This window comes from Maricaulis alexandrii, assembly GCF_005871165.1.
Taxonomy (GTDB): Bacteria; Pseudomonadota; Alphaproteobacteria; order Caulobacterales; family Maricaulaceae; genus Maricaulis; species Maricaulis alexandrii.
This window is the reverse complement of the sequence record NZ_SWKP01000006.1, coordinates 254,322-368,916: the sequence shown is the minus strand read 5'-3', so window position 1 is coordinate 368,916 and position 114,595 is coordinate 254,322. Positions and strand designations below refer to the sequence as shown.

The 114,595-nt window shown below is 64.0% G+C and carries 107 protein-coding genes, 1 other RNA gene and 1 pseudogene (2 of these 109 only partly in view); 66 read left to right on the top strand and 43 right to left on the bottom strand.

All coding sequences use genetic code 11. The features are described 5' to 3' along the window. The 3 genes from ettA to FCS99_RS08100 form a co-directional block, all read left to right on the top strand. A protein-coding gene (ettA, locus tag FCS99_RS08110; protein WP_138511576.1) for an energy-dependent translational throttle protein EttA crosses the window boundary here: on the top strand, positions 1–1,333 show its 3' portion. It extends 335 nt beyond the left edge of the window; only the last 1,333 of its 1,668 coding nucleotides appear in the window; its start codon lies beyond the left edge, outside the window; its stop codon occupies positions 1,331–1,333. Continuing rightward, positions 1,334–2,011: a helix-turn-helix transcriptional regulator gene (locus FCS99_RS08105; RefSeq protein WP_138511575.1), complete on the top strand. Its 678-nt coding sequence runs from the start codon at positions 1,334–1,336 to the stop codon at positions 2,009–2,011. It begins immediately after the preceding gene. A gap of 90 nt (positions 2,012–2,101) precedes the next feature. Beyond that, a complete protein-coding gene (locus tag FCS99_RS08100) occupies positions 2,102–2,851 on the top strand; it encodes a type II CAAX endopeptidase family protein (RefSeq protein ID WP_138511574.1) in 750 nt (249 codons plus the stop codon). Here the strand turns inward: FCS99_RS08100 and FCS99_RS08095 are convergent. Continuing rightward, entirely contained in the window at positions 2,848–4,179 is a 1,332-nt protein-coding gene (locus FCS99_RS08095) for a S41 family peptidase (protein ID WP_138511573.1), read from the bottom strand. The genes FCS99_RS08100 and FCS99_RS08095 overlap by 4 nt on opposite strands. A 113-nt stretch (positions 4,180–4,292) precedes the next feature. Here FCS99_RS08095 and FCS99_RS08090 point away from each other — a divergent pair, with 113 nt between their 5' ends. Continuing rightward, complete coding sequence (locus FCS99_RS08090; RefSeq protein WP_171036289.1) at positions 4,293–4,760, top strand: MarR family winged helix-turn-helix transcriptional regulator; 468 nt, start codon at positions 4,293–4,295, stop codon at positions 4,758–4,760. On the opposite strand, the gene FCS99_RS08085 is transcribed toward FCS99_RS08090, so the two are convergent. Beyond that, on the bottom strand, positions 4,757–5,248 hold the full coding sequence (locus FCS99_RS08085; RefSeq protein WP_138511571.1) for a GNAT family N-acetyltransferase: 492 nt from the start codon (positions 5,246–5,248) through the stop codon (positions 4,757–4,759). The two genes, FCS99_RS08090 and FCS99_RS08085, sit on opposite strands and share 4 nt — an antisense overlap. Positions 5,249–5,254: 6 nt before the next feature. After that, positions 5,255–6,523 (bottom strand): FAD-dependent oxidoreductase, encoded by a 1,269-nt coding sequence (locus FCS99_RS08080; protein ID WP_171036288.1) that lies wholly within the window; start codon positions 6,521–6,523, stop codon positions 5,255–5,257. A 98-nt stretch (positions 6,524–6,621) separates the two neighbouring features. Here FCS99_RS08080 and FCS99_RS08075 point away from each other — a divergent pair, with 98 nt between their 5' ends. From FCS99_RS08075 to FCS99_RS08055, 5 genes are all read left to right on the top strand, one after another. Next, positions 6,622–7,563 (top strand): ArsR/SmtB family transcription factor, encoded by a 942-nt coding sequence (locus FCS99_RS08075; protein WP_138511569.1) that lies wholly within the window; start codon positions 6,622–6,624, stop codon positions 7,561–7,563. A 64-nt stretch (positions 7,564–7,627) separates the two neighbouring features. Further along, positions 7,628–8,248 (top strand): hypothetical protein, encoded by a 621-nt coding sequence (locus tag FCS99_RS08070; protein WP_138511568.1) that lies wholly within the window; start codon positions 7,628–7,630, stop codon positions 8,246–8,248. Positions 8,249–8,363: 115 nt separating this feature from the next. Continuing rightward, on the top strand, positions 8,364–8,846 hold the full coding sequence (locus FCS99_RS08065; RefSeq protein ID WP_233352705.1) for an ATP-dependent zinc protease family protein: 483 nt from the start codon (positions 8,364–8,366) through the stop codon (positions 8,844–8,846). A 58-nt stretch (positions 8,847–8,904) separates the two neighbouring features. Then, positions 8,905–9,810, top strand: coding sequence for a 30S ribosomal protein S6--L-glutamate ligase (gene rimK, locus FCS99_RS08060; RefSeq protein ID WP_138511566.1), 906 nt, complete (start codon positions 8,905–8,907; stop codon positions 9,808–9,810). Continuing rightward, on the top strand, positions 9,807–10,847 hold the full coding sequence (locus FCS99_RS08055) for a succinylglutamate desuccinylase/aspartoacylase family protein (protein WP_138511565.1): 1,041 nt from the start codon (positions 9,807–9,809) through the stop codon (positions 10,845–10,847). The genes rimK and FCS99_RS08055 overlap by 4 nt, the downstream gene beginning before the upstream one ends. A gap of 51 nt (positions 10,848–10,898) precedes the next feature. Here the strand turns inward: FCS99_RS08055 and FCS99_RS08050 are convergent, their stop codons facing one another. Further along, positions 10,899–11,435, bottom strand: a complete 537-nt coding sequence (locus FCS99_RS08050) for a fasciclin domain-containing protein (RefSeq protein WP_138511564.1) — start codon at positions 11,433–11,435, stop codon at positions 10,899–10,901. Positions 11,436–11,590: 155 nt separating this feature from the next. Further along, entirely contained in the window at positions 11,591–15,169 is a 3,579-nt protein-coding gene (locus FCS99_RS08045) for a hydantoinase B/oxoprolinase family protein (RefSeq protein ID WP_407658278.1), read from the bottom strand. Positions 15,170–15,316: 147 nt separating this feature from the next. Here FCS99_RS08045 and FCS99_RS08040 point away from each other — a divergent pair, with 147 nt between their 5' ends. The 29 genes from FCS99_RS08040 (at position 15,317) to ligA (ending at position 46,475) form a co-directional block, all read left to right on the top strand. After that, positions 15,317–16,018 (top strand): molecular chaperone DjiA, encoded by a 702-nt coding sequence (locus tag FCS99_RS08040; RefSeq protein ID WP_138511562.1) that lies wholly within the window; start codon positions 15,317–15,319, stop codon positions 16,016–16,018. A gap of 218 nt (positions 16,019–16,236) precedes the next feature. Beyond that, on the top strand, positions 16,237–16,551 hold the full coding sequence (locus tag FCS99_RS08035) for a hypothetical protein (RefSeq protein ID WP_138511561.1): 315 nt from the start codon (positions 16,237–16,239) through the stop codon (positions 16,549–16,551). A gap of 93 nt (positions 16,552–16,644) precedes the next feature. Then, positions 16,645–17,889 (top strand): glucuronyl esterase domain-containing protein, encoded by a 1,245-nt coding sequence (locus FCS99_RS08030; RefSeq protein ID WP_138511560.1) that lies wholly within the window; start codon positions 16,645–16,647, stop codon positions 17,887–17,889. A 38-nt stretch (positions 17,890–17,927) separates the two neighbouring features. Further along, on the top strand, positions 17,928–18,842 hold the full coding sequence (locus tag FCS99_RS08025) for a DMT family transporter (RefSeq protein ID WP_138511559.1): 915 nt from the start codon (positions 17,928–17,930) through the stop codon (positions 18,840–18,842). Beyond that, the gene (locus FCS99_RS08020; protein WP_138511558.1) at positions 18,839–19,504 is read left to right on the top strand and encodes an N-acetylmuramoyl-L-alanine amidase; all 666 of its coding nucleotides are present in this window, start codon (positions 18,839–18,841) and stop codon (positions 19,502–19,504) included. The genes FCS99_RS08025 and FCS99_RS08020 overlap by 4 nt, the downstream gene beginning before the upstream one ends. Positions 19,505–19,560: 56 nt before the next feature. Beyond that, positions 19,561–19,941, top strand: an RNA gene (gene rnpB, locus FCS99_RS08015) — RNase P RNA component class A. A 323-nt stretch (positions 19,942–20,264) separates the two neighbouring features. Next, positions 20,265–20,726 carry a division/cell wall cluster transcriptional repressor MraZ gene (locus tag FCS99_RS08010; RefSeq protein ID WP_138511557.1) on the top strand — a complete coding sequence of 154 codons (462 nt, stop codon included), beginning with the start codon at positions 20,265–20,267 and terminating at the stop codon, positions 20,724–20,726. Beyond that, positions 20,723–21,727, top strand: a complete 1,005-nt coding sequence (rsmH, locus tag FCS99_RS08005; RefSeq protein WP_138511556.1) for a 16S rRNA (cytosine(1402)-N(4))-methyltransferase RsmH — start codon at positions 20,723–20,725, stop codon at positions 21,725–21,727. The genes FCS99_RS08010 and rsmH overlap by 4 nt, the downstream gene beginning before the upstream one ends. Beyond that, positions 21,724–22,116, top strand: a complete 393-nt coding sequence (gene ftsL, locus FCS99_RS08000) for a cell division protein FtsL (protein WP_138511555.1) — start codon at positions 21,724–21,726, stop codon at positions 22,114–22,116. The genes rsmH and ftsL overlap by 4 nt, the downstream gene beginning before the upstream one ends. Then, positions 22,116–23,873: a peptidoglycan D,D-transpeptidase FtsI family protein gene (locus FCS99_RS07995; RefSeq protein ID WP_138511554.1), complete on the top strand. Its 1,758-nt coding sequence runs from the start codon at positions 22,116–22,118 to the stop codon at positions 23,871–23,873. Before ftsL ends, FCS99_RS07995 begins: the two co-directional genes overlap by 1 nt. Next, positions 23,870–25,324, top strand: coding sequence for a UDP-N-acetylmuramoyl-L-alanyl-D-glutamate--2,6-diaminopimelate ligase (locus FCS99_RS07990; RefSeq protein WP_138511553.1), 1,455 nt, complete (start codon positions 23,870–23,872; stop codon positions 25,322–25,324). The genes FCS99_RS07995 and FCS99_RS07990 overlap by 4 nt, the downstream gene beginning before the upstream one ends. Further along, complete coding sequence (locus tag FCS99_RS07985; protein ID WP_138511552.1) at positions 25,317–26,729, top strand: UDP-N-acetylmuramoyl-tripeptide--D-alanyl-D-alanine ligase; 1,413 nt, start codon at positions 25,317–25,319, stop codon at positions 26,727–26,729. The genes FCS99_RS07990 and FCS99_RS07985 overlap by 8 nt, the downstream gene beginning before the upstream one ends. 7 nt (positions 26,730–26,736) lie before the next feature. Continuing rightward, a complete protein-coding gene (gene mraY / locus FCS99_RS07980; protein WP_138511551.1) occupies positions 26,737–27,840 on the top strand; it encodes a phospho-N-acetylmuramoyl-pentapeptide-transferase in 1,104 nt (367 codons plus the stop codon). 9 nt (positions 27,841–27,849) lie between these two features. Next, entirely contained in the window at positions 27,850–29,274 is a 1,425-nt protein-coding gene (murD, locus tag FCS99_RS07975) for a UDP-N-acetylmuramoyl-L-alanine--D-glutamate ligase (protein ID WP_138511550.1), read from the top strand. Next, the gene (gene ftsW, locus FCS99_RS07970) at positions 29,271–30,398 is read left to right on the top strand and encodes a putative lipid II flippase FtsW (protein WP_138511549.1); all 1,128 of its coding nucleotides are present in this window, start codon (positions 29,271–29,273) and stop codon (positions 30,396–30,398) included. Before murD ends, ftsW begins: the two co-directional genes overlap by 4 nt. Continuing rightward, positions 30,395–31,501, top strand: a complete 1,107-nt coding sequence (gene murG, locus FCS99_RS07965; protein ID WP_138511548.1) for an undecaprenyldiphospho-muramoylpentapeptide beta-N-acetylglucosaminyltransferase — start codon at positions 30,395–30,397, stop codon at positions 31,499–31,501. Before ftsW ends, murG begins: the two co-directional genes overlap by 4 nt. Beyond that, positions 31,498–32,904: a UDP-N-acetylmuramate--L-alanine ligase gene (gene murC / locus FCS99_RS07960; RefSeq protein ID WP_138511547.1), complete on the top strand. Its 1,407-nt coding sequence runs from the start codon at positions 31,498–31,500 to the stop codon at positions 32,902–32,904. The genes murG and murC overlap by 4 nt, the downstream gene beginning before the upstream one ends. Positions 32,905–32,915: 11 nt before the next feature. Then, positions 32,916–33,398, top strand: a complete 483-nt coding sequence (locus tag FCS99_RS07955; RefSeq protein ID WP_138511546.1) for a hypothetical protein — start codon at positions 32,916–32,918, stop codon at positions 33,396–33,398. Next, positions 33,395–34,318, top strand: coding sequence for a UDP-N-acetylmuramate dehydrogenase (murB, locus tag FCS99_RS07950; protein ID WP_138511545.1), 924 nt, complete (start codon positions 33,395–33,397; stop codon positions 34,316–34,318). The genes FCS99_RS07955 and murB overlap by 4 nt, the downstream gene beginning before the upstream one ends. A 4-nt stretch (positions 34,319–34,322) precedes the next feature. Continuing rightward, a complete protein-coding gene (locus tag FCS99_RS07945) occupies positions 34,323–34,916 on the top strand; it encodes a hypothetical protein (RefSeq protein WP_138511544.1) in 594 nt (197 codons plus the stop codon). Between the two features lie 29 nt (positions 34,917–34,945). After that, positions 34,946–35,266, top strand: coding sequence for a low molecular weight protein tyrosine phosphatase family protein (locus tag FCS99_RS07940; RefSeq protein ID WP_171036308.1), 321 nt, complete (start codon positions 34,946–34,948; stop codon positions 35,264–35,266). A gap of 4 nt (positions 35,267–35,270) precedes the next feature. Beyond that, positions 35,271–36,185 (top strand): D-alanine--D-alanine ligase, encoded by a 915-nt coding sequence (locus FCS99_RS07935; RefSeq protein WP_138511542.1) that lies wholly within the window; start codon positions 35,271–35,273, stop codon positions 36,183–36,185. A gap of 119 nt (positions 36,186–36,304) precedes the next feature. Beyond that, the gene (locus FCS99_RS07930) at positions 36,305–37,084 is read left to right on the top strand and encodes a cell division protein FtsQ/DivIB (protein WP_171036286.1); all 780 of its coding nucleotides are present in this window, start codon (positions 36,305–36,307) and stop codon (positions 37,082–37,084) included. Continuing rightward, positions 37,081–38,412 (top strand): cell division protein FtsA, encoded by a 1,332-nt coding sequence (gene ftsA / locus FCS99_RS07925; RefSeq protein ID WP_138511540.1) that lies wholly within the window; start codon positions 37,081–37,083, stop codon positions 38,410–38,412. Before FCS99_RS07930 ends, ftsA begins: the two co-directional genes overlap by 4 nt. 143 nt (positions 38,413–38,555) lie before the next feature. After that, the gene (gene ftsZ / locus FCS99_RS07920; RefSeq protein WP_138511539.1) at positions 38,556–40,190 is read left to right on the top strand and encodes a cell division protein FtsZ; all 1,635 of its coding nucleotides are present in this window, start codon (positions 38,556–38,558) and stop codon (positions 40,188–40,190) included. Between the two features lie 140 nt (positions 40,191–40,330). Then, entirely contained in the window at positions 40,331–41,287 is a 957-nt protein-coding gene (lpxC, locus tag FCS99_RS07915) for a UDP-3-O-acyl-N-acetylglucosamine deacetylase (RefSeq protein ID WP_325053215.1), read from the top strand. 114 nt (positions 41,288–41,401) lie between these two features. After that, the gene (locus FCS99_RS07910) at positions 41,402–42,238 is read left to right on the top strand and encodes an outer membrane protein assembly factor BamD (protein WP_138511537.1); all 837 of its coding nucleotides are present in this window, start codon (positions 41,402–41,404) and stop codon (positions 42,236–42,238) included. A gap of 24 nt (positions 42,239–42,262) precedes the next feature. Beyond that, positions 42,263–43,960, top strand: coding sequence for a DNA repair protein RecN (gene recN, locus FCS99_RS07905; protein ID WP_138511536.1), 1,698 nt, complete (start codon positions 42,263–42,265; stop codon positions 43,958–43,960). 409 nt (positions 43,961–44,369) lie between these two features. Further along, positions 44,370–46,475 carry an NAD-dependent DNA ligase LigA gene (ligA, locus tag FCS99_RS07900; RefSeq protein WP_138511535.1) on the top strand — a complete coding sequence of 702 codons (2,106 nt, stop codon included), beginning with the start codon at positions 44,370–44,372 and terminating at the stop codon, positions 46,473–46,475. A 68-nt stretch (positions 46,476–46,543) separates the two neighbouring features. On the opposite strand, the gene flgH is transcribed toward ligA, so the two are convergent. The 4 genes from flgH to FCS99_RS07880 are packed head-to-tail and all read right to left on the bottom strand — an operon-like array spanning position 46,544 to position 49,818. Beyond that, complete coding sequence (gene flgH, locus FCS99_RS07895) at positions 46,544–47,290, bottom strand: flagellar basal body L-ring protein FlgH (protein WP_138511534.1); 747 nt, start codon at positions 47,288–47,290, stop codon at positions 46,544–46,546. A gap of 16 nt (positions 47,291–47,306) precedes the next feature. After that, entirely contained in the window at positions 47,307–48,251 is a 945-nt protein-coding gene (flgA, locus tag FCS99_RS07890; RefSeq protein ID WP_138511533.1) for a flagellar basal body P-ring formation chaperone FlgA, read from the bottom strand. Between the two features lie 14 nt (positions 48,252–48,265). Beyond that, positions 48,266–49,051, bottom strand: a complete 786-nt coding sequence (gene flgG / locus FCS99_RS07885; protein WP_138511532.1) for a flagellar basal-body rod protein FlgG — start codon at positions 49,049–49,051, stop codon at positions 48,266–48,268. Positions 49,052–49,065: 14 nt separating this feature from the next. Beyond that, positions 49,066–49,818, bottom strand: a complete 753-nt coding sequence (locus FCS99_RS07880; RefSeq protein WP_138511531.1) for a flagellar hook-basal body complex protein — start codon at positions 49,816–49,818, stop codon at positions 49,066–49,068. 261 nt (positions 49,819–50,079) lie between these two features. Between FCS99_RS07880 and FCS99_RS07875 the strand changes: the two genes are divergently transcribed. The 6 genes from FCS99_RS07875 (at position 50,080) to FCS99_RS07850 (ending at position 56,754) form a co-directional block, all read left to right on the top strand. Further along, a complete protein-coding gene (locus FCS99_RS07875) occupies positions 50,080–50,646 on the top strand; it encodes a flagellar basal body-associated FliL family protein (protein WP_138511530.1) in 567 nt (188 codons plus the stop codon). 67 nt (positions 50,647–50,713) lie between these two features. After that, on the top strand, positions 50,714–51,799 hold the full coding sequence (fliM, locus tag FCS99_RS07870) for a flagellar motor switch protein FliM (protein ID WP_407658277.1): 1,086 nt from the start codon (positions 50,714–50,716) through the stop codon (positions 51,797–51,799). Beyond that, complete coding sequence (locus FCS99_RS07865; RefSeq protein ID WP_138511528.1) at positions 51,796–52,194, top strand: DUF6468 domain-containing protein; 399 nt, start codon at positions 51,796–51,798, stop codon at positions 52,192–52,194. The genes fliM and FCS99_RS07865 overlap by 4 nt, the downstream gene beginning before the upstream one ends. A gap of 4 nt (positions 52,195–52,198) precedes the next feature. Beyond that, the gene (locus FCS99_RS07860; RefSeq protein WP_138511527.1) at positions 52,199–52,942 is read left to right on the top strand and encodes a MotE family protein; all 744 of its coding nucleotides are present in this window, start codon (positions 52,199–52,201) and stop codon (positions 52,940–52,942) included. Continuing rightward, positions 52,926–56,321, top strand: coding sequence for a hypothetical protein (locus FCS99_RS07855; RefSeq protein WP_138511526.1), 3,396 nt, complete (start codon positions 52,926–52,928; stop codon positions 56,319–56,321). Before FCS99_RS07860 ends, FCS99_RS07855 begins: the two co-directional genes overlap by 17 nt. Positions 56,322–56,385: 64 nt before the next feature. Beyond that, positions 56,386–56,754 (top strand): SpoIIAA family protein, encoded by a 369-nt coding sequence (locus FCS99_RS07850; protein ID WP_138511525.1) that lies wholly within the window; start codon positions 56,386–56,388, stop codon positions 56,752–56,754. A gap of 2 nt (positions 56,755–56,756) precedes the next feature. On the opposite strand, the gene fliP is transcribed toward FCS99_RS07850, so the two are convergent. Further along, positions 56,757–57,521 carry a flagellar type III secretion system pore protein FliP gene (gene fliP / locus FCS99_RS07845; RefSeq protein WP_138511524.1) on the bottom strand — a complete coding sequence of 255 codons (765 nt, stop codon included), beginning with the start codon at positions 57,519–57,521 and terminating at the stop codon, positions 56,757–56,759. After that, the gene (locus FCS99_RS07840) at positions 57,518–57,838 is read right to left on the bottom strand and encodes a flagellar biosynthetic protein FliO (RefSeq protein ID WP_138511523.1); all 321 of its coding nucleotides are present in this window, start codon (positions 57,836–57,838) and stop codon (positions 57,518–57,520) included. Before FCS99_RS07840 ends, fliP begins: the two co-directional genes overlap by 4 nt. A 108-nt stretch (positions 57,839–57,946) precedes the next feature. On the opposite strand from FCS99_RS07840, the gene flgB reads away from it, so the two are divergent. Genes flgB through fliE form a run of 3 tightly spaced genes read left to right on the top strand, consistent with a single transcriptional unit; the run spans position 57,947 to position 59,162 of the window. Further along, complete coding sequence (gene flgB / locus FCS99_RS07835) at positions 57,947–58,387, top strand: flagellar basal body rod protein FlgB (protein ID WP_138511522.1); 441 nt, start codon at positions 57,947–57,949, stop codon at positions 58,385–58,387. A gap of 14 nt (positions 58,388–58,401) precedes the next feature. Further along, entirely contained in the window at positions 58,402–58,815 is a 414-nt protein-coding gene (flgC, locus tag FCS99_RS07830; protein WP_138511521.1) for a flagellar basal body rod protein FlgC, read from the top strand. Positions 58,816–58,853: 38 nt separating this feature from the next. Continuing rightward, positions 58,854–59,162, top strand: coding sequence for a flagellar hook-basal body complex protein FliE (fliE, locus tag FCS99_RS07825; RefSeq protein ID WP_138511520.1), 309 nt, complete (start codon positions 58,854–58,856; stop codon positions 59,160–59,162). Between the two features lie 69 nt (positions 59,163–59,231). Here the strand turns inward: fliE and FCS99_RS07820 are convergent, their stop codons facing one another. The 3 genes from FCS99_RS07820 to FCS99_RS07810 all read right to left on the bottom strand — a co-directional run bounded on the left by FCS99_RS07820 (position 59,232) and on the right by FCS99_RS07810 (position 65,071). Beyond that, a complete protein-coding gene (locus tag FCS99_RS07820) occupies positions 59,232–61,133 on the bottom strand; it encodes a DUF885 domain-containing protein (protein WP_138511519.1) in 1,902 nt (633 codons plus the stop codon). An 11-nt stretch (positions 61,134–61,144) separates the two neighbouring features. Next, on the bottom strand, positions 61,145–63,025 hold the full coding sequence (locus tag FCS99_RS07815) for a DUF885 domain-containing protein (protein WP_138511518.1): 1,881 nt from the start codon (positions 63,023–63,025) through the stop codon (positions 61,145–61,147). A 150-nt stretch (positions 63,026–63,175) separates the two neighbouring features. Next, positions 63,176–65,071, bottom strand: coding sequence for a DUF885 domain-containing protein (locus FCS99_RS07810; protein WP_138511517.1), 1,896 nt, complete (start codon positions 65,069–65,071; stop codon positions 63,176–63,178). A 115-nt stretch (positions 65,072–65,186) separates the two neighbouring features. On the opposite strand from FCS99_RS07810, the gene fliQ reads away from it, so the two are divergent. The 6 genes from fliQ to FCS99_RS07780 all read left to right on the top strand — a co-directional run bounded on the left by fliQ (position 65,187) and on the right by FCS99_RS07780 (position 74,419). Beyond that, the gene (gene fliQ / locus FCS99_RS07805) at positions 65,187–65,450 is read left to right on the top strand and encodes a flagellar biosynthesis protein FliQ (RefSeq protein WP_138511516.1); all 264 of its coding nucleotides are present in this window, start codon (positions 65,187–65,189) and stop codon (positions 65,448–65,450) included. Continuing rightward, complete coding sequence (gene fliR, locus FCS99_RS07800; protein ID WP_138511515.1) at positions 65,447–66,199, top strand: flagellar biosynthetic protein FliR; 753 nt, start codon at positions 65,447–65,449, stop codon at positions 66,197–66,199. The genes fliQ and fliR overlap by 4 nt, the downstream gene beginning before the upstream one ends. Before the next feature lie 10 nt (positions 66,200–66,209). Further along, positions 66,210–67,301, top strand: coding sequence for a flagellar biosynthesis protein FlhB (gene flhB / locus FCS99_RS07795; RefSeq protein ID WP_138511514.1), 1,092 nt, complete (start codon positions 66,210–66,212; stop codon positions 67,299–67,301). A 41-nt stretch (positions 67,302–67,342) separates the two neighbouring features. Beyond that, entirely contained in the window at positions 67,343–69,880 is a 2,538-nt protein-coding gene (locus FCS99_RS07790) for a hybrid sensor histidine kinase/response regulator (RefSeq protein ID WP_138511513.1), read from the top strand. Between the two features lie 112 nt (positions 69,881–69,992). Beyond that, entirely contained in the window at positions 69,993–71,009 is a 1,017-nt protein-coding gene (locus tag FCS99_RS07785) for a helix-turn-helix domain-containing protein (protein WP_138511512.1), read from the top strand. Positions 71,010–71,131: 122 nt separating this feature from the next. Beyond that, complete coding sequence (locus FCS99_RS07780; RefSeq protein ID WP_171036285.1) at positions 71,132–74,419, top strand: autotransporter domain-containing protein; 3,288 nt, start codon at positions 71,132–71,134, stop codon at positions 74,417–74,419. 63 nt (positions 74,420–74,482) lie between these two features. Here the strand turns inward: FCS99_RS07780 and mltF are convergent, their stop codons facing one another. After that, positions 74,483–75,853, bottom strand: a complete 1,371-nt coding sequence (gene mltF / locus FCS99_RS07775; protein ID WP_138511510.1) for a membrane-bound lytic murein transglycosylase MltF — start codon at positions 75,851–75,853, stop codon at positions 74,483–74,485. 187 nt (positions 75,854–76,040) lie between these two features. On the opposite strand from mltF, the gene recA reads away from it, so the two are divergent. The 3 genes from recA (at position 76,041) to FCS99_RS07760 (ending at position 80,410) form a co-directional block, all read left to right on the top strand. Further along, positions 76,041–77,120 (top strand): recombinase RecA, encoded by a 1,080-nt coding sequence (gene recA / locus FCS99_RS07770; RefSeq protein WP_138511509.1) that lies wholly within the window; start codon positions 76,041–76,043, stop codon positions 77,118–77,120. Positions 77,121–77,309: 189 nt separating this feature from the next. After that, a complete protein-coding gene (gene alaS, locus FCS99_RS07765; protein ID WP_138511508.1) occupies positions 77,310–79,964 on the top strand; it encodes an alanine--tRNA ligase in 2,655 nt (884 codons plus the stop codon). Then, positions 79,964–80,410 carry a nuclear transport factor 2 family protein gene (locus FCS99_RS07760; protein WP_138511507.1) on the top strand — a complete coding sequence of 149 codons (447 nt, stop codon included), beginning with the start codon at positions 79,964–79,966 and terminating at the stop codon, positions 80,408–80,410. The genes alaS and FCS99_RS07760 overlap by 1 nt, the downstream gene beginning before the upstream one ends. Here FCS99_RS07760 and FCS99_RS07755 read toward each other — a convergent pair whose 3' ends face one another. Together FCS99_RS07755 and FCS99_RS07750 are read right to left on the bottom strand one after the other, a co-directional pair. Continuing rightward, positions 80,411–80,821 carry a hypothetical protein gene (locus tag FCS99_RS07755; RefSeq protein WP_138511506.1) on the bottom strand — a complete coding sequence of 137 codons (411 nt, stop codon included), beginning with the start codon at positions 80,819–80,821 and terminating at the stop codon, positions 80,411–80,413. A 187-nt stretch (positions 80,822–81,008) separates the two neighbouring features. Further along, positions 81,009–82,232, bottom strand: a complete 1,224-nt coding sequence (locus FCS99_RS07750) for an NADP-dependent isocitrate dehydrogenase (protein WP_138511505.1) — start codon at positions 82,230–82,232, stop codon at positions 81,009–81,011. Between the two features lie 268 nt (positions 82,233–82,500). Here FCS99_RS07750 and FCS99_RS07745 point away from each other — a divergent pair, with 268 nt between their 5' ends. Continuing rightward, positions 82,501–83,241, top strand: a complete 741-nt coding sequence (locus FCS99_RS07745) for an RNA methyltransferase (RefSeq protein ID WP_138511504.1) — start codon at positions 82,501–82,503, stop codon at positions 83,239–83,241. 17 nt (positions 83,242–83,258) lie between these two features. On the opposite strand, the gene FCS99_RS07740 is transcribed toward FCS99_RS07745, so the two are convergent. Further along, on the bottom strand, positions 83,259–84,371 hold the full coding sequence (locus FCS99_RS07740; RefSeq protein WP_138511503.1) for a serine hydrolase domain-containing protein: 1,113 nt from the start codon (positions 84,369–84,371) through the stop codon (positions 83,259–83,261). 231 nt (positions 84,372–84,602) lie between these two features. Between FCS99_RS07740 and rpsD the strand changes: the two genes are divergently transcribed. Then, positions 84,603–85,220: a 30S ribosomal protein S4 gene (gene rpsD, locus FCS99_RS07735; protein WP_138511502.1), complete on the top strand. Its 618-nt coding sequence runs from the start codon at positions 84,603–84,605 to the stop codon at positions 85,218–85,220. Positions 85,221–85,466: 246 nt separating this feature from the next. Continuing rightward, complete coding sequence (locus FCS99_RS07730; RefSeq protein ID WP_138511501.1) at positions 85,467–85,988, top strand: hypothetical protein; 522 nt, start codon at positions 85,467–85,469, stop codon at positions 85,986–85,988. A 3-nt stretch (positions 85,989–85,991) separates the two neighbouring features. Here the strand turns inward: FCS99_RS07730 and FCS99_RS07725 are convergent, their stop codons facing one another. The 6 genes from FCS99_RS07725 to FCS99_RS07700 form a co-directional block, all read right to left on the bottom strand. Then, complete coding sequence (locus tag FCS99_RS07725) at positions 85,992–87,761, bottom strand: glycoside hydrolase family 15 protein (protein ID WP_138511500.1); 1,770 nt, start codon at positions 87,759–87,761, stop codon at positions 85,992–85,994. Next, positions 87,758–88,501 (bottom strand): trehalose-phosphatase, encoded by a 744-nt coding sequence (gene otsB, locus FCS99_RS07720; protein ID WP_233352702.1) that lies wholly within the window; start codon positions 88,499–88,501, stop codon positions 87,758–87,760. Before otsB ends, FCS99_RS07725 begins: the two co-directional genes overlap by 4 nt. A 24-nt stretch (positions 88,502–88,525) precedes the next feature. Then, positions 88,526–89,893 carry an alpha,alpha-trehalose-phosphate synthase (UDP-forming) gene (locus FCS99_RS07715; RefSeq protein ID WP_138511498.1) on the bottom strand — a complete coding sequence of 456 codons (1,368 nt, stop codon included), beginning with the start codon at positions 89,891–89,893 and terminating at the stop codon, positions 88,526–88,528. Between the two features lie 206 nt (positions 89,894–90,099). Further along, positions 90,100–90,426 carry a Grx4 family monothiol glutaredoxin gene (gene grxD, locus FCS99_RS07710; RefSeq protein WP_138511497.1) on the bottom strand — a complete coding sequence of 109 codons (327 nt, stop codon included), beginning with the start codon at positions 90,424–90,426 and terminating at the stop codon, positions 90,100–90,102. 73 nt (positions 90,427–90,499) lie between these two features. Further along, on the bottom strand, positions 90,500–91,309 hold the full coding sequence (locus tag FCS99_RS07705; RefSeq protein WP_171036284.1) for an aldo/keto reductase: 810 nt from the start codon (positions 91,307–91,309) through the stop codon (positions 90,500–90,502). Position 91,310: 1 nt separating this feature from the next. Next, positions 91,311–91,547, bottom strand: a complete 237-nt coding sequence (locus tag FCS99_RS07700; protein ID WP_138511495.1) for a BolA family protein — start codon at positions 91,545–91,547, stop codon at positions 91,311–91,313. A 122-nt stretch (positions 91,548–91,669) separates the two neighbouring features. Here FCS99_RS07700 and FCS99_RS07695 point away from each other — a divergent pair, with 122 nt between their 5' ends. The 4 genes from FCS99_RS07695 to FCS99_RS07680 all read left to right on the top strand — a co-directional run bounded on the left by FCS99_RS07695 (position 91,670) and on the right by FCS99_RS07680 (position 93,985). Further along, a complete protein-coding gene (locus FCS99_RS07695) occupies positions 91,670–92,188 on the top strand; it encodes a YHS domain-containing (seleno)protein (RefSeq protein WP_138511494.1) in 519 nt (172 codons plus the stop codon). Between the two features lie 81 nt (positions 92,189–92,269). Further along, on the top strand, positions 92,270–93,238 hold the full coding sequence (locus tag FCS99_RS07690; RefSeq protein WP_138511493.1) for a M20/M25/M40 family metallo-hydrolase: 969 nt from the start codon (positions 92,270–92,272) through the stop codon (positions 93,236–93,238). A 58-nt stretch (positions 93,239–93,296) separates the two neighbouring features. Next, complete coding sequence (locus FCS99_RS07685) at positions 93,297–93,767, top strand: hypothetical protein (protein ID WP_138511492.1); 471 nt, start codon at positions 93,297–93,299, stop codon at positions 93,765–93,767. Further along, positions 93,764–93,985: a helix-turn-helix transcriptional regulator gene (locus FCS99_RS07680; RefSeq protein ID WP_138511491.1), complete on the top strand. Its 222-nt coding sequence runs from the start codon at positions 93,764–93,766 to the stop codon at positions 93,983–93,985. The genes FCS99_RS07685 and FCS99_RS07680 overlap by 4 nt, the downstream gene beginning before the upstream one ends. Positions 93,986–94,007: 22 nt before the next feature. On the opposite strand, the gene FCS99_RS07675 is transcribed toward FCS99_RS07680, so the two are convergent. The 7 genes from FCS99_RS07675 to purC all read right to left on the bottom strand — a co-directional run bounded on the left by FCS99_RS07675 (position 94,008) and on the right by purC (position 101,623). Further along, positions 94,008–95,084 carry a hypothetical protein gene (locus FCS99_RS07675; protein ID WP_138511490.1) on the bottom strand — a complete coding sequence of 359 codons (1,077 nt, stop codon included), beginning with the start codon at positions 95,082–95,084 and terminating at the stop codon, positions 94,008–94,010. Continuing rightward, positions 95,081–96,805 carry a hypothetical protein gene (locus tag FCS99_RS07670; RefSeq protein ID WP_138511489.1) on the bottom strand — a complete coding sequence of 575 codons (1,725 nt, stop codon included), beginning with the start codon at positions 96,803–96,805 and terminating at the stop codon, positions 95,081–95,083. The genes FCS99_RS07675 and FCS99_RS07670 overlap by 4 nt, the downstream gene beginning before the upstream one ends. A 113-nt stretch (positions 96,806–96,918) precedes the next feature. After that, a complete protein-coding gene (gene purL / locus FCS99_RS07665; RefSeq protein ID WP_138511488.1) occupies positions 96,919–99,150 on the bottom strand; it encodes a phosphoribosylformylglycinamidine synthase subunit PurL in 2,232 nt (743 codons plus the stop codon). Between the two features lie 4 nt (positions 99,151–99,154). After that, complete coding sequence (locus FCS99_RS07660) at positions 99,155–99,778, bottom strand: hypothetical protein (protein ID WP_138511487.1); 624 nt, start codon at positions 99,776–99,778, stop codon at positions 99,155–99,157. Next, positions 99,779–100,441 carry a phosphoribosylformylglycinamidine synthase subunit PurQ gene (gene purQ, locus FCS99_RS07655; RefSeq protein ID WP_138511486.1) on the bottom strand — a complete coding sequence of 221 codons (663 nt, stop codon included), beginning with the start codon at positions 100,439–100,441 and terminating at the stop codon, positions 99,779–99,781. 17 nt (positions 100,442–100,458) lie between these two features. Then, a complete protein-coding gene (purS, locus tag FCS99_RS07650; RefSeq protein WP_138511485.1) occupies positions 100,459–100,698 on the bottom strand; it encodes a phosphoribosylformylglycinamidine synthase subunit PurS in 240 nt (79 codons plus the stop codon). Between the two features lie 163 nt (positions 100,699–100,861). After that, on the bottom strand, positions 100,862–101,623 hold the full coding sequence (purC, locus tag FCS99_RS07645) for a phosphoribosylaminoimidazolesuccinocarboxamide synthase (RefSeq protein WP_138511484.1): 762 nt from the start codon (positions 101,621–101,623) through the stop codon (positions 100,862–100,864). A 229-nt stretch (positions 101,624–101,852) separates the two neighbouring features. On the opposite strand from purC, the gene FCS99_RS07640 reads away from it, so the two are divergent. Next, a complete protein-coding gene (locus tag FCS99_RS07640) occupies positions 101,853–102,176 on the top strand; it encodes a DUF1476 domain-containing protein (protein ID WP_138511483.1) in 324 nt (107 codons plus the stop codon). A gap of 58 nt (positions 102,177–102,234) precedes the next feature. Here the strand turns inward: FCS99_RS07640 and FCS99_RS07635 are convergent, their stop codons facing one another. From FCS99_RS07635 to purB, 5 genes are all read right to left on the bottom strand, one after another. Next, positions 102,235–102,963, bottom strand: a complete 729-nt coding sequence (locus tag FCS99_RS07635; RefSeq protein WP_138511482.1) for a hypothetical protein — start codon at positions 102,961–102,963, stop codon at positions 102,235–102,237. Positions 102,964–103,064: 101 nt separating this feature from the next. Next, entirely contained in the window at positions 103,065–103,529 is a 465-nt protein-coding gene (locus FCS99_RS07630; RefSeq protein WP_138511481.1) for a thioredoxin family protein, read from the bottom strand. Between the two features lie 68 nt (positions 103,530–103,597). After that, the gene (locus FCS99_RS07625) at positions 103,598–104,062 is read right to left on the bottom strand and encodes a hypothetical protein (RefSeq protein ID WP_138511480.1); all 465 of its coding nucleotides are present in this window, start codon (positions 104,060–104,062) and stop codon (positions 103,598–103,600) included. After that, complete coding sequence (locus tag FCS99_RS07620; protein WP_138511479.1) at positions 104,059–104,616, bottom strand: pyridoxamine 5'-phosphate oxidase family protein; 558 nt, start codon at positions 104,614–104,616, stop codon at positions 104,059–104,061. Before FCS99_RS07620 ends, FCS99_RS07625 begins: the two co-directional genes overlap by 4 nt. 236 nt (positions 104,617–104,852) lie before the next feature. Next, positions 104,853–106,154, bottom strand: coding sequence for an adenylosuccinate lyase (gene purB, locus FCS99_RS07615; RefSeq protein ID WP_138511478.1), 1,302 nt, complete (start codon positions 106,152–106,154; stop codon positions 104,853–104,855). 285 nt (positions 106,155–106,439) lie between these two features. Here purB and FCS99_RS07610 point away from each other — a divergent pair. Then, positions 106,440–106,871: pseudogene (locus FCS99_RS07610) on the top strand (transposase); the annotation flags it as partial. Between the two features lie 88 nt (positions 106,872–106,959). Here FCS99_RS07610 and FCS99_RS07605 read toward each other — a convergent pair. From FCS99_RS07605 to sfsA, 7 genes are all read right to left on the bottom strand, one after another. Then, positions 106,960–108,183, bottom strand: coding sequence for a threonine synthase (locus FCS99_RS07605; protein ID WP_138511476.1), 1,224 nt, complete (start codon positions 108,181–108,183; stop codon positions 106,960–106,962). Next, positions 108,184–109,968 (bottom strand): amidohydrolase, encoded by a 1,785-nt coding sequence (locus tag FCS99_RS07600; protein ID WP_138511475.1) that lies wholly within the window; start codon positions 109,966–109,968, stop codon positions 108,184–108,186. A 9-nt stretch (positions 109,969–109,977) separates the two neighbouring features. Further along, a complete protein-coding gene (gene radC / locus FCS99_RS07595) occupies positions 109,978–110,658 on the bottom strand; it encodes a RadC family protein (protein WP_138511474.1) in 681 nt (226 codons plus the stop codon). Between the two features lie 3 nt (positions 110,659–110,661). Next, on the bottom strand, positions 110,662–111,501 hold the full coding sequence (gene map, locus FCS99_RS07590; RefSeq protein WP_267899614.1) for a type I methionyl aminopeptidase: 840 nt from the start codon (positions 111,499–111,501) through the stop codon (positions 110,662–110,664). A gap of 88 nt (positions 111,502–111,589) precedes the next feature. Further along, entirely contained in the window at positions 111,590–113,266 is a 1,677-nt protein-coding gene (locus FCS99_RS07585) for a M28 family metallopeptidase (RefSeq protein ID WP_233352701.1), read from the bottom strand. A 77-nt stretch (positions 113,267–113,343) separates the two neighbouring features. After that, positions 113,344–113,808 carry an acyl-CoA thioesterase gene (locus FCS99_RS07580; RefSeq protein WP_138511472.1) on the bottom strand — a complete coding sequence of 155 codons (465 nt, stop codon included), beginning with the start codon at positions 113,806–113,808 and terminating at the stop codon, positions 113,344–113,346. 4 nt (positions 113,809–113,812) lie between these two features. Continuing rightward, the gene (sfsA, locus tag FCS99_RS07575) at positions 113,813–114,514 is read right to left on the bottom strand and encodes a DNA/RNA nuclease SfsA (protein WP_138511471.1); all 702 of its coding nucleotides are present in this window, start codon (positions 114,512–114,514) and stop codon (positions 113,813–113,815) included. Between the two features lie 65 nt (positions 114,515–114,579). Between sfsA and FCS99_RS07570 the strand changes: the two genes are divergently transcribed. Further along, positions 114,580–114,595 carry the 5' portion of a competence/damage-inducible protein A gene (locus FCS99_RS07570; protein WP_138511470.1) on the top strand. The gene runs 767 nt beyond the window's last position, so 16 of the gene's 783 nt are visible here — the first part of the coding sequence; the start codon lies at positions 114,580–114,582; its stop codon lies beyond the right edge, outside the window.

Genomic DNA, 114,595 nt, shown 5'->3' with positions numbered 1-114,595 from the left:
GTTGGCGGAAGAATACACCGACGAGCTGATGGCCGAGATGACCGAGCTGCAGGAGCAGATCGACAATCAGGACGCGTGGGACATTGACAGCAAGATCGAGATGGCGATGACGGCCCTGCGCTGCCCGCCCTCCGATTGGGGTGTGACGGACCTGTCCGGTGGTGAGCGCCGCCGTGTGGCCCTGTGCCGCCTGCTTCTGTCCGAACCGCACATGCTGCTGCTCGACGAACCGACCAACCACCTGGACGCGGAAAGCGTGCACTGGCTGCAGACCTATCTGGAGAAGTTCGAAGGCGCCGTTCTGGTCGTGACCCACGACCGTTACTTCCTCGACAGCATCACCACCTGGACGCTCGAACTCGATCGCGGCCGGGGTGTGCCTTATGAGGGCGGTTATTCGGCCTGGCTGGAACAGAAAGCCAAGCGCATGGCCCAGGAAGACCGCGAAGCCTCGTCCAAGGACAAGGCGCTGGCCCGCGAGCTGGAATGGATCCGCTCCTCTCCGAAAGCCCGTCAGTCCAAGTCCAAGGCGCGTATCAAATCCTATGAGGAACTGCGTGAGAGCGCCGAGAAGCGTGAAATCAACCACGCCCAGATCAACATCCCGCCGGGCCCGCGCCTGGGCGGTGTTGTCGTGGAAGTGGAGAACCTCAAGAAGGGCTTCGAGGACAAGCTCCTCATTGATGGCCTTTCCTTCAAGCTCCCGCCGGGCGGTGTGGTCGGCGTGATCGGTCCGAACGGGGCGGGCAAGTCCACCCTGTTCAAGATGATCACCGGCCAGGACACGCCGGATGAGGGCACGATCCGCCTCGGCGAGACCGTGAAGCTCTCCTATGTCGACCAGTCGCGCGATGCGCTCGATCCGAACAAGACCGTCTGGGAGGAAATCTCCGGCGGTCATGACATGATCGATCTGGGCGGCAAGGAAGTCCCGAGCCGCGCCTATGTCGGCGCCTTCAACTTCAAGGGCGGCAACCAGCAGAAAAAGGTCGGTCTCCTGTCCGGTGGTGAGCGCAACCGCGTCCACCTGGCCAAGACGCTGCAGACCGGCGGCAACCTCCTCCTGCTCGACGAACCGACCAACGATCTGGACGTGGAAACGCTGGCGGCCCTGGAACAGGCCCTGGAAGTCTATCCGGGCTGCGCCGTGGTCATCTCGCACGACCGCTTCTTCCTCGACCGTCTGGCCACCCACATCCTCGCCTTTGAAGGCGACAGCCATGTGGAATGGTTCGAAGGCAATTTCCACGACTACATGGAAGACAAGAAGCGCCGCCTCGGCCCCGATGCCGACATGCCCAAGCGCATCAAGTTCCAGAAATTCGCGCGGTAGATGCTGACCGACGACGAGCGGCGAGAATTGAAGGCCTGGCAGTCCCGCCAGGCCTTCGCTGTTTTCCTGCTCGTTGTGTTTGTTTTTCCGGGCCTTTTTTACGGGCTTTGGTCGCTTCTGGTGGACCCGGCCGGTTTCTTCAGCTCCATGTGGATCGTCTTGGTGCCGGCCCTTGTTTTCTGGGCAGTTCTGCTCAGACAGTCACCGAAACGCTGGTGGCTGGCTCGGAAAGATATCCAGGAAGGGCTGGCCGATCAGTGCTCCGGTTCCATCGAGATCCGGGAGCGTCGTGGAATCGGGGTGTTCGCGCCCTCGCGGCAGGTCCTTCATGTTGCGAATCGCCAGTTTGAATTGCCGCCCTTCTGGTCGGAACAGATTACGCCGGGGCTGGGCTATCGTGTCCGCTTCGGCCGTCATAGTCAGGCCATCCTGTCAATTTCACGACGGCCAGCCACAAGAGAAGGCGTGCCGTCCGACGCTCCCTTGCTGACCTCGCGAGAAACGGCGTTGTTGCGCCTTTTGGCCCAGGGACTGACGGACAAGGATATTGCCCGCGAGCTCAATCTCTCGCCGACAACCGTCCGCACCTATAATTCCGAACTTTATCTGAAAATCGGTATTCAGCGCCGGACACAAGTGCGCGCACTGGCAGAAGCGTGGGGCTTGCTCGACGACTGACATGTGTCGACTGACACATTGCCAACATCTGTCGATGGCGCACCCGGTGCGCCCCGGCCAGCCTCTCCAGGTTCGCAACAGGAGAGGGCCATGTCCCGGACAACAGATTTTCAATCACCCTGGCGGTTCTGGCACGGGGCCGGTGTTCTGGCCGCAGCGATGACACTCTATACCGGTCTCAGCTGGGGGCATATGGAACTGGTCCGCCAGACCGTCGGCATGGAGGCCTATCTCGGCAATGGACCGCGTCTGCCAGTCCATGTCCTGCTCGCCGGGCAATGGATCAAGGCTGTGGCCCTGATCGGTGTGCTGGTCCTGCTGGCTCTTTGGCCGAAACGGCTAGGATGGGCGGCCGTCGGCCTGCGCCCGGTGGCCGGAATCTGGATCGCGCTCGCAATCTGTGTCGCGCTGGTTCTGTTTCTTTTTCGGTTGGGGCTGGCCCGCATGATCCGGTGGAGCTTGCCTGGCTGGGCTGACTTCATGCCGGACCCTTTTATCTTCGGGGCCGGGCAAACTGTCTGGATGGCCGGACTTTATCTGGTCACGACCCTTGTTGTGACACCGGTCGTCGAAGAGGTCTTTTTCAGGGGTTTCCTGTTCAAATGGATGAGCGGACACCGGCCCGTCTGGCTGGCCGCCGGCCTGTCCTCGGTCATGTTCGGGGTCATGCACATCCTCCCTCCGCAAGCGATATCGGCAGCCTTGATGGCGCTGGTCCTGTGCTGGCTGTACTGGCGGACCGGGTCGATCTGGCCCGCCATAGCGGCCCATATGACCAATAATGCCCTTGGTGTCGTGATCGGTGCCCTTGGTGTTTCCGGACTGTCTCCAGGCTCCTAGGGCTGGGTCCGGAGGATGTCGATCAACGCCTCGACCTGTTCCTCTCGTGTCCCGTTTAGCGGAATGTCCGGGATGATCGGCGCGTTGGAGATATCACCTGAAGCCCGGGTGAAGACATAGATCGGGGCGACGGCTTCCAGTCCGGTTTCAGCCAGAGGGTGAAGCTGGACCTGGCCGGTGGAATTGGCACGGCCTTCCGTACCGGGGCCCGCCACCGGCGCGATGCCGAAATCCTGGACCGTGGCGGCCAGCACAATGGACTGGGAATAGCTGCCAGCGCCCACCAGGAAGGCGAAACGCCCGTCGAACCGGTGCGGCCAGTCGGCCGGCGGTTCCACCCATTGCGCGAAGGGCATGGAGACGATTTGGCCGACTTCCGAGCCCGGGATCAGGGCCTGGTTCTCCGGCGTGATCCGCGCTGTGACCGCCGAGAGTGGGGTGTGGCGCTCGGTGGTGAGATAGTTGAGCAAATGGTCCGACAGCATGTGGGCGCCGCCGCCGTTTTCGCTGATATCGATGACCAGGATGTCCGTGCCGCGCGCGTCGATTTCGGCGAAGGCCTCATCGACGAACTCATAGAAATCCGGGGTCTGGTCCGGCATGAAGGAGTTCAGCGTCAGCACGGCGGCATTGTCCCGGAATTCCAGACTGGATGTGGCGGGGTCCACAGCCGCGACATCGCGGGACGGGTCGAGCCGGATCGTCTGCTGCGACCCGTCCGGACAGGTGACATCCAGCGTCCAGCTGTCAGCCCCGCCGGTGAGCGCCCACAGATACTGAGAGAAGCGGGTCTCCAGCAGGTGGCGGCGCAAGCCGTCACTATCACCGTGAATGCGGGACAGGGCATCGTCGAGAAGCGGGGCGACCGCCAGCCCGTTGATGGCCAGGATCCGGCTACCGGGATCAAACTGCGACGTGTCTGCCACGGTTTCGGCAATGACCAGCCCGTGCGGCGTCAGCTCGACCGGCAGGGTGAATTCGGCACCGCCCGTATCGAGATAGGCCTGATAGTCCGCACCCGGCAGGCGCAGGGTGATATGACCGTCCCCGAACATCGGGTTGAGGCGGGCCATCACCAGCCAGGCCTCGCGGCGCGTGTATCGTCCCTCAACCGTGTTGCGCAGGGCTTCGAACCGCGCCTGGACGGCATGGACATCCATGGAGAAGTCGGGATCGGGATGGGTGGCGAAGAGCCAGTTCTCCCATTCCTGCAGATCAGCCGCCACTTGGTCCGCGGACAGGCTGTCCGTTTGAGCGCTTTGGGCCTGGGTTGCCGGGGTCGCGGCGAGGAGGCCGAGGGCGAGAAGAGATGTGAGTGCTTTCATCATCGGACAAACCGTGTTTTGATTATATGTTACCAGTTACGTTACTGGTAACGGAATGTGCGAAGCAAGGCAAGGTGATGATGTCAGACCCCGCGGAACGATCCGGAAAAACAGACGTGGACACGCTCATTCATGGCGCGATGGCCCCGGGCTTTCTCGGCCTGCTCCTCGGGCAGATTGTCGATCGTCTTGTGGAAGAGGGCGGTCCGGCCGCTGAACGGGCCGGTATCCAGGCACCCTTGCGGGCTTTCTCCTTCATTTCCCTCCTGGCGCGCGCCGACCTGACCGTGACCGAGATCGCACCGCGGCTCGGGGTCACGCATGCCGGCGTCATCAAGACCGAAAAACTGCTGGAGAAGCTAGGCTATGTCGAACGCGGCCAGGATCCGGACGATGCCCGGCGCAAACCGCTGCGTTTGACGGCGGCCGGCCGGGAAGAGGCTGACCGGATCGCCGCCTATATGGAGCGGGCCAGTGCCGTGTACCGGGACTTGTTTGACGAGATCGGTGTTGATCTGTTTGCCGCAGCCCGGGCCTTTGAAGCCCGGCTGGATGAGCGCGGGTTCGACGCGCGGATGGGCTAGACCAGCGTCTTGAACATGACGTGGACATCGACCGGGCCATGCACCGGATGCAGGAAGGCGCCCGGCAGGGTGCCGGCAATCTCATAGCCCAGCTTTTGCCAGAGCCGGACGGCCCCGGTATTGGTCGAGACCACGAAATTGAACTGCATCGCGGTGAAGCCCCGCCGCCGGGCTTCGGCCTGGGAGTGCTCGCACAGGGCTTGCGCCACGCCCTGGCCCCGGGCCGAGGTCGCGGTGACATAGCCGCAATTGGCGACATGATCGCCACCACCCATCTGGTTGGCCTTCATCAGATAGGTGCCGACGGCCTGGCCCTTGTGCTCCGCGAGGAAACACCAGCGACCTTCACCCATCCAGAATTCGAGCGCTGCCTCACGCGTCATGTCACGCGGCAGGGCATAGGTCTCCCCCTGCCGGATCACGGGTTCGAGCAGGGTCCAGACCGTGTCGGCATCCGCGGATGTGGCCTGGCGGATGGAGAGCGTCATGTCCGCCTAGATCCGCGTCGCCGCGAAAGGCGTGGCGTCAATCGCCGGCGTCTCATCACTGATCAGCGAGGCCAGGACATCACCGGAGCCCATGGCCTGGGTCCAGCCAAGATGGCCATGACCCGTCACCAGCCAGAGCCCCCTGGCCCGGGTCTCGCCGATGAAGGGCCGCCCGTCCGCCGACATGGGCCGGAAGCCGCACCAGGCTTTTTGGTCGCCCGCCAGCAGGGGTTCGGCGATTTGCGGATAGAGCGAGCGCAGCAGATTGCGCAGATTGTCGACCCGGTCTTCGCGCAGGGTGCGATCCTCGCCGGTGAATTCCGCCGTGCCGGCAATGCGTAACCGATCGCCCATGGGAGTGGCGATGGTGTGCAGGGCCTCGTCCACGACAGGCAGGCCGGGACGTTCATTCAGCCCGGACATGTCCAAGGTCAGGGAATAGCCCTTCACCGGACGCACGGGCAGGTGCAGCCCGTGCGGTGCCAGGAGTTTCCAGCTTGCATGCCCGGTCGCCAGGACAATCGCCTCGACTTCGATCTCTTCCGTCTCCGTGCGCACGCCGACGATCCGTCCGGCCCGGTCTACCAGTTCCTGGACGCGTGTCTGCCATTCAAAGCGGACACCGGCCGCCTCGGCGGCCTCGGCCAGGGCCCTTGTGAAGGCGCGGGCATCGCCCGACTCGTCCAGCGGGTGAAAGACCGAGCCCTTGATCTGGTCGCGCACGGCCTCCAGCAGGGGTTCGCGGGCCAGGGTTTCCTCGACATCCAGGATTTCAGACGTCAGGCCCATGTCGGCCAGGGTCTTGTTGATCCCGTCCCGCACGGCAGGGGGCGGGGCGTCGCGGCAGATTTTCAGCGTGCCGCGCCTGAGACTGTCAAAGGACAGGTCCTCGGAATCCCGCACGGCCTGGGTGAGTTTCAGCGAGTGGTGCGAAAGCGCGAAATTGGCCCGGCAGGCCGCCTCGAAGCGGGGGCGGCGGGAATTCCACAGGAATCGCAGGCCCCACGGCGTCAGTCCGGGCAGGGCCTTCAGGCGCAGCTTCATGGGGGAGTGCGGGTCGGCCAGCGAGGACAGGAGCTGCCAGTGCACACCCGGCGCATTCCAGGGTTCCGGCTCGGACGGGGTCAGCGCGCCGGCATTGGCGAAACTGGTCTCCTCGGCCGGTCCGTCATGTGCGTCGAAAACCGTCACACGGTGGCCGCGCTGGCGCAGGGCCCAGGCGGATGCAATGCCGGCCAGGCCGGCGCCGATAATGAGGATATCCTTTGCGGGCAAGGCGGCCTCCGGCGGAACGAGATACACGGGTCAGTTTGAACTTCGTGACAATGCAGATAAAAGCAAGGGGTTAGTGCGCTTCACCCGACCTGGATGTCATGGATTCCCTCGTAGCTCAGCTCAAGGCGCTTGCCGAACCGACCCGCTTGCGCATTACCGCCTTGCTGTCGCGGGGCGAGCTGACGGTCTCCGAACTGGTCCAGATCCTGGGGCAGAGCCAGCCGCGTGTCTCGCGCCATCTTAAACTCCTGACCGAGGCGGGCCTCGCCGAGCGCCTGCCGGAAGGCGCCTATGTCTTCTACCGGCTGAGCGAGGCCGGGGGTGGGCGTCGTCTGGCGCAGATGGCCAATGATCTCCTGCCCGAGGAAGATCCGGTGATGACGCGGGATTTCTCGCGTCTGGAAGCCATCAAACAGACGCGTGCGGACGCGGCCCAGGCCTATTTCGAAAGCGTCGCCGAGGACTGGGACCGCATCCGGTCCTTTCACCTGGCCGATCATGAGGTCGAAGCGGCCATGCGCAAACTGGCCGGTGACGGCCCGTTCGGCCTGATGATCGATGTCGGGGTCGGGACGGGGCGTGTGCTGGAGGTTTTCTCCGACCGGGTTGATCGCGGCATCGGCGTCGATATCAACCACTCCATGCTCAACATGGCGCGCCTGAACCTGGAAAAGGCGGGCCTGCGCCATTGCTCCGTGCGCCATGCCGATGTCGGGGCCCTGCCGTTCGATACCTCGTCGGCGGATCTGGTGACCGTGCACCAGGTGCTCCACTATCTGGAGGATCCCGGTCTGGCGGTGGATGAGTGCGCCCGTGTGCTCAAACCCGGTGGCAATCTCCTGATCGTGGACTTCGCCCCGCACCAGCTGGAAACCCTGCGCGAGGATCACTACCACCGACGCCTCGGCTTCTCCGACGAGGAGATGCGCAGCTGGATTGAGGCGGCCGGCCTCAAGCTGGGCCAGCAGGTCGCCCTGCACCCGGAAGAGCCCGGTGGCCAGCTGACCATGAAAATCTGGGTCGCCGCCAAGCCTGCATAATTTCGCGCTTTGCGATCAGATTATTCGCACTAATCTGGCCCCGGGGTGTTTCATGGGGGCAAGTATGAAAGCCGTGTTGAATGTTGTGAGTGTCGCTGCGCTGGGGGCGCTGGGCGCGGGCATCTATGTCTTGCAGGGACAGGCAGACGGAAGTCCGTCGGCGGATGGGGTCCCGGAACCGGTGATCGAGGAAAGCGCCGATGTCGCGCTCGAGGATCCGGTGGCGGACAATCCGGCCGAGCCGGAGACCGCTGCGGATACGGTGGCACCACGCTATACGGTCGACGGCACGCTGCCGGGCTATTTCGTGGCAAATGAGGACGTGCGTTTCGGGGATTACGTCCTCACCTCCATCATGGTGGAGCCGGACTGGAACGGATTTGAGGAACGCGTCCTCCTGTCGATCGAGGATACCAGTGAGGTGGCCGGGTCCAACGAGTATGGCGACTATTACCAGGCCTATCCGCTGCGGGTGGATGACTGGTCGGTGACGCCGGAGGGGGTGTCCATCACGGCGCATCATGCCGAGCTGGGCGAATTCAGCCTGTCTGCGGTCTATGATCCGGCCGGTTATGCCGCCTGGACGTCCGGCGAGTCCGCGGTCGGAGAGCTCCTGATCGCCGACATCACGCTGGATGGCGTTACCCGGGACGGGGTCAGTCTGGCCTTCTGGGTCGGCGACTGACACACGGCCTCCGGACCGGTTTGCGGGTACAGCCAGCGGGATAAGTCTTGATTTTCCCGCTTGCTTTTGCGGAAATCCCGGTGAATGTGCGCGCCACAGACAGGCCGGGTATCCCGTGACGACACGCCGTAGCAAAATTGCCAAATCGGCCCGCCAGCCCGCGGGAGCGCCGTCCATCATTGTGGGCTGGCGCGAATGGGTCGGTCTGCCCGATCTCGGGGATTTTCGGGTCAAGGCCAAGATCGACACAGGGGCGCGGACCTCGGCCATCCATGCCTGGAAGATCAAGCCCTTCGAGAAGGAGGGCGCGCCCTGGGTCCGGTTCGAACTGCACCCGAACCAGGATGACAACACGACCCGGATTCCCTGCGAAATGCCGGTCCTGGAGAGTCGCGAGATCCGCAGTTCCAATGGTCAGGTCCAGACCCGCTATGTGGTCTCGACCCGCCTCGCGGTCGGGCCGCACGCCTGGCCGATCGAACTGACCCTGACACGCCGGGACGAGATGGGGTTCCGGATGCTGATCGGGCGGACAGCCTTGCGACCGGCCGCTCTTGTGGACCCGACGCGATCCTTTCTTTGCTCGGCACCCCTTTAGTTAACCCCCCATCATTGCTATCCAACAGCTCACACTAGCCGCACAGGCGGAGACCCATATGCAATTCATCATGCTGGCCCGTAACGCCAATCTCTACTCGCACAAGCGATTGGTGGAGGCAGCAGAGGCGCGCGGTCACGAGATCGATATTTACGATACGCTCAAGCTTTACATGGACATCACGTCCCACAAGCCGGAGCTGCGCTATCAGGGCCGGGCCGTACCGAAAGTGGATGCGGTCATTCCGCGGATTGGTGCGTCGATCACCAGCTATGGCATGGCCGTCGTGCGCCAGTTCGAGATGATGGGCGTGTGGGCGGCCAATGAAAGCGTCGCCATCGGCCGTTCGCGCGACAAGCTGCGCTCCCTGCAACTCCTGTCCCGCGCCGGGATCGGCCTGCCGGTGACGGCCTTCGCGCACGACACCTCGATGACGGATGACGTGCTCGACATTGTCGGCGGCGAGCCGGTGGTGATCAAATTGCTGGAAGGCACACAGGGCGTCGGCGTGGTGCTGGCGGAAACCCGCCGCTCGGCCAAGTCCGTGATCGAGGCTTTCCGCGGCGCGAAAGTCGATATCCTGGTCCAGGAATTCATCAAGGAAGCCGGCGGCGCCGACATCCGCACCATCGTGGTCGGCGGCAAGGTCGTGGCGGCCATGAAGCGCCAGGGTGCCCAAGGCGATTTCCGCTCCAACCTCCACCGTGGCGGGTCGGCCAGCAAGATCAAGCTGACGCCGGAAGAGCGCTCCACGGCGGTGCGTGCGGCCAAGGTGATGGGGCTGAATGTCGCCGGTGTCGACATGCTGCGCTCCAATCACGGCCCGGTCATCATGGAAGTGAATTCCTCGCCGGGCCTGGAAGGCATCGAGAATGCCACCGGTGTGGACGTCGCTGCACAGATAATCGATTTCATCGAGAAGAATGCCGTGCCCGGCAAGACGAAGACGCGCGGAAAGGGATGAGCCGCCGGGAGCCCTTCGAGATTGCCGGCCGCAAAATCGCGGCCGGGACGCGGGCCACTGTCGAGATTCCGGTCTCGGTGCTTTCCGATCACACGCCCATGTCCCTGTCGGCTCATGTCATCCATGGCCGGCGGCCGGGACCGACCGTCTTTGTGTCTGCCGCCATCCATGGTGACGAGATCATCGGCGTGGAGATCATCCGCCGCCTGATCCGGACACCGCAATTGCGCTCGATTGCCGGCACGCTGATCTGCATTCCGGTCGTCAACACATACGGCTTCATTTCCCATTCGCGCTATCTGCCGGACCGCCGCGATCTCAACCGCTCTTTCCCGGGGGCGGCCAGCGGCTCTCTGGCGGCGCGCCTGGCGAACATTTTCATGACGGAAATCGTGGAACGCTGCGACGCCGGGATCGACCTGCACTCGGCTGCCCAGAACCGCACCAATCTGCCCCAGATCCGGGTCGATACCGGTGTGCCCCAGGCGCTGGACCTGGCCCGCGAATTCGCCAGCCCGGTCATCGTTCATTCAACCCTGCGGGACGGGTCCCTGCGGGCTGCGGCCCAGTCGCGGGATATTCCCGTGCTGGTCTATGAGAGCGGTGAAGCGCTGCGCTTTGACGAAATGGCGCTGCGCATGGGCGTGAAGGGGATTTTGCGCGTCCTGCGCAAGCTCAACCTGGTCCGGGCGGACAAGGGGTTGAAATCCAAACTTGTCTCGGAGATGAGCAAGAAGAGCACCTGGCTGCGCGCGCCGATGGGCGGGGTGCTGCGCATGTACCGCTCGGTCGGTCAGCATGTCGAAGCCGGCGAGCTGATCGGCGTGCTCAGCGATCCGCTGGGCGAGGCCGATGTCGAAATCCCGTCACCGGTCGCCGGCCTGATCATCGGCCGGACCATGCTGCCCATCGTCAATGAGGGGGATGCCGTCTGCCATGTCGCGGAGATCATCCATCGTCACAATGACGAACCGCTGGCCCAGTTCGACGACATGCTGGGCAGTGATTCCTTCTTCGATGAAGACGAAATCATCTAGCGGCAGGGCCGACCCCGCCCCTTGATCCAAAGGGCAGGGCCGAAACCTCAGTCAGCCGGTGGGAATGATCACGCGGTCGACCACGTGAATGATTCCGTTCGATGTTTCGATATCGGCCTGGATCACCTCGGCATTGCCGACGAGGACGCCATCGGTGGCATCGATCAGCACATCCGTGCCTTCCACCGTCGTGACGGTCTGGATGGACCCGGCCAGCTGGTCGGAGGACACCGCACCCGGCACCACGTGATAGGTCAGAAGATCGACCAGTTCATGCCGGTTGGCGGGCTCCAGCAGGCGTTCCACTTCACCATCGGGAAGATTGGCGAAGGCCGAGTCGACGGGCGCGAACACAGTGAACGGGCCATCGCCCTTCAGCGTGTCCACCAGGCCGGCGGCCTGAACCGCAGCGACGAGCGTGTTGAACTGGCCGGCTGCGACCGCGGTGTCGACAATATCGGCCTGGGCCATGGCGTGACCGCCACCATGATGGTCGGCCTTGGTCTGCGCCGGTGCCGGATGGTCGCCGGCCAGGGCCGGGGCGGAAATCAGGGCGGCAGACAGGGCCGCCAGGGAAATGAGACGCATCGGGTACTCCCTTGTGCTTCATGGAGTGCCGGCGGCGGCCGCCGCCGGACATCAATCGGTGGTCTCATGCATGGACATAAGGGGTTACGGGTCACAGCCCGGCGTGGATCAAACCTGTCCGATGATTAATGTGGCACCAGGGAAACCGGCCGGGCTCAGCCGCCGAACCCGCCACCGCCGGGCGTCTCGATTTCCACACTGTCACCGGCCTCGACATCGATGCGGAACAGGCCGGGCAATTCCTCGACTTGGTCACTGCGCCAGACGCGTTGCTGGCCGGGCAGGGCATCGCCGCCGCCATTCAGGCCGAACGGGTTCTCATTCCGGCGCGATGACAAGAGGGCGACCTCCATCGGTTCCAGGAATTGCAGCCGTCGCACCGACCCGTCACCGCCGCGCCAGCGCCCCGTGCCGCCGGAGCCGGCCCGGATACGGTGGTGCAGGACCCGCACCGGATAGCGACGCTCCAGGACTTCCGGATCGGTCATGCGCGAATTGGTCATGTGGGTGTGGATGGCGCTCTCACCGGAGAAACCGTCCCCGTCTGCATCAATGCCGGCACCGGCGCCGCCACAGATCGTCTCGTAATACTGGTGGCGGTCATTGCCGAAGGTGAGATTGTTCATCGTGCCCTGGCAGGCGGCCAGGCGTCCGGTGGCACCGAACAGGGCATCCACGACCAGCTGGCTGGTCTCCACATTGCCGGCCACGACGGCGGCGGGCGGGCGCGGATTGAGCAGGCAGCCCTCCGGAATGATCAGCTTGATCGGTTTCAGGCAGCCTTCATTGAGCGGGATGGCATCGCCCACCAGGCAGCGGAAGACGTAGAGCACGGCGGCACGCGCCACCGAGGCGGGGGCGTTGAAATTGCTGTCGCGCTGGGGCGAGGTGCCTGTGAAGTCGATCACGGCCGACCGGTCCTCGCGATTGACGGAGATCGCCACACTGATCTGAGCTCCGTCATCCAGGCGGACCGTGTGATGGCCATCATTCAGCGCCTCGATGACGCGGCGGACGGCGCGCTCGGCATTGTCCTGGACGTGGCCCATATAGGCTTTCACCACATCCAGCCCGTTATCGCTGACCAGGCGGTGCAGCTCCTGGGCCCCGCGGGCGCAGGCGGCCAGCTGGGCCTTCATGTCGGCAATATTCTGGTCCGGCTTGCGGGCCGGGTGGGCGGAGGAGGCCAGCACCTCGCGCACGGTCTCTTCATCGAACGTGCCGCCGCTCATCACTTTCACATTGCGGAACTGCACGCCTTCCTCGTCGATCGTGCGCGAGAAGGGCGGCATGGAGCCCGGTGCGATGCCGCCGACATCGGCATGGTGTCCGCGGGCCGCGACATAGAAGAGCCGCTCGCCCGTATCGGGATCATGAACGGGGGTGACCAAGGTGATGTCCGGCAGGTGCGTGCCACCATCATAGGGCGCGTTGACGGCGACGGCGTCGCCCGGGCCCAGATCCGGATGCGCGTCGGCGGCGGCGCGAACGGAGGCCGACATGGAGCCCAGATGGACCGGCATGTGGGGGGCATTGGCGACCAGCCCGCCCTGCGCGTCAAAGACCGCGCAGGAGAAGTCGAGCCGTTCCTTGATGTTCACCGAATGGGCCGTCCGCTCCAGGGCGACGCCCATCTGTTCGGCCACGCTCATGAAGCGCTTGTTGAAGAGCTCCAGCCGGACCGGGTCGAGTTCGGTGTCCTGGCTGTCATCGCGGCGCGCGCCCGTGCGCTCCAGGCTCATCGTTCCGTCCGGCAGGCGCACAGCCTCCCAGCCGGCGTCCACGACGATGGTGGTATTGGGGTCCATGATCAGGGCCGGGCCGGCGATGCGGGCTTCCGGTCCAAACCCGTCCAGCCGGTAGACCGGGATGTCCTGCCAGTCGCCCTGGTCGAACAGGCTGACCTGTCCGGCCGGGTCAGGGGCGGGCTGGCCGGCATCCGGCATTTCGATGGTCCAGTCGCTGGAACCCGGCGGCTCGGCCTCGGCTTCCACGCTGACGGATTCGATCACGAGTTCGCCGGCCGGGATGAAGCCGAACAGCCGCTGATGCGCCTCGGCGAAGTCCTTTTCCATGGTCGCGCGATCCGCCTCGGCGACCGGAATCGACGTATCCGACCCGGCGACCTTGAGGCGCCACTCCCCGTGCACCCGGATCGTGTCCTGCGGCAAGCCCTGGGCGGTGAGGCCGGCTTGCGCTTCCGCACCCAGTTCCTGCGTCAGGGATCGGGCCCGGCTTTCCGCCGCGTCCAACGTCTCCTCGACCGCGCCCAGCCGGGTTTCGCGGATTTCGGCGAGACCGATCCCGAGCGCGGACAACAGACCGCCATAGGGGTGGATCAGGACCGTGCTCATTCCGAGGGCATCGGCGACACGGCAGGCATGTTGCGCGCCGGCACCGCCAAAGGCCGCCAGCGCATAGCGCGACGGGTTCACACCCTGGCCGATGGAAATCTGCTTGATCGCCTGGGCCATGCTCTCCACAGCGACGGCGAGGAAGCCTTCGGCGGCCTCTTCCGGTCCTGACAGGCCCATTTGCCCGGCCAGTTCACCCAGGGCGCGGCGTGAGGCCTCAACGTCCAGCGGTTGGTCGGAGCTTTCGCCAAAGACGTGGGGGAACCAGTCCGGCTGGATCCGGCCGAGCACGATATTGGCGTCCGTCACGGCGGCGGGACCGCCGCGGCCATAACCGGCCGGACCGGGCATGGCGCCGGCACTGTCCGGGCCGACCCGGGCGCGTTCGCCGTCAAAGGTCAGAATGGAGCCGCCACCCGCTGCAACCGTATGCACGGCCATCATCGGCGCGCGCAGCCGGTGGCCGGCGACGAGAGTTTCCTGCACCCGGTCATAGGCGTCGCCGTCAAAGCGCGACACATCGGTCGAGGTGCCGCCCATGTCGAATCCGATGACGCGGTCATGCCCGGCCCGCTTGGCCGTCTTGGCCATGCCGACCACGCCGCCGGCCGGTCCGGACAGGACCGCATCGCGGGCGTGGAAACTGTTGGCCGGTGCCAGGCCGCCGGAAGACTGCATGAAAAAGAGCGGCGTGCCGTCGAGCCCGCGATCAACGCGGCCGACATAGTCACGCAGGACCGGGGTGAGATAGGCGTCCAGCACGCTGGTGGAAGCGCGCGGGCCGATCTTCACCAGGGGCGAGGCGATCGAGGAGCGGATAATGGTGGAGAAGCCCGCCTCCTTGGCCAATTCTTCCAGCCGGACTTCGTGAACGTCATTGGCATAGGCATGCATCAGGGCAATGGCGAGCGTGTCGAACCCGTCGGCCCGGGCCTGGTCGAGGATCTGGCGGGCCGCCTCGATATTGAGGCCTTCGACGATCATACCGTCGGCATCGAGACGTTCCTCGATCTCGACCACACGGTCATAAAGCGGATCGGGCCGTTTCAGGTCGAGCGCGAAAATGTCCGGTCGGGTCTGGTCCCCGATGACAAGCAGGTCGCCGAAGCCCTTGGTGACCAGGAAGAGCGTCTTCGTGCCCTTGCGTTCCAGCAGGGCATTGGTGGCCACGGTGGTGCCCATCTTCACCGCCCGCACCGGCGCGCCCTGTGACAGGCGGCGCACGCCTTCACTGGCCGCGTCGGGATAGTCGGGGCTTTCCGAGAGGAGTTTGAGCGCCTGCAGACGGCCATCGGGTGTGCGGCCGATGACGTCCGTGAACGTGCCGCCCCGGTCGATCCAGAATTCCCATTCGCCCTGCACGTGCTCGCTCATTGTCATTCTGCCCATGGCTGCGATTGGCAAGGAAGGTAGCCATGGCGTGACATGGTTCAACAGGCTTAAGCTGGCAAAGATCGCAGTTTTTGCTGCTTTGCCTCTCGCGCCGGACGGGCGCGATGCCTAAATGACGCCCCGGAGGGCGGAGAAATGAGTTTCTGGCGACGGTTGGCAGATCGGCTTAAGGGCCGCGACTGCTTCCTCGAATGTGACGGGTGCGATGAACGCGCAGCCCAGCACGATGTCGAGGATGCCGATTTCGCCATGGCGCTGATCGGGCTTGGCGCCAAGATGGCCAAGGCCGACGGCATCGTCTCCCGCTCGGAAATCCGCGCTTTCTACGAAGTCTTCAAACCGCCACCCGAAGGGCGGGAGCCGCTCGACCGGGCCTTCCAGCTGGCCACCCAGACCACGTTGGGCTTTGACGGTTATGCTCGCCGGCTGGCGCGGCGTTTCCGCTGCTATCCGGCCATTCTGGAAGATGTGTTGGACGGGCTCTTCCATGTCGCCAAGGCCGATGGTGCGGTGACGCCGGACGAGATGCGCTATCTGGAAGAGGTGGCGGACATTTTCGGGTTCAGCGAGACCGAGTTCCGCCGCATTTGCGCCGCTCATGTCGAGCCCGAAGCGGACGATCCCTACGTCATTCTGGGCATCCAGGCGGACATTTCCGACACGGATTTGCGCACCGCCTATCGCCGGATTGCCTCCCAGAATCACCCGGATCGCCTCATTGCCCGCGGGGCGCCCCTGGAAATCCAGCGTCTGGCTGATGAAAAAATGGCTGCTATCAACACGGCTTACGGGGCGATCCTGCAGGAGCGCGGGCTCGCTGCGCGCATTGCCAGCTAGCGCGGATGCGCGGGCAGGGGGGAACGCGGCGCCTGCCATTCCCCCTCCAAACCGGGCCGATGAATTCTTAATTCCGTATCCGGAAACAGGCGCGATCAGAGACGCTTAGCCGCTTCAGGCCCGCGAGGGCCCCTGTGTCGCACCTGCTGTGAATTGACCTTTGCCTCAGTCATGCCAACATGGTGTGGCATGCCAAGGGGGCAAAACGGAGAGACATCATGACCGAGACGCGTCATAGCCGGACTTCGTTCTTCTCGACCCGCTTCACCGGAAGCCGGGCCGGACGGATTGTCCGCGACCTGCTGGCGGCCCTGATCGCCGTCGCTTTCCTGGCCCTTGTCGTCTTCCTGGCCGCCATGCTCACCGCGGCCTTCCTGGTCCTCGCCGGGATCGGGCTTCTGGCCGGCTGTGCCTACTGGCTCTGGCGCAAGCTGCGCGGTGGTCCGCGCGGCGGCAAGTCCGATGGCGAAGACGATATCCTGGTGGCTACACGCGGCCCTGATGGTTGGACGGTCGAAGGCCTCGGCCGCTAGTTCCTTCCCGCAATTGTGACTTTTCACCTGAAACGGCCCGGCTAGTCTGGGCCGTCTTCATTTCCACTGCCGGTCTCGGCCCGGGAGACATGTGTGCGCCGCTTCATTCCGCTTTTTGTCCTGATCGTCATGCCGCTCATGCTGGTCGGCTGTGTTTCGATGGCCCTGCCCAAAGTCTCCGCCCGCACACCGCAGGCGGCCGCCCTGCCGGCGCTCGACGGGACCAGCCGTGTCGACTGGGAGGCCGGCCGGGCGGCGCTGCTGCAGCAATTCCAGGATGAGGTCTACGGTGCCTGGCCGGAACGGGACGATGTCCGTCTCGTCGAGCATGAAGTGATCGCGACGGACGCCTATGACGGGGCGGGCCGGATCGAGCAGTACACGCTGGAAATGGGCGGGCTCGACACTCATCTGGCCGTCATCCTCCCCAATCATGTCGCCGGACCGGTGCCCTCCATCATCCTGCAGACCTTCTGCGGCAATGTTCCGGCCCTGGGCTGGCGCGAGGGGATTGAAGGCCCGACCACACCCCACGCCCAGAGCTGCGAAGAGGGCGGATTTGCCAGTTTCACCGTGCGCCAGATTTTTGGCCGCCACATCATGACCCCGCCGGTCGAGGACATTCTCGACCACGGCTATGCGCTGGTTTTCCACTATCCCGGTGACATCGTGCCCGACGCCAACGGACCGGCCCAGACAGCGCTGGCGGAGCTGTCGCCTGACGCGCAAAGCGGGGGTGTGATTGCCTGGGCCTGGGCCTATTCTCGGGTTGTGGATGTACTGGAAGCTGATCCGCGGTTCGACCGCGACCGGATGGCGGTCTGGGGTCATTCCCGCAATGGCAAGTCAGCCCTGGTCGCGGCCGCTTTCGATGATCGTATCGATCTGGTCATCGCCCACCAGGCCGGAACCGGCGGCACCACGCTGACCCGGTCCGATGACGGCGAGAGCGTGGCCCAGATCACCGACAGCTATCCCTACTGGTTCAGCCCGGACTATGCCGCCTATGCGGGCCGGGAAGCGGACATCCCGGTCGACCAGCACCAGCTGATCGCCCTGATGGCGCCGCGCCCGCTGCTGATTGGCGGCGCCTGGCGGGATCAATGGTCCGACCCGGGCGGCAGTTTCCGCGCCGCCCAGGGTGCCACGCCGATCTACCGGCTCTATGGCTCGCAAGGCCTGGAGCAGGAGGCGCTGGGGGCGTTTCAGCCGGACGCGGACCTGGCCGTCTTCATGCGCCGCGGGCTGCATGGGGTGAATGCGGTCGATTGGCAGAACTTCCTCGCCTTCCTCGATGCGCATTTCTCCCCGGACCCGTCCGCCGCAATCGCGGATTAGCGCTTGCCCGTCCGGGCGCAGCGGTCCATGACGGTTTTATGCGTTTACGGGATTTCCTCGCCCTGATGGCCGTCTGCGTCGTGTGGGGCATCAATTTCATCGTGGCGAAATTCTCCGTGACCGGTGCCCCGGGTTGGGTGCCCGGTTTCGAAGGCGTGCCGCCAATCTTCTTCGCCTTCATGCGCTTTGCCCTGCTCTATGCGGTGCTCGCCCCCTGGATCCGGCCCATCCCGGCCAAGCTGGGCACGATGATTGCGATCGGCCTCACCATGGGGGCGGCGCAATACGTGCTGATGTTCATGGGGCTGCGCTGGGCGACGCCGTCCGGCATGGCGATTGCGGTGCAGACCGGTGTGCCCTTTGCCACCATTCTCTCGGTCATCTTCCTCAAGGAGAAGGTCGGCCTGCCCCGTGTGATGGGCATCATCGTTTCCTTCATCGGCGTGGCCCTGGTGATCGCCAATCCGGCTGAGCTGGACCTGTCCATCGGCCTTTTGATCGGGATCGGGGCGGCCTTTGCTGCGGCCGTCGGCATGATCCTGGTCAAGCAGATGCCGCTGGACTCAATCCGCATGCAGGCCTGGATCGGCCTGATCTCGGCACCGCCCCTTCTGGCCCTGAGCCTGACCTTCGAGACCGGGCAGATGCAGGCCCTGGTCGATGGCGGCTGGCTGATCTTCCTGGCGGTCGCCTTCACGGTCCTGCTGGTGAATGTCTTCGGGCATGGCGTCTTCTACAATCTGCTGCAGCGCTATGACGCGACCTTGATTGCGCCACTGACCCTGATGGCACCCTTCATCGGCGTGATTGCCGGCCTGACCGTCACGGGCGATCCGTTCGGCTGGCGCCTGATCGCCGGCGGTGCGCTGACCCTGATCGGGGTCGGTATCATTGCCCTGCGTCCGAACCGCAAACTGCCGACAGCCGCGCTGGCGCGTGAGAAGACGCTGTGAGCCTGAAGCCGATTTCCGCCCCCTCGCCGAACTTCAACAAGCGGCGCGGTCCGATCCGTCATGTCGTCCTGCACTATACCGGCATGAAGACAGGCGAGGCGGCACTGGACCGTTTGCGCGACAAGGACGCCAGTGTCTCTTCCCACTATCTCGTGGAGGAAGACGGGCGCCTCTTCCAGCTGGTTGATGAACACCATCGGGCCTGGCATGCCGGTCGCGGTTATTGGCGCGGGGAGGGGGATCTCAATTCCGCTTCCATCGGGATCGAGATCGTCAATCCGGGCCATGAATTCGGTTTCCCCGACTATCCCGACGCGCAAATCGAGACCGTCATCGCGCTCGTGCGCGATATCCTGGCGCGTTATGACTTGCCGCCGGAAGCCGTCATCGGGCATTCCGACCTGGCGCCGGGCCGCAAGATCGATCCGGGCGAGAAATTCCCCTGGGACCGTCTGGCCCGTGAAGGCTGTGCCGCCTCACTGCCGGACGAAAAGGCCGAGGGCGAACCCGCAGCCCTGCTCAAACAGATCGGGTATTCGCTGGAGCCGGGTCTCAAGCCCGTGGTGGAGGCCTTCCAGCGCCGTTGGCGGCCCTCCCGGGTTGACGGGGCGCTCGACGCCGAGACGCGCGCCCTGATCGAGCGCGTGGCCGGTCTCGGCTGATCGTGGCGCGTAGGGCGCTTGACCGCGCCGGGACATGCAGGCATTGGCTCTCTCGATCAGGTGGCCGGACGGCCGCGGTGGCAAGGCTGGAAACGGCGCCATCGAGGAAAGTCCGGGCTCCACGGAGACAAGGTGCCGGGTAACTCCCGGCGGGGGTGACCCCAGGGAAAGCGCAGCAGAGAGCAGACCGCCGGGGCTTCGGCTCCGGTAAGGGTGAAAGGGTGCGGTAAGAGCGCACCGCCCCGACCGCAAGGAAGGGGGCACGGCAAGCCCCACCTGGAGCAAGACCGAATAGGGATGAACGGGTTCGCCCACATGCGTCTCCGCATGTCATCCGGGTAGGTCGCACCAGGCCGTCCGCAAGGCCGGCCGCAGATGAATGGTCGTCGCCCCGGTTCGCCGGGGAACAGAACCCGGCTTACAGGCCACCTGATCCTTTCTTTCCATTTTCGCATTAATCGGCATCTGGCGCCGCGAGCGGCCGTCGCGCGGTCTCGCGAAGCGACCGGTTTTGCCGAAACGGAAAAAAATCCACGGAAACCGTCAAATCCCACCCGATCCCATGAAGTGCACGGTCTGGGCCTGTGGATATTAACTTAATGTTCTCTTCTCGTTCCGTTTTTCGTGTTGCGTGAATACTTCATGACCCGCGTTAATCCATGAAAAACGAACCTTTCGTCATTGTTTCCCATGAAATCCCATGTTATCCCATCGTTAACCATGCAGGGTGGGCTGCGTGGATTTTTCTGGGGACGGGCAGTTGTTTCTTTCGACGACCATCAATGGAATTGACGCCAAGGGACGGGTTTCCGTCCCGGCGGGATTCCGTGCGGTCGTGAAGAATGATCCCGAAGAGAAAATCTACGTCTGGCCTTCTTTCGAGGGCGGTTATCTGGAGGGCGGCGGTCAGGCGCTGCTGGACCGCTATCTGGCTCTGCTCGAGGAAATGGACCCGTATGATGATGCGCGGGCCGCGTTCGAGCAGACCATTTTCGGGGACACGCGCGGCCTGGCTTTTGACGGAACCGGCCGGGTCACCCTGCCCAAGGATTTGATTGAGCTCGCCGGCCTGGACGGCAAGGCGGCCTTCGTCGGTCTCGGCTCTCGCTTCGAGATCTGGAACCCGGATCGCCTGGCCGAGCGCAAGGCCAGCGCCCGCAGCTTTGCCCGCGACAACAAGAAATCCCTGAAGCTTCCCCCGCGCCCGGGAGGTGGAGCATGAGCCCCCAGCCGCACATTCCGGTGATGCTGGATGAGGTCCTGCATGCGCTCGAGCCCCGTGACGGGGCTCTCTACATTGATGGCACTTTCGGGGCGGGCGGCTATTCGCGGGCCATCCTGTCGGCGGCCGATTGCCGCCTGATCGGGATTGACCGGGACCCGAGCGTGCGCCCGGCGGCTGACAGCCTGACCCAGGCCTCCGGTGGCCGTTTCGTCTTCGTCGAGGCGCCCTTCTCCGCAATGGAGGAGGTGATCCTCTCCAGTGGCGGACGCACCGTGGACGGCATCGTTCTAGATATCGGCGTGTCCTCCATGCAGATCGACCAGGCCGAACGTGGATTCTCCTTCCAGAAGGCCGGTCCGCTGGACATGCGCATGGCGGCGACCGGTGCGACGGCGGCCGATGCGGTGAACCTGCTCAGCGAGCAGGAGCTAGCAGATATATTTTATGTCTATGGTGAGGAGCGCCGTTCCCGCCGGGTCGCGAGCTTCATCGTGAAGGCGCGCGCCGAGGCCAAAATCGAGACGACGGATCGTCTGGCTGACATCGTCACCCGCGCAACTGGCGGAAAACATTCAAAAATCCACCCGGCCACGCGCGTCTTCCAGGCGTTGCGCATTTTCGTCAATGACGAGCTGGGTGAATTGGCCCGCGCGCTGGAGGCCGCCGAGCGGCTGCTCTCGCCGCTGGGGCGGCTTGTCGTGGTTACCTTCCATTCACTGGAGGACCGCATGGTTAAGACCTTCCTGCGAGCCCGGGCCGGGCTGGCGGGAGGGGGTGGCTCGCGCCATGCGCCCGTGGAACAGGCCGGACCGGAAGCGTCCTTCCGTCTGCTTCACCGCAAGGCTGTTGAAGCGAGCGCCGAAGAGGCTGCGGTCAATCCGCGGGCCCGTTCGGCCAAGCTGCGAGCCGCTGTGAGAACCGAGGCGCCCGCCATCGAGGATGGTGCGGAGCTGTATCGGAGTGTTGTTCCGCTTGCCCGCCTGGAGGCCGCGCTATGATCCGCACGCTCAATGCGATCGCGTTCGTCGTCGCAGCGGCTCTGGCGGTGGCGCTCTATATCGCCAAGGCCGAGGCAAAGAGCTCGCAGGAACGCCTCGAGGATATTCAGGCCCAGCTGGCCGAGGAACGTCGTCAGATCAATGTGCTCAATGTCGAGATCGCGCACCTGGAAGACCCGGAACGCCTGCGCCACCTGGCGCGGCGCTATCTGGGATTCGAGCCGCTGGATCCGGAGCGTGAAGTGGACCTGAACGATCTTCCCCTTCTGGCCGATGCCGATCTGAACACACAGGGTTCCGCCCTGCGCCAGGACGGGCTTCTGGTGCGCGAAGAGCGTGTGGAGGGTCAGGCTTCGGCCGAACCGCGCCGCACGGGAGGTCCTGACTGATGCGTCTGTGGCCGTTCCGAAAACAGGTATCGGCCAAGTCTCGCAGCGTGGCCCTGCCGCCGCTCGCTGAAGCGGCGCCTGCCGACATGTCGCGTCTGCTCCGTATCGAGAGCGATGAAACCAAGGCGCTCGACGCGGCCCGCTCGCGCCTGCGTGTGATGGGGCTCAGCCTTGCGGTTGGTTTCGCCCTCCTGGGAGCCCGCGCTATCGATATCGCTGTGCTCGGCTCGGCCGATGCCGCGCCGTCCCAGCGCCAGGCGCAGCAGGCGATCGTGCGCGGTGATCTGTTCGACCGGACGGGTCAGGTGCTGGCGACCACGCTGGAAACGCATTCCCTCTATGCCGACCCGTCCCTGGTCTGGGATGCCCGCGAAACCGCCGAGGCGCTCGCTGGCGTCCTGCCGGATATTGATGTGGACAGCCTGACCGAGGATCTGGGCGGTCGCGGCCGCTTTGTCTGGGTGCGCCGCAATCTCACCCCGCGTCAGCGCCAGGCCGTGTTCTCGCTTGGCTTGCCCGGTCTGGGCTTCCGCATGGAGCCGCGCCGGGTCTATCCGCGCGGCCGTCTCGCCTCACACATTGTGGGATACACGGACCGTGACCTTCAGGGACTGGCCGGTGCCGAGCGCGCCTTTGACGGGTCCCTGCTGGCCGGCGATGGGCGCCCCGTGGCCCTGTCGATCGACATGACGGTCCAGTTCCATGTCGCTGAAGTCCTGGCCGCCTCCGTGGCCGAGTTCCAGGCCGAAGCGGCGACCGGCATCGTGATGGATGTGCGGACCGGCGAGATTGTCTCCATGGTGTCGCTGCCGGACTTCGATCCCAACCGCCCCTCGGACGCCACGCCGGGCGGGCGTCTCAACCGCGCGGCCCAGTCGGTCTATGAAATGGGTTCCACCTTCAAGGCCTTCACGGTCGCGATGGCCCTGGAAAACGGCACGGCGACGCTGGAAAGCGGCTATGACGCGACCGGTCCGCTGCAAATCGGCGGCTATCAGATCAATGACTACCACGCCGAGAACCGCCGCCTGTCTCTGACGGAAGTCTTCACCCATTCCTCCAATATCGGGTCCAGCCTGATTGCGCTGGATGCCGGAGCGGAAGCCCAGCGGGGCTTCCTGGGTGATTTGCGTCTTCTGGAGCGCGCGCCCATCGAGCTTGCGGAAAGCGCCGACCCGCTCCTGCCGCGCAATTGGGGGCCGACCGAAACCGCGACGATCTCCTATGGTCATGGCATTGCGGTCAGCCCGATCGCCACGATTGCGGCTTTCGCGGCAATCGCCAATGACGGGGTTTATGTCCGTCCCACCCTGCTGCCGGTGGCGGCCGACGAGACGATTGTCGGCGAGCGGGTGATGTCCTCGGAATCGGCGCAGACCGTGCTCGACCTGATGCGCGAGAATGTGCTGGACGGGTCGGGCGGCTATGCTGATGCGCCGGGCTTCCAGGTCGCGGGCAAGACTGGAACCGCGGAAAAGCCGACCCGCGGCGGGTATGACAGTTCGCGCCTTATTTCCTCCTTCTCCGCAGTCTTCCCTTACGACGATCCGCAATATGCGATCCTGGTGTTGCTGGACGAACCGCACGGCACTGAATCGACCTATGGCTACGCCACCGGTGGATGGACGGCGGCTCCGGCCGTGGGCGAGATCGTGTCCCGTATTGCCCCCATTCTCGGTGTGCAACGCGCAGAAGATGAAACCGGGGAACGTGCCGCGCTCGTGCGCGCCGCCCTGATGCCGGAGATGATCCCGTGAAACTGTCCGAGCTGATGCCCGATGACGAGTTCGACGCAGAAGACGGCGCCATCGAGATTGCCGGTCTGACGCTGGACAGCCGGGCGGTGAAGCCGGGTTTCCTGTTCGCGGCCCTGCCGGGCGTGAAACAGCATGGCAGTGCCTTCATCCCGCAGGCGCTGGAACAGGGTGCAGCCGTCATTCTCACCGATATCCCGGTCGAAGGCCTGCCGGTCCCGGTCCTGGTGTCCGAAGCACCCGCGGCCGAGCTGGCCGAGCTGGCTGCGCGCTTTTATCCGCGCCAGCCGGACCATATCGTCGCGATCACCGGCACCAATGGCAAAAGCTCCAGCGTGGAATTCCTGCGCCAGATCTGGGCCGCCGCCGGCTTTGATGCCGCTTGCCTCGGCACGCTTGGCGTGACCCGTGGCGACAGCCTGGAAAGCCTGGGCTACACGACGCCGGATGCCGTGGCGCTGCACCGCGCCCTGGACCAGCTGGCGGCCGATGGCGTCACCCATCTGGCGATGGAGGCCTCCAGCCACGGGCTCAAGCAGCACCGCATGGACGGCGCCCGCCTCAGCGTCGGTGCCTTCACCAATCTGACCCAGGATCATCTGGACTATCACCCGGATTTCGCTGACTATTTTGCCTCCAAAGAGCTCTTGTTCACCGAGCGTCTGCCCGAGGGTGGCCGCGCCGTGATCAATGTCGACAGCGAGTGGGGTCGCAAGATGGCCGACACGGCCCGCGCCCGTGGTCTGGAAACGCTCACGGTCGGCTGGCGCGGTGAAGACATGGTGATCCGCGAGATCACCCCGCGTCCGGCCAGCCAGGATGTCGCTTTCACCTGGCAGGGCACGGACGTGCACCTGGACATCCCGCTGGTCGGTGAATTCCAGATCCTCAACGCGCTCGGCGCGGCCGCCATTGCACTCGCCGAGGGTGTGGACATGGAAACCGTCTGCCGGACGCTGGAACGCCTAGGGGGTGTGCCGGGCCGTCTCGACAAGGTCGGCGAGACCGAAGAAGGCGCGCCGGTCCTGGTCGATTACGCCCACACGCCGGACGGTCTGGACAAGCTGCTGCGCTCGGCGCGGCCGCATACGGAAGGCGAGATCCTCGTCATTTTCGGCTGTGGCGGTGATCGCGACCCGTCCAAGCGCGCCAAGATGGGGGCCATCGCCCACTCTCTGGCGGACCGGGTGATCGTCACCGATGACAATCCGCGCTCGGAAGACCCGGCGGCGATCCGTGCGGCCGTGCTGAAAGGCTGTCCCGGCGCCATTGAAATTCCCGACCGCGCCGAAGCCATTCGCCGCGGCGTGGCCGCGCTGAAAGCGGGCGATTGCCTGCTGATTGCCGGCAAGGGGCACGAAACCGGCCAGACCATCGGCGACAGGGTTCTGCCCTTTGATGACCGTGAAGAGGCGCGCAAGGCGCTGCAAGACCGGGAGGCCGCCCATGTCTGATCCGCTCTGGACCTCCGGCCAGGCGCTCGCTGCCACGGGCGGCATGCTGATCGGCGATACGGGCTGGACCTGTTCCGGGATTTCCATCGATACGCGCACTCTGGAAAAGGGCGATCTATTCGTCGCCCTCAAGGATGTGCGCGACGGGCACGACTTTGCGGCGATGGCCATGGAGAAGGGTGCCGCCGCCTGCCTGGTCTCGCGCGGCGATCTGGGGCTGGAGCCGGCTCTGCAGGTGCCTGATGTGCTCGACGCGCTGCGGGCGCTGGGCACGGCCTCACGCGACCGGTGCGATGCCATCCGGGTCGCCGTGACAGGCAGTGTCGGCAAGACCTCCGTGAAAGAGGCTCTGGCCGCCGTGTTCCGCGCCGCCGGTCCCGCCCACTGGAGCGTGAAATCCTACAATAATCACTGGGGTGTACCGCTCACCTTGGCGCGCATGCCGCGCTCGACCGAGCGGGCCGTGTTTGAAATGGGCATGAACCATGCCGGCGAGATCCGGGACCTTTCCAGCCTGGTCCGTCCGCATGTCGCCCTGATCACGCGTATCGCGCCGGCCCATCTGGAACATCTCGGCACGATGGAAGCCATCGCGGATGCCAAGTCGGAGATTTTTGAAGGGCTGGAGAATGACGGCGTCGCGATTTACCCGGCTGATGATGATCATGCCGAGCGCCTGGCGCGCCATGCCAAACGCTCCTGCGCGGCCTTCATGCTGGATTTCGGCCGTTCCAAGGATGCGGCGATCCGGATCGAGGATTTCGAGACCGGCCTGACCGGCTCCACCGGCCTGGTGAATGTGCTGGGCATCCGCACCCGGTTCCACATCCGCGCCTCCGGCGACCACTGGGCCTGGAATGTCGCGGCGATTTTCGCCGCTGCGGCCGCATCAGGACTCGACGCGCACGCCGTGGCCGATGCGCTGGCCAGTGTCGATGCCGAAGCCGGCCGAGGACGGGCGCTGGAGATCACGCTGCCGGGCGGCGGCAGCTTCACGCTTCTGGACGATGCCTACAATGCCAACCCGGTCTCCATGGCCGCCGCCATCTCTGCCTTGGGCGCGGCCCAGCCGGCCGGGCAGGGGCGCCGGATTGCGGTTCTGGGCGACATGTTCGAGCTGGGCCCTGACGAGGCCCGGCTCCATGCCGACCTGGCCGAGCCGCTGGATGCGGCTGCGGTCGATGCTGTGTTTGCCTGCGGAGAACGCATGCACCACTTGCACGACGCCTTGCCCTCCAACCGGCGCGCAGGCTATGCGCGGGATGCGGGCGAAGCGCTGGAGATGATCATATCGGCGGTCCGGCCGGGCGATGTGGTTCTGCTCAAAGGATCCAATGCCTCCGGCCTCCACAGGATTGCCGCACGTCTGGCTGATGGTTCCGCGTTCGGACTGACGGAGGCCTGACCGGCACATGCTTTATCTTCTCCTCGCCCCGCTTGCTGAAGACCTGCAGCTGGCCAATCTCTTCCGCTACATCACTTTCCGCACCGGCATGGCCCTGTTCACGGCCATGGTCATCGCCTTCGCCTTCGGCAAGCCGATGATCGCCTGGCTGCGCAAGAAGCAGGGCAAGGGACAGCCGATCCGCACGGAAGGCATTGAGCGCCACGTGGTCGAGAAGGCCGGGACGCCGACCATGGGCGGTTTCCTGATCCTGATCGGGGTGATGGTCGGCACGCTGCTCTGGGCGGACCTGTCCAATGCCTATGTCTGGATCGTGATCTTCGTGACGGCAGGGTTCGGCCTGATCGGTTTCGTCGACGACTACATGAAGGTCACCAAGCAATCGACGGCGGGTTTCGGTGGCAAGTTCAAACTGGCCGGTGAATTCATCATCGCCCTGATTGCCGTCTTCTGGGCCTCCTACACGGCGCGCAGCCTGGGCAGCGAGCCGGGCATGGAAACCTCCATCGCCTTCCCCTTCTTCAAGGACTTCGTCCTCAATCTGGGACCGCTCTTCTTCGTCTTCGGCTGTATCGTCGTGGTCGGCGCCGGCAATGCGGTGAACATGACGGACGGTCTGGACGGCCTGGCCATCGTGCCGGTGATGATCGCCGCAGCGACCTTCGGCGCCATCGCCTATGTCGTGGGCCGGGTCGACTTCGCCGAGTATCTCCAGGTCCATTACACGGCGGGGACGGGTGAACTCCTGGTCTTCTGTGGCGCCTTGCTGGGCGCCGGGCTGGGCTTTCTCTGGTGGAATGCACCGCCGGCCATGATCTTCATGGGCGATACCGGTTCCCTGTCCCTCGGCGGCGCGCTGGGCACCATCGCCGTGGCCGTGAAGCACGAGATCGTGCTGGCCATTGTCGGCGGTCTCTTCGTGCTGGAAATGGTGTCCGTCATGGTCCAGGTCGCCAGTTTCAAACTCACCGGAAAGCGCGTCTTCAAGATGGCGCCGATCCACCACCATTTCGAAAAGCAGGGCTGGGCCGAGCCGACGATCGTGATCCGCTTCTGGATCATTGCCGTCATCCTCGCCCTGATTGGACTTGCCACGCTGAAGCTGAGATAAACGCCTCATATGATCCCGATCCATCAATATGAAGGCCGCCGTGTGGCTGTGTTCGGATTGGGGCGCACAGGCATAGCCACGGCGAAGGCCCTGGAGGCCGGAGGCGCCAAGGTGTCGTGCTGGGACGATACCGAGGCCGCTCGCGTGCGCGCCGCGGCCGAAGGCCTGACCCTGGATGATCTCAACCGTCGTGACTGGGGCGATATCGCCGCCCTGATCCTGTCGCCGGGCATTCCGCTCACCCATCCCAAGCCGCATCGCGTGGTCGAGCTGGCCCAGGCGGTCGGGGCGCCGGTGATCGGGGATATCGAACTCTTTGCGGCCGCGATCAATCAAATGCCGGAAAAGCGGCGGCCCAAGGTCATCGGCATTACCGGGACCAATGGCAAATCCACGACGACCGCGCTGATCGGCCATATCCTGCGCGAGACCGGACGCAAGGTCGTGGTCGGCGGCAATATAGGTGAGGCCATCCTGGCCCAGGATACACCGCGACCGGGCACGATCTATGTGATTGAGCTCTCCTCCTATCAGATCGATTTGACGCAGACGCTTGATTGCGATGTGGCGGTCCTGCTCAACATCTCGCCGGACCATATCGACCGGCATGGCGATTTCACCGGCTATTTCCACGCCAAGCAGCGCCTGTTCGAAATGCAGGGGCCGAACAGTGATGCGGTCATCGGCATTGATGATGACGAGACCAATGCCTTCTATTCCCGTCTGCGCAAAACGCGGCGCGAGGACCGGGTTGTGCCGATCTCGGCCGGGCGTGTGTTCGCCCGCGGGGTCTATGCCCTGGGCGACCGGGTTTATGATGCCCTCGACTCCGCCTCCCATCCCGCCGTCGACCTGGCGCGGGCCAGCGCACTGCCCGGACGTCACAATGCCCAGAATGTTGCGGCGGCCTTGGCCGCGGTAAGGTTGCTGGGTGTTGCGGCCAAGGCTGCAGCCGAAGCAATCTACACCTTCCCCGGCCTGCCGCACCGCCAGGAATTGGTCGGCACGATCCGGGGCGTGCGCTTCATCAATGACAGCAAGGCGACCAATGCCGAAGCGGCCGTGCAGGCGCTGACCTGCTATGACAGCATTCGCTGGATCATCGGCGGTGTGCCCAAGGCGGGCGGCCTGCAGCCGGCCCTGGGGGCCAAGGACCGTATCGCCAAGGCCTATCTCATCGGTGAGGCCGAGGACCGGTTTGCCGCTGAACTGGACGGTGTCCTGCCCTATGAGCGGTGCGGGGATCTGGAAACGGCCCTGAAGGCAGCGGCCCGGGACGCCTGGGCCGAGGGGCGAGAGGGCGAAGTGGTTCTCCTGTCGCCTGCCTGTGCCTCCTTTGACCAATACAGTTCCTACGAGGCGCGCGGCGATGCGTTCCGCGATCTGGTCCAGGCGCTTCCCACCGAACCGGTGGCGCCGGAGGCAGCCCTGTGATCCAGGATCTGTCCCGGGGACTGGCCACTTGGTGGCGGGGTGTGGACCGCACGCTCCTGGTCATCATTCTCGCCCTGATCGTGATCGGCCTGGTGCTGGCGATGGCTGCCAGCCCGGCGATGACCGACCGGCTGGGCATTGAAGACCCCTTCTACTTCCTCTACCGCCAGAGCGCGTTTGCCCTGTTGGGCGTGATCGGCATGCTGGGCATCTCCGCCCTCAATCCGAAAGGGGCCCGACGCTTGGCCGTGCTGGCCCTGCTGGGCGCACTGGCCCTGATGATGGTCCTGCCCCTGATCGGCTATGAGGTGAAAGGCGCGACGCGCTGGATCCGGATCGGCTCCTTCGGACTGCAACCGTCCGAATTCCTCAAACCGGCCTTGATCGTGACAGCGGCCTGGCTGTTCGCGGAAGAGCAGCGCGGTGCGCCGATCCCCGGCCGGGTGATCGCCTTTGGCCTCTACATCCTGTCGATTGGCCTGCTGATGATCCAGCCGGATTTCGGCCAGTCTGTCCTGCTGACCCTGTGTTTCGGCGGTGTCTTCTTTGCCTCCGGACTGTCCTGGATCTGGGTGGCCGTGCTGTCCAGCCTCGCGGCGGCCGGTTCGACCCTGGCCTATTTCACCTTTCCGCACGTCGCGTCCCGCGTGCAGCGATTCATCGACCCGGAGAGTGGCGACACCTACCAGATCGACCGCGCCATGGAGGCCATCTCCCACGGCGGGATTGCCGGGGCGGGGCCGGGTGAGGGGGAGGTGAAGAACTTCTTGCCCGACGCTCATACCGACTTCATCTTTGCGGTGGCGGCCGAGGAATTCGGGCTGATGGCCTCGCTGGCGATCATCGGCCTGTTTGCCCTGCTTGTGGCCCGGGCCTGGACCCAGGCGATGCGTCTGCAGGACAGTTTCGCCCAACTCGCCGTCACCGGTCTGGCGCTGCAATTTGCGCTTCAGGCACTCGTCAACATCGGTGTGAACTTGAACCTCATCCCGCCCAAGGGCATGACTTTGCCCTTCGTGTCCTACGGAGGGTCCTCCATGCTTGCGCTCGCCTTCGGCGCCGGCCTCTTGCTGGCTTTCACGCGCCGCCGCCCCGGCGCCTACGCCCTGCGGCATACTTCATGACGCCGCGTCGTTGTCTGATTGCCGCCGGCGGGACGGGCGGACACATGTTTCCTGCGCGCGCCGCGGCCGAGGCCCTGATCGCGCGCGGCTGGCAGGTGCGTCTGGTGACCGATGCTAGGGGGCTCAAGCACACGGAGGGTTTCCCGGCCGTGGCTATCGACGAGATCCATGCCGCCAGCCCGTCCACCAAGAACCCGATCAAGCTCGCCAAGGCGGCTTTGGAACTGACCCAGGGCTTCGCCCAGGCCCGTTCGATCGTGAAGGGCTGGAAGCCGGATGTCATCGCCGGCTTCGGCGGCTACCCCGCCTTTCCGGCTCTGGCTGTGGCCCAGGCGCAGGGGATTCCCTTCGCCATCCATGAGCAGAACGCTGTCCTGGGACGCGTGAATCGGGTGTTTTCGGCCAAGGCCGGTTTCATCGCGTCGGGCTTTGAACGCCTGGATCGTTTGCCGGCCAAGGCCCGCAAGCATCACATCCTGACCGGCAATCCGCTGCGGGCTCCGATCCTGAAGGCCCGCAAGGCGGGCTATCCCGCACTGGGCGCGGACGGACGGATCAATCTTTTGGTTCTGGGCGGGTCGCTCGGGGCTCGAATTTTGTCCGAAACCGTGCCGCAAGCGGTGGCAAAACTCCCGAAATCGCTGCGATCCCGCCTTGATGTCGTCCAACAGACCCGGGAGGAATCCCTGTCAATGGCGCGTGATATTTACCGGCTGGCCGACGTCCAAGCGACGTGTGAGCCCTTCTTCGAGGATGTAGGGTCGCTCTATGCGGCCTCGCACCTGGTGATCGGCCGGGCCGGGGCGTCCACCGTGTCCGAAGTGGCCGGTGTCGGTCGACCCGCCATTTTCTGCCCGCTGGGCATTGCCGCTGATGATCACCAGACCGCCAATGTGGACGGGCTGGTGAATGCGCTCGCCGCGGATCGTGTTCCGGAGTCCGAGTTCACGCCCGACAATATTGCCGACCTTCTCGAAACCCGTTTGTCCAATCCCCAGGACCTGGCTGAACGCGCCGCCGCGGCGCGCTCGCTGGGACGTCCGGATGCCGCGGAAACGCTGGCCAAATCCGTCGACGGCCTGGTCACCGGAGCCCTGTTATGAAGTTTTCCGCCCTGCCATTCCCGGTCGGCCCTGTCCATTTCGTCGGTATTGGCGGGATCGGCATGAGCGGTATTGCCGAAGTCATGCTCAATCTGGGCTACCAGGTCCAGGGTTCGGACATCCGTGCCAATCCGAATGTGGAACGCCTGGAAGGTCTCGGCGCGACCATCCATATCGGCCATGCCGGTGAGAATGTGACGGGTGCCGGGGCCATCGTCGTCTCCTCCGCCATCAAGCCGGACAATCCGGAACTCGTGGCAGCCCGCGCCGCCAAGATCCCGGTCGTGCGCCGGGCGGAAATGTTGGCCGAGCTGATGCGCCTGAAATTCGCGGTCGCCGTGGGCGGCACACACGGCAAGACCACCACGACCTCGCTGGTGGCCGTGCTGATGGATGCCGCCGGTGTCGACCCGACCGTGATCAATGGCGGCATCATTTCCGCCTATGGCTCGAACGCGAAAGTCGGTCTGGGTGACTGGATGGCCGTGGAAGCGGATGAGAGCGACGGCTCTTTCCTGAAACTGCGCTCCACCGTGGCGATCGTCACCAATATCGACCCGGAGCACATGGAGCATTACGGCGATTTCGACACACTGCGGAAAGCCTTCGTGCAATTCGTCGAGAACCTGCCCTTCTACGGCTTTGCGGTCCTGTGCACGGACCACCCGGAAGTGCAGGCCCTGGCCAGTCGGATCGAGGATCGCCGGGTCATCACCTATGGTGCCAATCCGCAAGCCGATGTGCGCCTGTCCAATGTGCGCATGGAGCCCGCCGCATCGACCTTTGACATCACTTTCCGCCTGCGCGGTCAGGAGGTCGTTACTTGGAGCGATATCGTCCTGCCGATGATGGGCGAGCACAATGTTCTTAACGCTGTCGCCGCGCTGGCCACGGCCCGCGAACTGGGTCTGACCGAGGACGCCGCGAAGGCGGCGCTGTCCGGGTTCGGTGGGGTGAAGCGCCGTTTCACTCAGACCGGCTCCTGGAAGGGCGCAACCATCATTGATGATTACGGCCACCACCCGGTCGAGATCGCGGCCGTGCTGAAGGCCGCGCGCCAGGCCTCGACCGGCAAGGTGATTGCCGTCATGCAGCCGCACCGATATTCGCGCCTGCACGATCTGTTCGAGGATTTCTCGACCTGTTTCAACGATGCCGACAGTGTGCTGGTCGCGCCGGTCTATACGGCCGGTGAGGACCCGATTGAAGGCGCCGACCGGGATCATCTCGTCGACAGTCTCATTTCCCACGGTCACCGTGATGCTGTCGCCATTTCCCGTGCTTCCGTCGCGCCGGAAGTCGCCAAGCGCGCCGAAGCCGGCGATGTCGTGGTCTGTCTCGGTGCCGGTGACATCACCCAATGGGCCTATGCCCTGCCGGGTGAGCTGGAGGCGTTGGGGTGACAGGCTCGCGCGTGGTCCACGGCCTGACGACCTGGTTCTTGGCGGCCTGTGCCGCCAACGCTCTGAATGCCTGTATTGACGCGTTGCTGGGCGCCCCGGCCCCTTACCAAACCCTGAGTGCTGCGCGCCCGTTTTCTCTGGAAGGCATGCTGAACGGGCTGTTGGTTTTCGCGCTGGGTTTGCCAATGCTTCTGACTATTGGCGTCTTGGCGTGGGGTTTCCCCAACCGCTTCGCTCCGGTTGCCCGGGCGGTTCGGCGCCTCAGCGGCGCGTTGAGTGTAGGCGCCGTCGGCTTTGCCGTGGTGAGCGCCATCATCACGATCGTGATCGTGACTGTCCGGCCCGGGCATCCGCTTGAACTCACACCAGGCAGTGTATTGATGGTGTCGTTGAATTTTGTGCCGGCGGGTCTGGCATGGGCACTGGTCTTCTGGTTGCGCAACCCGGGGCGACACAGCGCGGTGGATCAAGCTGAGGGAATGTCCAATCCATGAGCTTCATCACCCAACTCCCATCTGTGCGAGGCAAATACATTGAGGCCGCTCCGCTCAAGGACATCACCTGGCTGCGCGTGGGTGGACCGGCGGACGTGCTCTTTATCCCCGCTGATGAAGCCGACCTGGCTCGCTTCCTGGCCGAGACACCGGATGAAGTTCCGGTACATGTGCTCGGCGCCGGCTCCAACACGCTGGTCCGCGATGGCGGGGTGCGTGGGGTCGTGATCCGGCTGGGGCCGGGCTTTGCGAAGACCGAGGCGCTCGACGGCAACCGGCTGCGAGCCGGGGCCGGGGCGCTGGACAAGATGGTCGCGAAGGCGGCCGCCAAGGCGGGCCTGGCCGGGATGGAATACCTGGTCGGCGTGCCTGGCACCATCGGCGGTGCGCTGCGCATGAATGCGGGCTGCTATGACCAGGAAACCGCTGATATTCTTGTCGAGGCCGTCGCGCTGGACCGGTCCGGCCGCCGTATCGTCGTGTCGCCGGAGGAGCTGGCCTTTTCCTATCGCCATTGTTCCGCGCCCGAAGACTGGATCTTCACCGAAGCCGTCTTCCAGGGCACGCCGGACGAACCGGCTGCCATCACCGAGCGCATGGAGGCCATCACGGCCCGGCGCGAGACCACGCAGCCGATCCGCGAGAAGACGTCCGGTTCCACCTTCGCCAATCCCGATCCGCCCGGCACGCCCGACCAGCGCAAGTCCTGGGTGCTGATCGACAGTGTCGGCGGCCGCGGTTTCACGGTCGGTGGCGCGCATTTTTCCGAACAACACTGCAATTTCCTGATCAATGACGGTTCCGCGAGTGCCGCTGATCTGGAACAGGTAGGCGAGACAGTGCGGGCCAGGGTCCGCGAGCAACACGGCATCGATCTGCGCTGGGAAGTGCGGCGCATTGGCGAGCCGGCAGAGGAGTAGAGCCATGTCCCGGGATTTTCTGGCCCTGATCGACCGCGTCCGCACCCCGCATGTGGAGGCTTATGCGCGCTGGCTGAAGGAGCAGGTCGCCGCCAACCCGCTGGGCGCTGGCGAGCATCTGTTCGAAATCCAGGCCGAGACGAATTTTGCGCGCAAGCTCTGCCGCGTCGATTTCGTGCTGACCAGCGGCGACAATGCGGCGCGCGAGGAATTCTCCACCGGCAAGATCGTCGGCTTCCCGCCGATGGAAGGCGAGGTGGACGGCGTCCAGGTCCAGCTCCAGCCCTTCCGCTGGGACAATGTGATCGTCGAAATCCCCGACGCCATCTGGGACAAGGACCTGACCATCGCCTGGTTCAACAAATGGTTCGGCTTCGTGAACGGGTCTCCGGTCCGGTCGCCCAAGGACAAGCCGGGCGAGCACATCCACATCTGCGCCTGGGTCGAGCCGGGCCAGCTGCGCCTGGATCTGGGCAGCGCACCCTCTCTGGCTCTGCTGGAACTGATCAAGGTCGGCCAGCAGAGCGGGGCGTCGACCGTCGTGATCCGGGACGTCGCCTACACGCCGCCGCCGGCTGATACGGCTGCGTTGAACTGAGCCATGACGAACCGGGCTGACGGAATTTGATACGGGCGCTCTTCATCTGTTCGGCGAACAAGTTGCGGAGCCCGACAGCGGAACACGTGTTCTCGAGCTGGTCGGGCGTCGAAACCGACTCGGCGGGTCTGAACCAGGATGCCGTGGTCGAACTGTCGCGCGACCAGATCGAGTGGGCGACGGTCATCTTCGTGATGGAGCAGACCCACAAGAACAAGCTGCGGAAAAAGTACCGGGACGCCCTGAACGGAAAGCGGATAATCTGCTTGGGCATTCCAGACGAGTATGAATGCATGGACCCGGACCTGATCCGCTTGCTGGAAGCCAACGCCGGGCCATTCTTGAGGTGAAGCCATGACAAAGCGTATTGCCGTTCTTCTGGGAGGCCTGTCCCCCGAGCGTGATGTCTCCCTCGTCTCGGGTGCGGCTTGCGCCAAGGGGTTGCGGGATGCCGGCTATGACGTGGTCGAGATCGATGCGGCGGCCAATCTCTATGAACAGCTCGTCGAGGCTGATCCGGACATTGTCTTCAACGCGCTTCATGGCGAGTGGGGCGAGGATGGTCTGGTCCAGGGCGTGCTGGAGCATTTCGGCAAGCCCTACACGCATTCCGGCGTGCTGGCCTCGGCCCTGGCCATGAACAAGCAGATGGCGAAATCCGTGCTGCGCGAGGCCGGCATTCCCTGTCCGGACGGCCTGATCGCCAACCGGTTCGAGGCGGCCAAGGCCCATGCGATGGATCCGCCCTATGTGGCCAAGCCCAATGACCAGGGCTCGTCAGTGGGTGTGCATATCGTGCTGGAAGGCGCCAATCGTCCGCCGGCCGAGCTGGGATCGACGGCCTGGGCGCTGGGCGATGAGGTGCTGATCGAGCGCTACATCCCGGGGCGGGAGCTCACCGTGGCGGTGATGGAAGACAAGCCGCTCTGCGTCACCGAGATCGTTCCCAACACCAAATTCTATGATTACGAGGCGAAGTATTCCGCGGGCGGATCGGATCATATTTTACCCGCGGATATTCCGGCTGACATTGCCGAGCAGGCCATGGATCTGGCCGTGAAAGCCCATAAGGCCTTGGGATGCCGGGGTCTCACGCGCTCGGATTTCCGTTACGATCCGGCAAATGCGACGCCGCTATGGTTACTCGAAATTAACACCCAACCGGGCATGACTCCGACATCACTGGCGCCGGAACAGGCGCAGTATTGCGGGATCGGGTTTGCCGATCTCGTTCAATGGATGGCGGAGAATGCGTCGTGTCGAAGGTGAGGCGTGGCGGGTCGCGTAAAGCGGTCCGGCGCAAGTCCCAATCCCGATCCGCCGCGGTGTCCGCACCGCGGCGTTTGCGTAACTGGGCCGAGGCCCAGATCCGGGGTGTGAGATATCGAATGGCGAATGCCGCCCGGCTGGGCGGACTGGCCGTGGCTGGCCTGCTGACCCTCGCGGTCGGCGGACTGGCCCTGTTCGGCCAGCTCGATGATGTTGTGTCCGAAATCGGGGAGGGTGCCGGCAACCAGCTGGCCCGCGCCGGTTTTGCGGTCCAGGCGGTCGATGTCACTGGCGCCTACGGAGCGGATGCCCACGCCATTGTTGCTGCCACCGAGCTGCATGTCGGTGATCCCATCTTTGCGGTCGACCCGGCCCGCATCCGCGACCGTGTGGAAGCCCTGCCCGGCGTGCGCGCGGCCCGCGTTGCCCGTCTCCTGCCCAATCGTGTCGCCATCGTCGTGGAAACCCGCGAAGCTTATGCGCTCTGGCAGGTGGATGGCGCCCTCAATGTGATCGATCGCGAAGGCGTGGTTCTGGCCCAGGCCGATCCGATGGATCCGCCGGAGCTGCCGCTGGTTGTGGCCGCCGGTGCCAATGAACATGTCACCGAGATCGTCGAGGCCCTCGGCCATTACCCGCTGGTGCGCGATCGTGTGGTCGGCGCTGTCCGTGTCGGTGAGCGTCGCTGGAATCTGCGTCTGGACAGTGGTGCCGATGTGAAATTGCCCGAGGGTGAAGTGGTCGCCTCGATCGCCGTCCTCGCCCGTCTCCAGGCCGAGCGCGGTGTTCTGCGCCTGGCGGCCGAGAGTTTCGACCTTCGCGGCAGCGAGGGCGAGCTGATTTTGAGAATTCGCCCGGACCGGGCGGCGGCAGTTGGTCTGCAGGAGCGTGAAGCGTGAGTGTGTTTGATTTTCTGCGCCCGCGTCAGTCCACCGGGGTGACCGGCGGCAAGGCGTCCGGGGGTGTCTGTGCCGCCCTGGATGTGGGTTCCTCCAAGATTGCCTGCTTCATTGCCAAGACCGACCAGACCATTGCCGGGCCGCGCCCGCGGGTTGTTGGTGTGGGTCACCAGTCCTCGCGCGGGGTTCGCGCCGGCGCCGTCGTCGACATGGACGGGGCGGCAGACGCGATCCGCACCGCCGTGGAACAGGCCGAGCGCATGGCCGGGCTGGCCGTCAACTCCGTGACGGTCACCCTGTCTGCCGGACAGCCCACCTCGACGCGCATTGCCGCCGAGATCGACCTGCCGCAGCGCGAGGTCACCGAGCGTGAACTCAGCCGCCTGCTCAATGGCGCCCTGTCCGAATTCGACGCCGAGGACCGTGTCGTCCTGCACGCCATCCCGCTGGCCTGGTCGGTGGATGACCATCGCGGCATCCGCGATCCGCGCGGCATGTTCGGCCGCACGCTGGGCGTGGAAGTGCATGTCATCACGGCCGCCATCGGCCCGCTGCGCAATCTGCTGACCTGCGTCGAGCGCTGTCACTATGACCTGCGCGGCGTGGTCGCGACGCCTTATGCCTCCGGCCTGTCCGCCCTGCATGATGATGAGGTCCAGCTGGGCGCCACGATCATCGACATGGGGGCCGGTGCCACCACGGCGGCCGTCTTCGCGGAAGGCGCGCTCCTGCATATCGACGCCGTGCCGGTCGGCGGCTCGCATGTCACCTCGGATGTGGCACGCGGCCTGTCGACGCCCTTGTCCTCGGCCGAACGCCTGAAAATCCTCTACGGCTCCGTGCTCGACAGTCCGGAAGACGATCAGCAAATGATCGAAGTGCCGTCGGTCACGGGCGAAAACGGCGCGGCCTATGACAGTGCGCCGCGCTCCCTGCTGAACTCGATCATCCGGCCGCGTCTGGAAGAAACCTTCGAACTGATCCGCGACCGGCTCGATGCTGCCGGGGTGGAGAAATCCTCCGGCCGCCGTCTCGTGCTGACCGGGGGCGGGGCGCAACTGCCCGGAACGGCGGAGCTCGCCGGACGCGTGTTCGGCAAACAAGTTCGTATCGCCGGACCCAGCGGTGTGTCCGGTCTGGGCGACGCCGTGTCCGGCCCGGCCTTCTCGGCGGCCGCCGGGATTGTGCGTCGGGAAACCCGGGGCGCCGCCGAGGCGATCGCCGGTCCGCCGCGCCTGGGTGGCTTTGTGGCACAGGGCCGCCGGGCCCGCGAGGAACGCCAGCAGGGCGCCGGTTCAATGTGGCGCTGGTTCGCGGAAAGCTTCTGAAGCGTTACGCAACCCATTGCACTGCAAGCGGTAAACCTATCCTTGCCGAATATCTGATGAGTTTAACGCCTGATTAAGCGTCTCGGAGCGACACTGCATGGTGAATCGCCGTTAACCCATTGTACCCGTGCACGAGGTCTGAGATGACACTCAATCTTTCCATCCCTGAAACCACTGAATTGCGTCCGCGCATTGTCGTCTTTGGGGTGGGCGGAGCCGGCGGCAACGCGGTCAACAACATGATCGAGGCCAATCTGGAAGGCGTCGACTTTGTCGTGGCCAACACGGATGCCCAGGCCCTGCAGCGCTCTTCCGCGGAAAAACGCATCCAGATGGGAGCCGCCATCACCGAAGGTCTCGGTGCCGGGGCCCGTCCGGAAGTGGGCGAACAGTCCGCCGAGGATTCCATGGAGGAAATCCGCGAGCATCTGGGCGGCGCTCACATGGTCTTCATCACGGCCGGCATGGGCGGTGGCACCGGCACGGGTGCGGCACCGGTCGTGGCCCGCGCCGCGCGTGACATGGGTATCCTAACCGTTGGCGTGGTCACCAAGCCGTTCCACTTTGAAGGTTCGCGCCGGATGAAGCTGGCCGAGAGCGGGATCGAACAGCTCCAGGAGCATGTCGATACGCTCATCGTGATCCCGAACCAGAACCTGTTCCGCATCGCCACGGAAAAGACGACTTTTGCCGAAGCCTTCTCCATGGCGGACCAGGTCCTGCATTCCGGCGTTCGCGGCATCACCGATCTCATGGTCATGCCGGGCCTGATCAATCTCGACTTCGCGGACGTTCGTGCCGTGATGAACGAAATGGGCAAGGCGATGATGGGCACGGGCGAAGCCGGCGGCGAAAAGCGCGCCGTCGAGGCCGCCCAGGCTGCCATCTCCAACCCGCTGCTCGACGATGTCTCGATGAAGGGCGCCACCGGCGTGCTGATCAACATCACCGGCGGCTATGACATGACCCTCTACGAGGTCGACGAGGCGGCGAATGAAATCCGCGCCGAGGTCGATCCGGAAGCCAATATCATTGTCGGCTCCACCTTCGACGAGACCATGGAAGGGTCCATGCGTGTCTCCGTGGTGGCAACCGGTATCGATGCGGAAATCCAGATCCAGGCCGACCCGCGTTCGCGCCAGCGCAGCCAGCCGCAAGCGGCTCCGGCGGCGTCCAGCCCGAACGACGCCATCCTGCCCTGGAAACGCACCAATTCGGACCGTCCGGGACGTCTGGCCGCGGAGATGCCGCGCACGCCCGTGCGCCATGAACCGCTGGTCCGTCGCGCCGAACCGGAAGTCGAAGCGGCCGAAACCGAGCTTGAAGCCGAGCCGATGAAACGGGCGGTGGGCGCTGAGGACCTCAGCGATGCCGTGTCCAACACGCATATCGAGACGGAAACCGAACACGACCCCTATGTTGCGGAAGTCCGCACCGACGTTCAGACCGGTTCGGTCGAAGCCCCGCGCGTTGTCCAGGACCAGGCGCGTCTCGCCGAGCAGGCTGCGCAGCTGAATGCCCGCTATGAAGAGCGCCGGACCCAGTCGCAGGCTCCGTCCGCGCCGGAACCCCGGGAAGAAGAGCCCAAGCGGGGCGGATTCTCCCTGTTCGGCCGTCGTCGCAAGCCGGCCGAGCCGGCCCCGAAAGCAGCGCCGGTGACCAAGACGGCACCGGTCCAGACCTCTGCGCCGCGCCCGCAATCGGGTGATCTGTTCGGGGACAGTCTGGAAGAGGGGGATCTGGAGATCCCGGCCTTCCTGCGTCGCCAGGCCAACTAGGTCCAACTATCTGAATTCATGGCAAGGCCCGTCCGGGACAACCGGGCGGGCCTTGTCGTTTCCGGGTTTGCTGCAAACGCGTAACAAACCGCAACAATGCTTTAATTGAATGCAGACATCGCCTGGTGTTGTGTGCAGGCGTGGATTGGCGTTTTCGCCGGTCCGTTAGGGTAAACAAGAGCAGACGGCGCGTAACAGTGATTAACCGGCACACATTGGCGGCCCCCGTGGTTTGCGCAGGCATTGGTCTCCACTCTGGCGAACGTGTCCGCATGGTGATGCAACCGGCTTCCGCCGGCGCTGGTATCAGCTTCGTCCGCACCGATATCTCCGACATCGACAACCGTATCCCGGCCAAGGCGGACGCTGTTTGCGAATTGCGCCTGGGCACGACGATCGGCAATGCGGCCGGCGCGACCATCGCGACGATCGAACACCTGATGGCGGCCCTGTCCGGCCTCGGTGTCGACGATGCCGTGATTGAGGTCGACGGATCGGAAATCCCGGTCATGGACGGCTCCTCCGCGCCCTTCGTCAAACTCATCCGTCAGGTGGGTCTGAAAGCGCATGCGGTTCCGCGTCGCGCGATCCAGGTGCTCAAGCCGGTAACGGTCGAAATGGATGAGCGCCGCGCCAGCTTCCTGCCGGCGCTGAAGCCGATGATCGAGGTGGAGATTGCCTTCGAGCATGCCGCCGTCGGTCGCCAGGCCTGCGTCTTCGACGTGACGCCGGACATTTTCTCCGACGACATCGCCGGTGCGCGCACGTTCGGTTTCCAGAAGGATTATGACGCCCTGCTCGCAGCCGGTCTGGCGCGCGGCGGTTCCATGGACAATGCCGTGGTGCTCGATGATGAGGGCGTCGCGAATCCCGAGGGTCTGCGTTTCAAGGATGAATTCGTCCGTCACAAGGCACTCGACGCTCTGGGCGATCTGAGTCTGGCCGGCGCGCCGATCATCGGCCGCTATTCGGCCGAGCGCCCGGGTCATGCCATCAACAATCTGGCTTTGCGTGCCCTGCTTGATGATCCGACCAGCTGGAAATGGATCAACATGCGGGATGATGCCCGCCAGGACGTCGCTCTGGCCCATTCCTGAGCGGCTGATTTCAACACAGTGCTGACGCGGCACTTTTGCCGTGGCAAATCATCCGCTACAACGTTTGCGAACGGGTGGCCGCCGGGCCGCCACAGCTGCTGAGCCCTGTGTCCAATGACCCTTCCGTTGCGTTCCCTGTTTTCGCTTGTCCTGTCCACCGCTGTTCTGGCGGGATGCGCCGGGAACCGGCCCGATACGGCTGTTGCCTATGTCGAGCGTCCGGCCGAAACGATCTACGCGACGGCGATCCAGCGCATGGATCGGGGCGACTATCGCACGGCGGCCCAGATCTTCGACGAAGTGGAGCGCCAGCACCCCTATTCGGAATGGGCGCGCCGGTCGATGCTGATGGCGGCTTTCGCGAACTATCAGTCGCAGAATTATGAGGAAGCGATCTCGGATGCCGAGCGATTCATCTCGCTGCACCCGGGTAACCGCAACGCCGCTTATGCCTACTATCTCGTCGCGATCTGCTATTTCGAGCAGATCATGGATGTCGGCCGTGACCAGGCCGCCACCCAGCAGGCCCTGGACGCGCTGCAGCAGGTTGTGCGCCGCTATCCGGAAAGCCGCTATGCGACCGATGCCCGCCTGAAGATCGACATGACGCGCGACCATCTGGCCGGCAAGGAAATGAGCATTGGCCGCTGGTATCTGCGCCGCAATTTCCATCTCGCAGCGATCAACCGTTTCCGCAATGTCGTGAATGATTACGGCACGACCTCGCACGTGCCGGAGGCGCTGCATCGCCTGGTGGAGTCCTATGTCGCCCTCGGCATCGACGAGGAAGCCCGTCAGGTCGCCGCCGTGCTCGGCTACAACTTCCCGGGCAGCGAATGGTATCAGGACAGCTATGATCTGCTCTCGCGCGAAGGCATCGCCATCGATGAAGCCATCGAGCAAGAGGATCCGTCCTATTTCGATCGCGCCTGGCGGCGTATCTTCGGCTAGGCGAGCGGGGGTGCGAACGGCTGAATGCTGCTCTCCCTTTCCATTCGCAACGTCGTCCTGATCGACGCGCTTGATGCGGCTTTCGAAAGCGGACTCTGCGCCCTGACCGGTGAAACCGGGGCTGGTAAATCCATTCTTCTGGGCGCACTGGGTCTGGCCGCAGGTGAACGCGCCGACCGGGCCCAGGTCCGGGCCGGGGCCGGTGAAGCCCAGGCCATTGCCGAATTCGACCTGCCCGATTCCCATCCGGCCCGCGCCTTGCTCGACGAGGCCGACATCCTGGTCGAGCCGGGCGAACCGGTGATCCTGCGGCGGCGCCTGGCCGAGGATGGCCGCTCACGCGCCCATATCAATGACCAGCCCGCCAGTATCGGCCTGCTTCGCGCCCTGGGTGATGTCCTGGTGGAAGTGCACGGCCAGCATGACGGCCGGGGCCTGATGGATCCCAAGACCCATCGCGGCTATCTCGACGCCTATGCGGATCATGCCGATCTGCTCAAGGCCTGCCGTGAGACCTGGTCCGGACTGGCCGAGGCCCGCAAGCGCCATGAGGAGCTGATCCGGGCCAACAAGGCCTCCGATGAGGAGAAAGCCTTTCTCACCCATGCGTTGGAGGAGTTGGAAACCCTGTCTCCGCGTGCCGGTGAAGAGGCAGCGCTCGCCGAGGAGCGCCAGTTCCTGCAAGGCGCCGAGCGCGCGCTGGGCGATCTCCAGGAAGCCCAGGACGCCCTGGCCGGCGATGGTGGCGGTCTGGAAGGCCGGCTCAATGCGGCCCTGCGCGGGCTGGAACGGGTGCGCTCTCATATCGGCGATGGCGGCGGCGCGGCCGGTGAAGCGCTGGAACGCGCTTCCGGTGCCATTGACCGGGCGCTGATCGAGTTTACCGAGGCCGAAGACGCCCTGTCTGATGCGGCGCAGGCCTTTGATGTCGAACCGGGCCAGCTGGACGCGGTCGAGGAACGCCTCTTCGCCCTGCGCGGGCTGGCGCGCAAGCACAATGTCGATGTCGATGACCTGGCGGCCTTGCATGGTCGGCTCGCCGAGCAGTTGGACGCGATTGAGAATGCTGCAGACCGGATCGCCGAGGCTGAACGCGCCATGTCGGCCGCCCGGGCGCGCTATGATGACGCCGCCCATGCGCTGAGCCGCAGCCGGACCCGCGCCGCCGAAAACCTGGCCGAGGCTGTGGCCACCGAATTGCCGCCGCTGAAGATGGAACGGGCGCGCTTCCGCGTGTCCATCCAGTCCGATGATGAGAAGGCCGGTCCGGACGGGCGCGACCAGATCGTTTTCGAAGTCGCGACCAATCCGGGCGCACCTTTCGGCCCGCTGGACAAGATCGCCTCGGGCGGCGAGCTGTCGCGTTTCGGTCTGGCGCTGAAGGTCGCCCTGGCCGGTGAGGATGAGGGCCTGGTCCTGGTCTTTGACGAGGTCGACCAGGGTGTGGGCGGCGCTGTCGCGGATGCGGTCGGCCGCCGTCTCAAGCGCCTGGCAGAGCAGGGCCAGACACTCGTGGTTACCCACTCGCCGCAGGTCGCTGCCGTCGCCGATCATCACTGGAAGATCGTCAAGGATGAGGACGGGCAGGGCGGCATGCGCGCCACGCTCATCCGCCTGGAAGGCGCCGAACGCCGCGAAGAGATCGCCCGCATGCTGTCGGGGGCCGAAGTCACGGATGCCGCGCGGGCCCAGGCTGATGCGCTGATGGCCGTCGAGGCCTGATCGGAACACGATAGAAACCGCTGCGCGGCCTCTGCCCGGAACGCTAATCCGGATCCCATTCCGGATCTCACTTCGGATCCGACACCGACCCCATCTCCCATCCCATCCCGGAACCCAATGCCAACGCCCACCGGATTGCCCCACGTAATCCTGCCTGCCCTGGGGCGGGACGGTTCTCAATATCCTTATAAGGAGATTAAGGCGGACTCCTTCAGGCGGCATGCATGCCTGTCCGATGGCGGTGCCGTTCCGGCTGCGGATTGATCTGCCGGATCTGCCGCCAGTTCTGCTGCCCATCCGCCTGCCTCGATGTGAGGCTGGGGTCTACCGGATGGGGCGGGGCTTCTGGCATAGTCGAGTCGCGCCGTCTGGCGTGTGGTTCCTGACTAGCCGGAAAGACCCGACCGCGATGAGCGCACTCAAGGACGTCGAAGCCCTGACCGAAAAAGAAGCGCGGGATGAGCATGCGCGCCTGGCGAAGGAAATCGCCAAGCACGACAAGGCCTACTACCAGAATGACGCGCCGAAAGTGTCGGATGCGATCTATGATGCCCTGCGTCAGCGGCTCGAGGGAATCGAGGCGCGTTTCCCGTTCCTGGTGGATCTGTTTTCCCCGACCCAGAGGGTCGGCGCGGCGCCGTCCGGCAAGTTCGGCGAGATCACCCATGCCGTGCCCATGCTCTCCTTGGGCAATGCGTTCAAGGATGAGGATGTCGAGGACTTCGTCGGCCGCATCCGCCGTTTTCTGGGTCTGGGCGAGAACGAGCCGGTTGCGATCACCGCCGAGCCCAAGATCGATGGCCTGTCCGCCTCGATCCGCTATGAAAAGGGCAAGCTGGTCCATGGCGCCACGCGCGGAGACGGCCAGACCGGCGAGGACGTCACCCGCAATCTCCTGACCCTCGACGAGATCCCGGACACCTTGGCCGGCACGGACTGGCCTGATGTGGTGGAAGTGCGCGGCGAGGTCTACATGTCCCACGCCGATTTTGCCGCCCTCAATGAACGCCAGGAAGCGGCCGGCAAACCCGCCTACAAGAACCCGCGCAATGCGGCTGCCGGCTCGCTGCGCCAGATCGATCCGGCGATGACGGCGCAGCGTCCGCTGAAATTCTTTGCCTATGCCTGGGGTGAGGTGAGTGAACCGCTGGCGCAGACCCAGCTTGATGCCGTTTCGAGACTCCAATCATTCGGTTTTGAGACCAATCCGCTGATGAAGCGGTGCAATGGCGTATCCGATCTGATTGACGTGTACCGCTCCATTGAGTCCCAAAGGGCAACGTTGGGCTATGACATTGATGGTGTCGTCTACAAGGTCGACCGGCTCGACTGGCAGGAGCGTCTGGGCTTCGATAGCCGAAAGCCACGCTGGGCCATCGCCCACAAATTCCCCGCCGAACAGGCCACCACGGTCCTGGAAGCCATCGACATCCAGGTCGGCCGGACCGGCGCCCTGACGCCGGTTGCCCGGCTCAAGCCGGTCACGGTCGGCGGCGTGGTGGTGACCAATGCCACCTTGCACAATCAGGACGAGCTGGAGCGCAAGGATATCCGCATTGGCGACACGGTGACTATCCAGCGCGCCGGTGATGTCATTCCGCAGGTCGTTCGCGTCGTCGATCCGGACCGGGCGGACCGGTCAGAGCCGTTCGACTTTCCCACGGAATGCCCCGTCTGCGGCAGTCATGCCGTGCGCGAACATGATGAAAAGACCGGCAAGCTGGACGCTGTCCGCCGTTGTACCGGCGGTCTGGTCTGTGCCGCCCAGTTGAAGGAGAGGCTCAAGCATTTCGTGTCGCGCAAGGCGTTCGATATCGAGGGGCTGGGCACCAAACAGATCGAGGCCTTCCAGGCAGAGGGCTTGGTCAAGGAGCCGGCGGATATCTTCACCCTGAAGGCGCGCAATGAGGCCGGCGAAATCTCACCGCCCCTGCAGAAGCGCGAAGGCTTCGGTGAAACCAGTATCGGCAATCTCTTCCAGGCGATCGAGGACCGGCGCACGATTGCGTTCGGCCGTTTTCTCAATGCCTTGGGCATTCGCCATGTCGGCGAGAACACGGCCCAGCTCCTGGCCCGCACCTACACGCGCTGGCCGGATTTCCGGGCGGCCGCTGAAGCCCTCGCCAACGAGGCCGTCCGGGCCGAGATGCTGGGGATAGACGGGATCGGCAATGCCGCCGTGGAAGCCCTGCAGCAGTATTTTTCCGAGAGCCATAACCGGGATGTTCTGGACCGGCTCGAGACGGAACTCACGATCGAGGACGCCGAAGCGGTCAAGAATGACAGCCCCGTGGCCGGCAAGACGGTGGTCTTCACCGGAACGCTGGAACGCATGACGCGCGACGAGGCCAAGGCCAAGGCGCAAAGCCTGGGCGCGAAAGTATCCGGCTCGGTCTCCGGCAAGACCGATTACCTCGTCGCAGGCCCGGGCGCCGGCTCCAAGGCCAAAAAGGCTGCGGATCTGGGCGTGGAAACCCTCACCGAGGATGAATGGTTTTCCCTCATCGGGGAGTAGCCCAAAAAAAGGCCGTCACGCGAGGTGACGGCCCAAGTGAACCCGATGGTGGTGGGGTGTCTTAAGTCCTAGAACGGCATCAGGAGGTCATAGAGCTCCTGGCCGTAGCGCGGGCGCTGCATGTCGGTCAGATGACCGCGGCCGCCATAGGAAATCCGGGCTTCGGCGATTTGCGTGTGGGCGATCGTATTGTCCGAAGCAATGTCTTGCGGGCGGGCGATCCCGGTGATCAGGAGCTCGCGAACCTCATTGTTCACGCGCACTTCCTGACGTCCGGCGATCACCAGATTGCCATTGGGCAGAACCTGGGTCACCAGGGCGGCCACCGTCAGAGAAATGCTCTCATTGCGGTTCACCGAGCCGGTGCCGGTCTGCGAGGAGTTCGAGCCGAAATCGGTCAGATTGTTCGGATCGATATTGTCGTTGAAGAAGCCGGTCAGGTCGGCGCCGAGGAAGCTGGCCAGATTGCTGTCTTCCGCCGAAGCCCGCGAGCGGGCGGTGGAATTCTGCAGCTGGGCGCTGTCGGAAATGTCGATATTGACCGTCAGGATGTCGCCGATGCGGGCCGCTCGCGGATCACCGAAGAAGGTCGGCGAATTGGCGTTCCACAGCGAATTGGACGTGCCGACAACGCGCTGTTGCGGCATGGCATAGGTCGGCATCGGGATTTGCGACGGACCGTTTCCGGCCAGCGGCGCCGGGCTTTCCAGCGGCGTCATCGGCGGGGTCTGGCCGACATAGGACAGACGGTCAGTGGCAGCACAGGCCTGCAGGGCGGCCGCACCGATGACGAGAAGAGCGAGCTTGCGGATCATGGGGGACTCCCTGGGCTTAGAAGCTGGTGGTGGCCGGCGAGAAGCCGACGCGGGCGCGGCCCGGCCCGTCGACGAGGGCCTCCACCGTGCGGTTGGACTGAAGATTGACGAAGCGGGCGAGTTCACCGTCGGCCGCATCCTCAAGGGCGCGGGCCCGGACGGAGAGCTGGATGCCGGGAGCTTCGAACAGAAGTGTGATGAGTTCGCCGCGTTCCACGACCATCGGCCGCTGGATGTCATAGCTGCGCAGGGCTTCGCCCGGACGCAGGGTGCGGCGGGTCTCGAAGCCGATCAGGTCCATCGGGTCGAGAACGGCGTCGGGACGGAGGCGATCAGCCCGGACCGAGAGCCAGTCAATGTCATCGCCGCTGATCTCGCTGCCGGCCGGCATCGCGCGGGCCAGGACCGGAACCTCGACCGTGGCATAGGCCCGGCCGGTGACACGGACCGGTTCGGCCCCGTCATAGGCGGCGACCTCTGCGGACAGCATGCCGGAGCGGATGTCATAGTTCAGCGACACGATCTGCGGACCGCCCACGCTTTCGACGGGGGCATGAAGCACGAGGCCGTTATTGGCCAGGCGGACATCATGGACCTGACCTTCGCGAGCCATCAGTTCGCCCTCGATCATGTCGGTCAGGATGTCGGCATCGACCGAGCGGCTAGCCCGGGCCACCGTGACGCGGCGGATGCCGCCGGCATTGGCCCAGTCCAGATCGTTTTCCGCCGCGATGCGCTGGATGTAACCGACATCCAGCGAGGTGCGGCTGCCCGGCGCCGGAGCGCGGGCGACGACGATGTCGGCGCTGGCGCCGGCATCGGTGAAAAGATCGCCCAGCGTGACATGTGCGCCCTCGACATTGAGGGTTTCGCGCAGGACGACCGTCTCGCCGGCCAGGGCCGGAGCCGTGGCCAGAGCCGTGGTGAGGCAGGCGAGAGCAAAGACGGATTGGCGGGTCATCAACTAGCCCTCCGTTAGCGCAGGTTCGAGGAGGCAGCGAGCATCTCGTCGGCAGCCGTGATCACGCGGGCATTCATCTCATAGGCCCGCTGGGCCTGGATGAGGGCGGTGATTTCGGAGACTGCGTTGACGTTCGCGCTTTCGACATAGCCCTGCATGACGGCGCCATAGCCGGGGCTGTCCGGCGTGCCGACATTGGCAGCACCGGAGGCGGCGCTTTCCAGGTAGAGATTGTCACCGATGGCTTCCAGCCCGCCTTCATTGAAGAAGGTGGCCAGTTCCAGCTGACCCACGGTCTGGGGTTCGGTCTGGCCGTCGATGAGCGCCTGGACCTGGCCTTGCGAGTTGATCGAGACTTCGCGGCTGTCCTGCGGGATCGCGATGCCCGGCGCGACGGGATAACCGTCGGCGGTGACGATCTGGCCTTCCGCGCTGATGGCGAAATTGCCGGCGCGGGTGAAGGCGTCGGAACCGTCCGGCATCTGGATGCGGAAGAAGCCGCGGCCGGAAATCGCCAGGTCAAACGGGTTGCCGGTATTGTTCAGCGAGCCCTGTTCCGTGATCCGGTAGATGGAGGAGGCCTGGACACCCAGGCCGACCTGGACACCGGTCGGCACGATCGTGCCGGCATCAGAGGAGTTCATGCCCATGGCCTGGACGTTCTGGTAGATGAGGTCCTGGAACTCGGCCCGCTGGCGTTTGAACCCCGTGGTGTTCATGTTGGCCAGGTTGTTCGAGATCACTTCGACATTCATCTGCTGGGCTTGCATGCCCGAAGCGGCGGTGGTGAGTGCACGCATGGTTCAACTCCTCCTTAGCTGACGCGACCGAGGCGCTCGATGGCGCGCTGGTTCAGGTCTTCGGCGTCTTTCAGGAATTTCGAGACGGATTGGTAGGACCGCATGATCGACATCATGTCGGTGATTTCGACGATGGACTGGACGTTGGAGCTTTCCACGAAGCCCTGGCGGACGACCGGGTCGAACATGGCCTGCGGCTCTTCATCCGGATTGTCGGAAGCCGGAATGGTGTAACGGCCATTGCCTTCCTTGGTCATCTCGGACCGGTTGGCGATTTCGAACACGCCGATGCGACCGACCTGGATCCCGTCCTGCATCACCGCGCCGCCATCGACGATCGTCGTGCTCTCGGCATTGGTGTTCAGCAGGATCGGGCCGCGCGTGTCGGCATCGAGAACGAGGGCGCCATCGGCGGCAACCAGCTGGCCTTCCGCGTCGGTGTGGAAGCGGCCATCGCGGGTGTATTGTTCGCGACCGTTCGATTCGACGGCGAAAAAGCCGTCACCCTCGATGGCGACATCGAAGGGGCGGCCGGTGAATTCCATCGCGCCCTGGGAGAAGTCACGGCCCATGCCCCACGTATTCACATACTGGAGGTCGGACGGACCGTCCGTGTGTTCGGCGGTCCGGGCGGGCTGATTCTCGAGCAGAAGCGATTCGGCCTTGAAGCCGGCCGTTTCTGCGTTGGCGATGTTGTTGGCGATCACGTCCATGCCCCGGCGAAGGGTCATCTGGCGCGTGAGGCCGATCATGATTGCGTTGTCCATCGGGCGGTTTCCTTTCTGGATACCTGGGGTCCGCCGTCATATCGCAGCGGTTGCCCGACAAGTTGCACGCAGCGTGCCAAGGTTAATTTCCATGGTTATCAATAACTTGGGGTGGGGAGGCCGGGGGGAAGGGGTTTCCCTTGCGGCAAAGGAGTCCGGGCGGGTGGGAACAATTTGCCGGGTTTGCTCCGATTACTACGAAACGTTAACCGCGTCCGCCGTTAATGGTTTCAGACGATTCTTCCGTTTGGAGCTGGCGGCATGGCCGACGAAAACGACGACATCGAAGACGAGACCGAAGGCGAGGAAAAGCCGAAGAAGAGCCCGATAAAACTGGCTCTTTTCATAGGCTTGCCCGTTCTTATTCTCTTGCTCGCGGGCGTGGGCGGTTTCCTGCTCTTCTCCGGCGGCGGAGATGACGAGGCCGCGCATGCCGACGACTCGCATGGCGAGAGCGACGGCCACGAGGTCGCCGAAGTGCATGATACGCACGGTGACGAGGTCTTTTATTATGACCTGACGGAGGGCGAGGGTGAGTCCGAGACCATCACCACGAACATCCGTTCGACCGATGGACGGCCGGTGATCCTGCAGCTGCAGGTCTCCTTTGAATCTTCCAATCCCGAACTGGGCGCCATTCTGGAAGCGAATGTCGATTCCATCATGGACCAGTTCATCATGTTCCTGCGCGAACTGCGTGAGGATGATCTGTACGGCTCGGCCGGCATGCACCGGGTTCGCCTGGAATTGCTGCGCCGTGTGAACCTGGCGATCGAACCCGCCCAGGTGGATGCCGTGCTCATCCAGCAGTTCATGATTGTCGACTAACCCCAAGGACGAGAGCCCGATGTCTGACGATATGGACCAGGATGCCCTTGCCGCCGAATGGGAGGCCATGGCCGAGGACGGTGACGACCTCGACCTGGCGTCCGAATGGGAGGCCATGGTTGGCGGCGGTGACGACGACGAACAGGACTTGCCGACTGTTGGTGGTGGCCCCGAACGCATCCTCAACCAGGACGAAATCGACAGTCTGCTCGGCTTCTCGCTGAGTGATGATGATGCGGCCGACAAGTCGGGCATCCGCGCCATCATCAACTCCGCGCTGGTCTCCTATGAGCGCCTGCCGATGCTGGAGATCGTCTTCGACCGCCTTGTGCGCCTGATGACGACTTCGTTGCGCAATTTCACCTCGGACAATGTCGAGGTTTCGCTGGACAACATCTCCTCGATCCGTTTCGGCGACTATCTGAACTCGATCCCGCTGCCGGCCATCCTGGCCGTGTTCCGGGCGCAGCAGCTGGACAATTACGGCCTGCTGACGGTGGACTCGAACCTGATCTACTCGATCGTGGACGTTCTGCTCGGCGGTCGCCGCGGCACCTCGGCGATGCGGATCGAGGGCCGTCCCTACACCACGATCGAACGCATGCTGGTCCAGCGGATGATTGAAGTCGTCCTCGGCGACGCCAAGCAGGCATTCGCACCGCTGACCGAGGTCGATTTCGATCTGGAGCGCGTCGAGACCAACCCGCGCTTCGCGGCGATTGCCCGTCCGGCGAACGCGGCCATCCTGGTCAAGCTGCGCATCGACATGGAAGATCGCGGCGGCCGGATCGAACTCCTGCTGCCCTATGCGACGCTGGAACCCATCCGGAAAATGCTGCTTCAGCAATTCATGGGTGAGAAGTTCGGTCGCGACAATATCTGGGAAGGCCACCTGGCGACCGAGTTGTGGTCGACCAATATGGAAGTGCACGCCGTACTCGACGAACAGCGCTTGCCGCTCGGCAAGGTCGCAGATCTCAAGGTCGGCGACACGCTCTTCCTCGACGCCACACCCCACAGTGAAGTTGAATTGCGTTGCGGGCAGGTGCCCCTGACGCGCGGCCGTATGGGCCGGATTGGACACAATGTCGCCCTGCGCCTGAGCGGACCGCTCTCGCCGGGCGCCAAAAAAGCGATGATGAGGTTCGCATGACGCTCGCAGCCCTGGTTTTCGAAGGCCTGGTGGCCGCCCTTCTTCTGGTCGCCGTCATCTCGTGCTGGCGTGTGGATCGTCGCCTGTCTGCCCTCAAGAAAGGGCAGGACGGCGTGCAGTCTTCGGTCATCGCGCTCAATGAGGCGACGGACCGGGCCCGCGCCAGCCTGGCGGCGCTTGAACGCGCCACGACCCTGTCCGGCAAGGAGCTGGAAGCGCGGGTCGCCGAAGCTCGCAAGCTGACCGACGAGCTGAGCCTGATCACGGGCAAGGCCGACCGCACCGCTGACAGCCTGGCCAACCGTCCGCGCACGGCGCCGCGTCGCCGCGCTGCCGATTTCTTTCCTGAAGGCGCCGGTTCGCGCGTCATCAACGACCTGAAGGACGTCCGCTAGATCCATGCGTGATTCCGTTCGCCTCCTCTCCGTTCTGGCCGTCCTGATGGGCGGTCTGTTTGGCCTGAAAGCCCTGTCTGTCGCCAATGGCGCCGCCGATTGGTGGAGCGCCCATGCGGCCACAATGCTGTCTGTTGAGGCGTCGGAGCAGGACACGGCCGAAGGGGATGTGCCGCCGGCAGACGATCAGGCCGAGACCGCTGACGACGCCGAGGAGGCCGCGCCGGCTCCGGCGCGCACCACGCCGCCTCCGGCCGGTGAAGTCTCGGCGGCCTTTGCCGAACGGATTGCCAATGGCGTGCGCACGGCCGAGGAAGAGCGTGTCATCTATCGGCTGCGCGAACGCTCGGCCGAACTGGATGCCCGCGAATCCGAGCTGGAAACCCGCGAAGCCCTGATGCTGGCCATGGAACAGCGTGTCGACGGCAAGATCGACGAGCTCAACTCCCTGCGCGACCAGATCATGGAACTGACCAATTCCCTGTCCGAACGCGAGAGCGAAGACATGCAGGTGATCGTTGCGTGGTATGCCGCCATGGATGCCCGCGACGCCGCCGAGCGCATCGCCACTCTGGACCTGGATACCCAGATCCAGATTGCGGCGCGCATGTCGAACCGCCAGTTCGGGCCGATCCTGGCGGAAATGACGCCGCCGGATGCTGCCCAGCTGACCCAGCGCATGGCGGCCCGGAGCGATTTGCCGGACACCGTGACGGAGCTGGAGGCGCGGCTTGCCGACGAAGGCTAGTCATATCCTGCGTCTGACCGGTCACGCCCTGGCGTTGGCCCTGCTCGGATCGACAGCCCTGGCCCAATCGGCCGGGGTGTTTGTCGTTGAGCGGTCCCCGGCAGGTGCGCGGATCCTGATCGATTATGATGATCGCGTCGGGGACAGCCGTCCCACGGCTGAAGCCTCCGTTGAACACACGGTTCTCATTGCCCGTCTGAGCGAACCGCTCGACGCCGACACGGATGATCTTGCGGCCCAGTTGGGTGACCTGGCGGCCCGCGCGCGTCTTGACCCGGACGGGCGCACCCTGCGTGTGGCCCTTAACCGCCCGGCCGATGCGCATGTGTCCTCAAGCTATGACCAAGTGGCAATCGATCTCGTCCCGCAGGGGGCTGATGCCCCGGACGCTGTGGTCTCGCCGCGCGAGGCCCGTGAACGCGAAGAGGCCCGCCGCGCCGCTGAACTGGCCGCCCTGCCGCCGCCGCCTCCGCCGCCGGCCGAAGCCTTGCCGGTGCGCTATCGCGTCGGGCAGGCCACGGAATATACGCGAATCGAGTTTCTTTGGCCGCGTGATGTCGACTTCACCCTGAGCCAGGAGGGCCGCGAGGCCGAAGTGCGTTTTGCGCAGCCGGCCGAGGTCAATCTGGACCGGCTGGCGGGCTCGCCGCCGCGTTTCCTGGAACGTCTTCGCGCCAGTCGTGAGGGCGATGAGTACGTCCTGCGTCTGACCGTGGACCCCGGCGTGCAGGTGCGGGCTTGGGGCGAGGATGGACGGATCGTCGTCGACTTGCCCGATCCGGACTTCGCCGACGCGGCGACATTGCTCGCCACGCTGGGCGACCAGCTCGACGCGGAAGCGGGTGAGCCTGTCTCAGAAACGCCGGAAACTGCACCTGCTGAAACGACGGAACAGCCGGTATCGGAAGCTCCGATTGATACGCAGGAGCCGGTCGCACCGCCGTCTTGGTTGGAGGCTGAGAACACCGAAGCCAATACGCAAGCCCCGACCGAATTGCGCGCCAACCCGGTGCCGGAAGGCGGCGTGGTTCGCGCCAACATGTCGGAATTCAACGGTGATTTGCGGATCGAGTTTGATTGGGCCGCAGCTCCGGGCGCATCCGTCTTCCGCCGGGGTGATGCGATCTGGATCGTTTTCGATGCGGCCGCCCGCCTCGATTTGCGCGAGCTGGATACGACCAACCGGCGCCATGTGCGGAATTTCGAAGCGGTGCAGGGTGAAGACTGGACGGCGGCCCGGATCGTTGTCCCGGCGGCCTCCCAGGCCGAGGCCCGGGTTGATGGCAGCCGTTGGACCGTTGTCTTTTCCGAGAGCATTGATGCGCCGCCGCGCCCGATCCAGGTGCGCCGTGATGCCCGCCGGGCCCGTCCGGGGCGCATTCTGCTGGACATGGCGGAACCGCGTGAAATCCGCTGGGTCACGGACCCTGTCGTAGGTGACCGGGTTGCCGTGGTGACCGCGGCCGCCCCCGTGCAGGGCGTGACGGCGCGCAGCGAGTTTGTCGGAGGCTCCATCCTGCCCAGCGCCCAGGGCGCGGCGGTCGAAGTGCTGGCCGATGACATCCATGTCGAATTGATCGGGTCCGGTGTCGTGGTATCGCGCCCCGGTGGTCTCAATCTGACGCCGGCTGGCGGGGATAGCGGTCGCCCCGACAATTCCGTCCTGGCCAATATTTCCTCGCCGGCCCTGATGTATTTTGATGCCTGGGCCGGGGATGGCTACTTCCCGGAAGAATGGCGCGCCCGCCTGCGCCGGGCCGCGCTGGAAGACGGCACGGATGGGCAGGTCGCGCTGGCGCGCTTTCTGTTGGCCAATGAATTGGCACCGGAAGCCCTTGGCATGCTCGACCTGGCACTGGAAACCGAACCCGCCCTGGCCAATGATGCGCATGTCCGCGCCATGCAGGGTGTGGCGAGCTACATGCTGAACCGCCTCGACGAGGCCGAGGAGTATCTCTCCCACGCCTCGCTGGCGATGGATCCTGCCGCAGATCTCTGGCGGGCCATGGCCGCCGTCGGTGAGGAGCGCTGGCAGGATGCCCGCCGCCGTTTCTCCTCTGGCGGGACGACCATCTATTATTACCCGCCGGTCTGGCAGGCGCGCTTCCACGCGGCCCATGCCCGGGCCGCGCTGGAACTGGGCGATTTCGCAGCGGCCCAGGACCATCTCTATCTGCTTGAGGGCGGCGAGCCGGATGAGCAGACCCGGATGGAAGCCGATTACATCCAGGCGCGCCTGGCGGAAGCCGATGGCGACTCCGAAGCCGCCATTCTCGGCCTGCAGGCGCTGGCCGAGTCCGGCGACGGCCTGATGGAAGCCCAATCCCTGTTCGATCTCTATCGCCTGCAGCTCGCTGTGGGCCAGATCAGCCGTGAAGAGGCGATCGAGAATCTCGAAAACCTCCGCTTTCGCTGGCGCGGTGACACGATCGAGCTGGAAACCGTTCGCATGCTGGGCGAGCTTTATGTTGGCTCGGGCGAGTATGCGCGTGGCCTGGAGACGATGGACACGGCCCAGGCGCGATTCCCCAATACCGAGGCCGGCCGCCGGATCGGCGAGGACATGACGACGATCTTCCGGCGCCTTTTCCTGGAAGGCGAGGCGGACCGCATGGATCCCGTCGAGGCCGTGGCGATTTTCTATCAGTACCAGCACCTCGCCCCCATCGGAGCGGATGGCGACCGCATGATCCGTCGCCTCGCGGACCGCCTGATTGCCTTTGATCTCCTCGACCCGGCCGCCGAACTCCTGCAACACCAGGTCAGTTCGCGTCTGCGCGAGCCGCTGGCACGGGCGCGTGTCGCGACCGATCTGGCCATCGTCTACCTGATGGACCGGCGCTACGAGGATGCGCTGAATGCCATCCGCACCTCCCGCGTCGCCGGTCTTCCGGAGGCCGTTGTGGATGAGCGTTATTTGCTGGAAGCCCGGGCCCTGTCCGAGCTGGGCCGCCATGATCAGGCGCTGGAACTGATTTCCGCGGACCAGTCCGAGGCGGCCAATCGGCTGCGGGCTGATGTCGCCTGGACCCGCCGCGACTGGGCCACGGCCGGCCGTCGCCTGGAAGGTATTCTGGGCAATCGCTACGCCGCCGATGAGCCGCTCGACCTGTCCGAGCAGGCCGATGTGATGCGGGCGGCCATCAGCTATTCCCTGGCCCGGGACATGACCGGCGCCCGCCGGCTGGGTGAGCGCTATGGGCCGGCCATGGACCAGACGGACCAAGCGGCCGCTTTTGCGCTTCTCACCGATGATGATGCCCGCGCCGGCAGTGCCCGCTTCTCGGATCTGGCCACCCGGATTGCCAGCATTGACACGCTGGAAGCCTTCATCGAGCCCTTCCGCGACCGTTTCAACAATGGCGGTGGGCCGAGTTAATTCGTCGCTTTGATTGCCTTGGGCGAAGAGCGCACACTCCTGTCGGGTTACAGGAGATACAGCCATGATCCTCGTTGATATTGATGCCGAAGCCGGTCTGGTCGTGGCCAAGGCGGTCGGTGAAGTGACCGCGAAAGACTATGAGCAGGCGCTGGTCCCGGGGCTGGAGGCCGCGATCGAGGCTCACGGTCCGGTACGCATGCTGTACTGGTTCGGTCCGGAGTTTGACGGCTTTTCGCCCGGAGCCATGTGGGCGGATGCGCGGGTCGGCCTCCAGCACATGACGGATATCTCGCGTATTGCCGTGGTGACAGACAATGCGGCCATCTCCGCCATGGTGACCGGCGTGTCGATCTTCATGCCCATGCCGGTACGGGTCTTCGACGATGACAAGATCGGCGCGGCAAACGCCTGGCTGGTCGGCGGGGACTGAGGTCAGCCGCTGGCCGGCCCGATCGTCCCGAAGCTCTGCATCAGGGACCCCGTCACGAGCCGCCAGCCATCGACGAGGACGAAGAAGATCAGCTTGAACGGGAGTGAGATCACGATCGGTGGCAGCATCATCATGCCCATGGACATGAGGATTGAGGCGACCACCAGGTCGATGATCAGGAAGGGGATGAAGAGCAGGAAGCCGATCTCGAAGGCCCGCCGCAGTTCGGAGATCATGAAGGCGGGCGCGACGATCCAGAACGACGTGGCTTCCGGGCTGTCCGGCAGCGGCTGTTCGGACATTTCGATGAACAGGGCCAGATCATCCTCGCGCGTGTGGGCGAGCATGAAGGTTTTCAGCGGTGCCGTTGAGCGGTCGAAGGCTTCGGTAAGCTCGATCTCTTCCTCCAGCAGGGGCTGGATCCCTTCGTCATAGGACTGGGTGAAGACCGGCGCCATGATGAAGCCGGTCAGGAAGATGGCCAGCGAGACCAGGACGGCGTTCGGCGGACTCTGCTGCAAGCCCAGACCGGTGCGCAGCAGGGAAAGCACCACGATGATCCGCACGAAACTCGTCGTCATGATGATGATCGACGGGGCCAGGGAGAGGACGGTGAGCAGGGCGACCAGCTGCAGGACGCGCTCGGTCAGCTCGCCCTGGGTGCCGGTATCGATGGTAATGCTCTGTGCGTCGGCCACGCCGGCCCCGGCCAGCGTGAGCAGGCCCAGAAGGAAGAGAACCGCACAGGTCCAGAAGCCCTTCTTCATGATGCCGTCTCCTGCAGTTCGGCGGGTTCGGCCGGTGCGGCCTGGCTGGACAGGATGGTTTCCGCTTCGGCGCCGAGGAGCACGACATGCTCCATGTCATCGGCCTGGAGAATCACCAGACGGCGGCGCGGATCGATGACCAGGGTTTCCTTCAACGCCAAGCGCCGGCGATGGCCCTGGGTGAGGGCGCGCAAACCGGTCATGTTCTGGAGAATCCAGCCTTTTCTGACGGCATGGGAGAACAGGCCCAGCCCGCCCAGCAGCATGGCCAGGATGGCGATGGCGAAGAAATAATGCGTCCAGTCGATCTCGGTCATGGAAGACCCTGCCTCATAAGAGATTACCCCGGTGTGGGGTGATGCGGTTAAGGCGGCATTAACTGTGCGGGAGCAGGTTCGTTAAGACGTAGAGAAGGGGATTCGCGCATGCGACCCGATGACGTGTCCGTCCTGGCCATGCTTCGCCAATCGATGAGCTTCAATGCCGAGCGCCAGCGTGTGATCTCGGAAAACGTCGCTCATGCGAATACGCCTGGCTACACGGCCAAGGACCTCGACGTCGCCGACTTCCAGAGCGCGCTGCAGCGTCAGCTGCGCGGCCAGGGCGTCGCTGGCGGAACATCGGGCGTGCGTCTGGAAACCGCCGAGGCCGGTCACATGTCCGGATCGGGCGGTGGCTCGGCGTCCCGCTCCTGGAGCAGCCAGGATGCGCCGGACTCTGAAACCACGATCAATGGCAATTCGGTCGTCCTGGAAGAACAGATGGTTCGTGCCCAGGAAGTCCGCATGCAGTACGAAACCGCACTGACCCTCTACCAGAAGAATCTGGGGCTCATCCGGACGGCGATCCGTCCGGTGGCCCGATAGGAAGGTGACTCAAAATGGGTGACGCAAACGACTCCATGTCGATCTCTGCAGCCGGCCTCCGGGCGCAGGCTGCGCGCATGCGCATCATTTCGGAAAACATCGCCAACGCCGAATCGACGGCGCGGGAACCGGGCGGTGATCCCTATCGCCGCCAGATCCCGGTTTTCGAGGCCGAGCTGGACCGCGCCACCGGGCTCAACATGGTCCGCATGACCGATGTCGCGCCGGACGAGAGCGAGTTCACACTGGAATACGACCCCGGTCACCCGGCGGCCAATGCGGAAGGCTATGTCAGCACATCGAATGTGCAGATGCTGGTCGAGATGATGGATATGCGTGAAGCGATGCGCACCTATGAGGCCAATCTCAACATGATCGAGAATTCGCGCCGCATGCAGCAAAGCACGCTGGACCTGCTGCGCCGCTAGAACGCGCGCGCCGCCTTGAGAAACGAGGATAGTTAGACATGGCTGATCTTGCCGCCGTCCAGGCCTACCAGGCCGCGGTCCGTGCCGCCCAGCAATCCAATATGGGGACTCAGCCCGAACCGACCTCCGGGCTCGATTTCGGGAATATGGTCACCAGTGCCATTGCCGATACGACCGGTGCCGTGGCCAATGCCGAACAGATGTCTGCGGCCGCTGCTGCCGGTGAAGCTGAATTGCTCGACGTGGTGACGGCCGTCTCTGCCGCCGAGATCTCGCTGGAAACCGTCGTCGCCGTCCGCGACGAGGTGGTCCGCGCCTACCAGGAAATCCTGCGCATGCCGATCTGATTGTTTCGGTACCGTTCGGACACAAAAAAGGCCCCGCTTGCGGGGCCTTTTTCATGCGCTGGGTCCGGCTTATTGCTCCGACCCGGTCTCTTCCTCGATCCAGGCCTGGACCTGTTCCTCCAGCACCGCCATCGGCATGGCGCCCTGGGTCAGGACGACATCGTGGAAGTCGCGGATGTCATAGGCCTCGCCGAGGGCCTCTTCCGCCATCCCGCGCAGCCGCAGGATTTCCAGCATGCCCACCTTGTAGGCCGTCGCCTGGCCCGGATAAACGATGTAGCGGTCGATCGCATTGCGGCTGTCACCTTCCGGGTTCGGCGTGTTCTCCAGCAGGTACTGGACCGCCTGCTCGCGGTCCCACTGGTGATAGTGCAGGCCGGTGTCCACGACGAGGCGGCAGGCCCGCCACAGCTCCATCGCCAGACGGCCGAAGTCCGAATACGGGTCGGAATAGAAGCCGTACTCGACCGGCAGGTATTCCGTGTAGAGACCCCAGCCTTCGGTATAGGCCGTGTAACCGCCGAAGCGGCGGAAGGCCGGCACGTCCTGCAGCTCCTGCATGATGGCCAGCTGCATGTGGTGACCCGGAAGGCCTTCATGATAGGCGAGGGCTTCCATCTGGTAGGTCGGCATGTCGGCCATGTCGCGCAGATTGGCGTAGTACACACCCGGGCGCGAGCCGTTCGGGGCCGGGCGCTGGTAGAAGGCCTTGCCGGCGGACGCCTCGCGGAAGGGTTCGACGCGGCGCACGACCAGATCGGCTTCCGGGAAGGTGTTGAACATTTGCGGCAGGGTCTCGCGCATCGTGTCGATCAGCGCGGTCGCGTCGGCCAGATAGGCGTCACGTCCCTCATCCGTGTTCGGGTAGTAGAATTGCTCGTCCGTGCGCATGAACTCGAAGAAGTCCTGCAGTGAGCCCTCGAAACCGACCTGGTCCATGATGGCGCGCATTTCGTCATGGATGCGGGCGACTTCCTGCAGGCCGAGCTGGTGGATCTCCTCGGCGGAGAGGTCCATCGTCGTATAGCCGTTGAGCAGATGGTTGTAGTACTCGCCGCCATCGGGATGCTTCCAGATGCCGTCATCCTCGGTGGCTTGCGCAGCCTGTTCCTCGAACAGGGCGATGATGCGCTGATAGGCCGGCTCGACGACTGCGGTGAGCGCCGTCTCGGCTTCACCGATCAGGCGTTCCGCCTCGGCCGGATCCAGCTCCAGCGCCTCGACCTTGCCGCGGAAGTCCGCCATCAGCGGGCTGTCCTCGCCGCTGTCATCAAAGGGCGCACCCGTGATGACGTTCTGCGAGGTCTCGATCATCGGGGCATAGGTCCACAGCGGGGTGAACACGCCCAGTTCGAAGGAACGGCGGGAGTTCGCGATGGCCTGGTCGAGATAATCGCCCATGCCGTTGAGGCGCTCGATATAGGCCTCGGCATCGTCCAGCGTGTCGACCCGGTGATTGTTGATCAGGAAGGTCGGCGTGTTCATGTGCGGACCGGAGCGCGGCGTGAAGGTGTAGCCATGGTCACGCCAGCGCCAGGACTGTGCGTCGCGTTCCGCATCATACTCGAACAGGCGCCAGGACAGCTGGGCGTTTTCGTCCAGCGCGTCGTAATCGAAATTGGCCCGCATATAGGCCAGATTGTCCTGGCCGATCCGGTAGGTCTCTTCCTGGAAGGCCGGCGAATTGTCGTTCCAGGCGCCGTAATTCGTCTTGCGGCCGAGATAGGTCTGGAATTGCGGATATCGGTTGAGCCCTTCCTCGAAGACCTGGTCGAACCAGGCGTTCAGGCGGTCGCTTTCCGTCTCTGCGGCCTCGGCCGCATCCGTTACGGCAGCCGAAGCTTCTGCAGATGTCTCGGACGACGTCGTCGGGGCGACATCCTCGCCCTCATCACCGGTGGGCGAGCAAGCGGCCAGCAGCGCCAGGGCGGAAACCCCGGCCAGCCAGGAGGCGGGTGTGAATTTGGACATCGTTTTCCCCTTTACTCGGAACCCTGCGGCCGGTTGGCCGCGACATAATCATTGACCAGCTCGGTCAGGACCGGCAGCGGCAGGGAGCCATTTGTCAGCACGACATCATGGAACTCACCCCAGTCGAAAGCCTCGCCCAGTTCGGCCTGGGCATAGTCGCGCAGATCGCGGATCCGCATCTGGCCGATCTTGTAGGAGGTCGCCTGGCCCGGCCAGACGATGTAGCGCTCGACTTCCCGCGTGACTTCCTCCTCGGTGAAGGAGGTGTTCTCCAGCAGGTATTCGATGGCGTCCTCGCGGCTCCAGCGCAGGGCGTGGATGCCGGTATCGACCACCAGGCGGCCGGCGCGCCACAGCTCGTAGGCGAGGCGGCCGAAGTCCTGATACGGGTCGGTGAAAAGGCCCATATCCTTGCCCAAGCTCTCTGCATAGAGCGCCCAGCCTTCGCCGAAGGCGGACAGGTAGAGCTGGCGCTGGAACATGGGCTGGCCTTCCAGCTCCTGGGTCAGGGCGAGTTGGAAATGGTGACCGGGAATGCCCTCATGATAGGCGAGGGTCTCCATCTGGTAGGTCGGCAGGTTCCGCATGTTCGACGTGTTGGCGTAGTAGATTCCGGGGCGGGACCCGTCCATCGCCGGTGAATTGTAGAAGGCGGTTGGTGAACCGGCGGCGCGGAAGGCCTCCACTTCACGCACGACCATCGGCGCCTGCGGTGTGGTGTCGAAATAGTCCGGAATGACATCCCGCACCCGGTCGAACACGGCATCCACCTCGTTGAGATAGCGCTCACGGCCTTCCGGGGTATTGGGATAGTAGAACTGCTCATCGGTCCGCATGAATTCGAAGAATTCGCCCAGCGTTCCCTCGAATCCGACCTGCTCCATGATGCCGCGCATCTCGCCATGGATGCGCTCGATCTCGGACAGGCCGATATCGTGGATCTCCTGGGGGGAAAGGTCGGGCATGGTGGTGAAACCGGCCAGCTGGCTCTGGTAATAGGCTTCGCCGCGCGGCAGCTTCCAGGCCCCGTCGCGGGTGTCGGACATTTCCTGGTGGCGTTCGAACATCGCGATCAGGCGCTCATAGGCCGGGCCGGTCTGCGTCTGCATGACCTGGATCGCGCGGGCGATCAGGTCATCCTTGGCGGCCTGGTCGATCTCCAGCGCATTCACCTTGGCACGAAAATCCGCGAGCAGCGGGCTGTCGGTCTCGCTGTCATCGAACGGCGCGCCGGTAATCACGGCGCGTGTATTGCCGATCAGATAGTCGAAGGCGAAGCGCGGCGGCATGACGCCGGCCTCTGCCCGCGTGTCCGCCCGTTCGATCAGCGTGTCGAACACGTCGCTGAAGCCGGCCAGTCGCGAGATATAGGCCTCGGCATGGTCGGTATTGTCGACCCGATGGGTATTGATCAGGAAGGTCGGCATGCCGGTGTGCGGGCCGAACATCTGCGTAAAGACATACGTCTGGTCGCGAAACTCGTACTGGCGAATTCCGGTTTCCTGCAGATACTCGAACACCCGGTAGGAGACCTGGCCCTGCTCGTCGAGCGCTTCGAAATTGAAGGCGTCATGGAGATGGGCGAGGCGGTCGATCCGGCGTTGCTGGTCGGCCTGGGCTGCGGCGTCGGACACATCATCCCACTGGCCATAGGCCTCCAGATCGTCCAGCCGTCCCAACGAGGTCATGCCCTGGGGCGAGCGCGACAGGTCGGCTTCGAACAACAGGTTGAACCAGGCATAGAGCTGCTCGGTCTCGGTCTGTTCGACCGGGCGCTGGGCCTCGCTGATCGGGGCTTCAGGCGCGTTCGTGTTGCCGGCTTCCGGCTGCGAACAGGCGGCCACTAGGGCCAGCATCGACACGGCCAGCGGCGTGCGTACGGATCGGATCATTTTCGGTCTCCCCACCCGGCGCTCTCTCCTCCCACAGGTCGAGCGCCTCAGAACGGACGGCAGCCGCTACCGGCCGGCAGCGGCTGTCCTCCTGATATAGTCTGGCAGGATACCCTTTAGCAGGGCTGGCCTGTCAAATGTGCAAGACGGTTATTGCTCGGTTTCCCGGGCTGCCAGCGTTTCCGCGATCCAGGCATCCACCTGCTGTTCCAGCAGGGTGAGCGGCACGGACCCATTGGTCAGGACCACATCGTGGAAGGCGCCATAGGTGAAGTCGTCACCCAGGGCATCCATGGCCCGCTGGCGCAGGTCGAGAATGGTCAGCATGCCGATCTTGTAGGACAGGGCCTGGCCCGGCCACACCATGTAGCGGCGCACTTCATTGCGGATATCGCCTTCCGGCATCGGGGTGTTGGCCAGCATGTACTGGACGGCCTCTTCCTCGGTCCATTGCTGGGAGTGCACGCCGGTATCGACCACCAGGCGGGCCGCCCGGAAGACCTCATAGGAAAGGCGGCCGAAGTCCTGGTAGGGATCGGTGAAGCCGCCCATCGTCTTGCCGAGGTTTTCGGCATAGAGGCCCCAGCCTTCCCAGAAGGCCGAATAGCCCTGCAAGCGTTGGAACATCGGCACGCCGGTCAGTTCCTGGGCGAGGGCGATCTGGAAATGGTGGCCCGGGGCGCCCTCGTGATAGGAGAGGGTCTCCATCAGATAGGTGGGATTGTCCCGCATATTGGCCAGGTTGACGTAATAGGCGCCGGGACGGCTGCCATCGAGCGCGCCTTGTTCATAGAAGGCGCCGGTCGCGGTCTCGATCCGGTATTCCTCCACCGCGCGGACTTCCAGGTCGGCGCGCGGCAGGGTGTCGAAGTATTGCGGTGCGATCTCCATGATGTGCTCCACCATGGCGGTGGCTTCATCGAGATAGCGCTGACGGCCTTCCTCGGTATCGGGATAGTAGAACTGGTCGTCCTCGCGCAGATAGGCGAAGAAGTCCTGCAGCGAGCCTTCGAAATTCACCTCTTCCATGATCTCGCGCATTTCGCCATGAATGCGTTCGACCTCGTCCAGACCGATCTGGTGGATCTGGTCGGCGGTCATGTCATAGCGGGTCGTGTAGTTGTTGACCTGGGTCTGGTAGAAGGACTCACCTTCCGGCAGCGACCAGACACCTTCAATGCGGCCATCGGCCATCTCGGCATGGCTTTCCATGGTCGCGATCAGCTGCGTGTAGGCCGGACCGACCGAGGTCAGCAGGGCCTCTTCGGCCTGCGCGATCAGCGCATCCTTTTCAGCTTGCTCGATGTCCAGCGCGTCGACCTTGCCGCGGAAGTCGGCCAGCAGCGGGCTGTCCTCGCCACTATCGTCAAACGGGGCACCGGTAATGAAGCGCTCGGCGGCGCTGATCACGATCGGATAGGCGAAGGCCGGAGCCAGTACGCCGGCCTGGGCGCGCTCATCGGCCTGGGCCGTCCGCGTGTTGAGCACGTCGCCCAGCCCGTTCAGGCGGGAAATATAGGCTTCGGCATGCTCGACAGTGTCGATGCGGTGATAGCCGATCATCGTGGTCGGCAGCTGGGTGTGCGGGCCGAAGAACTGGGTGAAGATGTAGCCGTGATCCCAGAACTCGCCCTGTTCGGCCGTGTTGGTCTCGATGAACTCGGCGAAGCGATAGGAAACCTGGGCTTCCGGGGTCAGCGCATCGAAATCGAAGTTTTCGCGCATGTAGCGCAGGCGTTCGGCGCTGCGGGCCAGGCTGTCCATGAAGGCCTGTTCGGACGGATCATCCCATTCACCATAGGCTTCCAGATCGTCCAGCATGCCCAGATAGGTCTTGCTGATCGGGGAGCGCTCCATCTCCGCGTTGAACTGTTCGTCGAACCAGGCGTAGAGGCGTTCGGTCTCGGTCTGTTCGCTGGCGGTCTCGGCCGCCGGCTGGGCAGCGTTCTCGACCTGCTCGACCGGAGCCGCGGCTTCGTCGGCGGGGCTGCAGGCGGCCAGCAGGGCCAGGCTCGACGTACCAATGAGAAAGCGGCGAAGGCGCATAATGGATGACTCCCGAACGTTTACCAGAATTGACTCTTTCTTAACGCGGAACACGCATCCGTAAACATAATTAACCGTAAGACCGATTCTCCCCGCAGAAAGTGAGGCGAGACCCGTGACAGGCGCTGAAGTCCTCGATTTTGCCCGCGAAGCCATCTGGTTGATGCTGGCCATGTCCGCCCCGATCATGCTGGTCGGACTGGCGGTCGGGGTGACGATTGCCTTGTTCCAGGCGCTCACCCAGGTGCAGGAAATGACCCTGGTCTTCGTGCCGAAGATCATCGCCATCTTCATTGCATTGCTGATTTTCCTGCCGCTGATGGGCGCCCTCATGTCGGGCTTCATGACCATCATTTTCGACCGGATCTCCACGCCATGATCCCGCAGGCACCCGAGCTCATCTTTGCGGCCGGAATGGTATTTGCCCGGATCGGGGCGATCCTGATGCTACTGCCGGGTTTCGGCGAGCCGTCCATCCCGGTGCGGATCCGCCTGGCCTTTGCGCTACTGACCTGTCTCATCCTCGGTCCGCTGGTGGCGCCGAACCTGCCCGCCATGCCGGCCCAGCCGCTGGCCATGGCCGGCCTGGTCATGGGGGAGGTCATTATCGGCCTGATGATCGGCGCCGTGGCGCGGATCTTCATGGCGGCGGCGGCGATTGCCGGTCAGGTCATTGGCATGCAGACCTCGCTGGCCATGGCGCAGAGCTTCGACCCGTCCCAGGGCCAGCAGGGTGCCTTGATCGCGACCTTCCTCAATCTGACTTTTCTCCTGCTCCTGTTCGCGACCAATACGCACCACATGCTGTTGCAGACGACCGTGAACTCCTATGCCGTCTTCGATGTCGGCCAGGTGCCGGATCTGGGCGATGCGGCGCAATGGGCGCTCAATGCCTTCGTCGACGCCTTCCGGATCGGCGTGCAACTGGCCGCGCCGCTCATCGTGTTCGGTCTGACTTTCTACCTGGCGCTCGGCGTGCTCTCGCGCCTGATGCCGCAGGCACAGATCTTCTTCATCGCCATGCCGTCCAACATCATGATCGGTCTTTTCATTCTCGCGATCTCGCTCGGTGCGATGAGCGCGGTCTGGCTGGAGCGCATGCAGCGCTTCGCGCTGGATATGAACTAGGGAGCGCGCTGTGGCTGAAGGCGAAGACGACTCCCAGAAAACAGAGGAACCGACACAGCGGCGGCTGGATGACGCGCGCGAGAAAGGCGATGTCGCCAAATCCCAGGAGATTCCGGGCTGGTTCATTCTGGCGACGGGCCTGGCCCTTCTGGCCTTTGTCTTCCCGACCGTCGCGCGGGTGATGGCGGCCGATCTGGAGATCTTTTTTTCCGAAGCCCATAATTTCTCGGTCGATCCCAATGGCATGATGCAGATGATGCAGAGCACGGCCTGGGAAGTGGCTGCCGTAGTTGGACTGCCCGTCCTCTTCCTCGCGGTGGCCGGATTTGCGGGTCACTATGTCCAGCAGGGCATGCTGTTCACCACCGAGAAGATCCAGCCGAAACTCTCCAAGCTGAACCCGATCGACGGGTTCAAGCGGAATTTCGGGCCCCAGGGCCTGGCCAACTTTCTCAAGGGGCTGGGCAAGATGGCCCTGGTCGCGGCGGCGGCCTTCCTGGTGCTTTATCCCAAACGTGAAATCCTGGCCGGCCTGCCGGCGCTGGACCTGGCCCATGTGCTGGGCATCATCAAGCAGTCGGCCATCGAACTCCTGATGGCCTCGCTGATCGTCTACGCGATCATCGCCGGCCTCGACTACATCTTCCAGCGCCAAAGCTTCATGAAGCGCAACCGCATGTCGCGCCGTGAGGTCAAGGACGAGCTGAAACAGTCCGAAGGCGACCCGATGGTCCGCGCCAAGCTGCGTCAGCTTCGCCAGGAGCGGGCCCAGAAGCGGATGATGACCCAGGTGCCCGATGCGACGGTGGTCGTCACCAACCCGACCCACTATGCCATCGCACTGTACTACGAGCAGGGCGAGACCCCGGCCCCGGTCTGTGTGGCCAAGGGCGTCGATGAGGTGGCCCTGCGCATCCGGGAGCTGGCCAGTGAGCACAGCGTGCCGATCGTCGAGGACCCGCCGCTGGCGCGGGCACTGTGGGCGACGGCGGATCTGGATGCTGAAATTCCGACCGACCACTTCCAGGCCGTGGCCAAGGTGATCGGCTACGTCCTCTCGCTGGCACAGGGACAACGCGCGCGGTACCGCCCGAGCGAGTAAGCTGTGTCCGAACTCTTCTGATTCGCGCCCGGAGCGTCGCCATGGCCGAGACTGCCGCCCCCGATCCGAAACCCCGTAAATCCCTCTGGTCACGCCCGATCGGCAAAGTGGCCTTCTGGGTCTGCGGGGTCATTGCCGTGATCGCCTTCGGTGCCGCCGTGCTGGCGGCTGGCGCGGATGGCTGGCAGGGTTTTGTCTACCTGTCCGGCCTGGCGGCTGTGGGCTTCCTTGTGCTCTACGCGATCGCCGCGGGCGAAACGGCGGGCCGCAATATGCGTCGCAAGGTGGAGAGCAATCGGGCGCCGACGGCCAATCAGCTCGCCTTCCAGGCACTGGATACGCTCAGCGAGCCTGTCCTGATCACCGATCAGCGCGGCGGCCCTCGCTGGGCCAACCAAGCCTATCAGAGTCTTGCCCGCCAGACCGGTGGGTTCGGCCAGAGTTTCGGCCTGCCGACGATCGATCGGATCTGGGCCAGTTCCGGCGGCGGCGATGGCGTGGTCTATCGTCTGGCCCGGGCTGCGGCCCGCGGGGAGGGCGCTTGTGAACTCCTGCCGCCGCTCGACATGGGCGAGGGGCGGGTGGAGCGCTTCCACCTGGAGGCCAGCCCGCAAGAGGGCGGTCTCATCCTCTGGCGCCTCAAGGATTCCGCACCGCGTGATGCCGGCTCGGCCCTGGCGCTTGCGGACTGGTGCCTGCATGCGCCGGTCGGTCTTTTCTCCCTGCGCGTCAATGGCGAGATCGCGAATGGCAATGCCACCTTCCGCGACTGGCTTGGCCTGGGCGAAGGCATGCCCTTCCCGCCGCTCAAGGACATTTTGGCCGGTGACGGCGCCAAGGCGGTTCAGCAATCCCGCGGTGGCGAGGGCGTGGCCCGGATCGATGCGCGGCTGAAGGCGCGCGACGGGATCGAGAGCCCGGTCACGCTGGCTGTGGAATGGACGCCGGGCGATAGCGGCATGGGCCGGGTCGTCATGTATGGCCTGTCCGCCACCGGCACGCCGCCGGGTGTCAGCCAGGCCATGGCCGCCGATGCGCCGCAGACGACGGGCCGGACGCTGGACGACATGTTCGCCAATGCGCCCTTCGGCGTGGTGCGCTTGGACGGCGCCGATCCGGAAACCGCCATCATCGAGGATGTGAATCCCGCCCTGGTCCAGCTGACCGGCGGCAAGGCCATTCCCGGCATCAAATTCTGCGACCTGTTCAATTGGGATGATGGTCGCTCGCCGGACGAGGCGTTTGCGGCCGCCATGGCCGGCAGTGGCGAACCCGCCGAAGCCCGCCTCGAAAGCGGTGAAACCCCGGTCTATGCCCACCTGGCCTTTGCGCCGGCCCGTGGCGGCAAGCGTGTTGCCTATGTCATTGACGTCACGGCCTGGAAAGAGCTGGAGCGCCAGTTCTCCCAATCCAACAAGATGCAGGCGGTCGGCCAGCTGGCCGGGGGCGTGGCCCACGACTTCAACAATCTGCTCACCGCCGTCCGCCTCAATTGCGACGAACTCCTGAACCGTCACCCGGTCGGGGATCCGGACTATTCCGAGCTTCAGTCGATCAACCAGACCGTGGCCCGGGCCGCGGGCCTGGTGCGCAAACTGCTCGCCTTCTCGCGCAAGCAGACTTTCCGCATGGAAACGCTGGATATCGGCGATCTTCTCTCGGATGTGTCGGTCCTGCTGCGCCAGATCGTCGAGGAGACGGTGCGGCTGGATATCGTCCATGGCCGCGACCTGCCGATGATCAAGGCTGACAAGGGCCAATTGGAAACCGCCATCATCAATCTGGCCGCCAACGCCCGCGACGCCATGCGCGACCAGGGCGGTGGCTCCCTGGTGGTGAAGACCGCCAAAGTGTCCGACGAAGTCGTGCGCAATGCCGGCGCCCCCAATCCGCGCGAAGGCGATTGGCTCGCCATCGCCGTGACCGATGAGGGCCATGGCATGGACAAGGCGACGCTGGAGAAGATTTTCGAACCCTTCTTCACCACCAAGGAGGCCGGCAAGGGCACCGGTCTGGGTCTGGCGACCGTCTACGGCATCGTCAAACAGTCCGGCGGCTTCCTGTTCGCGGACAGTGAAGTGGGCAAGGGCACAACCTTCACCATCTATCTGCCGGGCCATCAGCCGACCGAGGAAGAGACCGTCGAGCTGAAGCAGGCCGAGGTCGAAAAGACGGTTGAGAAGGCACCGGAAGACCTGTCCGGCCGGGGCCGCATCCTTCTGGTCGAGGACGAGGATGCCGTTCGCCAGATCGCGGCCAAGACGCTGGCCAAGCGGGGCTATGACGTCATGGAAGCCTGCGATGGCGAGGAAGCCTATGAAATCCTCGAGGACGAGACAGAGGGCTTCGATCTGGTCATTTCCGATGTGGTCATGCCGGGGCTGGACGGGCCGGGCCTGCTGGAGAAGGCGCGCCATCTTCTGGAAGACACCCGCATCGTCTTCATCTCCGGCTACGCGGCCGAACAATTCTCCGACACGCTCTCCAAGGAACAGGAAATCTCCTTCCTGCCCAAGCCGTTCACCCTGACCCAGCTGGCGGAAAAGGTGAAGGAAGAGCTCAGCGCCAAAGAGAACTGAGGTCGCGGCAGTCGCGCAAAGCAACAAGGAAGCCTCTGGAAAGACATGAATATTTCGCCTAATCCTGAAAGGAGGTGGGGGAAGTTCAGTGTCGTCTTCGGTTGAGACATCCTTGTTCAGTACAGCGCGACTGGCGCCGGGTGACCGGTTCAGTGCCTGGCGCGACAGCATCAATGTCGTGTTCGAGAGCCGTCTGCCGGACACGCTGGACCCGGGGCATTTCAATGCCCGTGTGGAGAGCGTCCTGCTCGACGGCATCATGTTCACCCGCTGCACGACCGGTGCCCAGAAGTTCGACCGTCCGGTCTCCCGCATTCTCGCTGACGGCATCGATCATTACATGTTCCAGTTGTTCGAGGCGGGGCAGGTGGATATCCAGGTCGGCCGCCGGGCCTTGCGCGGGCCGCGCGGGGCAATCGTCAGCTTTGACCTGGGCGATGTGCTGGATTCCGTGAATGATGATTTCGACGTGCTCACCGTCATGGTGCCGCGGACCCGGCTGGCGCCGCGCCTCATCCACCCGGAGGCCGTGCAGGGGCTTGTCGTGGATTCGACGCAGGGCGCCGGGCGCCTGCTGGCGGATTTCCTGAAGACGCTCTATGCGGTCGGGGGTGGCATGGAGCAGGCCGAAGCGGTTGCCGCCGGCCGGGCCCTGATCGAACTGTTGGCGGCGGCTTTCAATGCTGTGCCGGTTGACCTGTCCGATCCGCCGGACTGGGCCGACCAGGCCCTGCAGATGCAGGCGCGCAAGCTGATCGTCGACCATTTGGGCGATCCGGATCTGGACGCGCACACCCTGGCTGGCTTGATGGGATTGTCACGCACCCGTCTGTACAGCCTGTTTGCCGAGGCAGGCGGTGTCATGCAGGTGGTGCGCGAACTGCGCCTCAAGCGCAGCCTGACCGACCTGATCGCAGCCTCCAACGCCCATCTCCAGATTTCCCAGATCGCCTATCGCTGGGGTTATCGCGGACTGGCCCAGTTCAACCGGGCTTTCAAGGCGCGCTTCGGTGTGACACCGGGGGAGGCGCGAGAGCAGGGGCTGCGCCATACAAGGCAACGCAACATGCTGATGTCGCTGCCTGTTGGCGACCGGCGCTATGAAACCTGGATCGAAACGCTCGCCTGACCTTCGCGGAACGCCCGGTCAAGCATTGCGGACATTCTGCAAATTCCACCCGACTGACAAGCCATGAGAGCTTGGGCAATTTCCTCCGAAATCGACCGGGGGGAGTTATGCGGACTGGTATTTTGTCTGTTCAATCAAGTGTCTCTGTTGTCGCCATGGCGCTCGCCCTGGCGGTCCCGTCCATGGCCCTGGCGCAGACGGACGTCAGCTCGCCCGTGGACGCGCCGGAGCATCACGACAAGGTCTACACGACCTGGGATGAGGGCGACCGGCTCTGGCGGGATTTCTACTGGTATGTCCCCGAGGGTGGCAGCGATGCGAACGGGATCTGTGTGTCCCAGAGCTTCAGCACCTTCAATGATGCCAACACGCCTGAAGCGCGGGGCTCGCAGCGCTTGCAGCCCAATAGTTTCTGCAACCGCGATGATTTTGGCACCTATACGCCGGGACGCGCGCCCTGGGACCGGACGACCACGATCGAGGTCCAGTCCGACCATACCGAAAGCCGGCCGGCCTCCGACATGGTGTCGTCCGACGATAGCGGTCTGGGCGCCATTCTCGATGGTCATGAAGGCAAGAATGATGACGAGGGCGACACTGGCGGGGACGTCGTCAGCTGGTTCTGCGGCCTGTTCAGCATCCCCGGCTGTGGCTCGCGCCAGGCCCCGGTGACGGTCACACCGCACCGTCTGCCGGTCCAGACCATGACCGATGTCATCGCCGACCTGGCGGGCGCGCCGGACGGTGCGCCGCCTCCGGCTGCCCAGTCCACATTCGTGTCATTGTTGGTCGAGGATACCGGTGGCGGCACTTTCTATTGCGCGGGTACCCTGGTGAACCGACGCCAGATCGTGACCTCGGCCGTTTGTTTCGAGGGCGCGGATGTCGCGTCTGTCACGGTGCTGCTGGATGACTTGGACGCCAGTATTGCCTTCCCGGCCATGTCGGTGACGGTGCACCCCGGCTACGACAATTTCACCTTCGAGAACAATCTCGCCCTGGTCACCCTGGCGACCAGCCAGTTGTGGACCGAGGTCGATGAGGACGATACCGGCTTCTATGGCGATGAGGCGGACTGGATCGACAGCCTGGACCCGTTCGTGGAACGGCATGCCCTGGCCGGCGACGGGTATTGGCATGACGACACCCATTGGGTAGTTGGCGACATCCCCGAGAATGACGCACCGGACGGCACCGTCATCGTCACGGATTTTCAGGTCGTCCCGGAACTGTATGAAGTCCATCTAGATGCTGCCGGCACGACGATCGTTCAACAGGACGAGCATGCCGATGCAGTCTATGTCTTTGAAGGCGCAACCCTGGAGATCGAGGAGGCTGGCAGCCTGTTCCTCGATACAGGTCTGGGACTGTCCGGCGGGGCGGTGCAGGTGGATGGGTTTCTGATCGGTCAGACCCTGCAACTCCAGTCCGGACGCTTCACAGTGGGTGAGACCGGGCTCTACTACGACTTCTCGCCCTTCGGCAGCGGCGGCACGGTGAATTCGGGTGCCCAGCTGGAAATCCGCGGCGATTTCATGACCGACTGGCTTCACCAGACGGATGGCCTCACCTATGTCGCAGAGACCGGGGTCTATTTTGACTGGAATGGCGCACTGATCGAGGGCGGTGATGTCGTCATCGACGGCGTGTTCGATACGGCCGGATTCCTGCAAACGGGCGGCACGACCTTCGTCCGCGAGACCGGCACGCTCTACGACTTCGAAGGCGATACCCAGATCGTCGACTCCATTCTCCAGGTCGACGGCGTGCTGGACACGCTGGAGCTCTTTGCGCTGGATGCGACCCTTCACGGCAATGGCGAGATCCTGGCCCCGCTCGGCGTCTACCAGCTCGGCGGCATGATGGCGCCCGGCCTGCGGGCCGGGGGAATGCCGGGCGACAGCCTGACCATTGATGGCGACTATTATCTGATGGACGGCGCCTTATCGACCCTGATCGGGGAGACCGGCACCAATCACCTCAATGTCACGGGTGAAGCCGGGCTTGAGGGCTATCTCCACGTCAATTTCTACACGGCCCCGCTGCGCAATGAAGAGCACGTCTTCCTGAACGCGCAGGACGGGATTGCCTTCCTTGACCTGGACATTCTGGCCTCAGACTATTCGCCCTTCATCGGGTTCGACATTGTCAGTGACGAGACCTCCGCCGCCCTGCGCGTTGTCGGGGCTGATTATGGGGATATCGCCGAGACCGACCAGCAACGCGCCGTCGCGTCGGCCCTGATGACGGCCTATGGCGATGAGGTGCCGACCGGAGCCTTGCGTGATTTGGCGATGACCCTGGACTATCTCCCGTCTGCGGGTGAACTCCGCTCGGCCCTGCAATCGCTCAATCCCAGCGATGCCTACGGGGCGGACCGTCTGGGTGAAGACTTGACGCGGCGCCTGGGTGACACGGTCGCCAACCGCCTCGTCCTGCTTCAGTCCGGACGTCATGGCGGCCTCGAAACGGCCCGCTTGCAAGGCTATCAGCTCGCGGCAAACAGTCGTGACAACCGCCGGATTCGCTCGGCCCTGAAGGCGGCGACCGATATCCATGGCGGTGAGACAGACCCCGGGATCAACGACCGTACCGCAATTTATGTCGCTGGCGAGTACGCCTGGGGTGATACCGTCCTGCCCAATGGCCGGGCTGATCTGGACCGCTCCGACCTGATTGTCGGGCTTGATCATGAGATTGCACCGGGGCGCATGCTCGGGGCCAATCTCACCCTGACGGATTACACGTCGGAGCGCGCCGGCCTGCGGATCGAGGGCGAAGGCTTTGCCCTGACCGGCTATGGCGGGTTTGTTGAAGGCCCCTGGTACGGGTCGGGCTATCTGGGCTACAGCCAAGCCGATTTCGACCTGGCGCGGACCGTGGCCGCCGGTGCGGCCGTGCAGACGCTGTACGGCGAAACCGGCTCGGATGACTGGCACGCCGGTCTGGATATCGGGGCCGGGTTCGATCTGGGGGCGTTGGCCGCCGGGCCCGTGCTGACGGTGCGGCATGGCGAGAGCGAAATCGATGCCTATCGCGAAGACACGACCAGCCTGCTCGGCGCGGACATGGCTGCCCGCGGCGATGACCGGACTTTCCTCGGTCTGGGTGCGCGCGCGGCCACGCGGCAATCCTTTGCCGGCGGGCAAGTCCATGCCGATGCCCAGCTGACCTGGCAACAGGACGTGTCGGCCGGAGAAGGGGCTGGATGGGCGAGTCTCCACTCTGCTCCGGACTCGGCCTTTGCCGTGGTGGGCCCGCAACGCGAGAACGGCTTTGCCAGCCTCGCGGTCGGCCTGGCTTTCGATGCGCGTGACAACCTGTCGGTGGAAGCCCGCTTTCAGGGTGATTTCGACCGCGCGGACGGTGACCGGAATTCCGCAAGCCTGGCCCTCAGCTGGCGCTTCTAGCGGATCGGCGGTGGCGCGGGTTGTGGTAACAGCGTCACCGCCGCTTTCCGGCCGCCCGGGGCCCTACAGCCCCTGGGCATCCAGCATGGCCCGGTATTCGCGGATCTTCTCGACATAGCGCACCGGTTCCAGGCCCCGGGCATAGCCATAGCGCAGGGTCTCGTAATACTGCGGGTCCGAGAGCAGGGGCAGGGTGGCGGCGAGGTCGGCCCAGGAATTCTTGTCACGGCCCAGGCGTTCGGCCAGGGCGCGCGCATCATACATGTGGCCCATGCCGATATTGTAGGCGGCCAGGGTGAACCAGATCCGGTCTTCGCCCCTTACATCCTCGGGGACGCGATCATAAAGATCCGCCAGATAGATGGCGCCCCCCTCAATGGACTGGAACGGGTCCCGCCGGTCCTCGATGCCCACGCGCTCGGCCGTCGAGAGGGTCAGCATCATCAGGCCGCGGACTCCGGTGGCGGACACCGCATCCGGGTCCCAATGGGATTCCTGGTAGGCCTGGGCCGCCAGCATTTCCCAGTCAAAGGGCAGGCTCTCGGCCGCATCCTCGAAAGCATTGCGGTATTCAGGCAGGCGGCTCTGCACGCGGCGCACGAAACGGGCGACGTCGACATAGTCGAACTCGCCGAAACGGCCGAACCATCGCGTGTCCAGCTCTTCAAGGAAGCCTTCGCCATGGGCTTCGGCGAACCAGCTGGCCAGTGCGCCCTGCAGCCCCTCGACCTCCCCTGAATGCGCCCAGGCCAAGGGGCGTTCCTCGGTGAGGTTCATGGCCACGACCAGCTCGGGATGGCGGCGGCGGGCGAAATCGGCCAGGTGACTGTCAGCGATCGTGCAGTCGATCGTGCCGGCATCCACGGAATCCAGCAGGGGCATGGCCGATCCGGCCGTGCGGGCTGACCAGGTCAGCTCCGGCAGGGCTTCACCGATCGCCTCCAGTGTTTCCTCATAGCTGGATCCGGCCAGCACCCGGATCCGGGTGCCGGGCAGGTCCTCCAGCCGCGTCGGGGCCGGACCGCCCCGCCGGCAGACGAGCTGCTCCGTCACCGCCTTGTAAGCCGGGCCGAAATTGACCCGGGCCCGGCGCGCCGGCGTGACCGTGAGATTGGCGGCAGCCAGATGGGCCTCACCCCGGTCCAGTGCGCTGAGCAGGGCATCGATATCGCGGCGGGTCTCGAAACGGATCTCCAGCCCGAGGGACTCGGCGAATGCGGTCGCCAGGTCCACTTCATACCCTTGGGGTCCCGCATCCTCCCGGGAATAGGTGGTGGGGCCGTCCAGGGTGAGGACGACAAGTTCGCCGCGCGCTTCGATGTCGGCCAGGCTCGCATCCCCCAGGCCGGTCTCTGCCGGTGCACACCGCACCAGGCCGATGGCCAGGCCGAGAATCGCGAGCCGCGGAATAATGGCAGTCCGGATACGTCCCATACGGAGGACTCTAGCGCGAAATCCATCGCGATCAATGCGGGGGTTTTCCTGGGCGTTTCGTGGCAGTGATCTGATTTTGTTCCGTTTTGTTAACCATAAAATGTTCCGCTTGTGTTCCGGGAACAAAACTAGTACGACTGAGCTTGGTTGCCCGCACCTCAGGGGCGTGAAATAAGGGATGAAGGCTATGAGCAAGGGCGCGATTCGACTCGTGAAAGATGACGTGAACACGGACAAGCAAAAGGCCATTGAGGCCGCGTTGAGCCAGATCGACAAGGCATTCGGCAAGGGCTCCGTGATGAAGCTCGGCCAGCGTCCGCACATGGATATCGAAGCGATTTCCACCGGTTCGCTGGGGCTGGATATTGCCCTGGGTATTGGCGGCCTGCCGAAGGGCCGCATCATCGAGATTTATGGTCCGGAAAGTTCGGGCAAGACCACACTCGCCCTGCATACGGTGGCGGAAGCGCAGAAGGCCGGCGGTGTCGCGGCTTTCGTCGATGCCGAACACGCGCTGGACCCGGTCTATGCCGGCAAGCTGGGTGTGGATGTGGGCGAACTCCTCGTCTCCCAGCCGGATGCCGGTGAGCAGGCTCTGGAGATCGCGGACACGCTGGTCCGGTCCGGGGCGGTCGACATTCTCGTGATCGACTCCGTGGCCGCGCTGACGCCGCGAGCCGAACTGGAAGGCGAGATGGGCGACAGCCTGCCGGGTCTGCAGGCCCGCCTGATGAGCCAGGCGCTCCGCAAGCTGACCGCCTCCATCTCCAAGTCGAACTGCCTGGTGATCTTCATCAACCAGATCCGCATGAAGATCGGGGTCATGTTCGGCTCGCCTGAAACCACGACCGGCGGTAATGCGCTGAAATTCTACTCCTCGGTCCGCCTGGATATTCGCCGCATCGGCGCGATCAAGAACCGTGACGAGGTCATCGGTAACCAGACGCGCGTGAAAGTCGTGAAGAACAAGGTGGCACCGCCCTTCCGGGAGGTCGAATTCGACATTCTCTACGGCGAGGGTATCTCCAAAATGGGCGAGCTGATCGATCTCGGCGTCAAGGGCGATGTGATCGAGAAGTCCGGCTCCTGGTATTCCTATAATTCCGAGCGCATTGGCCAGGGTCGTGAAAACGCCCGCCAATTCCTGCTCACCAATCCGGATGTGTCGGCCGAAATCGAGCAGAAGGTTCGGGCCAATGCCGGCCTGATCGCCGATGAGATGCTGACCGGCCCGGATGCCGAGGATGATGAGGCCGCCGCCGGCTAGGTCACGTCTTCGCGTCCGATTTGGCGGTCGGGGCCTGTGTCTGCGAGGACATGACCCGCCGCCCAATCGCAGCTGAATTGCAAACGGGTGCTTGGCGAGGCCGGGCACCCGTTTCTATATGGTCATCCGAATTTACTCGCGTGGACGGATCAATCCGGCCCGCACCAGCAACCCGACGGACCTGACCCCATGGCCAGCCTGCGCGACATCCGTGCCACCTTCCTCGACTACTTCGCCCAGAATGAGCACGAAGTGGTTCAATCGGCTCCGCTCGTCCCGCAGGACGACCCGACCCTCCTCTTCGTGAATGCGGGCATGGTGCCGTTCAAGAATGCCTTCACCGGCAAGGAAAAGCGCGCCACTCCGCGGGCCACCTCCTCGCAGAAATGCGTGCGGGCCGGCGGCAAGCACAATGATCTGGACAATGTCGGCTATACGGCGCGTCACCATACCTTCTTCGAAATGCTGGGGAATTTTTCCTTTGGCGACTATTTCAAGGAAGAGGCAATCAGCCATGCCTGGCAGCTGGTGACGAAAGAATTCGCCCTGCCCAAGGACAAACTCCTGGTTACGGTCTTCTCCGAGGATGACGAAGCACGGGCGCTTTGGCGCAAGATTGCCGGCCTGCCCGACGAGAAAATCATCGGCATCTCCACCTCGGACAATTTCTGGTCCATGGGCGATACCGGTCCGTGCGGTCCGTGTTCGGAAATCTTCTTTGACCATGGTCCCGAGATTGCGGGTGGCCCGCCGGGATCCCCGGACGAGGATGGCGACCGTTTCATCGAGATCTGGAATCTCGTCTTCATGCAGTTCGAACAGCTCGGTCCGGATGAGCGCATCAACCTGCCCAAACCCTCGATCGATACCGGGATGGGGCTGGAGCGCATCGCCGCCATCCTGCAGGGCAAGCACAACAATTATGATGTCGACCTGTTCGCCAATCTGATCCGCGCCGGTGAGGACACGCTGGGCGTGAAGGCCGAAGGCGAAGCCCTGGCCAGCCATCGCGTCATTGCCGACCATTTGCGGTCCACCTGTTTCATGATGGCGGACGGTGTCTCGCCGTCCAATGAAGGTCGCGGCTATGTCCTGCGCCGCATCATGCGCCGGGCCATGCGGCATGCCCACCTTCTCGGTGCCAGCGAGCCGGTCATGTGGAAGCTGGTCTCGGCGCTGCAGACCGAAATGGGTGACGCCTATCCCGAACTGGTCCGGGCCGGTGCCCTGCTCGAGGATACGCTCAAGGTCGAGGAAGAACGCTTCCAGCGCACGCTGGGCCGCGGGCTCAGCCTGCTGGAAGAGGCCACCTCCGGTCTGGCGGAAGGCGATGCCCTGCCGGGCGAGACGGCCTTCAAGCTCTATGACACCTATGGCTTCCCACTCGATCTCACCCAGGACGCCCTGCGCGCCAAGGGCATGACGGTGGATGAGGCCGGTTTCGACAAGGCCATGGACAAGCAGCGTGCCGATGCGCGGGCCCAGAAATTCTCCTCGGGCGATGCCGCACCGGATGCGGTCTGGTTCTCCGTGCGCGACAAGGTCGGGGCCAGCGAGTTCCTGGGCTATTACGGCACGCAGGATGAGGGACGTTTGGTCGCCATCGTGTCCGGTGGTGCCGAGGCCGGCGCGCTCGGGGCCGGTCAGGCCGGTGAGCTGGTGTTTGACCGCACGCCCTTCTATGGCGAAAGCGGCGGTCAATGCGGGGATACCGGCGAGATCCGCTTCACCAATGGGGCGGTCTTCAAGGTCGAGGACACCCAGAAGCGGGCTGGCGACCTGCATGCCCATATCGGCGTGATGGAGGCTGGGGAAATTGTCCCTGGCGATACCGCCTTGCTGGTCGTTGACGCCAAGCGCCGTGCCGCGACCAAGTCCAACCACTCGGCCACCCACCTCGTGCACAAGGCGCTGCGCGATGTGCTCGGCCCGCACGTGACCCAGAAGGGTTCCTATGTCGGTCCGGACCGTCTCCGCTTCGATTTCAGCCATAACAAGGCCGTGTCGGCGGAAGAGCTGGCCGCCATCGAGACCCAGGTCAATGAAGTGATCCGCCAGAATGCCGGCGTGGCCACGCAGACCATGACGCCCGATGCCGCCATCGCGGCCGGTGCCCTGGCCCTGTTCGGCGAGAAATACGGCGACAAGGTCCGGGTCCTGTCCATGGGGCATGATCTGGCCGATGTGGATACGGATTATTCGGTCGAGCTGTGCGGCGGCACCCATGTCGAGCGCACCGGCGATATCGCCCTGTTCAAGATCGTCTCCGAGAGCGCAGTCTCCTCGGGCGTGCGCCGCATCGAGGCGCTGACCGGCGAGGGCGCCCGCCGCCATGTCGAGCAGCAAATGGGCTATGGCCGCGCGGCGGCCGATATCCTCAAGGTGACCACGTCCGATCTGCCGGCGCGTGTCGCCTCCCTGCTGGACGAGCGCAAGAAGCTGGAACGCCAGCTGGCCGAGGCCAAGAAACAGCTCGCCATGGGCGGGGGCGGCGGTGCCGCACCGGCCGGGCCGGAAGAGATCGGCGGCGTCAAATTCATCGGCCGTGTGGTTGAGGGTGTGGGCGGCAAGGATCTTCGCGCCCTGATCGACGAAGCCAAGTCCCAGATGGGCTCCGGCATCGCGGCCTTTATCGGCGTCAATGATGGCAAGGCCGCCCTGGCGGTCGGCGTCACGGATGATCTGGTCGGGTCGCACAGTGCTGTGGAACTTGTGCGGGCCGGTTCAGCGGCCGTGGGCGGCAAGGGCGGCGGTGGCCGTCCCGACTTCGCCCAGGCCGGCGGTCCGGACGGGTCGAAGGCCGCGGACGGTCTGGAAGCGATCAAGTCCGCCCTGGCCGGCTGATGGCCCGCAAGGTCAAATCGGATATCCAGCTCGTCGGCGACAAGTTTGCCGCGCGCTCGGTCCTGTCCGCGCGCCAGGCCTTCAATGAGGCGCTGGAGACGCGGGCCCTGCGCGCCATTGAGGCTTGCCTTGCCGAAGATGTCATCCTGGTGCCGGGCGACGAGGCCCAGCTGATCCAGGGCCGCCAGGCCCAGTTGCAGGCCTGGCAGGGCATTTTCGAACAAATGCCTGATGTGGCCTATGTCCGTACGCCGTCGCGCATCGAGATCGGGGAGTGCGGCGGTCTGGCGGCTGAGACCGGACGCTGGACCGGGGCCTGGTCGATGGATGGGATGCAGATCCGCTATTCCGGCCGCTACTTCGCCAAATGGCGCTTTGACGCCGCCGCCTGGCAGATCGAGGCCGAGACCTTCGTCACCCTGAAGCGGGCGGGCGGTCCGGTCTGATCATCGCGCGGGCAGGGGAATGACCGCCTCGTCGGCTGCCAGCCAGCTCCGCGCCTCTTCCTCGGTATCGAAGACTTTTTCCTGCGTGCCCAGGAGATTGGCGGATGCAGCGACCCAGAAGGCCAGCAAGCCGCGCGAGAGCTGGTCATTGCACACAATGGCGGCCTGCGGTCGCTTCTGCGGGCCCAGGGACTCATCCTGCATGCCGATCATGAGCTCATTGATGGCATGCGTGTCCATGTGGGCGAGGGAGGCGTTCTCCAACACGGTCAGGAAGCGCATCTCCTCGGCCCAGCCCGCATCGTCACGGGCCGACCGGAACAGCTTCAACAGCCCCTTGGCCGTGACGGCCCCGGAAATTCGGTACACGCAGAGCCGGTTGACCGGTTCGAATTTGTAACATGCCTGCATGGCGTTCCTCGTTGCCCGAAACGCGTCTCCAGCTTCCTCGAAGCCCCTGCAGTCCCTTCTGTGAATCTACTCAACCGGTCACGGGGTGACAAGCAGTATTGAACAAAAACTATATGCTGCAGCGCAAAGAAAAAGGGCGGACCTGCCGGCCCGCCCCTTGTCTGCGTTTAGCTGATCCGCTTGCGGACTAGCCCCAGTTGGCCATGGCCTTCTGGAAGTTCTCGTCGACCTTGTCGAGGAAGCCTTCCGTGGACAGCCAGCCCTGTTCGTCGCCGACGAGCAGCGCCAGGTCCTTGGTCATGTAGCCGGCTTCCACCGTCTCGATGATGGTCTGTTCCAGCGTCTTGGCGAACTTCTGCAGGTCTTCATTGCCATCCATGCGGCCGCGATGGGTCAGGCCCTGCGTCCAGGCGAAGATGGAGGCGATGGAGTTGGTCGAGGTCTGCTCGCCACGCTGATGCTGGCGATAGTGACGGGTCACGGTGCCGTGGGCGGCTTCCGCTTCCACCGTCTTGCCGTCCGGGGACATCAGCACGGAGGTCATCAGGCCGAGCGAACCGAAGCCCTGGGCCACGGTGTCGGACTGCACGTCGCCATCATAGTTCTTGCAGGCCCAGACGAAGCCGCCGGACCATTTCATGGCGGCTGCAACCATGTCGTCGATCAGGCGGTGCTCGTAGGAGATGCCCTTGGACTGGAAGGCGTCCTTGAACTCGGCGTCGAAGACTTCCTGGAACAGGTCCTTGAAACGGCCATCATAGGCTTTCAGGATCGTGTTCTTGGTCGACAGGTAGACCGGCCAGCCGCGCTGCAGGCCGTAATTGAAGGAAGCCCGGGCAAAATCGCGGATGGAGTCATCCAGATTGTACATGCCCATGGCCACACCGGCGCTCGGGAATTTGAACACTTCATACTCGACCGGCTCACCGCCATCTTCCGGCGTGTAGGTCATGGTCAGCGTGCCCTTGCCCGGGACCAGGAAGTCGGTGGCGCGATACTGGTCACCAAAGGCGTGACGGCCGATCACCATCGGCTGCTGCCAGCCCGGAACCAGGCGCGGAATGTTGGAAATCACGATCGGCTCACGGAAGACGACGCCGCCGAGGATGTTGCGGATCGTGCCGTTCGGCGAGCGCCACATCTTCTTCAGGCCGAACTCTTCCACGCGGGCTTCGTCCGGCGTGATCGTGGCGCATTTCACGCCAACGCCGTACTTCTTGATCGCGTTGGCAGCGTCGACCGTGATCTGGTCGTCCGTCTCGTCACGCTTGGTGACGGAGAGGTCGTAATATTCCAGATCAATGTCGAGATAGGGCAGGATCAGCTTGTCCTTGATCATCTGCCAGATGATGCGGGTCATCTCGTCGCCGTCGAGCTCGACGACCGGGGTATCGACTTTGATCTTCGCCATGGGTGTTCTGCTTTCTGTTCGGATTATCGTTCGGACGTGCGTGTGCGCGCGCCGCGCGCGGAAATTCGGGCGCTCTCTAGCATCGGTCGGTGCGCCAAGGAAGGCCCGGCCTGAAAAAGCCTTGGAGGGTTTTGTCCTGCATCCGGCCCGTGTTTACTGCTCCAGCCTCTCCAGACTGGAAACCGGTGACACTGCTGACCGATATGGACAGGCCGGGTCCGGTTGAACAAATCAGGCCCACACCGCCGCCCAACTCGCAGGACCCGCCATGACCGACACGCCCGCCTTCATTCTCCACACGCCCCAGCTGGGCGAGAATATCGGCGCGGCCTGCCGGGTGATGGCCAATTTCGGCCTGCCGGAACTCATCGTCGTCGATCCACGGGATGGTTGGCCGCAGGACAAGGCAATCACCATGTCGGCCGGCTCACCGGTGCATGACAATGCCCGGGTCGAATACCGCCTCTCCGACGCCCTGCATGATGTGAACCGGATCTATGCCACCACGGCCCGTCCCAGGGGAATGGAGAAACCGGTCATGACGGCGCGTGAGGCCGTGGCGGACATGCGGGCGGCCATCGCCGCGGGCGAGCGTGTCGCCGTGATGTTCGGTGGTGAAAAGGCCGGCCTGCCCAATGAGGCGGTCACGATGGCCGATGCCATCATCACCCTGCCGGTCGACCGCAGTTTTTCCTCGCTCAATCTGGCCCAGGCTGTTGCCGTGATTGCCTATGAGTGGAAAGCGGAAGAGGGCACGCCGGCCGAGTTCGAGCCTGTCTCCGACATTGCCAGGCGGGAAGACCTGGAGGGCATGTTCGAGCATTTCGAATACGAGCTGGAACGGGCCGGCTATTTCTACCCGCCCTCAAAGACCCCGCTCATGACCCAGAATTTGCGCAATGCCTTCATTCGCGGCCGCTGGACCGAACAGGAAGTCCGCACTTTCCGCGGCGCGGTAAAAGCGCTCGCCCTCGGTCGCGGCAAGGCGCGCGTGGTGCGGGAAGACTAGTTCGGCGTTGACCCGGATCAGTCCAGGGTCGTCAGGACGTCGAGCAATTCGAAATTGAAGTCCGGCGCCTCGAAGGCCTTGGAATTGGCCTGGACTGCCAGCGTGACTCCACTGGCGCTGTCGTGAAGGACTGCTGACCGGAACCCGCCGAAATCACCGCCATGGGCAATGCGGAAATGACCATCGCCGGTTTTCCGCACGAACACTCCCAGCCCGTAGCCGGAGGGGCCGTCCGGCTGGAAAGCATTGAAGTTCGCCCTCATGATCCGGCTTTCCGCTGCGAACATCCCGTCCTCGCCCAAGGCGCGGTAGAGCGTGACCAGATCATCCGGCGTGGTGACCCAGCCGCCGGCGGTCCACTCATGATCGAGCGAGGTGTTCAGCCGTCCATGACGCGACGTGGCGCTGAGCCCGAACAGCCCGTCCACATGGCCGTCTGCCAGATGCTCGAACTCGCGGCCGCGTTGGGGCTCTGTCGCGGTCAGCGCCAGCGGATCCAGGATGCGGGTCTGGGCGAGGTCATAGAAGTCTTCGCCCGTGACCGTTTCGATCACCAGTCCGACCAGGATGTAGTCCGTGTCGGAATAGGCATAGTGCGCGCCGGGGACACCCTTTGGCGTATCGCGGGCCACGAACCCGACCAGGTCAGCGTGGGAGAGGCGCGCCGTGCCGCGCAGGCGGCTGGAAAAGAAGAAACCGACATCCTCCAGATAGTCCGGAACGCCGGCCGAATGGTTGAGCAGCATGCGCAGGGTCAGGCTCTCATGGTTGCGCAGTCCGTCCCACCAGTCCTGCCCTGACAGTTGCTCATCGAGTGGTGTGTCGAGTGACAGGACGCCCTCATTGACCAGCTGGACCGCCAACAGGGCCGTGATGGTCTTGCCGGTGCTTCCGGACAGGAAGCGTGTTTCCGCATCGACAGGCGCATGACCCCGCCGGCTGGATTCGCCGGCAAACACCTGCACGCGCCGGCCATCCGGCAGGATGGCGGTGACGGACAGGCCGGGCGTTTGACCGCTTGCGACCGCGTCATCGACGGCTGTTTGCAGGGCGGAGCGGGCGGATGGCGACGGTTGCGCCCAGGCGGGGGCCAGAGCCAAACTCAGGACAAGAGCAATCAGGATACGCATGGCGCCTTGCTACGGCGCGCCGCAAGGGCGTGCAAGCGGGACGAAGCAGGGGTGCTGTCCCTGCAGCCACAAGCATTGACATTCCCTGCTGTGCCTGTAGAAACCCCGCTTTCCGCGGAACAGGTGCGCCTGGGCCGGGGAATACATGACGGGTGATGCGAGCACCGCCGTTGCAAACGCAATCTCAATCGTGGGGTTGCCGGTCCGCGTCGACTACAAAGAGAGACCAGAATGTCGAAGCGTCATTCTCAGAAGTACAAGATCGACCGCCGCATGGGTGAAAACCTGTGGGGCCGTCCGAAGTCCCCGGTCAATTCCCGCTCCTACGGCCCCGGCCAGCACGGCCAGCGCCGCAAGGGCAAGCTGTCCGATTTCGGCCTCCAGCTCCGCGCCAAGCAGAAGCTGAAGGGCTATTACGGCAACATGACCGAGAAGCAGTTCCGCCGCACCTATGACGAAGCGGCCCGCCGCAAGGGCGCGACCACGGAAAACCTGGTCGGTCTGCTGGAAAGCCGTCTGGACGCCATCGTCTACCGTTCCAAATTCGTTCCGACCGTGTTCGCGGCCCGTCAGTTCGTGAACCACGGCCACGTCAAGGTGAACGGCACGAAGGTCAACATCCCGTCCTACCGCGTGAAGCCGGGCGACGTGATCGAAGTCCGCGACCGTTCGCGCTCGATGGCCCTGGTGCTGGAAGCCCTGGAAAGCCCGGAACGCGATATCCCGGATTACATCGACCTCGACCCGAAAGCCATGAAGGCCACCTTCGTGCGCATCCCGGAATTCTCTGAAGTGCCGTATCCGGTGCAGATGGAACCGAACCTCGTGGTCGAATTCTACTCCTCGTAATTTTCGGGGATATTCGATTTCGAAAAGCCCGCTCCGGTCAGCCGGGGCGGGCTTTTTTCTGGGCGTTTGCCAGAAGCCTCAGCAGGCCTGCTTCAAGGGCGGGCAGATTCCGCACTGCAACTCGCGTCTCACGAGTCCTTGGTTGATCAAGTGTTAAGGGACGACTTTCATGCCCGGACCCTGATCGGACCCGGGGCTGAAGTGGACCGATCAGGCGCTTGTATGGGGCTGTTCTAGGGGGCAAGTGTGAAAGCTGTTTGGGGTGCTTTCGCCTGTGCGGCACTGCTGGTGTCCGCCTGTTCAACAGCGGAAGAGATGGCGGCGCGTGAGGGGGCGCGTTCCGGAATGCTGGCGGCTCTGCCGCCGATGCCGGACATGCCATCGCTTCCAACGATCCGGATCTCCGACCTGCGCGTGCCGGGCACTTTTCGCCAGGCCCCGGTCGTGGATCCGGATCTTGAATCCATCATCTATTGGCGCGTGATCGAGGACGACATCCTGATCGTCCATGCCGACACGAATGGCTGCACGCTGCGCTCCGACTTCCTGGTGCGGGTGACCCAGTATCACGAGGACATCTACACCGTGTCCCTGGAGCGCCAGGCGCCGGACGTGTGCAGCGATGATGTGCCCTGGGGCGTGCAACTCGGCTTCGGCTTCGAGGAGCTGGGCGTGCCGACGGGCGGCGAGGTCGTGCTTCTCAACCCGGTCGATGACCGGCCCTGGGACTGGTATGAGGAACGCACCATCATGGCGGCGCGCCGCTAGCGGTCAGACCACGGATTCCCAGTTCACCGAGAGACGGTTGGCGGCATTGATGATGCCGACCATCGAATAGGTCTGCGGGAAATTCCCCCACAGTTCACCCGTCTCCGTGTCGATGTCTTCCGACAGGATGCCCAGCTGGGTGCGGTGGGCCAGCACGTCCTCGAACATGGCGCGGGCCTCGTCGAGCCGGCCGATCCGGGCCAGCGCGTCGATATGCCAGAAGGTGCAGGCCGTGAAGGCTGTCTTCGGCTTGCCGAAATCATCCGCGACCCGGTAGCGATACACGTGATAGCCGTCGCGCAATTCCTCGTCGATCCGGTCGACCGTGGCGACATAGCGTGGATCATTTGGCGCGATGAAGCCGATCTCCGCCATCAGCAGGACAGAGGCGTCCAGCGCTTCACCGCCGAAGGCGCCGGTGAAGGCCTGACGGTCCTCATTCCAGGCATCCCGCAGAACGGTTTCGCGGATTTCGTTGGCGCGCAGCCTCCAATAGTCGGCGCGGTCATCAAGACCCAGGCGCGTGGCAATCTTGGCCAGCCGGTCGCAGGCCGCCCAGCACATGATGGCGGAGGAGGTGTGGACATGCGCCCGGCCGCGATACTCCCAGATCCCGGCATCCGGCGTGTTGTAGACCGCGTAGGCCCGTTCTCCCACGACCTCAAAATGTTCGAATTCCAGCTGTCCCGCCTTCGATTGCAGGCGTTCGTCAAAGAAGGCCTGTGACGCCCCCAGAATGACATGTCCGTACACATCATGCTGGATGTGTTCGGCGGCCTGATTGCCGAAGCGCACCGGTCCCATGCCGCGATAGCCGGGCAGGGCTTCTGCAATGGTCTCGGTGAGATCGTCTTCCAGCGCGATCCCGAACACGGGCTGGATGTGTCCACCCTGGGTATGGGCCACCGTGTTTCGCAGGAAGGCCATATAGGTTTCCAGCGTGCCGACGGCCGACAGGCGGTTCAGCGCGGTAACGGTGAAATAGGCATCGCGCAGCCAGCAGAAGCGGTAATCCCAATTGCGTTCGCTGTCGGCATGCTCTGGAATGCTGGTGGTGAGGGCGGCCACGATGCCGCCGGTTTCTTCATAGACGCAGAGTTTGAGCGTGATAGCCGCGCGGATCACCGCCTCCTGCCATTCCGGTGGTGTCGCCAGGCGGCGGGTCCAGGACACCCAGTGCTCGCAAGTGCGCTCCTGCCAGTCCAGCGCCATGGCGCCGACCGCGTCCGACAGGCTCTCATCCGGTCCCAGCAGGAAGGCCAGGGCGTGGTCCAGCACGAATTCACGCTGGTCCATCACATAGGAGAGCGGCGCATCCGTGGTGATCCGGAAGCCGGCCTCATCATCCAGGAAGCTGACATGGGACACGCCGCGTCGCAGGGGCATGTCGCATGCCCCTTCCCGGCAACTGGCCTGCAGCGTGATGCGGATTCGCGGCATGCCCCGGACCGGCTGGATGCGGCGGACCATGGAGGCCGGGCGGAACATGCGGCCCTTGTCCATGAAGCGGGGCGCGAAATCCGTGATCAGGATGGCGGAACCGTCTTCCGCCTCCAACTCGGTTTCCAGCACGGCGGTGTTGTGGATATAGCGCTGACGGGCGCGGCACTGGCCGACCAGTTCGACCGAGAACTCTCCCGATCCCCCGACCAGCGAATTGAAAACCGGTTCGCCATCCAGCCGCGGCAGGCAGAGCCAGGTCACCTCACCCAGTTCGCCGATCAGCCCGGCAATCGTCCCATTGCCGATGATTCCCAGTTCCAGTGAGCTCATCCCAGTGCGTCCTCCAGCCAGGCCCAGACCTGTTGCGGATCCGCCAGCCGATCATCGGCCACCGTATTGCCGTCACCGACCTTGATGGCCCGTCCGCCGCGATCGATGGCTTCGCGCATGCCGTCCTCATCGGTGACATCATCGCCCACCATGACCGGCTTGCGGCCGCGGAAGGGCGGCATCTGCATCAGGCGGGCAATCGCGCGCGCCTTGTTGGCGCCGTCGGGCTTGGCCTCGAACACCATCTTGCCGGCCTGCAGTGCATAGCCCGGCTGGTGATCCAGGATTTCGCCGAGTTTCCGGTTCAGGGCTTCACGCGCCTCGGGCACCTGCCGGTAGTGCAGGGCCAGGACCGGCCCCTTCACTTCCAGCCGCGTCCCCGGATGCTCATTTGTCAGTTCGAACAGGGCCCGGTGCAGACTGTCCGGCGCGGCCGGCGCGTAGGCGCGGGGACGCTGGCCCGGCGCGCAGATATCGGATCCGTGCCCGCCGACCCGCCAGATATCCCCGGGAATGCGGCGGTCCAGATCGCGGACATCCCGGCCGCTCACCACGGCGAGGGCGGAATTCATCCGTGCGGCCAGCGACTGCAACAGGCTGATCCGTTCCGGCGACAAAAAGACCGTATCAGGATTGGATTGCAGACCGGCCAGCGTGCCGTCGAAATCCAGGAACAGGGCATGCCCGCCCAGGTCCAACGGAAAGGGAGCGGCAAATCCGTCCGGGGCGTGTGTTGTCATGTCCGGTTCCAGCATCATCATGGATTAGTCGGCAGGGGTCAGGTCTTTGAGGAAACGATTGCGCCACCAGCCGATATCCTGTTCCTCCACCACGGCCTTGAGCTTGCGCCAACGGGCCTGGCGCTCTTCCAGCGGCATGGTCAGGGCCTGGTAGATGGCGTCGGCCACCTTGAACTTGTCGTGCGGGTTCACGATCAGCGCATCGCGCAATTGCTCGGCCGCGCCGGCAAATTCGGACAGGACCAGCACGCCGGGATCCTCCTCCGGCTGCGCCATGATGAATTCCTTGGCGACCAGATTCATCCCGTCGCGAAGCGGGGTGACCAGTCCGACCCGGGCGATCCGGAACAGGCCGGCCAGCTCCTCGCGCGAATAGGAACGCGCCAGATAGCGCAGCGGAATCCAGTCCAGATCGCCGTGATCGCCATTGATGCGCCCGGCCAGCTGGTCCAGCTGGGTCCGCAATTCCTGGTATTCTTCCACCTTGGAGCGCGAGGGCGGTGCGATCTGCGTCACCGAGACCTTGCCGTCCATTTCCGGGTGGGCGTCGAACAATTGCCCGACCGCCTCGAAGCGCTGTGGCAGCCCCTTGGAATAATCCATCCGGTCGACACCGATCACCAGATGCCGGTCGCCGAGGAAGCGGCTGATCCGTTCCGCAGCCCGGTCGGCCTTCGCAGTCTGGGCGGCATCGCGGAACCCGTCCGGATCGATCCCGATCGGATAGGCGGCCACCCGTGTCGTCGATCCGAAGACGCGGATCAAATCCTCGCCCAGCTCTTCCCCGTCGAACTGGTCGACCAGATAGCGCACGAAATTGGCGCGGTCATGGGAGGACTGGAAGCCGATCACGTCATAGGCGCACATCGCCCGGGCAATCCAGTGATGCTCGGGAATGGCGCGGAACATTTCCGGCGGCGGAAAGGGGATGTGCAGGAAAAAGCCGGTCGGGCCTTCCCAGCCGGCATGGCGCAGGGCATCGCCCATCAGCAGGAAATGATAATCATGCACCCAGACCGTATCGTCACGCTGCAGACGGTTGGCGACTATGCCGGCAATGCGCTGATTGACGTCGGAATAGGTCTTGAAGGCCTCGCCATTGAAATGGGCCAGGTCGAGCCGGTAATGGAAGACCGGCCAGATCACCCGGTTGGCGTAGTTGAGATAATAATTCTCGTGTTCCTCATGGGTGAGGTCGGTGAGGACGAATTCCACCCCCTCATCGCGGAAGACATTGGCGCCGCGCGGAACGTCGTCGACCAGATTGCCGCTCCAGCCGAACCAGCTGCCGCCAGTCTCCTTGAGCGATTCCCAGACGGCGACGGCCAGACCTCCGGCGCGCGCCTTCGGGTCAGCCGCCGTACGGTTCGAAATCGCGATAAGCCGGCCCATCCTGTCTCCCTTGATAGGGGTTGTGTTTCACGACCGCCGGGGGGAAGGCAAGCCAGCGGGCTCGGCTTCCCGGACGCGGACGGGCCGCCGCCAGTCGGACAGGCTGGTTTGCTCCGATATGGGCAATCGCAGTCCGCCCAGCCGGATTTCTCCGGTCTGGCTTGACCATGACGGGACAGGTGGTGGGCTGGGCGTCGCCCGGCGGATCAGGCCGCTGCGATCAGGCCCTTGTCTTTCAGATAGGCCTGCAATTCACCCGTCTCGAACATTTCCTTGACGATGTCGCATCCGCCCACAAACTCGCCCTTGATGTAGAGTTGGGGAATGGTCGGCCAGTTGGAGAACTCCTTGATTTCCTGGCGGATACCGTCGTCCTCGAGCACATTGACGCTCTCGAAATCCACTTGGAGATGGTCCAGAACGCGGGCCACGACCGAGGAAAACCCGCACTGCGGGAAGACCGGCGTACCCTTCATGAACAGCACCACATCATTGGTGTCGATGGTGGTCTTGATCGTGTCCTGGGCCGACATGGCGTTTCTCCTGATTGGATCCTGACTGCCTAGCTAGGACGCCGCGCCTCACTCTTCAAGTGGGCACTGCCGGTCAGGCCGGCAATCCGGCCAGGCGGGCATTGGTCTCAAGATTTCCGGGGCGCGTGGTCAGACAGACCAGCGCGTCGGCCAGACCGCTTTCCAGCGCCCAGTGCAGCGCATCGGGGGCGGGCTGTCCGCGACCATCCGGCCGGGTGCCGGTAAGGCCCTGTTTCAGGCGTCGGGCCGCATACCACCAATCCCCGCGGGTGAGCGGCAGGCGCGCCACCGTGGCGGCGCCGGCCATCACCTCGATCCCGATCACGCTGAGACCCTGTTCGCGGGCCCGCCGGAGGCGGTTGCGCGCCGCATCGTCGAGCCCGTCATTGACCGGGGCCATGATTGCATCGAACACGTCCAGACCGATGGCATGGTCGAGTTCGGCGCCCCGGCCGCACACGCCGATATGGCGCAGCACACCGTGCTCCTTGAAGGCCTGCAGCCGCCGGATCAGGCGCTCATCCATTTCCGCTGCCGAGGGACCGTGGAGCAGGAGAAGATCGATATGCCCGCAGCCCATCCGGCTCAGCGAGTCCTTGAAGGACATTTCCACGGCGCCGGGCGAGAAGTCTCGTTTCTTGCCGGGATGGATGCCGGCCTTGGTGGTGACAAAGACGCGGTCGCGCGGCACGGATTTCAGAGCGTGGCCCAACCGTTTCTCCGCCTCGCCCCGCCCATAGGCCGGTCCCGTGTCGAACAGGGTCACCCCCAGTTCCACGGCCTTGCGGATCAGGGTTTCGGTCCGGTTGCGCGACAGGCCCAGACCGGCATGGGGGCCGGTGACCCCGAAGCCCAGACGGGAAAAGGCGGCGTCCTCGATCACCTCACGCGTCCGGCGTGCGGGTTTCCAGGGCGAGGGCGTGCAGCTCACCGCCCATTTTTTCGCCCAGGGCGGCATAGACCATCTGGTGCTGTTTCACGCGCAGCAGACCCTTGAAGCTCGGCGAGGTGACGACGGCCTTCCAGTGGTCATTATCCCCGGCCAGATCGGTCATCTCGACCTCGGCATCGGGAATTCCGGCCTTGATCAGGGCGACGATATCCTCGGCGGGCATGGGCATGGCGTTCTCCTGGTCCGCTCAACACACTGTGAGCCGGTGTGTTCGAGCCTTGTCTTGAATGCCGGGCGGGCCCGGTCTCATATCGTGCCAAGCTAATCATCCGCGACGCTCGGGAAAAGCCCATGAACACTGTCATTGCTGCCAAATCCGCGCCTGTCCGGGGAGGCGTCCGGGCTTGGACCTTCGCCTGTCTGGCTGCGGCCTTCATCCTCTTCGCCCCGACGGCCCTTGCCGGCGAGCAGTTCGTGGACGGGGAGGGGCGTCCCGTCGGCGGGTATGATGTCGTCTCCTACCACACCCAAGACGCGCCCGTGATGGGCGATCCGGATATCCGCGCCGACTACAATGGCGTGACCTGGTATTTTGCCAGCGAGGCCAACCGGGACGCCTTTCTGGCGCATCCGCAGCGCTATGTCCCCGCCTATGACGGGCATTGCGCCTGGGCGCTGGCCGATGGCCGCAAGGTGCGAACCGACCCGCTGGCCTACCGCGTCGTCGATGGCGTGCTCTACATGAATTTCTCGCCGCGCATCCAGCGGCGCTGGGAGGCCGATATTCCCGGCTATCTGGAACAGTCCGAAGCGCTGTGGCCCGAACTGGAAGCCGAGCCGGCGGCCCGCCCCCGGGGCGGATGGTTCTGACGACGCCACAAGTGACCGAAATTTCATTGGGTTTTGCCGGTTAAAATGGCACTCTCGCCCCTCATTTCATCGGGGGTGACCATGCGTTCCATCATTCTGTCTTTCGTTCTGGCCACCTCGCTCGGGGCCACGGCCTGCGCCACCATGCCCCGGCCCGATCCGGGATTGGATGAGGCCCAGGTTCTGGAGGACCTGCGCGTCCTTGCAGCGGATGACATGGAAGGCCGCGAAACCGGAACCGAGGGCAATGCCCGCGCCCGCGCCTATATCATCGAGCGTCTCGAGGCGCTGAATATCGAACCCGTCGGTGAAAGCTATGAGCACAGCTTCACCTTTACCTCGCGCGGGGATGGCGGCGCCGAAATGACCGGCGTAAACATCCTGGCCCGCATTCCCGGCACGATGCGCAGCGAACGCACCATGGTGGTCACCGCGCACTATGACCATGAGGGCATGCGGGGCGGGCAGGTTTGGAACGGTGCGGACGACAATGCGTCCGGTGTCGCCGGTGCGCTCGCCATTGCCGAAGCCTTCACGCACAATCCGCCGGACCATGACGTGATCATCGCCATCGTGGATGCCGAGGAAAAAGGCCTGCAGGGCGCCCGCGCCTTTGTCGCCAACCCGCCCGTCCCGCTGGAGAACATCGCCTTCAATCTCAATCTGGACATGCTCGCCATGTCCGAGGAGCGCCTTCTCTGGGTGGTCGGCACCTATCACTATCCGGCGCTGATTCCGATCGTCGAAGATGTGGCGTCCCGCGCCTCTGTCTCCATGCCGATGGGTTATGACGAACCCACCAGTGTCCCGGGCGGGGACTGGACCAATCTGACCGACAGTGGCGCGTTCCACGCTGTCGGTATCCCCTTTATCTATCTCGGCGTGGATTTTCATCCCCACTACCACCAGCCGACCGATACCTATGAGAACATGACGCTGGATTTCTACGTCGATGCTGTGCGGGCTTCTGTCGATTTCGCGCGCACGGCAGTTGTCCGTCTGCCCGTGATTGCGGACGCCGCGTCGCGTCAGGTCAAGCACCGCCATTGACACCTTGAGGTATCAAATGTAACCCTTGGGTATCAAATTGACACCCAAGGGGTTCAACATGTCTTTTCTCAATCCGAGTTCACGGGCCGAGGCGAGCGACAGTCTGGCTTTGCTTACGGCTTGCGGTACCGGCCTGGTGGCGCTGATCTATGCGTTCAAGGTTGCAGAAGCTTACGCCAGCAGCGGTTTGGCTAGCTGGCTGGATATTGTGCAGCTGGTGGGTGGGGTGCTTGTCCTTCTCGTCTTCCTGCCTCTCTTCTACTTCCTCAAGACCCGGTTTGGCGGGACAACGGTCAGTCCCTGGAAAAGTGACAGCTTCTTCGGCACCGTGCTGAAGCGCGCCGGCCTGGCGGCGTTCGGCCTTGTTCTGATGAGCATGATCATCCTGACGACGATGGACCGCCTTGTGCTGGCCAATGTCACGCCCGAGGTCCTGCTCGATGCGCTGATTGCCCTCGCTCTAATCGGGTTTTCCGCCAGTTTCTTCCTGCTTGGACGAGACATGGGAGAGGGCTGCGACACCGCATGAGTGCTGCCCTGAACAACCGGATCCGCGTTCTACGGGCCGAACATCAGCTCAGCCAGTCGCAGCTGGCGGAAGCGATCGAAGTTTCGCGCAAAACGATCTCGACGATCGAGGTCGGCCGTTTTGTGCCGTCCACCATTATCGCCTTGAAGCTGGCCCGCTTCTTCAACGTCCCGGTTGAACAAGTGTTTTCCTTGCCGGACGGTGACGCGTCAGCCTGAGCTTTCGCAGGGCCACCGGGTGTCAGGTTTTCGCCACGGCCAAATGGTCAACCTGGTCACCCAGGAAGATCTCCTTCCAGGTCAGGAAAGCCTGCGTCCAGTCTGCTTTCGCGCTCTCCGCCGGGGCATGGGCAGCGACATGGCGGGTCCAGGAGGTCATGCCGGCGGCATAGGTGCGGCACTGGCTGCAATCCACATTCGGATTGCCGCACTTTTCCGGACTGGCCTCACGGCCGATCTGGAAATGCCGGTGCCAGGGATCGGTGCGGAAGGAGCAATCCTCGGCAATCCCGTCCGCATCCAGCGTGTAGGGGCTGGTCGGTCCGGTGACCCAGCGGTCATAGTCGAGTGAATAGAGCACCGTGTCCGGGTAGGCCTGCATCAGCCGGATCAGCTCGGCGCGCGCTGCCGCGAAGTCCGATGCCTCCAGCATCAGATTGTCATCGGCATTGGAGAAGCGGAAATAGGCGTCATCATTGGAGGCCGCTTCCTGCAGCTTTTTCAGATAATCGCTGGTCGCGCTGAAATAGTTGAAGGTGATCCGGACCCCGGCCTCGTGGCAGGCCTGCACCGCCTGCTCGATCTCGCCGATATTGCGGCGGTGGATCGTGTAGACGAAGAGCGCCCGGCCATCCCCGGCATAATTGCGCAGGGCCTTGGCATTCACATTGGCGCCGCGGGCCAGGCCGGAACTCTCATCCGCCCCCCACATGGAAATATGGATGCGATAGCGGATGTCCTCGGGAATGCGCCGCGTCCCGTTCGAAAAGATCATGCCATAGGGGATATGGCGGGTGGCCAGGCGCAGGCGCTCGGGCACCAGGGAGGGTTCCGCGCCGGCCAGATAGGCGTAGTTGATCCCGTCCTCGGCCTGGCCCCGGAAGAAGGCCTCCCAATCACCCAGCTCGCTCCGGTCTTCCTGGATGTTCGAGCGGTCGCCGGAGAAATAGAAACAGCCCTCGCAATTGAGATTGCAGGTCGAGGAAATGTCATAGCCGGTCGTGCGCAGGCTGCGGGCCAGGCGCAGCAGGCCGATCATGTCGCGGCGATAATCGGTGGGCTGCCGGGAGGCCGGCTGGACGGACAGGGTGACAGTCATGACGCGGGTTCCGGTTCCAGCTGGGCGGTGAAGGAGAAGCCCTGGCTCAGCAGGGTGGTGAAGACATCATGGCGGCCATGGTCTGAGACCGGGTTGAGGCACACGGTGGCAAAACCGGCCAGGTCCTCGGCGTGAGCACGGTCCTCCCGGCTGTCTTCGCTGAAATACAAATTGAGACGCGGCGCGCCGGTCAGTTCGGCCAGCACCTCCCGCACCGGGCGGGTGAAGTCGGCCTCGGTGGCCCGGCGCTCGGTCAGGCGCGCGACGACCGGTACCCGTTGGTCGCCGAGGGCTTGCATGTCGGCCGGTCGGGCAACCGTGCCGCCAGAAAAGGAGAACAGGGCGTCCGCGCCCAGGGCGAGCCCATAGCGAAGGCTGGCATAGCCGCCGCCGGACATGCCGATCGTGACAAGCTGGCGGGCCTCTTCCTGTGCCAGCAGATCGCGAAGCGCGGCGACTGTTGCGTCGGCCGTCGCGCCCAGTGACTTGATCCCGCAAGTGAAGGCGCAGCGGCTGTAATCGCGCAGGAAGATCATCTGGAAGCCCTGACGGGCCAGGATACCGTCCAGAAAGCGCACCGGCATGCCGGCTGCGCGGTCGGCCAGGCTGGAAAAGACGAGGGCGACCCGTCCGGACGGGTCGCGTTCGGAGACGAGGCAGTCGCCGCGCTGATCCTGCAGCAGGGCGCGCCGGGGCGCGGGCAGGGGCGAGAGGGCACGGATCAGGTCGAGGGTCTCGCTGACCCGTCCGGTCACTGTTTCCGGGCGGGGCCGGTCGAGAAAGGCTGTCAGCCCGTCGGCGGCGGTGTCGTATTCACCTTTCAGAGCGCTCCACAGGGCCTGTTCCAGCTGGGTCATCTCGTCTGGAGCGAGCGGGTCGTGCTTGGGGGCCTTGCGCTCCGGACGCAGGAGTTTCAGCGCCCAGTCCCGGGCTGCGGCCCTGTCCGGATCTGCCTCCGCGACCGGCGTGGTGTCCGGGGCTGGCGTGGCGGATATCGGCCGGTCCCTGCGTGTGTTGGGGGCGAACACGTCCAGGGCGTGACCCGCCACGGTCAGCTCCGGCAGGTCCGGTGTCAGCGACTCCAGCGCAGCCAGCATATGGCGCGCGGTGCGGCAGGCCTCGGCTTCGATCAGCCAGCGCGTGATCAGCGGAATGTGTGCGGCCGGACCGGGATGAAGCTCGGCATGGATCTGCAGCGCCTTGATGCCGCCGCTCAGCTCGCCACACATGAATCGCGCGAAGGCCACGCGCAGCCAGGGGGCTGCCTCAAGCGCCCCGGGAAAGGCCTGCAGCTCCGGTGTCAGCGTGGCGAGCTTTTCCCAGTCCCGGCGGGTCCAGTGAAGCGCCAGGAAAAAGCGGTCTGACTGGGTGTGGGGCAGGCCGCGAGCGCAGGCATCGTCATAGGCGGTCCGCGCCGCATCGGCCTCGCCCTGTTCCGCGAGCAGAAGCGCGAGGCGGAAGGCCGGACCGTGCGCCTTGGGAAACTGGTCCGTGCAGAGGCGCAGAAGCTGGATGAAGGTCGGCGTATCCAGTTGCGGTTTGAAGGATCGCAGCCGGGCATCGGCCTCGCTCCAGCTGTCCGCAGACCGGATCTGCTCCAGGAAGGCGGCGAGAGTAGCGTCATCGACCGGGGCCGGATCGGTCACAGGCCTGTTGTCGTTGCGCGCGGCCTTGGCCGTGCGCCGGTTCGGCACGTCCTGCGATGATCCGATATTCGCCACCCGTCTCCCCTTTTGCAGTGGTCAGCAATCTCTTGGTTGCTGATCCACACAGGACCTTAGGGTGTGTCGAAAGTCGGTGCAATGAAAGCGGGCCCGGAGACCCGATGCCGGGCCTATTCGGCCGCTTCCACCAGCTTGTCCATCAGACCGGGCATCCAGCCTTCCCAGGCCGCGCGCAGGCGGTCCAGTTCCAGCGGATGGGCGCCATTGACGGTGATCGCCGTGCCGCCGGCGAGGCCGACGACCTGGACCGGGACCTCTTCCGCTTTGGCATCCTGCAGGATGGCGATGGCATCTTCCTTCTCCGCCGCGAGCAGGTAGCGGGCCTGATCTTCGCCGAACAGGAAACCGTGCATCGGCACGGTGGATTCCGGTTCATGGGCCAGCTTGATGCCGCAATCGGAGGCCAGTGCCATGTCGGCAGCACCACAGGCCAGACCGCCATCGGACAGGTCGTGACAGGCTGTCAGGCGGCCGGCGCGGATCTGGCCGCGGACGAAATCGCCGTGCAGCTTTTCCGTCTTGAGGTCGACCAGCGGCGCGCCGCCATCTTCGCGACCCTCGATCTCCTTGAGATAGACCGAAGCGCCCATGGCACCATTCGTCTCACCGACCACGAGGAGGATATTGCCCTCCTTCATGCCGCCGAAACCGGCGCGCTGGTCCATGTCCGGGATCAGGCCGACACCGCCCACGGCCGGGGTCGGCGGAATGGCGACGCCATTGGTCTCGTTATAGAGGCTCACATTGCCCGACACGACCGGGAAGGAGAGCACATCACAGGCTTCCGCCATGCCTTCGATACAGCCGACGAACTGGCCCATGATCTCTTCGCGTTCCGGATTGCCGAAGTTGAGGCAGTCGGTGATGGCGATCGGATCGGCGCCGGTGGCGGTGAGGTTCCGCCAGGCTTCCGCCACGGCCTGCTTGCCACCTTCATACGGGTCGGCAAAGCAATAGCGCGGCGTGCAGTCCGTGGTGATGGCCAGGGCCTTCTTGGTGCCGTGCACACGCACGATGGCGGCGTCCGACGGATCCTCCGAGGAGGCCGCCGTATCGGCCATCACGTGGCGGTCATACTGTTTCCAGATCCAGGCCTTCGACGCCATGTCCGGGCTGGACATCAGCTTCAGCAGGATGTCGCCCATATGGTCCGGCTTGGCGATGTCCTTGGCATTGAGCTGGGCGCGCGCTTCCGGCGGGAAATAGGGGCGCTCATATTTCGGCGCATCATCGGCCAGCGGGGCGACCGGGATGTCGCACACGGTCTCGCCCTTGTGCGTCAGCACCATGCGGCCACTGTCCGTGGTCTCGCCGATCACCGCGACGTCCAGTTCCCATTTCTTGAAGATGTCGTAGGCGACGTCCTCGCGGCCCGGCTTCATGATGACCAGCATGCGCTCCTGGCTTTCCGAGAGCATCATTTCATAGGCCGTCATGTGGGATTCGCGCTGGGGCACCTTGTCCATGTCCAGATGGATGCCGATCCCGCCCTTGTCCGCCATCTCCACGGAGGAGGAGGTCAGGCCGGCCGCGCCCATGTCCTGGATGGCGGCGATTGCATCGGTCGCCATCAGTTCCAGACAGGCTTCGATCAGCTTCTTCTCGACGAAGGGGTCACCCACCTGCACGGTCGGGCGCTTTTCTTCCGACTGGTCGTCGAACTCGGCCGAAGCCATGGTCGCGCCATGGATGCCGTCACGTCCGGTCTTGGAGCCGACATAGACGATCGGCTGGCCCGGCTCGGCGCCGCGCGCATAGAAGATATTGTCCGTGTCCGCGAGGCCGACGGCCATCGCATTGACCAGGATATTGCCATTATAGCCGGCGTGGAAATTGGTCTCGCCGCCCACTGTGGGCACACCGACGCAATTGCCGTATCCGCCGATCCCGGCCACCACGCCGGAGACCAGGTGCGTGGTCTTGGCATGGTCCGGCGCCCCAAAGCGCAGCGCATTCATCAGCGCCACCGGGCGCGCGCCCATGGTGAAGACGTCGCGCAGGATACCGCCCACACCCGTCGCCGCACCCTGATAGGGCTCGATGTAAGACGGGTGGTTATGGCTCTCCATCTTGAAGATACAGGCCTGGCCATCACCGATATCGATCACACCGGCATTCTCGCCCGGCCCCTGGATCACCTTCTCGCCCGAGGTCGGGAATTTGCCCAGATGCGCGCGCGAGGATTTGTAGGAACAATGCTCCGACCACATGACCGAGAAAATGCCCAGCTCGACCATGTTCGGGGCACGCCCCAGACGCTCGAGAATGACAGCATATTCCTCGTCATTGATGCCGTGTTCCTTGACGATCTCGGCGGTGATGCCTTCGGCGTATTGGGTCATGGGTTCAGTCCGCAAAAGTGAAGCGGAGAGCGCGTTGCTCTCGGAAAAGAGAGGCCTCGCGAAGCATTTCTAATGCTTCGGTCGATCCGTTTGTGATTGTGCGTTGGGCTCGGGCAAGCTCAACAGCTTGAATAGCCAGCATCATCGAGCTTTGAGTGGTGATATTGGGAATGAGGAGGTACTGCGTTTCCCAATCCAACGCGCCCTCGACGCGAGTGGATGCGTGTACCCGGTCCAGCGCGTCAGCGAGTTGTGACGCTTCCAAGCCGTTGTACCAGCTGGTGCATTCTTCCTGCACAGCATCGACGGTCGTGGCCTGGCACTGAAAGGCAATGAAAGGTTCGCCCGTCGAGATATCAACAAACACAGCGGTTACGGAGCCAAATGCCGATTCACGATCATCGATGATGACGCGCTCATCGGAACCGTCGCCGTCTATGTCGAAGACCTGTCCATCCACAATATTGGCGTTGATGCTGGGTGTTGAACGGCTGTCCTGCCCCAACATGGTCACGCTATAGCTGCCGTCATCTGCGATTTCGATCAGCGTGCAGGGCGCTTCACACACATCGACAGCGTGTGAAGTGGTTGCCAGCAGGGCCATCACGAAAACCGCAGCAGAGGTCACCTATGCACTCCCCAGCAGGCTCTCAAACAGTTTCAGCCCGTCCGTGCCGCCATGATTGGCGTCCACGGCGCGTTCCGGGTGGGGCATCATGCCCATGACATTGCCCTGCTCATTCGTGATGCCGGCAATGTCGCGAGCCGAGCCGTTCGGGTTGTTGCCATAGCGGAAGACCACCTGGCCTTCGCCCTCGATCCGGTCGAGCGTGTCGGCATCGGCAAAGTAATTGCCGTCATGGTGGGCGATCGGCACGATCAGCTCGGCGCCGCCCTCATAATGCGAGGTGAAGCGCGTATTGGCGTTCTCGACCTTCAGCTTGGCCTTCTCGCAGACGAATTTCAGGCCCGCATTGCGCATCAGAGCCCCCGGCAGGAGACCGCTCTCGGTGAGGATCTGGAAGCCATTGCACACGCCCAGCACCGGTGCGCCCGTCGCGGCATGGGCCACGATCGCCGGCATGATTGCCGAGCGCGAGGCCATGGCGCCGCAGCGCAGATAGTCGCCATAGGAAAACCCGCCCGGCACCATGATGAATTCGGTGCCCTCGGGCAGGTCGCTTTCCTGGTGCCAGACCATGGCCGGCTTGTGACCCGTGACCTTCTCGATCGCGTCGTGGGCATCACGATCGCAATTGGAGCCCGGGAAGACGATGACGGCAGATTTCATGTCGGCGGATCTCCGCTCTATTCCAGCTCGATCGAGTAGCTCTCGATCACCGGGTTGGAGAGGAGTTTGCTGCACATCTCGTCGACGCGCTTGCGGGCGGTGTCGGCGTCATCGCCGGTCAGGTCCAGCTCGATCAGCTTGCCCTGGCGGGCCGCGGTGACTTCGTCATACCCCATATTGTGCAGGGCACCGGCAACGGCCGCCCCCTGGGGATCAAGAACACCGGGTTTCAGATAGACGTGGATCTTGGCTTTCACGGGCTCGACTCGCTGTCTGGACGTGGATTTCGCCCTGCATAAAGCCAAGGGGGCTTTCACGCAATTGACCGCGCCCTGATTATCAGCAGGGCAGGCTTGCGGTGGGGGCAACAAAAAAGGCGCCACCCTCCGGCAGCGCCTTCTTCAATGACTGGCAGCCAGCCTACTTGCCGACCTCGTCCTTGGCCGGGGCCTGGCCGCTTTCCTTCATGATGCCCAGGCGTTTGGCGACTTCGGCATAGGCCTCGGTGACATTGCCCAGATCCTGGCGAAAGCGGTCCTTGTCCATCTTCTCATTGCTGTCCATGTCCCACAGGCGGCAACTGTCCGGGCTGATCTCGTCAGCCAGCACAGTGCGCACCATGTCGCCCTCGTAATAGCGGCCGAATTCCAGCTTGAAGTCGACCAGGCGGATGCCGGCGGCCGAGAACAGGCCCGACAGGAAATCATTGATCCGCAGCGCCATGGCCATCATGTCGTCGATCTCCTGGGTCGAAGCCCAGTTGAACGCCGTGATGTGCTCTTCCGACACCATCGGATCGCCCAGCTCGTCCTTCTTGTAATAATACTCGACGATGGAGCGCGGCAGTTGCTCGCCTTCCTCGATGCCGAGACGCTTGGAGATCGAACCGGCGGCGACATTGCGCACCACGACTTCCAGCGGAATGATGTCGACCTGGCGCACGAGCTGTTCGCGCATGTTCAGGCGTTTGATGAAATGCGTCGGAATGCCGATCCGGCCGAGGCCGAGCATGATGTACTCGGAGATCCGGTTGTTCAGCACACCCTTGCCTTCCAGCGTCGCCTTTTTCTGGGCGTTGAAGGCGGTGGCGTCGTCCTTGAAATACTGGACGATGGTTCCCGGCTCGGGACCCTCGTAAAGGATCTTGGCCTTGCCTTCATAGATCATCTTGCGGCGGGACATGGGCGGATGCTCCGGCAGGGCCTGGGGCGTTCGGGGCCTCAGGCCGGTAAAAAGCGCGGCGCGGCCCGAATCGAATTCCGGACCGCGCATCGAAGGGGGAAAATACGGTGTGCCGCGTCCCTCTGCAACGCTTTGCGGCGGTGCGGCACACTGATCAGCGTGAAAGATTGATTTAGCCCGTCGGGCAAGCTAGTCACACCAACAGACAAACATCGCCAAGGAGGCACCCATGTCGGGTCTGGACGATCGCGAAAAAGGCTATGAGAACAAGTACGCGCACGATCAGGAGATCGAGTTCAAGGCGAATGCGCGCCGCAACAAGCTGCTGGGTCTCTGGGCCGCCGAGCAGATGGGCCTGGACGGTGAAGCCGCCGCTGAATACGCCAAGTCCGTTGTGATCGCGGATTTCGAGGAAGCCGGCGACGAAGACGTGTTCCGCAAGATCCGCGGCGATTTCGATGCCAAGGGCGTCGATCTGTCCGACCATCTCCTGCGCAAGGAAATGGACGAACTCCTCGCCAAGGCCCGCCAGCAGATCCAGTCCGAAGGCTAGGATTGACGGATATACGATACGAAAAAGCCCCGGCCTCGCCGGGGCTTTTTTGTTGGGTTCAGGCCGGGCTGGTTGCGTCTGAGTGTGCGGCGGCTTCCTTCAGAAATTTTCTGTATTGCTGCAGTGTTGTGGCGGCGATGGCCCAGAACGCAACCAGAATTATGTTCAGGGCAATGACGAACGCCAGACTTATCGTGAAGTTCTCGAAACCTTCCAATATTGCGCGCCCTGCCGGGCTGCCATGCAAAGCCAGCGCGATAAATGCGGCTATGTACGAGCCTCGATAGGCACTCCACATCAGAAGGCCCATCACGAGTGTGACCGCAGCGACGATCGCGACTTGCACTTGCACAGACAGCACTTCTGTTGGGGTTAAAAGGCCGAAGGCCGCAAGGCTTCCTTGAAAGGCTAATACGGCGATTGTTAGCCAGATGGCCGGCATAACGGCGCGGCGGGCACTTGTGAGGTGGCGTGGGTCCGGACGGTACCAGGGACGCGTTGTATCCAACGGCGGGACCAACGACTGCACGGCTGGTGGAGCCGGCGCTTCTTGCTGCTGCTCGGCTTTTGGAAGCTTTGCGGGGACGGATACTCGTGGTGTCTCATCGACAGAGAGGGGCGAACGTGCCGACGCGACGGGCGCGGCTTCAAACGCCTCTTGAGCTGCGTCGGCTTCGGAAAGTCCACGATCCAGCGCGGCCAGATAGCGGCGTTCCAGCGGATTGGGCGTGACAATGCCGGCTTTTATTTCTGCAATGCGCTCTGCGGAAGGCAAGCGTGGGCTCATCAAGACAAGTCTCCCCCATGACGCGTCAGTGTGCTTGGAGGAACCTGGCAGCGCTATCTAGGCTTGTAAATCGCATTCGGCACTTGGAGGCGTGTTTCCGACTAAACCTCTTCCGCCGCCTCGATGCGATCCACCACGATCATCCAGCGCTCCACCGCCTCGCGGATGTCCTCGCGGCCATAGCGCATGGTGACCACTTCAAAGACCTGGCCGGTCTCGCGGTCCATCAGGACGAGGAAGCCGGTGCCGCCGGCGAACTGGTCGTAGACATCTTCAATGCCTTCCTCGACGGCCAGGTCGCGCACGCCGTCGCGCTGGCCCCAGGTGAAGTTGAAGCGTACCCAGTCCACATCGGCGCTTTCGCCCAGATCCGCGCGGACATCCTCGATGCGCGGCTCCAGGATGCGGCAGGCACCGCACCAGGAGGAGCGGAACATGGCCGCTACCAGACGGGGTTCCGCCGGGACTTCAGCCGCGACGGCGCTGTCATCCTGCCAGGAGGCGCGGACAAAGTTTGGACCCAGAAAGGCGGTCAGGGCGACCAGCACGACAATCGCAAAACGCATCGGAATACCTCTTTGATTTGGCGACAGGATTTAGGGCGTTCCGGCCCCGCCGTCAGCTCATTTTGTGATCACGCCTGCGTCATGCTTTCGGGCAGGCTCAATCCCTCGCGCTCATTGTCCCAGATCATGGCGATGATCTGCCAGCGCCCGGCCTCGCCCTTGTAGAAATGGAAGGCATTGATGCCGCGCCGTTCCGGTGTCTCTTCATCGGGATGATGCTTGGCCTCATAGCTCGACCAGGCCTGCGCCATGTTTCCGAACACCTCGATCCGGTTGACCAGGGCGATCTCGTGGAAATCCATCGTCCGCAGCACGGCATCGGCATTGGCGGCGTACTCGTTCGGCGCAAAGGCTTCCAGCCAGGGCTTGCCGTTTTCATCCACTCCGGTGCGAATCTGGCGGCTCATCGGATGGAAGAGCTCGGCCTGGCGCGACCAGTCACGCGGACCCGCCGGCCCGGAAATCATGGCATAGCAATCGGTGATCAGCTGCTCGATCTCGGCCTTGTCGGCCGCCAGCGAGGCGTCGCTCATTCTGCCGCTTCCGGCTTTTCCAGCCCGGGCAGGCCATCAATGCTCACCGCATTGCCGGCATAGCGCTTTTCCTTCCACTCCTCGTCCGTGCGGTGCGCATTGACGCGGACCAGCTGGTCGCGTTCGCCGGCGAAGTCATAGAAGGGCACACCCCAGCCACAGCTGTCCTGGATACGGTCGATCTTCGCGGTGAAAATCGTGCGCACCTTGGGAAAGTCCGGGAAGAGGGCGGCTTTCTCGGCGAAACCCTCTTCTTCAAAAGACACCGCCTCGGCCTGGCCATACAGGCGCAGAATGTTCGGCGCGCCCTCGAAGGCGCAGAACATGAAGGTGATCCGCCCGTTCTGGCGCACATGCGCCAGCGTCTCGATTCCCGACCCGCCCAGATCCAGATAAGCGACCTCATTCGGCCCCAGGATCCGGAAACTGTCATAACCCTTGGGCGACACATTCACATGCCCGCCGTCTCCGGACGGGGCCGTGGCGACGAAGAACATCTTCTGCTTCCCGATGAAGGCCCGGATGCGGTCGTCGATATGGGGGTGGAGTTTCATGGTGGTCAGGGTAGGCGCGTCGCAGGTGAGTGCAACTCACATTTTGGCAAACCAACACTCTACCGGCCCAACTCTTGTCCTCCCTGACGGATGCCCCGCGAAAGCGGGGAGCAGATCAGGGACCCATTGGGCAGAGCCGCGTTCGGCGCAAGCATGGGTCCCGGACTTTCTCCCGGCTCAAGGCCGGGCGTCCATCCGGGATGACAAGAAGTGGGATGGTTGCAGGGGAAGTTGCCCTAACCCCCGAACACGCGCCGGAAGATCGTGTCCACATGCTTCATGTGGTAGGCCTCGTCGAAACAGGCCTCGATCTGCTCGTTGGAGAGCAGGGCAGTGACACCCTCATCGGCCTTGAGGTGGTCGACCAGCATGCCGCCCTCATCCCAGGTCTTCATGCCGTTGCGCTGGACCAGGCGATAGCTGTCCTCGCGGGAGGCACCGGCCTGGGTCAGGGCCAGAAGGACACGCTGGGAATTGTGGATGCCGCCATAGGCGTTGAGGTTTTCCGCGCAGCGGTCGGCATGCACGATCAGGCCCTCGATCATTCCGGCCGTACGGTGCAGGGCGAAGTCGAGATGGACATTGGCGTCCGGGCCGATGCCGCGCTCGACGGAGGAGTGGGAAATGTCCCGCTCATGCCACAGCGCCACATTCTCCATCGCCGGCACGACGGCGGAGCGCACCAGGCGCGCCTGGCCGGTCAGGTTTTCCGTCAGGATCGGATTGCGCTTGTGCGGCATGGCCGAGGAACCCTTCTGGCCCGGGGAGAAATACTCCTGGGCCTCACGGACTTCGGAGCGCTGCAGATGGCGCACTTCAATGGCGATATTCTCGATGGCCGAGGCGATCAGGCCCAGCACGGCGAAATAATTGGCGTGGCGGTCGCGCGGGATGACCTGGGTGGAGACCGGCTCCACCGAGAGACCCATTTGTTCGGCGACATGCTCTTCCACGGACGGGTCGACATTGGCAAAGGTGCCGATCGCGCCGGAGATCGCGCAGGTCGCGATCTCGTCACGGGCCCGCACCAGGCGTTCGCGATTGCGGTCGAACTCGGCATAGAAGCGGGCAAACTTCAAACCCATCGTCGTCGGCTCGGCATGGATGCCGTGCGAGCGGCCGATACAGGCGGTGTATTTGTGCTCTTCGGCGCGCTTCTTCAGCGCCGCCAGCACCCGGTCCATCCCGACCAGAAGCAGGTCGGCGGATTGTTTCATCTGCACGGCGAGGCAGGTGTCCAGCACGTCCGACGAGGTCAGGCCCTGGTGGACGAAACGGCTTTCCTCGCCGACATGCTCGGCCAGATGGGTCAGGAAGGCGATGACATCATGCTTCACTTCCCGCTCGATCTCATCGATCCGCGCCACGTCAAACTCGACGTCCTTGGCTTTCCATACAGCCTCGACCGCCGATTGCGGCACCACACCCAGCTCCGCCAGCTTCTCCGTCGCGTGCGCCTCGATCAGATACCAGATCTTGTACTTGTTCTGGTCCGACCAGATGGCGGCCATTTCCGGACGGGTATAGCGGGGGATCATGTGCGGGCTCCGCGTTTCACAGGAATGAAGCGCGGGGGATGCTCTGAAAGCACCGGAAGGTCAAGAGCACCTGCCGAGGGACATGTACCTCCGGTACGTGTCCCGGAAAGAGCAATTTACTTGAAATTGTATTTGATGCTTGGTGCGCCTATAAAGAGAGTGTTGCTCAATCCTCTTGTCCTAATGCCAAGATCCGCCCGCATCATCCATCCCGGCGCCCCACACCACGTGACGCAGCGCGGTAACCGCCGGCAGCAGGTCTTCTTCTCGGATGACGATTACGCTCATTACCTCGCCCTCCTGGCAGAATCCTGCCGGGCAGAGAACGTCCAATGCTGGGCCTACTGCCTCATGCCCAATCACGTCCATCTGGTCCTGGTTCCTGAGGACGAACTGGGCTTGTCGCGGGTTGTTGGCCGAACCCACCGGCTCTACACGCAGTACTTCAATCGTGGGGCCCAAAGTGCCGGCCTGCTCTGGCAAGGACGTTTCAAGTCCTCTCCGATGGACGAGCCGCGTCTGTTTGCCGCCTGTCGCTATATCGAATTCAACCCGATCCGGGCCGGACTTGTAACCCGCGCCGAGGATTGGCGCTGGTCCAGCGTTCACGCTCATCTCGCCGGGATGGATGATGACCTGGTTCGCGTCGCCCCCATGCAGGATCGCATCGGGGACTGGAACGAATACCTCCACGCCATCGACCCCTATGCTGGATAGGGACATGTACCTCTGGTACCTGTCCCGGATGAGTTTTTGGCGGGTATTCCCCGGGACACGTACCGAAGGTACATGTCCCTATGCGGAGCTACATCGCCCCCCAATCCACCTCACCATGCCGGTCCAGCGTCACCGCTCCATCCGGCATCGCGTATTTCAGCCCCGACCCGCAATTGAACAGCACGCATTCCGCGTCCCGTTCCACCAGACCGTCATCCATCGCCTTTTCCATCGCGGCCAGCGTCGCAGCGCCTTCGGGGCAGAGGAGGAGGCCATCTTCCCGGGCGCAGCGGGTCCGGGCGGTTTCGATGGCGGTTTCCGATACCGCCAGGGCCGCGCCGCCGCTGTCGCGGACGGCGTCGAGGATCAGGAAATCACCGATCGCCTTGGGCACGCGAATGCCCATGGCGGCGGTCTTGGCGTCCAGCCATTCCTCGGCATGGCGGGCGCCGTCCTCGTAAGCCTTCACGATCGGCGCACAGCCTTCGGCCTGGACGGCGAACATTTTCGGGCGTTCGGATCCGATCCAGCCGAGCTTTTCCATCTCGTCGAAGGCCTTCCACATGCCGATCAGGCCGGTACCGCCGCCGGTCGGGTAGAAGATCGCATCCGGCACGCGCCAGCCCAGCTGGGCGGCGAGTTCCAGGCCCATCGTCTTCTTGCCCTCGATCCGGTAGGGCTCCTTGAGGGTGGAGACATCGAACCAGCCCATCTTGTCCTTGCCTTCGCCCACCAGGGCGCCGCAATGATGGATGAAGCCGTTGACCTTGAAGACCTTGGCGCCCTGCAGCGCCATCTCGCGAAGATTGGCCTCCGGCGTGTCCTCGGGGGCGAAGCAATAGCTCTCCATCCCCATCCGGCTGGCATAGGCGGACATGGCCGCGCCGGCATTGCCGTTTGTCGGCATGGCCAGGCGCTTGATGCCGAAAGAGTGGGCCATGGCGACGGCCAGGGCGAGGCCGCGCGCCTTGAACGAGCCGGTCGGCAGGCGCCCCTCATCCTTCACCCAGACCTTGCCCGTCGCTCCAGAGGCCTTGCCCGTGGCGGGCACATCGATCAGCGGCGTATCCACCTCGCCCAGGGCGCACACATCCACATCATTGGCGACCGGCAGCAGCTCGCGCCATTTCCAGAACCCGCCGCCGCGCGCCCAGATCGCACCGCGATCATTCTCCGCCTTCATCTTCTCCAGGTCATAGCGGGCCAGAAGCGGCTTGCCGGCCTTGGACAGATTGTGCGGCTGATCCGGCTCGTAACGCTCCCCGGTCTCCGAGCATTCCAGATGGGTGAAATAATTGGCGCGTTTTTGCATCTAGTCCTCGGTCTCGTTCGGGGTTGAAAGCGTGATCTGGCCCCACAATGCCGCGAGGGCAAGGCGCAGATGCCTCAGTGACCAAGGCCGCGTGTCGATTCGGCGGCCGGAGACCCAGGTCCCGATTACCTCGGCCCGCTCGCCGGCCTCGATGGCCGCGACCGGATCGCGATCGAACCAGGTCAGGTCGGCGCGCTTGCCGATCTCCAGCGTGCCGATCTCGTCGTCGAGTTCGAGCTGACGGGCGGCATGGCGTGACATTAAAATAAGCGATGTTTGCGCGTCGATGGCGCGGCCCAGGGCTTCATCCGAGCGTGTCATGCGGTGGACCGGCAGGGCCATCACCCGCATGGCATCAATCGCGGACGCGGGATGGTCGCCATGGATTGTCACCGCACTGTCCCGCTCCACCGCCTGGGCAATCGGCATGTAGCGGCGGGCGCGGTCCGGTCCGAACATGTCGGTCAGCCTGTGCCCGTAATTGCCGATATGGTCCGGGAAAAAGCCCAGCGAAACCTGAAGGTTGTTGGCCAGATCGATCTGTTCCGGCGTGATCAGGGCGAGGTGTTCCATCCGGTGCATCGGGGTCTGGCCGGGCGCCTGGGCCCGGGCCTGGGCGATGGCGTCCAGCGCCACTTGTACCGCGCGTTCGCCCTGGGCATGGAAGGCGACCTGCTCGCCGCGCTGATGGGCCGCCAGGGTGAGGGCGCGGATCTCGTCCTCCGGCATGGATAAGGGCGCCACCCAGCCGCTCTCCAGATGCAGGATAGTCTGGTTGAAATCCGTGTCTTCATAGGGCTCTGCGGTCGCCGCCCCGCCGGTGAAGGGCGAGCCATCCACCCACATCTTGATGCCGGCAAAGCGGCGGATCGCCGGGACCGGGTCCACATTCTGGAACAGGGTGCGGCCGCGCTCTGCATCCTCCGGCGCCGTGTAGAGCACGGTGTTGAGGGAGGGCGTCTCGCCGCCTGCCACGGCGTGCAGCACGCCCAGCGGATCATCGGCCCGGCCGACCAGGGAGGCGACCCCGATCGTGGTGTAGCCCGCCCGCGCATAGCGGTCATATTCCGCCGCCAGCAGCCAGGTGAGGGCGGCATCCGACGCGCCGGGAATGGCATCCATCAGCGCCCGCACAGCGTTCACTTCGACCAGGCGTCCGGTCAGCGCGCCGGCCTCATCCCGCTCGAAATAGCCATCATGCGGATCCGGCGTTTCGCGTGTGATCCCGGCCGCTTGCAGCGCGGCGCTATTGGCGAAGGCCTCGTGCATCATCTGGGTCAGGATCACCAGCGGGCGGTCCGGCGAGAGGGCGTTCAGCTCCTCCAGGCTCGGCGGGCTCAGCCCGTCCAGCATGACCGGATCCCAACCGAAGGCGACCGTCCAGGGCGAGGGGCCAGGGTGCGCGACACCCTCCGCGATCGCGGCGATGATCTCATCGCGCGTCTCGTAACGCGTGCCGGAAATATCAATCGTCGTGGAGAGGAGGGCCGAGGCCAGCGGATGCGTGTGCGGCTCGATCAGACCCGGGGTCATCGTGCCGCCGTCCAGATCCACCCGCGCCGTCAGCCAGGGCGCGTGCGCCAACACCTCATCCCGCGACCCCAGCGCCACGATCCGCCCGTCGCGCACATGCATCGCCTCCACGATCCCGGGCCCGGACGTCGTCCGGATTTCCCCGTTCAGGAAAACCAGCTCCCGTGGGGATTGCGGCGTATGGGCGAGACCGGTGAAGACACCGATGAGAAGCGAGAGAAGACCGGCGAGACCGAGGAGAAAGCGTTTCATCCCGCCAACTTACATCAACCCCAACGTCTTGAAACTCGCCGTATTCTCCCGGCCGATCACGAGATGGTCGTGGACCACGATTTCGAAGGGCTGACAGATTTCCATCAGGGAGCGGGTCATCTCGATATCGGCCTGGCTCGGCGTGGCATCACCGGAGGGGTGATTGTGCACCAGGATCAGGGCAGAGGCCTCATGGGCGAGGGCGCGTTTGACGACTTCGCGGGGATAGACCGGGGCATGATCGATCGTGCCCCGGCCCAGGACCTCATCGGCGATCAGCTTGTTCTTGCGGTCCAGGAAGAGCACGCGGAACTCTTCCGTCGTGGCGTGCTGCATGGCCGTGCGGCAGTAATTGATCAGCGCCGACCAGGAAGCGATGACTGTCCGTCCCATCACCTGTTCGCGCGCCAGGCGTTCCGACAGCGCCTTTATCAGCTTGAGTTCTGCGGCTGTCTTTTCCGAGACGCCTTTCACTTCCACCAATTGCTCGATCGGGGCCGAGGCCACCCCGCCCAGATCGCCGAAGCGGGCGATCAAATCCTTGGCGATGGGCTTGGTGTCGCGCCGGGGGATGCAGCGGAAGAGGTAAAGTTCCAGCAGCTCATAATCGTGAAGCGCCAGGCCACCCGCTGAGGTTAGTTTTTCGCGCAGCCGGTCCCGATGGCCTGTATGCGGCGCGAGCTCGGCCATGGATCAGATATCGTATGGGGGTTTGTGCAGGCCCTTGGGCGAGGTCGTGAAGATCTCCACCCCGTCCTCGGTCACGCCCACGGAATGCTCGAACTGGGCGGAGAGGGACTTGTCCCGCGTTACCGCCGTCCAGCCATCGGACAGGACCTTCACATCCGGCCGGCCCAGATTGAGCATGGGCTCGATGGTGAAGAACATGCCCGGCTTTAGTTCCGGACCTTCGCCATGGGTGCCGAAGTGCAGGACGTTCGGGCTGTCATGGAAGTTCTGGCCCAGCCCATGGCCGCAGAAATCGCGCACGATCGAGCAGCGGCGGGCCTCGGCGTATTCCTGGATGATCGCGCCGATCGTGCCCAGGGTGACACCCGGTTTTACGGCATTGATGCCGGCCATCATGGCCTCATAGGTCGTGTCGACCAGGATTTCCGCTTTCCGCTTGGGTTCGCCAGCAATGTACATGCGGCTGGTATCACCGTGCCAGCCATCGACCACGACGGTGACATCGATATTGACGATATCGCCATTCTTCAGCGGTTTCGGGCCGGGAATGCCGTGGCAGACCACATGATTGATCGAAGTGCACAGCGAGTGGCGATAGCCGCGATAGAACAGCGTCGCCGGAGTGGAGCCGTGATCGAACGCATACTCGCGGGCCAGCTTGTCCAGGTATTCGGTCGTGACACCCGGCTTCACTTCGGCGGCCAGCATGTCGAGGATTTCCGCAGCCAGCCGGCCCGCTTTGCGCATGCCCGCAAAACCTTCCGGTCCATGCAGTTTGATCCGGCCATCGCGCGGGGCGGAAGCGGCCGTTTCGTCACTCACGATTTCATAGGCAGTGGTCAAAGCATTGGTCCTCGTTTGACCCATATATACAAAAGCGCGCGCCGTTTGGAACGGCGCGCGCCTGCATTTTGTTGTTTCCGCGGTTTGGTCAGTCGGCGTCGCGGCCGAACAGGTTTCCGAAGAAGCTGTCTTCATTCCAGGCCGGCAGCTCGTCACTGTCCGCGATTTCCCGGGCGATCATGTAGTTGATATTGGCGAATTTGGCGCCCTGGTCGAACAGGACTTCCAACTCACCATCCAGCTGATCGGTCTGGGTATGGTAGTGCGTGTTGAGGAAGCCCATGAAGCCTTCCCCCTCATCCCAACGCGGATCCGGCGAGGAGAAGCCGGTCATCAGGAAGAGCGACGGCACGCCCTGGCGCACGAAATTATAGTGGTCCGAGCGCACGAAGAGCGATTGTTCCGGCAGCGGATCTTCACTGACCTGGATGCCGAGACGGGCGGCTGCGCGAGTGGCGATCGGGCCCAGATTGGAGTGGTTGGAGCCAAAGGCGACCACGTCGGCGAAATCATACACGATCACCGGCATGTCCAAATTCACATTGGCGACGATCTGGTCGGCCGGAACGGTCGGGTTGCGGGCAAAGTGCTCCGAACCCAGCAGGCCCTTCTCTTCGGCGGCCAGGGCCACAAAGAGGATCGAACGGCGCGGCGTGCCTTCTTCCAGGAAGGTGCGGGCCGTTTCCAGCATGATCGAGACGCCCGAGGCATTGTCGACGGCGCCATTGCAGATCGCGTCCTCATCATCGGAGGATCGGCAGGCACCGCCGGCGCGCATGTCATCATCGACATGGCCGATATGGTCCAAATGGGCGGTCAGGACGACGTATTCATCGGCCAGTTCCGGGTCCGAACCGCGGATCATGCCGACCACATTCGGGTCCGTGAAGGGTTCCGACAGGGTGCGCTGGCGCAGGGTGACCGTATGGGGCAGGTCAAAGCGCGGATAGGTGGCCTCCTCGCCCTCCATCGCGGCCCGAACCTCTTCCAGGCTCATCTCCGCCCCTTCAAACAGGCGCGCGGCGAGTTCGGTGCTGACATTGGCTGAGACCCGGACATCGTCATAGCCGGACGGGCCGGTGGCGGCCGTCAGGCGCGTGCTGGGCCGGTCGCCATAATTCTCGGCGATGCCCGCGAGACGTTCGTCGGACCAGCTGGTCAGGCCGATCATGCCGATCGCGCCATGGGCCGCCGCGACATTGCGTTTGGTCGTGCCGGATCCGTGGTGGGCGCGTTCTTCGCTGAGGCCTTCAAAGACCGCATCCGGGACACCGCCCATCACGACGACAATCTTCCCTTCGACATCCAGGCCGGCATAGTCGTCATGGCCACGATTGGCGGCGGAAATGCCATGGCCGACAAAGACGAGCTCGCCCGTGACTTCGGATTCCAGGAGCGACGGATTGGTCGAGATCAGGACCGAATTGCCCTGGGTGAAGGTCTCGCCGTCGAACACCATCTGATTATAGCTGGCATCGGCGGTGACATCCTGCATCGGGACGTCCGCGAAATAATGACCATCATCGCCGGCCGGTTCCAGGCCCAGAAGGCGCATCTGCGAGGCGACATAATTGGCGGCAATCTCGTAGCCGTCCGAACCGGCATCGCGGCCTTGCATGTAATCGGATGCCAGGAAACGGATATGCGCTTCGATATTCGTCGCGCTCACATCGGGCACGAAGGGCGCGTCAGTCGTCGTTTCAGCCGTGTCGGGCTGGCAGGCAGCGAGCGCGAGGCCGGCCAGGGCCGGAACCAGATACTTCATCAAGGCCTCCCCCAAAGAGGTGTCAAAAACTTCGCGGACTATAGGCCCGGAAGGCGGAGGCACAATGTTACGGGAGATTAATCAGCAGCGGCCAGGGCTTCGGCGACCTCGGGCAAAACCGAGTAATGCTCCTGGAAAATCGGTGTCATCCGCGCCGGTCGTCCCGTGGAGAGCTGAAAACACACAACTTTCGTCAGTGCGCGGAAAACGGTCGCACCGTCGCTGACCCGGCGGAACTGATAGCGCCGTTCGGCGCGCAGGCGCCGGTCCGACCGGGTGATCCAGACGGCGCAGTCCAGCTCGTCGCCGACATGGACATGACCCAGATAGTCCGCCTCGGTCCGGATGATGGCGATGCCGCGATCCTCGTCCCCGCAAGCCTCCATCGAATAGCCCTTGGAAAACCAGTGCGTCCACGCCGCTTCGTCGGCCCATTCCAGATAGCGCGCATTATTGGCGTGCCCGAAGGCATCCATGGCGGCCTCGGTCACCGTCACGCGGTGGATATAGGGGGAGGGGAGGTCCCACTCGCTGTTGGCCATGTCTCTAGAGCTCCACCGTCATCGGCTTTGTGACCACGATGCCATCTGTCGACACATCACAGGCATAGGCCAGCACGTCCACCCCGGCCCTGGCCGCATCGCGCAGCGCTTGGGCATAGACCGGATCGGTATCCTCGGCCGGGCGCAGGGTGTGGCAGTCATTGCGCTGGACGATGAAGAGCTGCACGGCCCGGTGGCCATCCGCGACCTGATTGCTCAGCTCGCCCAGATGCTTGGCGCCGCGGCTGGTCACGCCGTCGGGGAATTCCGCAATGCCGATACCGCGCTGCCAGTGGACATTCTTCACCTCCACCCAGCAGGCGGGCCGGCCCTCGCTTTCCAGCAGAAGGTCGATGCGGGAATTCTCGCCGTATTTCACTTCGCGGCGAAGGCTGTCATAGCCGGTCAATTCGCTGATCACGCCGGCCTTCACGGCTTCTTCGGCCAGGGCATTGGCGGTATTGGGCAGGGCACCGATGATCGTGCCCTCGGCCTCCACCAGTTCCCATGTGTATTTCAGCTTGCGCTTGGGATTGTCGGATCTGGACAGCCAGACCTTCAGGCCCGGCTCCTTGATCCCGGTCATGGCACCCGTATTGGCGCAATGGGCGGTCACGGTCTCGCCGCTGTCCAGCACCACATCGGCGAAGAAGCGCTTATAGCGTTTGACCAGCTGGCCGGGGATGAGTTCGGTCGGAAATTTCATGGCTTGGACTTCTTGGCTTTCGCCTCATATACCCGGGTTCGGATGTCGTTTGAGGGGTAAATCACATGGCCGAAACGAAAC

Excerpts from the sequence above, each read along its gene's own strand:
- FCS99_RS08105 (WP_138511575.1), top strand. The coding sequence starts at position 1,334 with ATGCTGACCGACGACGAGCGGCGAGAATTGAAGGCCTGGCAGTCCCGC.
- FCS99_RS08100 (WP_138511574.1), top strand. The coding sequence starts at position 2,102 with ATGTCCCGGACAACAGATTTTCAATCACCCTGGCGGTTCTGGCACGGG.
- FCS99_RS08095 (WP_138511573.1), bottom strand. The coding sequence starts at position 4,179 with ATGATGAAAGCACTCACATCTCTTCTCGCCCTCGGCCTCCTCGCCGCG.
- FCS99_RS08085 (WP_138511571.1), bottom strand. The coding sequence starts at position 5,248 with ATGACGCTCTCCATCCGCCAGGCCACATCCGCGGATGCCGACACGGTC.
- FCS99_RS08075 (WP_138511569.1), top strand. The coding sequence starts at position 6,622 with ATGGATTCCCTCGTAGCTCAGCTCAAGGCGCTTGCCGAACCGACCCGC.
- FCS99_RS08070 (WP_138511568.1), top strand. The coding sequence starts at position 7,628 with ATGAAAGCCGTGTTGAATGTTGTGAGTGTCGCTGCGCTGGGGGCGCTG.
- rimK (WP_138511566.1), top strand. The coding sequence starts at position 8,905 with ATGCAATTCATCATGCTGGCCCGTAACGCCAATCTCTACTCGCACAAG.
- FCS99_RS08055 (WP_138511565.1), top strand. The coding sequence starts at position 9,807 with ATGAGCCGCCGGGAGCCCTTCGAGATTGCCGGCCGCAAAATCGCGGCC.
- FCS99_RS08050 (WP_138511564.1), bottom strand. The coding sequence starts at position 11,435 with ATGCGTCTCATTTCCCTGGCGGCCCTGTCTGCCGCCCTGATTTCCGCC.
- FCS99_RS08045 (WP_407658278.1), bottom strand. The coding sequence starts at position 15,169 with ATGACAATGAGCGAGCACGTGCAGGGCGAATGGGAATTCTGGATCGAC.
- FCS99_RS08040 (WP_138511562.1), top strand. The coding sequence starts at position 15,317 with ATGAGTTTCTGGCGACGGTTGGCAGATCGGCTTAAGGGCCGCGACTGC.
- FCS99_RS08035 (WP_138511561.1), top strand. The coding sequence starts at position 16,237 with ATGACCGAGACGCGTCATAGCCGGACTTCGTTCTTCTCGACCCGCTTC.
- FCS99_RS08025 (WP_138511559.1), top strand. The coding sequence starts at position 17,928 with ATGCGTTTACGGGATTTCCTCGCCCTGATGGCCGTCTGCGTCGTGTGG.
- rsmH (WP_138511556.1), top strand. The coding sequence starts at position 20,723 with ATGAGCCCCCAGCCGCACATTCCGGTGATGCTGGATGAGGTCCTGCAT.
- ftsL (WP_138511555.1), top strand. The coding sequence starts at position 21,724 with ATGATCCGCACGCTCAATGCGATCGCGTTCGTCGTCGCAGCGGCTCTG.
- FCS99_RS07995 (WP_138511554.1), top strand. The coding sequence starts at position 22,116 with ATGCGTCTGTGGCCGTTCCGAAAACAGGTATCGGCCAAGTCTCGCAGC.
- FCS99_RS07985 (WP_138511552.1), top strand. The coding sequence starts at position 25,317 with ATGTCTGATCCGCTCTGGACCTCCGGCCAGGCGCTCGCTGCCACGGGC.
- mraY (WP_138511551.1), top strand. The coding sequence starts at position 26,737 with ATGCTTTATCTTCTCCTCGCCCCGCTTGCTGAAGACCTGCAGCTGGCC.
- murD (WP_138511550.1), top strand. The coding sequence starts at position 27,850 with ATGATCCCGATCCATCAATATGAAGGCCGCCGTGTGGCTGTGTTCGGA.
- murG (WP_138511548.1), top strand. The coding sequence starts at position 30,395 with ATGACGCCGCGTCGTTGTCTGATTGCCGCCGGCGGGACGGGCGGACAC.
- murC (WP_138511547.1), top strand. The coding sequence starts at position 31,498 with ATGAAGTTTTCCGCCCTGCCATTCCCGGTCGGCCCTGTCCATTTCGTC.
- murB (WP_138511545.1), top strand. The coding sequence starts at position 33,395 with ATGAGCTTCATCACCCAACTCCCATCTGTGCGAGGCAAATACATTGAG.
- FCS99_RS07945 (WP_138511544.1), top strand. The coding sequence starts at position 34,323 with ATGTCCCGGGATTTTCTGGCCCTGATCGACCGCGTCCGCACCCCGCAT.
- FCS99_RS07935 (WP_138511542.1), top strand. The coding sequence starts at position 35,271 with ATGACAAAGCGTATTGCCGTTCTTCTGGGAGGCCTGTCCCCCGAGCGT.
- FCS99_RS07930 (WP_171036286.1), top strand. The coding sequence starts at position 36,305 with ATGGCGAATGCCGCCCGGCTGGGCGGACTGGCCGTGGCTGGCCTGCTG.
- ftsZ (WP_138511539.1), top strand. The coding sequence starts at position 38,556 with ATGACACTCAATCTTTCCATCCCTGAAACCACTGAATTGCGTCCGCGC.
- FCS99_RS07910 (WP_138511537.1), top strand. The coding sequence starts at position 41,402 with ATGACCCTTCCGTTGCGTTCCCTGTTTTCGCTTGTCCTGTCCACCGCT.
- recN (WP_138511536.1), top strand. The coding sequence starts at position 42,263 with ATGCTGCTCTCCCTTTCCATTCGCAACGTCGTCCTGATCGACGCGCTT.
- ligA (WP_138511535.1), top strand. The coding sequence starts at position 44,370 with ATGAGCGCACTCAAGGACGTCGAAGCCCTGACCGAAAAAGAAGCGCGG.
- flgH (WP_138511534.1), bottom strand. The coding sequence starts at position 47,290 with ATGATCCGCAAGCTCGCTCTTCTCGTCATCGGTGCGGCCGCCCTGCAG.
- flgA (WP_138511533.1), bottom strand. The coding sequence starts at position 48,251 with ATGACCCGCCAATCCGTCTTTGCTCTCGCCTGCCTCACCACGGCTCTG.
- flgG (WP_138511532.1), bottom strand. The coding sequence starts at position 49,051 with ATGCGTGCACTCACCACCGCCGCTTCGGGCATGCAAGCCCAGCAGATG.
- FCS99_RS07880 (WP_138511531.1), bottom strand. The coding sequence starts at position 49,818 with ATGGACAACGCAATCATGATCGGCCTCACGCGCCAGATGACCCTTCGC.
- FCS99_RS07875 (WP_138511530.1), top strand. The coding sequence starts at position 50,080 with ATGGCCGACGAAAACGACGACATCGAAGACGAGACCGAAGGCGAGGAA.
- fliM (WP_407658277.1), top strand. The coding sequence starts at position 50,714 with ATGGCCGAGGACGGTGACGACCTCGACCTGGCGTCCGAATGGGAGGCC.
- FCS99_RS07865 (WP_138511528.1), top strand. The coding sequence starts at position 51,796 with ATGACGCTCGCAGCCCTGGTTTTCGAAGGCCTGGTGGCCGCCCTTCTT.
- FCS99_RS07860 (WP_138511527.1), top strand. The coding sequence starts at position 52,199 with ATGCGTGATTCCGTTCGCCTCCTCTCCGTTCTGGCCGTCCTGATGGGC.
- FCS99_RS07850 (WP_138511525.1), top strand. The coding sequence starts at position 56,386 with ATGATCCTCGTTGATATTGATGCCGAAGCCGGTCTGGTCGTGGCCAAG.
- fliP (WP_138511524.1), bottom strand. The coding sequence starts at position 57,521 with ATGAAGAAGGGCTTCTGGACCTGTGCGGTTCTCTTCCTTCTGGGCCTG.
- FCS99_RS07840 (WP_138511523.1), bottom strand. The coding sequence starts at position 57,838 with ATGACCGAGATCGACTGGACGCATTATTTCTTCGCCATCGCCATCCTG.
- flgB (WP_138511522.1), top strand. The coding sequence starts at position 57,947 with ATGCGACCCGATGACGTGTCCGTCCTGGCCATGCTTCGCCAATCGATG.
- flgC (WP_138511521.1), top strand. The coding sequence starts at position 58,402 with ATGGGTGACGCAAACGACTCCATGTCGATCTCTGCAGCCGGCCTCCGG.
- fliE (WP_138511520.1), top strand. The coding sequence starts at position 58,854 with ATGGCTGATCTTGCCGCCGTCCAGGCCTACCAGGCCGCGGTCCGTGCC.
- FCS99_RS07820 (WP_138511519.1), bottom strand. The coding sequence starts at position 61,133 with ATGTCCAAATTCACACCCGCCTCCTGGCTGGCCGGGGTTTCCGCCCTG.
- FCS99_RS07815 (WP_138511518.1), bottom strand. The coding sequence starts at position 63,025 with ATGATCCGATCCGTACGCACGCCGCTGGCCGTGTCGATGCTGGCCCTA.
- FCS99_RS07810 (WP_138511517.1), bottom strand. The coding sequence starts at position 65,071 with ATGCGCCTTCGCCGCTTTCTCATTGGTACGTCGAGCCTGGCCCTGCTG.
- fliR (WP_138511515.1), top strand. The coding sequence starts at position 65,447 with ATGATCCCGCAGGCACCCGAGCTCATCTTTGCGGCCGGAATGGTATTT.
- FCS99_RS07790 (WP_138511513.1), top strand. The coding sequence starts at position 67,343 with ATGGCCGAGACTGCCGCCCCCGATCCGAAACCCCGTAAATCCCTCTGG.
- mltF (WP_138511510.1), bottom strand. The coding sequence starts at position 75,853 with ATGGGACGTATCCGGACTGCCATTATTCCGCGGCTCGCGATTCTCGGC.
- recA (WP_138511509.1), top strand. The coding sequence starts at position 76,041 with ATGAGCAAGGGCGCGATTCGACTCGTGAAAGATGACGTGAACACGGAC.
- alaS (WP_138511508.1), top strand. The coding sequence starts at position 77,310 with ATGGCCAGCCTGCGCGACATCCGTGCCACCTTCCTCGACTACTTCGCC.
- FCS99_RS07760 (WP_138511507.1), top strand. The coding sequence starts at position 79,964 with ATGGCCCGCAAGGTCAAATCGGATATCCAGCTCGTCGGCGACAAGTTT.
- FCS99_RS07755 (WP_138511506.1), bottom strand. The coding sequence starts at position 80,821 with ATGCAGGCATGTTACAAATTCGAACCGGTCAACCGGCTCTGCGTGTAC.
- FCS99_RS07750 (WP_138511505.1), bottom strand. The coding sequence starts at position 82,232 with ATGGCGAAGATCAAAGTCGATACCCCGGTCGTCGAGCTCGACGGCGAC.
- FCS99_RS07745 (WP_138511504.1), top strand. The coding sequence starts at position 82,501 with ATGACCGACACGCCCGCCTTCATTCTCCACACGCCCCAGCTGGGCGAG.
- FCS99_RS07740 (WP_138511503.1), bottom strand. The coding sequence starts at position 84,371 with ATGCGTATCCTGATTGCTCTTGTCCTGAGTTTGGCTCTGGCCCCCGCC.
- rpsD (WP_138511502.1), top strand. The coding sequence starts at position 84,603 with ATGTCGAAGCGTCATTCTCAGAAGTACAAGATCGACCGCCGCATGGGT.
- FCS99_RS07725 (WP_138511500.1), bottom strand. The coding sequence starts at position 87,761 with ATGAGCTCACTGGAACTGGGAATCATCGGCAATGGGACGATTGCCGGG.
- otsB (WP_233352702.1), bottom strand. The coding sequence starts at position 88,501 with ATGACAACACACGCCCCGGACGGATTTGCCGCTCCCTTTCCGTTGGAC.
- FCS99_RS07715 (WP_138511498.1), bottom strand. The coding sequence starts at position 89,893 with ATGGGCCGGCTTATCGCGATTTCGAACCGTACGGCGGCTGACCCGAAG.
- grxD (WP_138511497.1), bottom strand. The coding sequence starts at position 90,426 with ATGTCGGCCCAGGACACGATCAAGACCACCATCGACACCAATGATGTG.
- FCS99_RS07700 (WP_138511495.1), bottom strand. The coding sequence starts at position 91,547 with ATGCCCATGCCCGCCGAGGATATCGTCGCCCTGATCAAGGCCGGAATT.
- FCS99_RS07695 (WP_138511494.1), top strand. The coding sequence starts at position 91,670 with ATGAACACTGTCATTGCTGCCAAATCCGCGCCTGTCCGGGGAGGCGTC.
- FCS99_RS07690 (WP_138511493.1), top strand. The coding sequence starts at position 92,270 with ATGCGTTCCATCATTCTGTCTTTCGTTCTGGCCACCTCGCTCGGGGCC.
- FCS99_RS07685 (WP_138511492.1), top strand. The coding sequence starts at position 93,297 with ATGTCTTTTCTCAATCCGAGTTCACGGGCCGAGGCGAGCGACAGTCTG.
- FCS99_RS07680 (WP_138511491.1), top strand. The coding sequence starts at position 93,764 with ATGAGTGCTGCCCTGAACAACCGGATCCGCGTTCTACGGGCCGAACAT.
- FCS99_RS07675 (WP_138511490.1), bottom strand. The coding sequence starts at position 95,084 with ATGACTGTCACCCTGTCCGTCCAGCCGGCCTCCCGGCAGCCCACCGAT.
- purL (WP_138511488.1), bottom strand. The coding sequence starts at position 99,150 with ATGACCCAATACGCCGAAGGCATCACCGCCGAGATCGTCAAGGAACAC.
- purQ (WP_138511486.1), bottom strand. The coding sequence starts at position 100,441 with ATGAAATCTGCCGTCATCGTCTTCCCGGGCTCCAATTGCGATCGTGAT.
- purC (WP_138511484.1), bottom strand. The coding sequence starts at position 101,623 with ATGTCCCGCCGCAAGATGATCTATGAAGGCAAGGCCAAGATCCTTTAC.
- FCS99_RS07640 (WP_138511483.1), top strand. The coding sequence starts at position 101,853 with ATGTCGGGTCTGGACGATCGCGAAAAAGGCTATGAGAACAAGTACGCG.
- FCS99_RS07635 (WP_138511482.1), bottom strand. The coding sequence starts at position 102,963 with ATGAGCCCACGCTTGCCTTCCGCAGAGCGCATTGCAGAAATAAAAGCC.
- FCS99_RS07630 (WP_138511481.1), bottom strand. The coding sequence starts at position 103,529 with ATGCGTTTTGCGATTGTCGTGCTGGTCGCCCTGACCGCCTTTCTGGGT.
- FCS99_RS07625 (WP_138511480.1), bottom strand. The coding sequence starts at position 104,062 with ATGAGCGACGCCTCGCTGGCGGCCGACAAGGCCGAGATCGAGCAGCTG.
- FCS99_RS07620 (WP_138511479.1), bottom strand. The coding sequence starts at position 104,616 with ATGAAACTCCACCCCCATATCGACGACCGCATCCGGGCCTTCATCGGG.
- purB (WP_138511478.1), bottom strand. The coding sequence starts at position 106,154 with ATGATCCCCCGCTATACCCGTCCGGAAATGGCCGCCATCTGGTCGGAC.
- FCS99_RS07605 (WP_138511476.1), bottom strand. The coding sequence starts at position 108,183 with ATGCAAAAACGCGCCAATTATTTCACCCATCTGGAATGCTCGGAGACC.
- FCS99_RS07600 (WP_138511475.1), bottom strand. The coding sequence starts at position 109,968 with ATGAAACGCTTTCTCCTCGGTCTCGCCGGTCTTCTCTCGCTTCTCATC.
- radC (WP_138511474.1), bottom strand. The coding sequence starts at position 110,658 with ATGGCCGAGCTCGCGCCGCATACAGGCCATCGGGACCGGCTGCGCGAA.
- FCS99_RS07585 (WP_233352701.1), bottom strand. The coding sequence starts at position 113,266 with ATGAAGTATCTGGTTCCGGCCCTGGCCGGCCTCGCGCTCGCTGCCTGC.
- FCS99_RS07580 (WP_138511472.1), bottom strand. The coding sequence starts at position 113,808 with ATGGCCAACAGCGAGTGGGACCTCCCCTCCCCCTATATCCACCGCGTG.
- sfsA (WP_138511471.1), bottom strand. The coding sequence starts at position 114,514 with ATGAAATTTCCGACCGAACTCATCCCCGGCCAGCTGGTCAAACGCTAT.